95 protein-coding genes, 1 tRNA gene and 2 pseudogenes (2 of these 98 only partly in view) are annotated in these 113,106 nt (G+C 64.1%); 45 read left to right on the plus strand and 53 right to left on the minus strand.

Annotation, left to right across the window (positions count from 1 at the left end; all coding sequences use genetic code 11):
• From ACQ4WR_RS05870 to ACQ4WR_RS05880, 3 genes are all read left to right on the plus strand, one after another.
• Positions 1–862, plus strand: the 3' portion of a protein-coding gene (locus tag ACQ4WR_RS05870) for a sensor histidine kinase (RefSeq protein ID WP_436485914.1). Its footprint begins 527 nt before the window's first position; the window shows 862 of its 1,389 coding nt (coding positions 528–1,389); the start codon falls outside the window, past its left edge; it ends in the stop codon at positions 860–862.
• A 117-nt stretch (positions 863–979) separates the two neighbouring features.
• Positions 980–2,575 (plus strand): ATP-binding protein, encoded by a 1,596-nt coding sequence (locus ACQ4WR_RS05875; protein WP_436485916.1) that lies wholly within the window; start codon positions 980–982, stop codon positions 2,573–2,575.
• The gene (locus ACQ4WR_RS05880) at positions 2,562–3,173 is read left to right on the plus strand and encodes a response regulator transcription factor (protein ID WP_436485917.1); all 612 of its coding nucleotides are present in this window, start codon (positions 2,562–2,564) and stop codon (positions 3,171–3,173) included. Before ACQ4WR_RS05875 ends, ACQ4WR_RS05880 begins: the two co-directional genes overlap by 14 nt.
• 15 nt (positions 3,174–3,188) lie before the next feature.
• On the opposite strand, the gene ACQ4WR_RS05885 is transcribed toward ACQ4WR_RS05880, so the two are convergent.
• The 4 genes and pseudogenes from ACQ4WR_RS05885 to ACQ4WR_RS05900 form a co-directional block, all read right to left on the minus strand.
• Positions 3,189–4,289 (minus strand): glycosyltransferase family 9 protein, encoded by a 1,101-nt coding sequence (locus tag ACQ4WR_RS05885; protein WP_102294229.1) that lies wholly within the window; start codon positions 4,287–4,289, stop codon positions 3,189–3,191.
• 35 nt (positions 4,290–4,324) lie between these two features.
• Complete coding sequence (gene msbA / locus ACQ4WR_RS05890; RefSeq protein ID WP_436485919.1) at positions 4,325–6,058, minus strand: lipid A export permease/ATP-binding protein MsbA; 1,734 nt, start codon at positions 6,056–6,058, stop codon at positions 4,325–4,327.
• 50 nt (positions 6,059–6,108) lie between these two features.
• The gene (locus tag ACQ4WR_RS05895) at positions 6,109–7,320 is read right to left on the minus strand and encodes an O-antigen ligase family protein (protein ID WP_436485921.1); all 1,212 of its coding nucleotides are present in this window, start codon (positions 7,318–7,320) and stop codon (positions 6,109–6,111) included.
• A gap of 254 nt (positions 7,321–7,574) precedes the next feature.
• Positions 7,575–8,813: pseudogene (locus ACQ4WR_RS05900) on the minus strand (malic enzyme-like NAD(P)-binding protein); the annotation flags it as partial.
• Between the two features lie 206 nt (positions 8,814–9,019).
• Between ACQ4WR_RS05900 and ACQ4WR_RS05905 the strand changes: the two are divergent.
• The 3 genes from ACQ4WR_RS05905 to ACQ4WR_RS05915 all read left to right on the plus strand — a co-directional run bounded on the left by ACQ4WR_RS05905 (position 9,020) and on the right by ACQ4WR_RS05915 (position 11,238).
• The gene (locus ACQ4WR_RS05905) at positions 9,020–10,045 is read left to right on the plus strand and encodes a LacI family DNA-binding transcriptional regulator (RefSeq protein ID WP_436485923.1); all 1,026 of its coding nucleotides are present in this window, start codon (positions 9,020–9,022) and stop codon (positions 10,043–10,045) included.
• A 108-nt stretch (positions 10,046–10,153) separates the two neighbouring features.
• Positions 10,154–10,627: a hypothetical protein gene (locus tag ACQ4WR_RS05910; RefSeq protein ID WP_436485924.1), complete on the plus strand. Its 474-nt coding sequence runs from the start codon at positions 10,154–10,156 to the stop codon at positions 10,625–10,627.
• 77 nt (positions 10,628–10,704) lie between these two features.
• Positions 10,705–11,238 (plus strand): hypothetical protein, encoded by a 534-nt coding sequence (locus ACQ4WR_RS05915; RefSeq protein ID WP_436485926.1) that lies wholly within the window; start codon positions 10,705–10,707, stop codon positions 11,236–11,238.
• Between the two features lie 626 nt (positions 11,239–11,864).
• On the opposite strand, the gene ACQ4WR_RS05920 is transcribed toward ACQ4WR_RS05915, so the two are convergent.
• The 11 genes from ACQ4WR_RS05920 to ACQ4WR_RS05970 all read right to left on the minus strand — a co-directional run bounded on the left by ACQ4WR_RS05920 (position 11,865) and on the right by ACQ4WR_RS05970 (position 23,407).
• Complete coding sequence (locus tag ACQ4WR_RS05920) at positions 11,865–13,280, minus strand: mannose-1-phosphate guanylyltransferase/mannose-6-phosphate isomerase (protein ID WP_436485928.1); 1,416 nt, start codon at positions 13,278–13,280, stop codon at positions 11,865–11,867.
• 428 nt (positions 13,281–13,708) lie between these two features.
• On the minus strand, positions 13,709–15,172 hold the full coding sequence (rng, locus tag ACQ4WR_RS05925) for a ribonuclease G (RefSeq protein ID WP_034747098.1): 1,464 nt from the start codon (positions 15,170–15,172) through the stop codon (positions 13,709–13,711).
• A gap of 43 nt (positions 15,173–15,215) precedes the next feature.
• Positions 15,216–15,836, minus strand: a complete 621-nt coding sequence (locus ACQ4WR_RS05930; protein ID WP_436485929.1) for a Maf family protein — start codon at positions 15,834–15,836, stop codon at positions 15,216–15,218.
• A gap of 8 nt (positions 15,837–15,844) precedes the next feature.
• Positions 15,845–16,315 carry a 23S rRNA (pseudouridine(1915)-N(3))-methyltransferase RlmH gene (gene rlmH, locus ACQ4WR_RS05935; protein ID WP_034747108.1) on the minus strand — a complete coding sequence of 157 codons (471 nt, stop codon included), beginning with the start codon at positions 16,313–16,315 and terminating at the stop codon, positions 15,845–15,847.
• A gap of 6 nt (positions 16,316–16,321) precedes the next feature.
• Positions 16,322–17,011: a ribosome silencing factor gene (rsfS, locus tag ACQ4WR_RS05940; RefSeq protein WP_102294237.1), complete on the minus strand. Its 690-nt coding sequence runs from the start codon at positions 17,009–17,011 to the stop codon at positions 16,322–16,324.
• Positions 17,012–17,695 (minus strand): nicotinate-nucleotide adenylyltransferase, encoded by a 684-nt coding sequence (gene nadD / locus ACQ4WR_RS05945; protein ID WP_436485931.1) that lies wholly within the window; start codon positions 17,693–17,695, stop codon positions 17,012–17,014.
• A complete protein-coding gene (gene hemF / locus ACQ4WR_RS05950; RefSeq protein WP_436485933.1) occupies positions 17,692–18,606 on the minus strand; it encodes an oxygen-dependent coproporphyrinogen oxidase in 915 nt (304 codons plus the stop codon). Before hemF ends, nadD begins: the two co-directional genes overlap by 4 nt.
• 140 nt (positions 18,607–18,746) lie before the next feature.
• Complete coding sequence (locus ACQ4WR_RS05955) at positions 18,747–20,297, minus strand: class I SAM-dependent methyltransferase (RefSeq protein ID WP_436485935.1); 1,551 nt, start codon at positions 20,295–20,297, stop codon at positions 18,747–18,749.
• 114 nt (positions 20,298–20,411) lie between these two features.
• On the minus strand, positions 20,412–21,218 hold the full coding sequence (locus tag ACQ4WR_RS05960; protein ID WP_436485937.1) for a hypothetical protein: 807 nt from the start codon (positions 21,216–21,218) through the stop codon (positions 20,412–20,414).
• A 124-nt stretch (positions 21,219–21,342) separates the two neighbouring features.
• Positions 21,343–22,611: a phosphoribosylamine--glycine ligase gene (gene purD, locus ACQ4WR_RS05965; RefSeq protein ID WP_436485939.1), complete on the minus strand. Its 1,269-nt coding sequence runs from the start codon at positions 22,609–22,611 to the stop codon at positions 21,343–21,345.
• Between the two features lie 70 nt (positions 22,612–22,681).
• Positions 22,682–23,407 carry a YebC/PmpR family DNA-binding transcriptional regulator gene (locus ACQ4WR_RS05970; RefSeq protein WP_092796020.1) on the minus strand — a complete coding sequence of 242 codons (726 nt, stop codon included), beginning with the start codon at positions 23,405–23,407 and terminating at the stop codon, positions 22,682–22,684.
• Positions 23,408–23,592: 185 nt separating this feature from the next.
• On the opposite strand from ACQ4WR_RS05970, the gene ACQ4WR_RS05975 reads away from it, so the two are divergent.
• From ACQ4WR_RS05975 to ACQ4WR_RS05990, 4 genes are all read left to right on the plus strand, one after another.
• Positions 23,593–26,064, plus strand: a complete 2,472-nt coding sequence (locus ACQ4WR_RS05975; RefSeq protein WP_436485940.1) for an alkaline phosphatase D family protein — start codon at positions 23,593–23,595, stop codon at positions 26,062–26,064.
• A 215-nt stretch (positions 26,065–26,279) separates the two neighbouring features.
• Positions 26,280–27,200, plus strand: a complete 921-nt coding sequence (locus ACQ4WR_RS05980; protein WP_436485942.1) for a DMT family transporter — start codon at positions 26,280–26,282, stop codon at positions 27,198–27,200.
• A gap of 30 nt (positions 27,201–27,230) precedes the next feature.
• A complete protein-coding gene (locus ACQ4WR_RS05985) occupies positions 27,231–27,620 on the plus strand; it encodes a methylglyoxal synthase (RefSeq protein WP_092608131.1) in 390 nt (129 codons plus the stop codon).
• 23 nt (positions 27,621–27,643) lie between these two features.
• Complete coding sequence (locus ACQ4WR_RS05990) at positions 27,644–28,633, plus strand: quinone oxidoreductase family protein (protein WP_102296124.1); 990 nt, start codon at positions 27,644–27,646, stop codon at positions 28,631–28,633.
• 182 nt (positions 28,634–28,815) lie between these two features.
• Here ACQ4WR_RS05990 and ACQ4WR_RS05995 read toward each other — a convergent pair whose 3' ends face one another.
• Positions 28,816–29,445 carry a DUF4136 domain-containing protein gene (locus ACQ4WR_RS05995; RefSeq protein ID WP_436485943.1) on the minus strand — a complete coding sequence of 210 codons (630 nt, stop codon included), beginning with the start codon at positions 29,443–29,445 and terminating at the stop codon, positions 28,816–28,818.
• A gap of 252 nt (positions 29,446–29,697) precedes the next feature.
• Here ACQ4WR_RS05995 and pepN point away from each other — a divergent pair, with 252 nt between their 5' ends.
• From pepN to ACQ4WR_RS06010, 3 genes are all read left to right on the plus strand, one after another.
• Complete coding sequence (gene pepN / locus ACQ4WR_RS06000) at positions 29,698–32,352, plus strand: aminopeptidase N (RefSeq protein WP_436485945.1); 2,655 nt, start codon at positions 29,698–29,700, stop codon at positions 32,350–32,352.
• Positions 32,353–32,495: 143 nt separating this feature from the next.
• Entirely contained in the window at positions 32,496–33,497 is a 1,002-nt protein-coding gene (locus ACQ4WR_RS06005; protein WP_436485946.1) for a class 1 fructose-bisphosphatase, read from the plus strand.
• Positions 33,498–33,612: 115 nt separating this feature from the next.
• Positions 33,613–33,688: transfer RNA gene (locus ACQ4WR_RS06010), tRNA-Thr, on the plus strand.
• An 80-nt stretch (positions 33,689–33,768) separates the two neighbouring features.
• On the opposite strand, the gene ACQ4WR_RS06015 is transcribed toward ACQ4WR_RS06010, so the two are convergent.
• From ACQ4WR_RS06015 to ACQ4WR_RS06030, 4 genes are all read right to left on the minus strand, one after another.
• Positions 33,769–34,197, minus strand: a complete 429-nt coding sequence (locus tag ACQ4WR_RS06015) for a cupin domain-containing protein (protein WP_436485947.1) — start codon at positions 34,195–34,197, stop codon at positions 33,769–33,771.
• A 77-nt stretch (positions 34,198–34,274) separates the two neighbouring features.
• Positions 34,275–35,102, minus strand: a complete 828-nt coding sequence (locus ACQ4WR_RS06020) for an AraC family transcriptional regulator (protein ID WP_436485949.1) — start codon at positions 35,100–35,102, stop codon at positions 34,275–34,277.
• Positions 35,103–35,186: 84 nt separating this feature from the next.
• Complete coding sequence (locus ACQ4WR_RS06025; RefSeq protein WP_436485950.1) at positions 35,187–36,296, minus strand: porin; 1,110 nt, start codon at positions 36,294–36,296, stop codon at positions 35,187–35,189.
• On the minus strand, positions 36,286–38,157 hold the full coding sequence (locus tag ACQ4WR_RS06030) for an amidohydrolase (protein WP_436485951.1): 1,872 nt from the start codon (positions 38,155–38,157) through the stop codon (positions 36,286–36,288). The genes ACQ4WR_RS06025 and ACQ4WR_RS06030 overlap by 11 nt, the downstream gene beginning before the upstream one ends.
• A gap of 262 nt (positions 38,158–38,419) precedes the next feature.
• Between ACQ4WR_RS06030 and ACQ4WR_RS06035 the strand changes: the two genes are divergently transcribed.
• Positions 38,420–39,118, plus strand: coding sequence for a YoaK family protein (locus tag ACQ4WR_RS06035; protein WP_436485953.1), 699 nt, complete (start codon positions 38,420–38,422; stop codon positions 39,116–39,118).
• Between the two features lie 8 nt (positions 39,119–39,126).
• Positions 39,127–39,570, plus strand: a complete 444-nt coding sequence (locus ACQ4WR_RS06040) for a histidine kinase (RefSeq protein WP_436485955.1) — start codon at positions 39,127–39,129, stop codon at positions 39,568–39,570.
• Here ACQ4WR_RS06040 and ACQ4WR_RS06045 read toward each other — a convergent pair.
• Positions 39,544–40,209, minus strand: coding sequence for a response regulator transcription factor (locus ACQ4WR_RS06045; protein WP_436485957.1), 666 nt, complete (start codon positions 40,207–40,209; stop codon positions 39,544–39,546). The genes ACQ4WR_RS06040 and ACQ4WR_RS06045 overlap by 27 nt on opposite strands.
• A gap of 190 nt (positions 40,210–40,399) precedes the next feature.
• Here ACQ4WR_RS06045 and ACQ4WR_RS06050 point away from each other — a divergent pair, with 190 nt between their 5' ends.
• Together ACQ4WR_RS06050 and ACQ4WR_RS06055 are read left to right on the plus strand one after the other, a co-directional pair.
• Positions 40,400–41,086 carry a hydrolase gene (locus ACQ4WR_RS06050; RefSeq protein ID WP_070281851.1) on the plus strand — a complete coding sequence of 229 codons (687 nt, stop codon included), beginning with the start codon at positions 40,400–40,402 and terminating at the stop codon, positions 41,084–41,086.
• Between the two features lie 71 nt (positions 41,087–41,157).
• Entirely contained in the window at positions 41,158–41,436 is a 279-nt protein-coding gene (locus ACQ4WR_RS06055) for a XapX domain-containing protein (RefSeq protein WP_436485958.1), read from the plus strand.
• Positions 41,437–41,480: 44 nt separating this feature from the next.
• Here the strand turns inward: ACQ4WR_RS06055 and ACQ4WR_RS06060 are convergent, their stop codons facing one another.
• From ACQ4WR_RS06060 to ACQ4WR_RS06070, 3 genes are all read right to left on the minus strand, one after another.
• Positions 41,481–42,128 carry a response regulator gene (locus ACQ4WR_RS06060; RefSeq protein ID WP_436485960.1) on the minus strand — a complete coding sequence of 216 codons (648 nt, stop codon included), beginning with the start codon at positions 42,126–42,128 and terminating at the stop codon, positions 41,481–41,483.
• An 8-nt stretch (positions 42,129–42,136) separates the two neighbouring features.
• Positions 42,137–42,871 carry a sensor histidine kinase gene (locus tag ACQ4WR_RS06065; protein WP_436485962.1) on the minus strand — a complete coding sequence of 245 codons (735 nt, stop codon included), beginning with the start codon at positions 42,869–42,871 and terminating at the stop codon, positions 42,137–42,139.
• A 151-nt stretch (positions 42,872–43,022) separates the two neighbouring features.
• On the minus strand, positions 43,023–44,003 hold the full coding sequence (locus ACQ4WR_RS06070) for an alpha/beta fold hydrolase (protein ID WP_436485963.1): 981 nt from the start codon (positions 44,001–44,003) through the stop codon (positions 43,023–43,025).
• Positions 44,004–44,190: 187 nt separating this feature from the next.
• On the opposite strand from ACQ4WR_RS06070, the gene ACQ4WR_RS06075 reads away from it, so the two are divergent.
• A complete protein-coding gene (locus ACQ4WR_RS06075; RefSeq protein ID WP_436485965.1) occupies positions 44,191–44,604 on the plus strand; it encodes a DoxX family protein in 414 nt (137 codons plus the stop codon).
• 81 nt (positions 44,605–44,685) lie between these two features.
• Here ACQ4WR_RS06075 and ACQ4WR_RS06080 read toward each other — a convergent pair whose 3' ends face one another.
• The gene (locus ACQ4WR_RS06080; RefSeq protein ID WP_436485967.1) at positions 44,686–46,086 is read right to left on the minus strand and encodes an aminotransferase-like domain-containing protein; all 1,401 of its coding nucleotides are present in this window, start codon (positions 46,084–46,086) and stop codon (positions 44,686–44,688) included.
• A gap of 467 nt (positions 46,087–46,553) precedes the next feature.
• Between ACQ4WR_RS06080 and ACQ4WR_RS06085 the strand changes: the two genes are divergently transcribed.
• The 7 genes from ACQ4WR_RS06085 to ACQ4WR_RS06115 all read left to right on the plus strand — a co-directional run bounded on the left by ACQ4WR_RS06085 (position 46,554) and on the right by ACQ4WR_RS06115 (position 55,588).
• Positions 46,554–46,907 carry an ElaB/YgaM/YqjD family protein gene (locus ACQ4WR_RS06085; protein ID WP_436485968.1) on the plus strand — a complete coding sequence of 118 codons (354 nt, stop codon included), beginning with the start codon at positions 46,554–46,556 and terminating at the stop codon, positions 46,905–46,907.
• A gap of 243 nt (positions 46,908–47,150) precedes the next feature.
• The gene (locus ACQ4WR_RS06090; protein ID WP_436485970.1) at positions 47,151–49,562 is read left to right on the plus strand and encodes a catalase; all 2,412 of its coding nucleotides are present in this window, start codon (positions 47,151–47,153) and stop codon (positions 49,560–49,562) included.
• Between the two features lie 141 nt (positions 49,563–49,703).
• The gene (locus tag ACQ4WR_RS06095) at positions 49,704–50,318 is read left to right on the plus strand and encodes a helix-turn-helix transcriptional regulator (protein ID WP_436485972.1); all 615 of its coding nucleotides are present in this window, start codon (positions 49,704–49,706) and stop codon (positions 50,316–50,318) included.
• 165 nt (positions 50,319–50,483) lie between these two features.
• A complete protein-coding gene (locus tag ACQ4WR_RS06100) occupies positions 50,484–52,178 on the plus strand; it encodes an MFS transporter (protein ID WP_180979591.1) in 1,695 nt (564 codons plus the stop codon).
• The gene (locus ACQ4WR_RS06105; protein WP_436485974.1) at positions 52,165–53,352 is read left to right on the plus strand and encodes an HlyD family secretion protein; all 1,188 of its coding nucleotides are present in this window, start codon (positions 52,165–52,167) and stop codon (positions 53,350–53,352) included. Before ACQ4WR_RS06100 ends, ACQ4WR_RS06105 begins: the two co-directional genes overlap by 14 nt.
• Positions 53,349–54,743 (plus strand): efflux transporter outer membrane subunit, encoded by a 1,395-nt coding sequence (locus ACQ4WR_RS06110; RefSeq protein ID WP_436485975.1) that lies wholly within the window; start codon positions 53,349–53,351, stop codon positions 54,741–54,743. Before ACQ4WR_RS06105 ends, ACQ4WR_RS06110 begins: the two co-directional genes overlap by 4 nt.
• Before the next feature lie 104 nt (positions 54,744–54,847).
• A complete protein-coding gene (locus tag ACQ4WR_RS06115; protein ID WP_436485977.1) occupies positions 54,848–55,588 on the plus strand; it encodes a tetratricopeptide repeat protein in 741 nt (246 codons plus the stop codon).
• Between the two features lie 51 nt (positions 55,589–55,639).
• Here the strand turns inward: ACQ4WR_RS06115 and ACQ4WR_RS06120 are convergent, their stop codons facing one another.
• From ACQ4WR_RS06120 to ACQ4WR_RS06170, 11 genes are all read right to left on the minus strand, one after another.
• Positions 55,640–56,635 carry a hypothetical protein gene (locus ACQ4WR_RS06120; protein WP_436485979.1) on the minus strand — a complete coding sequence of 332 codons (996 nt, stop codon included), beginning with the start codon at positions 56,633–56,635 and terminating at the stop codon, positions 55,640–55,642.
• Positions 56,636–56,766: 131 nt separating this feature from the next.
• The gene (locus tag ACQ4WR_RS06125; protein WP_436485980.1) at positions 56,767–59,883 is read right to left on the minus strand and encodes an efflux RND transporter permease subunit; all 3,117 of its coding nucleotides are present in this window, start codon (positions 59,881–59,883) and stop codon (positions 56,767–56,769) included.
• A 9-nt stretch (positions 59,884–59,892) separates the two neighbouring features.
• Complete coding sequence (locus ACQ4WR_RS06130) at positions 59,893–61,074, minus strand: efflux RND transporter periplasmic adaptor subunit (protein ID WP_436485982.1); 1,182 nt, start codon at positions 61,072–61,074, stop codon at positions 59,893–59,895.
• A 12-nt stretch (positions 61,075–61,086) separates the two neighbouring features.
• Positions 61,087–62,502, minus strand: coding sequence for an efflux transporter outer membrane subunit (locus ACQ4WR_RS06135; RefSeq protein ID WP_436485983.1), 1,416 nt, complete (start codon positions 62,500–62,502; stop codon positions 61,087–61,089).
• Positions 62,499–63,227 (minus strand): CerR family C-terminal domain-containing protein, encoded by a 729-nt coding sequence (locus ACQ4WR_RS06140; RefSeq protein WP_436485984.1) that lies wholly within the window; start codon positions 63,225–63,227, stop codon positions 62,499–62,501. The genes ACQ4WR_RS06135 and ACQ4WR_RS06140 overlap by 4 nt, the downstream gene beginning before the upstream one ends.
• Positions 63,228–63,490: 263 nt before the next feature.
• Positions 63,491–64,852: a hybrid sensor histidine kinase/response regulator gene (locus tag ACQ4WR_RS06145; protein ID WP_102298103.1), complete on the minus strand. Its 1,362-nt coding sequence runs from the start codon at positions 64,850–64,852 to the stop codon at positions 63,491–63,493.
• Positions 64,853–64,994: 142 nt separating this feature from the next.
• The gene (locus tag ACQ4WR_RS06150; protein WP_436485986.1) at positions 64,995–65,729 is read right to left on the minus strand and encodes a 2OG-Fe dioxygenase family protein; all 735 of its coding nucleotides are present in this window, start codon (positions 65,727–65,729) and stop codon (positions 64,995–64,997) included.
• Between the two features lie 119 nt (positions 65,730–65,848).
• The gene (locus tag ACQ4WR_RS06155; protein ID WP_436485988.1) at positions 65,849–66,337 is read right to left on the minus strand and encodes a DUF6702 family protein; all 489 of its coding nucleotides are present in this window, start codon (positions 66,335–66,337) and stop codon (positions 65,849–65,851) included.
• A complete protein-coding gene (locus tag ACQ4WR_RS06160) occupies positions 66,334–68,709 on the minus strand; it encodes a M1 family metallopeptidase (RefSeq protein ID WP_436485990.1) in 2,376 nt (791 codons plus the stop codon). The genes ACQ4WR_RS06155 and ACQ4WR_RS06160 overlap by 4 nt, the downstream gene beginning before the upstream one ends.
• A 165-nt stretch (positions 68,710–68,874) precedes the next feature.
• Entirely contained in the window at positions 68,875–69,342 is a 468-nt protein-coding gene (locus tag ACQ4WR_RS06165; protein ID WP_436485992.1) for a MarR family winged helix-turn-helix transcriptional regulator, read from the minus strand.
• Between the two features lie 21 nt (positions 69,343–69,363).
• On the minus strand, positions 69,364–70,239 hold the full coding sequence (locus ACQ4WR_RS06170) for an aldo/keto reductase family oxidoreductase (protein ID WP_436485993.1): 876 nt from the start codon (positions 70,237–70,239) through the stop codon (positions 69,364–69,366).
• A 120-nt stretch (positions 70,240–70,359) separates the two neighbouring features.
• On the opposite strand from ACQ4WR_RS06170, the gene ACQ4WR_RS06175 reads away from it, so the two are divergent.
• Complete coding sequence (locus ACQ4WR_RS06175; protein WP_436485994.1) at positions 70,360–71,289, plus strand: LysR family transcriptional regulator; 930 nt, start codon at positions 70,360–70,362, stop codon at positions 71,287–71,289.
• Here ACQ4WR_RS06175 and ACQ4WR_RS06180 read toward each other — a convergent pair.
• Both ACQ4WR_RS06180 and ACQ4WR_RS06185 read right to left on the minus strand, forming a co-directional pair.
• A complete protein-coding gene (locus ACQ4WR_RS06180) occupies positions 71,274–72,095 on the minus strand; it encodes a sugar phosphate isomerase/epimerase family protein (protein ID WP_436485995.1) in 822 nt (273 codons plus the stop codon). The two genes, ACQ4WR_RS06175 and ACQ4WR_RS06180, sit on opposite strands and share 16 nt — an antisense overlap.
• Positions 72,095–72,934, minus strand: coding sequence for a phytanoyl-CoA dioxygenase family protein (locus tag ACQ4WR_RS06185; protein WP_102298083.1), 840 nt, complete (start codon positions 72,932–72,934; stop codon positions 72,095–72,097). The genes ACQ4WR_RS06180 and ACQ4WR_RS06185 overlap by 1 nt, the downstream gene beginning before the upstream one ends.
• Positions 72,935–73,043: 109 nt before the next feature.
• Here ACQ4WR_RS06185 and ACQ4WR_RS06190 point away from each other — a divergent pair, with 109 nt between their 5' ends.
• A complete protein-coding gene (locus tag ACQ4WR_RS06190; RefSeq protein WP_436485996.1) occupies positions 73,044–74,003 on the plus strand; it encodes a LysR family transcriptional regulator in 960 nt (319 codons plus the stop codon).
• Between the two features lie 3 nt (positions 74,004–74,006).
• Here ACQ4WR_RS06190 and ACQ4WR_RS06195 read toward each other — a convergent pair whose 3' ends face one another.
• Positions 74,007–75,077, minus strand: a complete 1,071-nt coding sequence (locus ACQ4WR_RS06195) for a M29 family metallopeptidase (RefSeq protein ID WP_102298077.1) — start codon at positions 75,075–75,077, stop codon at positions 74,007–74,009.
• 313 nt (positions 75,078–75,390) lie between these two features.
• Here ACQ4WR_RS06195 and ACQ4WR_RS06200 point away from each other — a divergent pair, with 313 nt between their 5' ends.
• Positions 75,391–75,810: a hypothetical protein gene (locus tag ACQ4WR_RS06200; protein ID WP_436486116.1), complete on the plus strand. Its 420-nt coding sequence runs from the start codon at positions 75,391–75,393 to the stop codon at positions 75,808–75,810.
• 507 nt (positions 75,811–76,317) lie between these two features.
• Here the strand turns inward: ACQ4WR_RS06200 and ACQ4WR_RS06205 are convergent.
• The 3 genes from ACQ4WR_RS06205 to ACQ4WR_RS06215 all read right to left on the minus strand — a co-directional run bounded on the left by ACQ4WR_RS06205 (position 76,318) and on the right by ACQ4WR_RS06215 (position 79,291).
• Positions 76,318–77,820 (minus strand): hypothetical protein, encoded by a 1,503-nt coding sequence (locus ACQ4WR_RS06205; RefSeq protein WP_436485997.1) that lies wholly within the window; start codon positions 77,818–77,820, stop codon positions 76,318–76,320.
• On the minus strand, positions 77,817–78,704 hold the full coding sequence (locus tag ACQ4WR_RS06210; protein ID WP_436485998.1) for a hypothetical protein: 888 nt from the start codon (positions 78,702–78,704) through the stop codon (positions 77,817–77,819). The genes ACQ4WR_RS06205 and ACQ4WR_RS06210 overlap by 4 nt, the downstream gene beginning before the upstream one ends.
• Positions 78,705–78,919: 215 nt before the next feature.
• Positions 78,920–79,291: a hypothetical protein gene (locus tag ACQ4WR_RS06215; protein WP_436486000.1), complete on the minus strand. Its 372-nt coding sequence runs from the start codon at positions 79,289–79,291 to the stop codon at positions 78,920–78,922.
• Between ACQ4WR_RS06215 and ACQ4WR_RS06220 the strand changes: the two genes are divergently transcribed.
• A complete protein-coding gene (locus ACQ4WR_RS06220; protein ID WP_436486001.1) occupies positions 79,269–79,829 on the plus strand; it encodes a hypothetical protein in 561 nt (186 codons plus the stop codon). The two genes, ACQ4WR_RS06215 and ACQ4WR_RS06220, sit on opposite strands and share 23 nt — an antisense overlap.
• 105 nt (positions 79,830–79,934) lie before the next feature.
• On the opposite strand, the gene acpA is transcribed toward ACQ4WR_RS06220, so the two are convergent.
• Complete coding sequence (acpA, locus tag ACQ4WR_RS06225) at positions 79,935–82,067, minus strand: acid phosphatase (RefSeq protein WP_436486003.1); 2,133 nt, start codon at positions 82,065–82,067, stop codon at positions 79,935–79,937.
• 164 nt (positions 82,068–82,231) lie between these two features.
• Here acpA and ACQ4WR_RS06230 point away from each other — a divergent pair, with 164 nt between their 5' ends.
• From ACQ4WR_RS06230 to ACQ4WR_RS06240, 3 genes are all read left to right on the plus strand, one after another.
• On the plus strand, positions 82,232–83,539 hold the full coding sequence (locus ACQ4WR_RS06230) for a cytochrome-c peroxidase (protein WP_436486004.1): 1,308 nt from the start codon (positions 82,232–82,234) through the stop codon (positions 83,537–83,539).
• A gap of 96 nt (positions 83,540–83,635) precedes the next feature.
• Complete coding sequence (locus ACQ4WR_RS06235; RefSeq protein WP_436486005.1) at positions 83,636–84,604, plus strand: IS1595 family transposase; 969 nt, start codon at positions 83,636–83,638, stop codon at positions 84,602–84,604.
• Positions 84,605–84,746: 142 nt separating this feature from the next.
• Positions 84,747–85,073 (plus strand): hypothetical protein, encoded by a 327-nt coding sequence (locus tag ACQ4WR_RS06240; protein WP_102294309.1) that lies wholly within the window; start codon positions 84,747–84,749, stop codon positions 85,071–85,073.
• A gap of 54 nt (positions 85,074–85,127) precedes the next feature.
• Here ACQ4WR_RS06240 and ACQ4WR_RS06245 read toward each other — a convergent pair whose 3' ends face one another.
• From ACQ4WR_RS06245 to ACQ4WR_RS06260, 4 genes are all read right to left on the minus strand, one after another.
• Complete coding sequence (locus tag ACQ4WR_RS06245; RefSeq protein ID WP_436486118.1) at positions 85,128–86,978, minus strand: sensor domain-containing diguanylate cyclase; 1,851 nt, start codon at positions 86,976–86,978, stop codon at positions 85,128–85,130.
• Between the two features lie 392 nt (positions 86,979–87,370).
• Positions 87,371–89,176 carry an ABC transporter ATP-binding protein gene (locus ACQ4WR_RS06250; protein WP_436486007.1) on the minus strand — a complete coding sequence of 602 codons (1,806 nt, stop codon included), beginning with the start codon at positions 89,174–89,176 and terminating at the stop codon, positions 87,371–87,373.
• Complete coding sequence (locus tag ACQ4WR_RS06255; RefSeq protein WP_436486009.1) at positions 89,166–90,917, minus strand: ABC transporter ATP-binding protein; 1,752 nt, start codon at positions 90,915–90,917, stop codon at positions 89,166–89,168. Before ACQ4WR_RS06255 ends, ACQ4WR_RS06250 begins: the two co-directional genes overlap by 11 nt.
• A gap of 183 nt (positions 90,918–91,100) precedes the next feature.
• On the minus strand, positions 91,101–92,042 hold the full coding sequence (locus tag ACQ4WR_RS06260) for a phasin family protein (RefSeq protein ID WP_436486011.1): 942 nt from the start codon (positions 92,040–92,042) through the stop codon (positions 91,101–91,103).
• 382 nt (positions 92,043–92,424) lie between these two features.
• Between ACQ4WR_RS06260 and ACQ4WR_RS06265 the strand changes: the two genes are divergently transcribed.
• From ACQ4WR_RS06265 to ACQ4WR_RS06280, 4 genes are all read left to right on the plus strand, one after another.
• The gene (locus ACQ4WR_RS06265; protein ID WP_436486013.1) at positions 92,425–93,699 is read left to right on the plus strand and encodes an amidohydrolase family protein; all 1,275 of its coding nucleotides are present in this window, start codon (positions 92,425–92,427) and stop codon (positions 93,697–93,699) included.
• Between the two features lie 80 nt (positions 93,700–93,779).
• Positions 93,780–94,298, plus strand: a complete 519-nt coding sequence (locus ACQ4WR_RS06270) for a GNAT family N-acetyltransferase (protein ID WP_436486015.1) — start codon at positions 93,780–93,782, stop codon at positions 94,296–94,298.
• A complete protein-coding gene (locus tag ACQ4WR_RS06275) occupies positions 94,295–94,840 on the plus strand; it encodes a GNAT family N-acetyltransferase (protein WP_436486017.1) in 546 nt (181 codons plus the stop codon). The genes ACQ4WR_RS06270 and ACQ4WR_RS06275 overlap by 4 nt, the downstream gene beginning before the upstream one ends.
• Before the next feature lie 35 nt (positions 94,841–94,875).
• Entirely contained in the window at positions 94,876–95,796 is a 921-nt protein-coding gene (locus tag ACQ4WR_RS06280; protein ID WP_436486019.1) for an Eco29kI family restriction endonuclease, read from the plus strand.
• 95 nt (positions 95,797–95,891) lie between these two features.
• On the opposite strand, the gene ACQ4WR_RS06285 is transcribed toward ACQ4WR_RS06280, so the two are convergent.
• Entirely contained in the window at positions 95,892–97,124 is a 1,233-nt protein-coding gene (locus ACQ4WR_RS06285; RefSeq protein ID WP_436486021.1) for a DNA cytosine methyltransferase, read from the minus strand.
• A 353-nt stretch (positions 97,125–97,477) separates the two neighbouring features.
• Between ACQ4WR_RS06285 and ACQ4WR_RS06290 the strand changes: the two genes are divergently transcribed.
• The 9 genes and pseudogenes from ACQ4WR_RS06290 to ACQ4WR_RS06330 all read left to right on the plus strand — a co-directional run bounded on the left by ACQ4WR_RS06290 (position 97,478) and on the right by ACQ4WR_RS06330 (position 107,911).
• Positions 97,478–97,915 (plus strand): very short patch repair endonuclease, encoded by a 438-nt coding sequence (locus tag ACQ4WR_RS06290; protein WP_436486023.1) that lies wholly within the window; start codon positions 97,478–97,480, stop codon positions 97,913–97,915.
• A gap of 171 nt (positions 97,916–98,086) precedes the next feature.
• Positions 98,087–99,358 carry an ABC transporter substrate-binding protein gene (locus ACQ4WR_RS06295; protein WP_436486025.1) on the plus strand — a complete coding sequence of 424 codons (1,272 nt, stop codon included), beginning with the start codon at positions 98,087–98,089 and terminating at the stop codon, positions 99,356–99,358.
• Between the two features lie 127 nt (positions 99,359–99,485).
• Positions 99,486–100,376 carry a carbohydrate ABC transporter permease gene (locus ACQ4WR_RS06300; RefSeq protein WP_436486029.1) on the plus strand — a complete coding sequence of 297 codons (891 nt, stop codon included), beginning with the start codon at positions 99,486–99,488 and terminating at the stop codon, positions 100,374–100,376.
• Between the two features lie 176 nt (positions 100,377–100,552).
• A complete protein-coding gene (locus ACQ4WR_RS06305; protein ID WP_436486120.1) occupies positions 100,553–101,341 on the plus strand; it encodes a carbohydrate ABC transporter permease in 789 nt (262 codons plus the stop codon).
• A gap of 11 nt (positions 101,342–101,352) precedes the next feature.
• On the plus strand, positions 101,353–102,393 hold the full coding sequence (locus ACQ4WR_RS06310) for an NAD(P)-dependent alcohol dehydrogenase (RefSeq protein ID WP_436486031.1): 1,041 nt from the start codon (positions 101,353–101,355) through the stop codon (positions 102,391–102,393).
• A 2-nt stretch (positions 102,394–102,395) separates the two neighbouring features.
• A pseudogene (locus tag ACQ4WR_RS06315) lies at positions 102,396–103,484 on the plus strand (ABC transporter ATP-binding protein); the annotation flags it as partial.
• Between the two features lie 63 nt (positions 103,485–103,547).
• Positions 103,548–104,426 carry an AraC family transcriptional regulator gene (locus ACQ4WR_RS06320; protein WP_102299005.1) on the plus strand — a complete coding sequence of 293 codons (879 nt, stop codon included), beginning with the start codon at positions 103,548–103,550 and terminating at the stop codon, positions 104,424–104,426.
• 31 nt (positions 104,427–104,457) lie between these two features.
• Positions 104,458–105,924, plus strand: a complete 1,467-nt coding sequence (gene xylB / locus ACQ4WR_RS06325; protein ID WP_436486033.1) for a xylulokinase — start codon at positions 104,458–104,460, stop codon at positions 105,922–105,924.
• 199 nt (positions 105,925–106,123) lie between these two features.
• The gene (locus ACQ4WR_RS06330) at positions 106,124–107,911 is read left to right on the plus strand and encodes a putative bifunctional diguanylate cyclase/phosphodiesterase (protein ID WP_436486035.1); all 1,788 of its coding nucleotides are present in this window, start codon (positions 106,124–106,126) and stop codon (positions 107,909–107,911) included.
• Between the two features lie 11 nt (positions 107,912–107,922).
• Here the strand turns inward: ACQ4WR_RS06330 and ACQ4WR_RS06335 are convergent, their stop codons facing one another.
• The 5 genes from ACQ4WR_RS06335 to ACQ4WR_RS06355 form a co-directional block, all read right to left on the minus strand.
• Complete coding sequence (locus tag ACQ4WR_RS06335; protein WP_436486036.1) at positions 107,923–110,373, minus strand: TonB-dependent siderophore receptor; 2,451 nt, start codon at positions 110,371–110,373, stop codon at positions 107,923–107,925.
• Between the two features lie 105 nt (positions 110,374–110,478).
• Positions 110,479–111,444, minus strand: a complete 966-nt coding sequence (locus tag ACQ4WR_RS06340) for a FecR domain-containing protein (protein ID WP_436486038.1) — start codon at positions 111,442–111,444, stop codon at positions 110,479–110,481.
• Positions 111,441–111,983, minus strand: a complete 543-nt coding sequence (locus ACQ4WR_RS06345; RefSeq protein ID WP_102292694.1) for a sigma-70 family RNA polymerase sigma factor — start codon at positions 111,981–111,983, stop codon at positions 111,441–111,443. Before ACQ4WR_RS06345 ends, ACQ4WR_RS06340 begins: the two co-directional genes overlap by 4 nt.
• 153 nt (positions 111,984–112,136) lie before the next feature.
• On the minus strand, positions 112,137–112,490 hold the full coding sequence (locus ACQ4WR_RS06350; protein ID WP_436486122.1) for a DUF3325 domain-containing protein: 354 nt from the start codon (positions 112,488–112,490) through the stop codon (positions 112,137–112,139).
• On the minus strand, positions 112,490–113,106 hold the final stretch of the coding sequence (locus ACQ4WR_RS06355; protein WP_436486040.1) for a PepSY-associated TM helix domain-containing protein. Its footprint extends 1,006 nt past the window's final position; 617 of the gene's 1,623 nt are visible here — the last part of the coding sequence; the start codon falls outside the window, past its right edge; its stop codon occupies positions 112,490–112,492. The genes ACQ4WR_RS06350 and ACQ4WR_RS06355 overlap by 1 nt, the downstream gene beginning before the upstream one ends.

The following is a 113,106-nucleotide window of genomic DNA, read 5'->3' on the forward strand; positions in this document are numbered from 1 at the left end:
CTTCCTGCTGCTGCCGGCCTGGCTGTCGATCCGCCTGGCCATGCGTCCCTGGCGCAAGGTGGCGCAGGAGGTGGCCGCGCGCGGGCCGCAGGATTTGCGCCCGCTGGCGTTCAAGCCGCCGCACGGCGAATTGGCGGCGCTGGTCGACAATATCAATGCGCTGCTGCAGCGGGTCGATACCAGCGCCGCGCGTGAGCGCAGCTTCATCGCCGATGCCACGCATGAGCTACGCACGCCGCTGGCGGCGATGCGCGTGAATGTGGAAGCCTTGCAAGGCCAGACGCATGACCCGCGCCAGCAGGAGCTGCTGGATGGCATCTTAAATAGCGGCAATCGTGCCGCGCGCCTGGTGGGACAGTTGCTGCAGTTGACGCGCAACGAGGTGCAGGCGGAAGGGGGCGAGCGCCTGCCGCAGGTGCTCGATCTATTGCTGCAGGACCGCCTGGCCGCCCTGTCCGGCCTGGCGCAGGCCGGCGATATCGAGCTGGAATTGCAGGCCAGCGTGTCGCTGCGCGTGCCGGGCCAGCGCGAGAGCCTGGTGTCGCTGATTGATAACCTGGTGGAGAACGCCATCAAGTACAGTCCGCGCGGCAGCAGCGTGACGGTGTCGCTGCACGCTGAGCGCAAGCAGGCCGTGCTGCACGTGGCGGACCAGGGGCCGGGTATCGCGCCAGAGCTGTATGAGCGCGTCTTCGACCGCTTCTTCCGCGCGCCGCAGCAAGGGCAGCCGGGCAGCGGCCTGGGCTTGTCCATCGTGGCCTCGGTGGTGCGCCAGCATGGCGGCTCGATTCAGTTGCATCGGGGCAGTGGCGGCGTCGGCTTGCTGGTGGAAGTGCGCCTGCCATTGGCCGGCGGAGGCTAGCAGCCGGATGGCATGCGGGTATTGCAGGAAAATTATCGAATGTGCCTTTAACGCAATACCCCATGGCGTGGCGCGCGCCTGCGATGCATAATGCGGGACAGTCCGAACATACCGTCCATGCGCCCATCCGTTTCCCCCTATCTGCAGTATCCCGCCTTCGTCGGCCTGTATCTGCTGTTCGACTGGGCCACGTATATCGATCCGATGTACGGGCTAAATATTACGCCCTGGAATCCCGACCCGGCGCTGGGACTGGTATTTTGGCTGATCCATGGCCGCAAGGCGGCCTTGCCGTGGTTTATCGCCCTGCTGGCCGGCGAGGTACTGGTGCGCGGCATGCCGGCGGGCTTGCCCCTGACCTTGCTCTGCTCGGCCTGGCTGGTGCTCGGTTATGGCGGCATCGGCGCGGCCTTGCGCCGTGGTTTCAGCAGCAGCGACATCTTCGACAACCGGCGCCGCCTGAGCAGCTGGGTGGCCATCGTGCTGCTTGGCACGATGCTCAATGCGCTCGGCTACATCTCGCTGCTGTCGCTGACGGGACGCATCCCGGCCGGCGAATGGGTCACGGCGGTGCTGCGTTTCGGCATAGGCGACACGGTGGGCATCGTCGTGTCGATGCCGCTGATCTGGGTACTCGTCAGCGCGCGTGGGCGCGAGCGCCTGCGCTGTGCCGTCTGGCGCTGGGAAACCCTGGCCTACCTGGCGCTGGCCAGTTTTGTGCTGTGGAGCGTCTTTGGTTCCATTGTCCGCTCCGAATACAAGCATTTCTACTTTCTGTTTCTGCCGGTGATCTGGGCCGCGTCGCGCCAGGGCTTGCATGGGGCCGTGCTGGCCGTGTTCGTGCTGCAGCTGTGCATCATCACCCTGGTGAAATGGTCGCATGTCGTGAATATCCAGTTTTATGAATTGCAGATGCTCGATGCCGTGCTGGCGCTGGTGGGCTTTTTTATCGGCATCGTCGTCGATGAAATGCGCCAGGTGGCCGACGAACTGAAATACACGATGCGCCTGGCGGCGGCCGGCGAGATGGCCGCCGCCCTGGCGCATGAGCTGAACCAGCCGCTGACGGCCCTGTCGACGTACGGCAAGGCTTGCGAGTACCTGCTGGAGCGCGGCGAGAGCGGCGCCTTGCTGCAAAGCGCCGTTGGCCACATGATCGTCGAGTCGGGGCGCGCGGCGGAAGTGGTGCGGCGCTTGCGCGATTTCTTCCGCACGGGCGCGATGCAGCTTGAGGCGGTGGAGGCGAGCGCCTTGATCGCCGGCATGGCGCGCCAGTTTACGCCGCTGTTTCATGAGCATGGCATCAAGCTGGTGCTGGCGCCGCCGTCGCCGCTGGCCGTCAACGCCGACCGTCTGCAAATAGAATTAGTGCTTCGCAACCTGCTGGCCAATGCGCAGGATGCCGTGCTGGGCCAGCCGCGTGGCCAGCGCAGCATCACGGTGTCGGCCGAGCGTCTAGAGGGCGGGCGCCTGCGCCTGTCCGTGGAAGACAGCGGGCCAGGCATTTCGAACAGCCTGGCGGCGCGCCTGTTCGAACCGTTTGCCTCGTCCAAGGCCAGCGGACTGGGGCTGGGCCTGGTGCTCAGCCGCGCTATCGTCGAGGCGCATGGCGGCCAGCTGTGGGCCGAGGTGGGCAAGCATGGCATTTTTCGTTTTGTCCTGCCCCTGGCGCGCGCCAGTGGCGGCGCGACAGGAGAGTATGGTGACAAGTAATTTGACGGTGTTTATCGTGGACGACGACCCTGCCGTGCGCGATGCGCTGGGTTTGCTCCTGGGCGTGCGCGGTTACCGCACGGCCCTGTTTTCCTGCGGCGAGGATTTCCTGCACAGCTGGCGGCGCGAGTGGGCCGGCTGTCTGCTGATCGATATCCGCATGTCGGGCATGGATGGCTTGAGCCTGCAGCGCCGCTTGCTGGAACTCGGGTGTCTGTTGCCCGTTATTATCATCACGGGCCATGGCGACGTGGCGCTGGCACGCCAGGCATTCAAGGCGCAGGCCAGCGACTTCCTGGAAAAGCCCTTCGACCATGACAAGCTGCTGGCGGCCATCGACGAGGCATTTTCGCGCGAGGCGCACGCGCGTGGCCAGTTGCTGCGCCAGGTGGAAGGGCAAGCCTTGCTGCAGGCGTTGACGCCGCGCGAACGGGAGGTGATGCAGCTGGTCGTGACGGGCCAGCACAACCGCGATATCGGCCCTGCGCTGGGCATTTCCGTGCGGACCGTAGAAGTGCACAAGGCGCGCCTGATGGACAAGCTGGGTGTGGATAATGTGGCCGACCTGGTGCGCATCAGCATGCTGGCCACCAGCTAGCCCTTGTTACCTTGTCTAGGCGATCGCCTTCAAGACCTGTTCGACTGAAATCGCCTTGACCCAGTCGCTGCGCCGCGCCACCGTGATGACGGTGCTGTTGGCGCTGTCGAAGGGCGCCCATTCCGGATTCTTCTTGCGCATCAGCGCAACCACCGGCACATGCACGGCATTCGCCAGATGCATGATCGACGTCTCCACTGAAATGATCAGGTCGCATTGCGCCAGCATGGCGGGCAGCTGGAAAAAGTTGTCGACAGCGCTGAAGGCCTGCGTGCGCGGCAAGCCATGCGCCTGCACGACGGCATCCACCTTGGCCAGTTCCTGCGGCATGGCATTGATCAGGAAGCAGGCATCTTTCCATTTCGGCATCGCCTGCATGCGCGCTATCAGCTCGGCGATGCGTTCCAGCGGCCAGCCGCGCTTGTGCGACTTGGCAAACGGGTTCAGGAGTACAAGCGGACCCTGGCGCGGCGCGAAGCCCCAGGTGGCCAACTGGGCCTGAGCCTGCTGCAAGGCGGTGTCAGGGATGTGCACGAAGGGATAGCGTTCCGCCATGGGAATATCGAGTCCCGTCAGCTGATGAAACCAGTCCGCGTACACGCTGCTGATATGGTGTTCGCCCGCATCCTGGCCCGCATAGGAGGACAGCACGGCGTCGATCTTGCGGTAGGCCAGATAATGCCAGAGGCGCAGCGGGCTGAACGGCTTGCGCGTGCCGATCACCAGCCCATCCGTGCTGATCATGCGTGCCAGGTCCGCGTATAGCTGCGGGCGGATATGCGCCAGCGAGACGACTATCGGGTAGTGCTCCGCCTGCGCTTCGCGCAGCGATTCTTCGTAGAGTGCGGGGCTGTAAGTCTTGCGGTAAACCTTGGTGAAGAAGCCGGATTGTTCGACCCAGTCGTACAGCGAGTAGGTGCGCAGGCTCTCCCATTGCTTGGCATCGGAAGTGCGCCGCACTTCATCGACCCACAGGTGGATCTTGATGTGCGGATAGGCTGCCGCAAAGGCGCGAAAGCCATTTTGCAGATAGGTGAAGTCTCCCAGCGCCAGGTGGGCGATGAAGAGGATTTTGTCCGACTTTTGAAGAAGTTCGGCGGGAATCAAGGGCGTCATGTATCAGTGCGATTTCAGGTATTTATTCGATGGTATCAAACCACTTGCTGGGAAAATTGCAGGCGATGCAGATTGGCGTATGCGCCGTTGGCATCCAACAATTGCTGGTGACTGCCGGTTTCCATTATTTTCCCATGCGACAATACCACGATACGGTCTGCGCGTTCAATCGTTGATAATCGATGGGCAATAACTAAGGTTGTTCTGCCCAGCATCAGGTGTTCCAGCGCCGCTTGCACGGCCCGTTCCGCTTCCGTATCCAGCGCCGAGGTGGCTTCATCGAGGATCAGGATGGGTGCATCCTTGTAAATGGCGCGGGCGATGGCCACGCGCTGGCGCTGGCCGCCGGACAGGCGCGAACCATTGTCGCCCAGGCGCGTTTCCAGGCCGTCCGGCAAACCATCGATCACGTCCGACAGGAAGGCGGCCGCCGCGGCCGCTTCGATGCGTCGCCGGTCCGGTGCCGCATCGCCGTACGCGATATTGGCGGCCAGGCTGTCATCGAACAGCACCACGTTCTGGCTGACCATGGCAATCTGGCTGCGCAGGCTGGTCAAGGCGATGTCATCGATATTCTGGCCATCGAGCAAGATTGCGCCACTGCTGGCCGAGTAAAAGCCGGGCAGCAGGCTGACCAGCGTCGATTTGCCGCCGCCGGACATGCCGACAAAGGCCACCGTCTGTCCTGGCTCGATGCGCAGGTTGATGTGCTGCAAGGCCGGTTCCGCATGGCCTGGATAGGCAAAGCTGACGTCGTTGAATTCAATGCGCCCGCTGCAGCGGCCAGCCAGCGGCTTGCCGCCCGTCCGCTCCGGCGTCTTGTCGATCAGCAGGAAGACTTCTTCCGCGGCGGCCATGCCGCGCTGCAAGGGACCGTTGACTTCAGCCAGCTGCTTCAAAGGCGTCAGCAGCATCAGCATGGCCGTGATGAAGGAAACAAACCCCCCTACCGTGATCTGTCCCTGCTCCGACTGGAACAGGGCCATCACGATGACCAGGGCCACGGCGGCGGCCGTGATGACCTGGGTGATGGGCACGGTGGCGGAAAAGGTCGTGGTCATGCGCATGCTGTAGCGGCGCAATTGTTCGGCGCGCTCTTCAAAGCGCGATTTCTCGTAGTCCTGGCCGCCGAAGATCTTGATCACTTGCTGGGCGCGCGTGGTTTCCTCGATGACCTGGGTCAGTTCGGCATTGACGGCCAGCGAGTCGCGGTTGAGCTTTTTCAGGCGCTTGCCCGTGGTGCGCACGACGATGGTCAGCACGGGCAGCAGCACCAGGGTGACCAGGGTCAGTGCCCAATTCAGGTACAACAGCCATGCCAGCAGGCCCAGCACGGTCAGCGATGAACGCACGATGGAAGTAAATACCTTGGTTACCATCTCGATGATCTGCTGCACCTCGAACATGATGGAGTTGATGACTTTGCCGACCGTGTGCGTGTTGTAGAAGTCGATGGGCAAGTTGAGCATGCTGGCAAACATCCTGCGCCGCAACTCGTTGAGAATGCGCGTGGAGACATAGTTCATCAGGTAGCTACTGGCAAAGGTGGACACGCCGCGAACGAAAAAGATGCCAATGACGATCAGTGGCACCAGCCAGTAGGAAAACTCGACCTTGCCGCCGAAGCCATTGTCGAGCAGCAGCTTGAGCGCATACGGCAGCAAGGGCTCGGTGCCCGCCGTGACGACCATCGCCAGCAGGGCCAGGGCCAGGTGTTTTTTATAGGGCGCATGCAGCGCGGTAAGGCGCTTCAGATCGGGCGTCAGCATCAGTATGGTTCCTGGCAGGCAAGGTAAGAGCGGTCAGCTGGAAAGAACATTCAGGCCGTGCGCTCTTGATGGCGCAACATGGCCCACAGCATCACCATCGGGAAGACCAGCATGATGATGCCGATGTTTAAGGTTAACGAACTCGTCGTCAATCCAAAAATCAGGTAGCAGGTACAAAGGATGCTGCCGCCCAATGCATACGGCTTGGCTGCGGCGGGACTGTGGCGCAATGCGCGCGCGAATAGCGTCAGCGGCATGAAGAACAGGGCCAGCAGAGTGAGCAGGCCGAAAGTGCCGCGCTTGACCATGGCATCGATGTAGTCGTTATGCGCGTTGGTATAGTCGAGCACAATCTTGTTCATGCCTCCCTCGGCCGCCAGTTGCTGTTTCGCGGCCAGGTAGCCAGTGCGCCCCATGCCCAGCCATATATTTTCACCTGACAAGGCTATTGCCGTGCGCCACATCTCTATCCGTTGCCCGATGGATGTGCTGACATCGCCGTTGTGCTCATATTTTTTCAAGTCGTCAATGGCGACGGCTGCACGTTCACGTACAGGGGAATTTGGAAGCGCGTACGCGATGACGGCTACCGCCAAAAACAATGTCAGCAGGCCGGCCAGATAGTGCTTGCCGCGGCCTCTTGAATAATGCACGGCGAAGATGCAGCCGCACACGGGCAATGCCAGCCAGCCACCGCGACTGCCACTGACGATGGAGCCGAGGATACCGGCCAGGGCACCGGTGAGCAGTAGCGCTGCCCAGACGGTGCGATGGCGCTGTTCCCGAGCCCAGCCCAAGCCGCAGAGGGCCAGCATGCCCAGCAGCATGCTGGCATTGCCGAAGTGAATGGCGTTGCTGGTTGCCGCCTGCGGACGTTCCATATGCAGTACGGTCAATTGCCAAAGCGCGACTGCCGCTCCGGCGATGGCACCGATGGCCACGCCGCCCCACCAGGCAGCAGGGCGAGGTGGATAGGCGAGCAGTAACAGCAGTACAGGAATGGCCAGCAGCGCGCGCAGCGGGATGTCGAGCTCGCGTGCCGGATCGGCGTGGTACAGCATATTGGCCGTGAACATGGCGAAATACAGCAGCAGGGTGCCCAGCAACAGGTAATCGCGACCTTGCAGGTTCAGGCGCGGCCGTTTCCAGAGCAGGTAGATGCTGGCTAACAAGAGAACCAAGGCGCCAAGTGAATATCCGCTGGTGACGGCCAGCGCCAACGCTGAGAAAAGAAAAACACAAACAGAAGTCAGGCCGAGCATGAATATCCTTGGTAACACGTCATCGCCGTTATGGCAACTGTAACAACATAAAGTAGGCGTCATTGTAATCGAAGGTTCATGCAAAAACGCTCTTGAGAAAAATTTCGAATTGACAACTACTTTAGCGCTTACTCGGGCAGAAAGGAAAAAACCATGGTTTTCAGCCATGGTTTTTTTGTAAGCAATAGTAAATTGCTGGAATTTTTGACAAGGCAAGCGTCTGCTTGCCTTGGGTATCAAGCTGTCGCTGGGATGCGCGTGGCCACACCGGTGGCGATCGCCGCTTGCGATACGGCAGGCGCAACCCAGCTGCGCAAGCGCTCGTCGAATGGCGAAGGAATCAGCTGCAGCGGCGTCAGGGCGCTGCTCTCGTGACCTGGCAGCGGTTCTTTCGCCAGGGCGGCGATGGCGCGCACGCACGCCAGTTTCATCTCTTCATTGATGGTGGTGGCGCCCACGTCCAGTGCGCCGCGGAAAATGTACGGGAAGCACAGCACGTTGTTGATCTGGTTCGGGTAGTCCGAGCGGCCGGTAGCAACGATGGCGTCGTCACGCACGGCATGCACTTTCTCCGGGGCGATTTCCGGGTGCGGATTGGCCAACGCGAAGATCAGCGGCTTGGCGGCCATCGATTCGACCATCTGCGCGCTCACCACGCCGCCTTTCGACACGCCGATGAAGATGTCGGCGCCAACCATGGCGTCGGCCAGGTCGCGGTCGCTGGTGTCATTCGCGTAGCGCGCCTTGTTCTCTTCCATACTGGCATCGCGGCCCGGGTAGATCACGCCCTGGCTGTCGCACACTTTCAGCAGCGACTTGTTCAGGCCCAGCGAGACCAGCAGGTCCAGGCAGGCGATCGAGGCCGCGCCGGCGCCCGAGACGGCCACCTTGACGTTGCCGATATCCTTGCCCACCAGTTCCAGGCCGTTCAGGATGCCGGCCGCGACGATGATGGCCGTGCCGTGCTGATCGTCGTGGAAGACGGGAATGTTCATGCGCTTGCGCAATTGCTGCTCGATGTAGAAGCAGTCTGGCGCCTTGATGTCTTCCAGGTTGATGCCGCCAAAGGTCGGCTCCATGCGCACCACGGTGTCGATGAACAGGTCGGGATCATTTTCGGCCAGTTCGATGTCGAACACATCGACGTCGGCGAACTGTTTGAACAGGCAAGCCTTGCCTTCCATCACGGGTTTGCTGGCCAGCGGGCCGATATCGCCCAGGCCCAGCACGGCCGTGCCGTTGGTGATCACGGCCACCAGGTTGCTGCGCGAGGTGTAGGTGCCGGCCGTGCGCGGATCTTCGACGATCGCTTCGCAGGCAAAGGCCACGCCCGGCGAGTACGCCAGGGTCAGGGCGCGGGCGTCGCCCAGCGGTTTTGTTGGCGTGACGGAAATCTTGCCTGCGCGGGGTTCCGCGTGATAGGCCAGGGCGGCTTCTTTCAGGTTGAAGGTTTCGCCGTTCGGTTCGGCGTGCTTGCTGTGGGAAGTAGACATAAGAATTCTGGGAAGGGCAATCAGGCCCGAGTGGTAAGTCCGAGCCATGGTATGCAAGCGTTTGCACGCTGTCAAGGCTGGATTGTGCTTAAGCAGACCAAAACCGCTTTGAATAGCGGCAATATTTCAATGCAAGCGTTTGCTCGGTTTTTGACGGCAGTGACATTTTTTGCGATAAAATCACGGTATTGCGATCCGGGAAGCCCATGACAAACAAGAACCCCACCTTAAGCGACGTTGCCCGGGCCAGCGGCGTGCATTTTTCCACCGTGTCGCGCGTGATGAATCCGCAAACGCGGCAAATGGTCAGCGCCGAGGTCGCCGCGCGGGTGCTGGCCGAGGCGGGCCGCCTCGGCTACCGGCCCAACCGCGCCGCCTCCACCCTGGTCACGCGCAAGTCGCGCATCATCGGCGTGGTCTTGCCCGACATCACCAACGCCGTCTTTCCCCCGATCCTGCTGGGCATCGAGGAAGGCTTGCGCAAACACGGCTACCTGGCCATCGTCGCCAACGTCGGCGCCGACGAGGAAGAGCAGCTGTTTGTCATCAACCGCCTGCTGGGGCAGCAGGTCGACGGCCTGATCCTGGCCACGGCGCGGCGCCACGATCCTGTCATCAAGATGTGCATCGACCAGAACGTGCCCGTCGTCACCGTCAACCGCAGCGACGAGACGGGCGTGGCCTCATGCGTCGTCAGCGATGACGTGGTGGGCATGCGCCTGGCCGTGGAGCACTTGCTGGCGCTGGGCCACCGGCATATCGCGCATATCGCCGGCCCGGAAAACCTGTCCACGGGCCATGTGCGCCGGCTGGGCTTCCTGGCCGCCATCCAGGCCAGCGAACTTGATCCGTCGCAAGCCTTTGTTTTTGAAAGCAGCGGCTACTCGCGCGAGTGCGGCAAGGCGGCCCTGCTGGAGCTGCTGCGCCAGTCGCCGCAGACGACGGCCGTGGTGACGGGCAGTGACCTGGTGGCCATCGGCTGTTACGACGCCATCCGTGAACTGGGTTTGAGTTGCCCTGAAGATATTTCCGTCGTAGGGCATAACGATATGCCCTACATGGACATGATCCGCCCGCCCCTGAGCACCATCCGCATCCGCCACCACGGCATCGGCACGGAAGCGGCGCGATTGATCCTGCAAACCATCGAATCGCCCGAGTCGTCCGTGCTGGACGTGCGCCTGAAGCCGGAGCTGGTGGTGCGCGAATCGACGGCCCCGCCGCGCGCCTGACACCTTTTGCCCTTCTTTCGCCTGAGTATGTTTAAATCTTGATATTGATAATTATCAAGACAACGCCATGCAATCGACAGCAAAGCAAGCCCGGCAGGGAGGCCGCTGATGCCCAAGAACTTCGGCATGCCCGGCAACGCCTGGCGCTATGCGCTGGGCAGCGACTATGGCTATTGTTCGCCCTTGCTCGACGGCATAGAGTTTGAAAACGAGTGGGTCACCATCCGCGAATCGGCGATCCGCATCCGCGCCGGCTACGCCTGGGATGGCTGTTCGCCGTGTATCAGCGTGCTCGGCCTGTTTTACGTGGGCACGCCCGATGGCGCGCAGCACCTGGGCTTGCCAGCAACGTATCACGCCAGCCTCGTGCATGACGTGCTGTGCCAGTGGCGCGCCGAGATTCCCGTCACCCGCGCACGCTCGATCGCCATTTTTCACCAGTTGCTCAAGGACGTGCGCTTCCCCCTGGCCGGACTGTATGCGGGCGCTGTCTTCCTCTTCGGGCCGCGACGGTTTTTCCAGGCACCGGGAGCGCCCGGCGCCGCGGCCCCGCCCGCCGGCACCCGCCAGGCGCAACATTAAAGCGCCCGCCGCGCCGCCGCAGGGGCCGCATGGTGTTAAACTGGCGCCCCTCATCGTTTCTCTTGCCCTCTACCGCCATGACCAAAACCAACACGCCTTCCCCGAAACGCCGCGAAGAGGGCGTCGCCAAGCTGACCGTCAATCCTTTCCTGGACGCCGAGTTTTATGCGCGCATGCGCGATTACACGGAACGCGACGCGGCCATCATCAAGGAATTGAAGGCCATCGCCGAGATCCGCGCCGGCAACAAGCAGCCCGATCCCCGCCTGGCGCCATCGCTGGAGGCCCTGCGCAGCACCGTCAAGAAGGGACTTAGCTTTGGCGAAATGCTCGAGCGCATGGCGGCCGGCAAGGAAAAGGGCCTGTGGGAACCGTGGATGACGACGTTTGGCATCGAGATCCGTGCCGTCAATTACGGCGCCGGTCCGCGCAACGCCTGCCTGGTGCTGGACCTGGCAGCCAATGCGCCGGCGCACGCCATGTTTGCCAAGGCCGGCATCCAGAACTGGCGCAGCCTGGCCGCTGACGATTGCTCCGTCGTGCGTTCGGAAAAAGCCACCGAGACGTCGCCTTTGAAGGTGTACGCCGTGTTTTACCTGGATCCGGCCTGAGTCGTGCCCATATCCGGATGCGCTTTCTTGGAAGCGCGCGCCGCATGCAGTTCCCAGGAGATAACTCTGTGGAAGCACTGGAGCTGGTCGGCGCGTCTTTCAGGTCGCCTTCCGGAGCCATCAAGTATCTAGGCCTTGCACGTAAATAACGTCGCACTTGTTCGCTGCCGCGATGATGCTGATATTAATGTCCGAGCCAAGCGCGATACGACTCCCGGCACCAGCCCGATTAGCGGCAGCATGCGTGAGTGTATAGGCTGAAGGTTTTTTTGTGCGCCGTCGCCTCGACCGGTGAGCGCCTGGTTAAACTTGCCCCGCACCTACAAGCAAGCTGTTATTCGCCAATGTCCACGGTGGCTGTGGAACATCGAAGCGTGTGCTCGATGTAGCATATGCAGGCCAAGCCAGTCGCCAAGTGCCGATATGCTACAGGAATGGCGCGAAAACGCGGCCGATACGGCATTACTGCAGCTAAGTAAGCCCGAATAAATGACTGTGATTTCTGACTGCCATAAACCGGTGCTCTGCGGCGTTGCTCACTACGAGCAGTCAGCGCCTTGCATAGCATCCGGTTCTGTTCTTCATCAATTCACACTAATTTCTCGAGGATTACTGCGTGAGACTCGTCAGACGCGTCCATAAGTATCCTGGAAGCGCACGATATCGTCCTCCCCAAGATATTCGCCACTTTGTACTTCGATCATTACCAGATTTAGCATGCCTGGATTTTCCAGCCTGTGCTTGTGGCCCGCAGGAATGTAAGTAGATTCATTGGTTCTGACGAACAGTTCATTATCACCATTGACTACTTTCGCCATGCCGCTGACAACGATCCAGTGTTCGCTGCGATGATGGTGCATTTGCAGCGACAAGGAGGCTCCCGGTTTGACTTCGATGCGCTTGATCTTGAAGCTGGCGTCTTCTTCAAGCACGGTGTAAGTGCCCCATGGACGGTGTGCCGTGAGATGGTGTTTGTGCGCTTCGTGCCCTTGCGATTTCAGTTTTGCGTAGAGATGCTTGACATCTTGCGTGCGGGACTTGTCTGCCACCAGCAAGGCATCGGGCGTATCGACGATGATGAGATTATCGATGCCCACCGCACCAACGACGCGTTTGTCGCTGTGGATATAGCAATTGGTAACATTATGCAAAATTGCCTCGGCATCGATGCGATTGCCGTCGGCATCTGGCGCCGAAAGGTCTGCCAGGGCACTCCAGGAGCCAATATCGCTCCAGCCAATGTTGCATGGAACCACTGCAACTTTGCTGGATTTTTCCATGACGGTATAGTCGATGGAGTTGTCGGGAACTTTTGCAAAGCTGTCGGCGCCGAGTTCGATTTCCTTGACGCCCTTGCCTTCCACATTACGGGCCTGCGCCATGCAGGTGCGCGTGGTCGAGAGAATGTCTGGACAGTACTGCTCCATTGCTTCCAGCATGCTGCCGGCAGTAAAGCAGAACATACCGGAGTTCCATAAGAAGCGGCCGGACTCGAGATATTCCACAGCTTTTTCATGCGATGGCTTTTCGACGAAGCGCAGCACCTTGCTGCCGTCCGCCTCAATGTAGCCGTAGCCGGTCTCCGGCGCATCTGGCTGAATACCAAAGGTGACCAGATTGCCTTGCTGCGCCAGTACGGCTGCCTCAGCGACGGCATCGACGAATGCTGCCTGATCGGCGATCAGATGATCTGCTGCCAGGACCAACAAGACGGCATCGGCACCATACGTCTCGGATACATGCAGTGATGCGGCAGCAATGGCGGCTGAAGTATTGCGGCCAAAAGGTTCGAGGATAAATGAGGTCGGTAGTTGTGTCTGATTGACTTCGCCGAATTCGTCTTTGGTCTTGAAGAAGAGTTCACGATTGGTGACGGTCAGGATTTCCTCGACACCTGGCAACGCAACGCCACGCAGGAAAGCCTTTTGCAACAGGCTTTGCCCATCCGCCAGGCGAATGAAAGGTTTTGGGTGCAGATCACGGGAGACAGGCCAAAGGCGCGAGCCTACACCACCGCATAAAATAGTTGGAACTAAACGCATGACTCTCTCTTATTTTCTTCAGTTAATTTCTTTTTGACGATACAGCGCCACTGGCAATAATGTCCACCGGCGCGCGCACAAACACATGCAGTAATTATAAGTCACAGCCCATGTCCCTACACACACCTCTGGGCGGCCAGGGCAGATCATCGGATGTCGTTTGATACTCGTGCGCCTGCGACAAGGCTAAACATCCCGAAACCTTATTTGCAGCCGAGATTGGATGACACGGTGTCTGCCGTCGCAGCACGACGTTGCGGCGATGCCTGTGCCACAACGACGACGAGCCTTGCCCGGATCGCTACCTGCGCGATGCAGTCTACCCTATCCAATGCTCGCCAGTAATGCCTCCCTGGCTTGCTCGCTGATTATTCGCGCATCCTGACTGATGCGTCAACGTCATATGTGTAAACGCAATTGCTTGAACGCTACATCAAAATCACGTCGTATTGCTCCTGGTGGTAGGCGTTCTCCACCTGCAGCGAGATTTTCTTGCCAATGAAATCACCGAGCATGGCCAGGTGCTGCGATTCTTCTTCCAGGAACAGATCCACGACTTCCTGCGAGGCTAGGATGCGGAATTCGCGCGGGTTGAACTGCTTGGCTTCGCGCAGCAGTTCGCGCAGGATTTCATAGCAGATGGTGCGCGAGGTTTTTACCTGGCCCTTGCCGGCGCAGGCGGGGCACGGTTCGCACAGGATGTGCGCCAGCGATTCGCGCGTGCGCTTGCGTGTCATTTCGACCAGGCCCAGCGGCGAGAAGTTGCTCACCGAGACTTTGGTGCGGTCGCGCGACAAGGTGCGTTTGAGTTCGGCCAGCACGGCGTTGCGGTGCTCGGCATTGTCCATGTCGATGAAGTCGAGGATGATGATGCCGCCCAGGTTGCGCAGGCGCAGCTGGCGGGCGATGGCGTGCGCCGCTTCCAGGTTGGTCTTGAAGATGGTGTCGGCGAAATTGCGCCCGCCGACGAAGCCGCCCGTGTTGACGTCGATGGTGGTCATCGCTTCCGTCTGGTCGACGATCAGGTAGCCGCCCGATTTCAGGTCGACCCGGCGCCCCAGCGCGCGCAGAATTTCCTCTTCCACGCCGTACAGGTCGAACAGCGGGCGCTCGCCCGTGTAGTGCTGCAAGCGGGTCAGTTCGCTGGGCGTGTAGATTTCCGCGAATTCGCGCAATTTCACGTAATTTTCGCGCGAATCGACCTGGATGGTGGCCGTTTCATCGCCGACGAAATCGCGCAGCACGCGCTGCGCCAGGCTCAAGTCCTGGTGCAGCAGGCTGGTGGCGGGACGCGTGCGCGCGCCGTGCGTGATCGTGCTCCAGGTTTTTCTCAGGTAGTCGACGTCCGCCTTCAGGTCCGCATCGGACGCGTCCTCGGCCATGGTGCGCACGATGTAGCCGCCTTTTTCATCGGGCGGCAGCAGGCTTTGCAGGCGCACGCGCAATTGCTCGCGCTCCGCTTCCTTTTCGATTTTTTGCGAGATGCCGATGTGCTTGTCCTGCGGCAGGTACACCAGCATGCGCCCGGCGATGGAAATCTGCGTCGACAGGCGCGCACCCTTGGTGCCGATCGGGTCCTTGATCACCTGCACCGTCAGCACCTGGCCGTCAAAGAGGATTTTTTCGATCGGCGCCGGCGTGGCGTTCTGGCCATCGTGGCCGCGCGCTTCCCAGATGTCGGCCACGTGCAAAAAGGCGGCGCGTTCCAGGCCAATGTCGATGAAGGCCGACTGCATGCCCGGCAACACCCGCACCACTTTGCCGGAATACACATTGCCGGCCAGGCCGCGCGTGAGCGTGCGCTCGATGTGCAATTCCTGCACGGCGCCCTGCAGGATGAGGGCGACGCGCGTTTCTTGCGGCGTGATATTGATCAGGATGTCTTCGTTCATGGAGGCGCGGGAGTGGAGGCAACGAATGACATCATACCCGGGATCAGGGCAGGGGCAAACCTGCCAGTCGCAGCAACTGTGCGGTTTCGTACAGGGGCAGGCCCATGATGCCGGAATGGCTGCCTTCGATGTGCTCGACGAACAGCGCGGCGCTACCCTGGATGCCGTAGGCGCCGGCCTTGTCGTAGGGTTCAGGCGTGGCGCAATACGCGGCGATCGAGGCCGGCGACAGCACGCCGAAGCGCACTTGCGACACCTGCGTGCGCTGTTCGGCGAAATCCTTGTAGTGCACGGCGATCGAGGTGAGCACCTCGTGCGTGCGGCCCGACAGCTGCTGCAGCATGGCCACCGCTTCCGCGCGGTCGGCTGGCTTGCCGAGGATGACGCCGTCGATGGTGACGGTGGTGTCGGCCGCCAGCACGGGGCGCGGGGTCAGGTGGCGGCGGCGAACCAGGTCCCACGCAAAGGCGGCTTTTTCATTCGCCACGCGGGCGACATAGTCGAGCGCCGATTCGCCAGGGAGGACTTCCTCGGTGACGTCGGCGCCGCGCGGGCCGTCGCTGCGCAGCAGCAGCAATTCGAAATCGACGCCGATCTGGCGCAGCAGTTCACGCCGGCGCGGGCTTTTGGAGGCGAGGTAGATCTTGTGATCAGCCGTTTTCATGGGGGAGTTCAGACGCGGTGATAGGGGTGGTTTTGCGTGATCGACCAGGCGCGGTACAGCTGCTCGGCGAGGATCACGCGCACCACGCCGTGCGGCAGGGTCATGCTGGAGATGCGCAGCATGCCTTCGGCACGTGCCTTGAGTTGCGGATCGAGGCCGTCGGCGCCGCCGATCAGAAAGGCGGTGTCGCGGCCATCCTGCTGCCATGCCATCAACTGCTGCGACAGGCCGACGCTGGTCAGGTCCTTGCCGCGTTCGTCGAGGGCGATGATGCGCACGCCCTTGGGCAGGACGGCTTCGATGCGTTCGCGTTCCAGCGCCATCGCCGTGGCGGCGGTCTTGCTGCCGGAACGCTCCACCGGCTTGATTTCTTTCAGCACGATGCGCAATTCCGGCGGCATGCGCTTCGCGTATTCCGCGAAGCCCGTCTCTATCCAGGCCGGCATTTTATGGCCGACCGCAGCGATGATGAGCTGCATCGAGGCTTACGCTTCGACTTTTTTGATACGCTTGATCACGGTTTTTGCCGGTGCAGCATCGGCTGCCGGCTTGGCCGCGCGTGGCGCGCGCACTTTTTTCTCCGGCAGCGCTTTCAAGGCCTTGACGGCAGCCGCCTCGGTCTTGGTTGGCGCGACTTTCACGGTCTTGCCGACGGCTTTGGAAGCGGTGGCCTTTTTCGCCGGGGCTTTCTTGGCGGCGGTGGCTGCCGTGGCTTTCTTGGCCGGTGTCTTTTTCTCGATCACGGGCGTCGCTTCCACGTTCGCCTTGCTGGCAGCCAGATGGCCGCTGACCTTTTTCGGCTCGTCGCCGGCGGCTTTTTTCGGCGCGCGCTTGGCGGCACCCAGCTTGACCGGCGTGTCGCCCCAGATTTCTTCCAGGCGGTAGTAGGCGCGGATAGGCGCTTGCATGATGTGGACGATCATGTCGCCCAGATCGACCAGCACCCATTCACCGGTGTCCTCGCCTTCCATGCCGATGATGTCGCCGCCGGCGTCCTTGACCTTGTTGCGCACCGAGGCGGCCAGCGCCTTGGTTTGGCGGTTCGAGGTACCGGAGACGATCGCGATGCGGTCGAACAGGCTGGTCAGGTGGCTCGTTTCGAAGACAGCGATGTCTTGGCCTTTGACGTCTTCAAGGGCGTCAACGACGAGGGTTTGCAGTTTTTTGATGTCCATTTAGCTTTTGTATAAATTATGTTGTTCAATATAGTCTAGCACTAGCGGGGAAACAAGCGAGTTTGCCCGATTCCCCCGTTGTAATGCCGCACGTATTTCGGTGGCGGAGATATCCACCGCGAAGTCCTGTGCCAGATAAGTCAGACCGTGCGGCGTGTTGCGGATGCTGTCCAGTGTCCCCAGGCGGCGCGAAAACTCGTCGGCGACCACTTGCGGCACTGCTGTGTCATTCAGCGCGAAGCCGGGGCGGGCCGCGACGCAGATATGCGCGTATTCAAATAATTGCTGCCATTCGCGCCATGTCGCGAGCCGCTGCAGCTGGTCGGCGCCCATCAGGAAAACGATGGAAGCGCGCGCACCCAGCTCGGCGCGTACCTGGCGCAAGGTATCGATGGTGTAGCTGGCCTGGCCATGTTCGCTGCGCTCGATTTCCTGGCGGTCGATCACCACCGGCAAGGGCAGGCCGGCAAAGGCCAGGCCGGCCATCTCGGCGCGCTGCTGGCCGCTGGCGCCCAGCTTGCTCTTTTGCCAGGGCGCGCCGGCCGGAATCACGCGCAGCTCATCGGCGTGCAGCAGGCTGGAAAAATGCGTGCCCAGCGCGACATGCCCCATGTGCACCGGATCGTAGCTGCCGCCGAGCAGCGCCACGCATGCCGTACTGCCCGCCGTGCCAGCTTCCGTCACGCCTGCAGCCAGTCGCGATGCACGAGGAAGTCAGTATACAGCGCCGCTTCCGGACTGCCCGCTTCCGGGTGCCAGTCGTAGCGCCACTTGACCACGGGCGGCATCGACATCAGGATCGCCTCGGTGCGGCCACCCGACTGCAGGCCGAACAGGGTGCCACGGTCGAACACCAGGTTGAACTCGACATAGCGTCCGCGCCGGTAGCACTGGAAATCGCGTTCGCGTTCGCCGTACGGCGTATCCTTGCGGCGCGCCACGATCGGCACATAGGCGTCGATGAAGGCATCGCCGGCGCTGCGCAGCATGGCGAAACTGTCGTCAAAGCCCAGGGCATTGAAGTCGTCGAAGAAAATGCCACCCGCGCCACGCGCTTCGCGCCGGTGCTTCAGGTAGAAATAATCGTCGCACCAATGCTTGAACTTCGGATGCAGTTCCGCGCCAAACGGCGCCAGCGCATCATGGCACACCTGGTGGAAGTGCTTCACGTCGCCCGCGTCGCCATAATACGGCGTCAGGTCCATGCCGCCGCCGAACCACCATACGGGGTCGCCATCGGCATTCACGGTGCTGAAGAAGCGTACATTCATGTGCACCGTGGGCGCGTACGGATTGCGCGGATGCAGCACCAGCGACACGCCCATCGCTTCCCATGCCTTGCCGCCCAGTTCAGGGCGCGCGGCCGCTGCCGATGGCGGCAGTGACGCGCCGGTGACGTGCGAAAAATTCACGCCGCCCCGCTCGAACACATTGCCTTCCTCGATCAGGCGCGAAATGCCGCCGCCGCCCTCGGGGCGCTGCCAGGCATCGGTCAGGAAGGGCTTGCCGTCCTGCGCTTCGAGGGCCTGCACGATACGGCTTTGCAAATCGAGCAAATAGGCCTTGACGGCCGAAGGAGAGGGAGTTGACGACATCGCGTGGGCCGACGAGGCCGAAATAAAAAAGTAAGGACGGATTGTACCCTGTTACGCGTTTTTGTGATAGGGCGGCGCTGGCGCCGTGGTTTCGAGGCTGGCCGGGAAGCGCTGCCCGGCCAGCTTCCCGGCGTTGCCGGCTACAGCATGCGCAACTGCTTGAGCACGGGCAGTTTGTCGCGCAGGAATTCATCGATGGCCGCATTGAGCAGCAGCTGGTGTTCCTGTTCGTCGGCGCATGCGACACCATCCTTGAGCAGCCTGCGCCCGCAGCGCGCCATGGCGCTGGCGGCCTGCGCCTGCAGGCGGGCCAGTTCCGGTGGTTCGCGGTCCTGGGTCAGCACGGAAAACAGCAGCCGGTCGAGAAATTCCGTGTCGATGCCGCTGCCCGTCAGGGGCGAGCACAGGGGGCGGTAGTCGTCGCCGTAGCGGATCTGCGCGGCGATGCCCTGGTTCAGGCGGTGCGCCGTGATGCCGCCACTGTCAGCCTGCGCGTCGCCCCTGAAATACATGACCACCTGGCTGCCCGTGACCAGCATGGCCGCCACTTCCGCCAGGCTGTGCAGGCTTTGGCCGTGCAGGGTGTCAAGCGCGGCCAGTTCCGCCAGATTATGCGGACGCCGCGCCAGCGCGTCGCAGACGGCGCCGTAGACTTGCTCGTTGCCCGTCACGGTGCCGGCCTTGGTCTGGAAGGAAAAGACCATCTGCTCGCGTGGCACCAGCATGGCCAGGTGGACGCCGGCCAGGCATTCGGCCTGGCGCACCGCGCCCATGCGCCGTGCGCCGCGCACCAGCACGTCCTTGCGGAAGCTGGTGTTGAAAAAATAGTCCTTCATCGTTTCGCGCATCGCCGCGTCGGGCAGCAGGTCGATGGTGGCCTGCTGTTCGGCATTCAGGTACAGCGCCGGGAAGGTGAAATGCAGGTCGGACGAGCCGGCGAAATCGAGCTTGGCGCGCGCCACGTCGCGCATCACGTCGGCGTGGTACAGCGGTTCCCAGTTCTGGTTCAGGTACTCGTGCACGCTGTAGTGCGGATCGCTTTCAATGAGTTTCTCGAGGCGCGGCGCCAGCGCGGGATTGGCCGTGATATAGCCGGCCTGCAGGTTCTGCAACTGCTGCACGTAGGCGATGCCGGCCTGCATTTGCATCTCGCTGCGGCCCGGGAAGTGGGCGGCAAACTCCAGCAGCAGGCGTTGCAGGGGCAGGGCGCAGCTCCATCCGGGCATGGCGTTATAGCTGAGCGAGACGATGCCACCCGGTTTCAGATAGCGCGCGATGAAGTCGACGATATGCTGGCGGTTCTCGCGGCTGACCCAGGTGTAGATGCCATGCAGGGTGATGAAGTCGAACTGCGGCAGCCCGTCCACGCGGCCTTGCGCCAGTTCCTCGAAGCTGTTTTCCAGCAGGGTCAGGTTATCCAGCTGGGCCGTTGCGGCCAGCGCGCGCGCGCCGGCGACATGGGCCGGATTGAAGTCGTTGCCGTAGAAGCGCCCATTCGAATTGGTGGCGGCCAGCACGGTGAGCGTCAGGCCACGGCCAAAGCCCAGCTCGAAATAATTGTAGGGCTGATCCAGCGGCACCGGCTCGACGCCGTTGAGGATGCAGCTGAAATTGAGGTGATGCGGACTCAGGTCGCTGTAAAAACCATTGGTGTACTCGATATCCGACACATATCCTTCATTCCAGGCCATGGTTTCCCCGCGGTGGTGGCAAAACAGCAGTATGCCATCAGCGCCGCCGCTGCGGGGCCGCCGCAGGCCCCCTGGCGATGAATTTTGCGCTTCGGGCCGTGCCTGCGCCGTGGCCTAGGGTGCCGGCGGCGTGGCGCCGTCCCGCCCCGCGTCCTGCACCACCGTAACGGACAGCGCGGCTCCGGCGCCGGGCACGCGCGCATGCTCCACGGCCTGCGCGGCGCGCTGCTGCAAGTCGCCGCGTTCGATGGTGTTCCCTTTGATGGCTGGCGCGCGCGGCGCGGCATCCTGGCCGCTGACGATGGCCCGGCCGGCAAACGCCAGCACCAGCAGCATCAGCGCGGCCAGCAGCCAGGTGCCCGGGCGCGCGTAGGCTGGGCGCTGCCGGCGCGCCTGGCGCACGGCGCCGTCGACGATGATGCGCGCCAGTTCCGAGCCGTGCTGGCGCGTGCGCAGCGCCTCGAATTGCGGCGCCGTCAGGCTGCCTTGTGCGAGCATCTCGCGCAGGGCGGCGATCGGCGAGGACAGCAGGCGGTCCGCAGGCAGGCTGGCGTGGGCGGCGTCGCGCTGCCACTGGTTGATCAGGTTTTCGTCGTACAGGGTGTCGACGGCCTGGCGGTTGACTTGCCGCAGCGCGTCGGCGGCCAGCTGCTGGCGTTGCTGCAGGGCCGCGCCGTCATGCTGGCGCGGCAGCTCGCGCACCCGCTGCAGGAATGCGTCTTGCGGCAGCAGATCCGTGCGCAGCAGCCAGGCCAGGGTCTCTGCGGTATCCGCATTGGCCGCCAGGCGCGGCATGTCGACGTCATCGTCTTCGTCCAGGGCGAGGATGGCCAGTTCGTCCATGGCCTCGTCGAACTGCGTGGCGGTGATCAGGCCGAGCTGGCGCAGTGCGGCAAGGGCGGGATGGGCATGGCTGGTCATGGGCGGCAAATTTGTCAGGGAGACAAAATGTTAGCGCAAAAGTGCGTTTTTCCTGCGCACAAGAAAACAGGGCCGGGGCGGAGTAGCTCCGCGCCGGCCCTGCCGTGTGCCATCAAGAGGCGGATCAGTGCTTCAGGCCGCGCCAGCCGATGTCGCGGCGGTACTGCGCGCCGTCGAAGTGGATTTTTTCCACGGCTTCATATGCCTGCTTCTGCGCCATCTTGATGCTGTCGCCCAGGCCCACCACGCACAGCACGCGGCCGCCGTTGGTGACCAGGCGCTCGCCTTCGATGCGGGTGCCCGCATGGAAGGTGACGGAGTCAGGCGTTTCAGCCGGGATGTCGCCGATCGGCGTGCCTTTGACGGGATCGTCCGGGTAGCCGGCGGCGGCCATCACCACGCCGACAGCCGTGCGGCGGTCCCATTCCAGTTCCACGGCGTCGAGCGTGCCGTTGACGGCGTGTTCCATGACGGTGACCAGGTCGGTCTTCAGGCGCGCCATGATGGGCTGCGTTTCCGGGTCGCCCATGCGGCAGTTGAATTCCAGCGTCTTCGGCGTGCCCTTGTCGTCGATCATCAGGCCCGCGTACAGGAAGCCCGTAAACGTGATGCCATCCTTGGCCATGCCCTGGATGGTCGGATTGATGATTTCACGCATGACGCGCGCATGCATGGCCGGCGTGACGATGGGCGCGGGCGAATACGCGCCCATGCCGCCCGTGTTCGGGCCCTGGTCATTGTCCTTCAGGCGCTTGTGGTCCTGGCTGGTGGCCAGCGGCAGGATGTTCTTGCCGTCGCACATGACGATGAAGCTGGCTTCTTCGCCGGCGAGGAATTCCTCGATGACGATGCGCGCGCCGGCGTCGCCGAACTGGTTATCGGACAGCATCATGTCGACCGCCTGGTGCGCTTCTTCCAGGGTCATGGCAACGACCACGCCCTTGCCGGCGGCCAGGCCGTCAGCCTTGATGACGATGGGCGCGCCCATGGCCTCGACGTAGGCGTGCGCCGGGGCGACGTCGGAGAAGGTCTGGTAGGCGGCCGTCGGGATGCCGTGGCGCTGCATGAAGGCCTTGGCGAAGTCCTTCGACGATTCCAGCTGTGCCGCTTCTTTCGTCGGGCCGAAGATTTTCAGGCCGCGCGAGCGGAACAGGTTGACGATGCCCGCTGCCAGCGGCACTTCCGGGCCGACGACGGTCAGGCCGATGTGCTCCTGCTGAACGAAATCGGCCAGCAATTGCGGGTCGCTGATGTCGAGATTGACCAGGCGCGCATCGCGCGCGGTGCCGCCATTGCCCGGCGCGACATACACCATCTGTATGCGTTCGGACTGGGCCAGTTTCCAGGCCAGGGCGTGTTCGCGGCCGCCAGAGCCGACTACCAGAATTTTCATAGGGACCGTTCGTTCAGTGTGGGTTGCAGGGCGGCGGTGCCGCCCTTGAGGTGTACTGCTTGTTTTTTGCCTAGTTTTCGATCAGGGCGTTGGTGAACACTTCCTGGACGTCGTCCAGCAGTTCCAGCGCATCGATCAGCTTTTGCATCTTGATGGCGTCGTCGCCCGTGTAGACGGTTTCCGTCGCCGGTTTCATGATGACTTCAGCCACTTCGGCCTTGAAACCGGCCGCTTCCAGCGCTTCCTTGACGGCGGCGAAATCGTGCACGGGAGTCAGCACTTCGAAGCCGCCTTCCTCGTCGGCGATGACGTCTTCGGCGCCTGCTTCCAGGGCCGCTTCCATCAGCTTGTCTTCGTCGGTGCCCGGCGCGAACAGCAGCTGGCCGCAGTGCTGGAACATGAAGGCGACTGAGCCTTCGTTGCCCATGTTGCCGCCATTCTTATTGAAGGCGTTGCGTACCTCGGCCACCGTGCGCACGCGGTTGTCCGTCATGCATTCGACGATGACGGCCGCGCCGCCCACGCCGTAGCCTTCGTAGCGGACTTCTTCATAGTTGGCGCCATCGACGCCGCCGCTGCCGCGGTTGATCGCGCGCTGGACGTTGTCTTTCGGCATGTTCGCATCGGCAGCCTTGTCGACAGCCAGGCGCAGGCGCGGATTGGCGGCGATATCGGCGCCGCCCATGCGGGCCGCAACCGTGATTTCCTTGATCAGGCGCGTCCAGATTTTGCCGCGCTTGGCATCGGTGGCAGCCTTTTTATGCTTGATATTGGCCCATTTGCTATGTCCTGCCATGTCGAATCTTCCTTAGACGGGTGTTCAATTGTGGCCGACATTTTAGCATATCGGCCCCTTGCAAAGCGGCATGGCCCCGTCATCAAGCCGACACATTTTGTTGTTAAAGTGATGCGCTTTCATGTTATGCATCATCCCACCACTCGAATAATCAAGATTAAGGGCGCGACATCATGGCAAGTCACATGGATAGACGGCAGTTTCTGAAATTGGGCGGTTTCATTACCGTCTCCGTGGCCACCGTTGGCCTCGCCGCCTGCGGCAGCACCGATTACAGCGACCATGGCGTGCCCCTGGCCAGTGGCAGCGACTGGAAATTCCCGCAAAGCGTGGCCTCGGGCGACCCGCGCGCCGACAGCGCCATGCTGTGGACGCGCGTCGTGCCCGCCAGTTTCGACGCCGTCGCCCCCGCCGTGGCCGGCAAGGAGGAGGTTGCCATACGCCTGATCGTCAGCGCCGCCGACAACACGGCCGCGCTGGGCGGCAACACGGCCCTGGCCGGCACCCCCATCGTCGACGCCAAGCTGCCGCTGAAGGCCGATTTCGACAACACCCTGCGCCACAAGGTGACGGGCTTGCAGCCGGGCCAGGTGTATTTCTACCAGTTCATCGCCGGCGACGTGCGCTCGAACGTGGGCCGCTTCAAGACGGCGCCCGCCGCCACGGCCGACGTGCCGCAGCTGCAGTTCGCCTACCTGACGTGCCAGGACTGGAGCATCAACCACTGGGGCGCGCTGTCGCACATCGCCGCCAATGAAGCGCTCGATTTCATCGTCCACCTGGGCGACTACATCTATGAAACCGTGGGCGAAGCGTTCCAGAGCGGCGCCGTGGAAAGCCGCCACGACCGCTTGGTCCTGCCGGAAGGCACGTTCAAGAGCGGCACGTCCGGCGCGAAATACGCGACCACGGTGGCCGATTACCGCTACCTGTACAAGAAGTACCGCACCGACACGCGCCTGCAGGCCGTGCACGAGCGCTTTGCCTTCATCGCCATCTGGGATGACCATGAATTCACGGACGATGCCTGGCAGGACGCGTCCACCTATGAAGGCATCGTGGCGCTTGACGGCAGCGACCTGCACCAGCCGAACCGCCGCCGCAGCGCCAACCAGGCGTGGTTCGAATACATGCCGGCCGACGTCACGTTTGATGGCGCCGCGACGACGTTCCAGAATATCCAGATCTACCGCGATTTCCAGTTCGGCAAGCTGATGCAGCTGGTGATGACGGACGAGCGCCTGTACCGCGCCGATCATGCGATTCCCGAATCGAGCATCAATCCCGCCACGGGCAAGCCGCTGGGCAGCATCGGCAGCCGCTACCTGGTGCCGCAGGCGCTGTTCGACAGCGTGGAAGGGCAAAAGATGGCCGCCGCCACCAAGGCGGGCGCGGACCCGCTGGCCGTCGTCGGCATGCTGGGCAGCACGCAGCGCGACTGGTGGAAGGGCAAGATGAAGGCGGCCACCTCGACCTGGAAGCTGTGGGGCAATGAAGTGTCATTGTTGCGCATGGGCCTGAATGGCACCGATGCGATTGCCACCTTGCTGGCCCTGAGCGCCATGGGCAAGGTGGGCCAGGCCATCGCCAGCACCTTGCCCTTGGTGGGCGGCAGCGTGCCGCTGGCCTCGGCCATCGTGGCCGCTGCCACGGCGGGCGCCGCGCAAAACGTGGCGCAGGCGGCGGCCATGGCCATTGCCGGCGCGGCAGCCAATGCCGGTGCGCAGGGCGCGGCCGCCATGGGCGCCGGCTTGAGCGCGGCCCAGGCCGGCATCACGGTGGCGGCGTACAACAGCGCCTCGCCGGCGGCCGCGGCGCAAGTGATCGCCTTCGGCTGGATCAAGCCCGACGTGCAGGCCAAGGGCGCCGCATCGAGCTTTGTCGCCGCGTCAGGCCAGCAGGCGGCGCTGGCGCCGTTCTTCACGCGCTTCCTGCTCAATTGCGACCAGTGGGATGGTTACAACAGCGAGCGCAAGAACCTGATGGCGCACCTGAAAAACAACGCCATCGGCAACGTGGTGGCCATTACCGGCGACATCCACTCGTTTTTTGCCGGCACGGTCAGCGACGATTTCGACGCGGCCGGCGGCGGCACGCCCGTCATGGTGGACCTGGTGTCGGCGGGCGTGAGTTCCGATTCCTTTTTCAGCTACCTGAAGTCGGCGGCCGGCAGCATGGGCGACATCGGCACCCTCGTCAGCTATCCGCTGGCCATTCCCGTCACGGGCGTGGGCACGGTCAATCTCGACGTCAACCTGCTCGACTACACCATGGGCAAGGCGGCGCCGAGCGTGGACAGCCTGCTGGAGCAGCTGCGCGTGCAACTGCGTGGCGCCCTGGCGGCCAAGGGCGTGCCGGAAGCGCAACTCGACGCCACGGTCGCCGCCGTGCAGGCTGGCTTGAAAGCGAGCACCGACTTCAGCGTGACCCTGCTGGGCCTGGCGCAGCAATTGTCCGGCCTGGGCAATAACCCGTGGATCAGGCATCTGAACACGGATGCGCAGGGCTACACCGTGGTGACCCTGACGCCGGGCAAGCTGGTGGCGCAGTTCAAGCAGGTCAACAAACTGGTCGGCACGGCGGCGCCTTCGAACGTGATTGCGCGCGTGACGACGGCGACCGTGACGGCAGGTGCGGCGGCGGTGGTGGTGGCGTAAAGGCAGTTAGGTAGGTCGGATTGGCGTGGCAAAGCCGCGCGTAATCCGACAACATGGCTGGCGCGGCTGGTGGTGTCGGCTTGCGATTTTGGGATGTCTCCTAGCACTGGGGTGTTGTCGGGTTACGCCCTTTGGGCTAACCCGACCTGCGCCCTCAGAGGCTTGTGCTGTCGCCTGCGGGGGTCTGACCCCAGCTTTTGCCTTACAATCTGGGCATGAGCTCGAGTTCCCCGCAAGCATCCCCTGCACCGATTCCCCGTTCCGTCTATCTCGGTGGCCTGGCCATTGCCGTGGGCGGGGCGGTGCTGTTTTCCACCAAGGCCATCGTTGCCAAGCTGCTGTACCGCTACCAGATCGATGCCGTGACCCTGATTGCCTTCAGGATGATCTTTTCGCTGCCCGTGTTTGCCGTCATCGCCTGGTGGCAGATGCGCACGGAGCCGCCGCTGTCGAACCGCGACCGCCTGCGCCTGGTCGGACTGGGCCTGGTCGGCTACTACCTGTCCAGCTACCTGGATTTCCTGGGGCTGCAATACATTTCCGTCGGTCTCGAGCGCCTGATCCTGTTTCTCACGCCCACCTTCGTGCTCTTGATTACCACCGTGTATTTCAAGCAGCGCATCAGCCGCATGCAATGGCTGGCCCTGTTCACGTCCTACTGCGGCATCGTGCTGGTGTTCGTGCACGACCTGGAGGGTGGCGCCAGCAATGTGGCGCTGGGTTCCACCCTGGTGCTGGGTTCGGCCTGCGCGTATGCCGTGTACCTGCTCGGTTCCGGCGAACTGGTGAAACGCATCGGCTCGATGCGGCTGGTTTCCTACGCGATGTGCGTGGCCAGCTTTGCCTGCATCGCCCAATTCTTCATCCTGCGCCCCGTCGAACTGCTGATCCAGCCCATGCCCGTGTACGGCCTGTCACTGTTGAACGGCATCTTTTGCACGGTGATGCCCGTCTTCATGACGATGATCGCCGTCGAGCGCATCGGCGCGCCCGTCGCCTCGCAGGCGGGCATGATCGGGCCCGTGTCGACCCTGTTCCTGGGCGCCATGATCCTCGACGAACCGATCACCAACTGGCAGCTGGCCGGCACGAGCCTGGTACTGGCCGGGATTTACTTGCTGTCGAAAAAGAAATAATTCTTTCCACTCACTGAAAACGCTCCCACCATGAAAACACGCATCGCCCTGATTGCCCACGACAAGAAAAAAGATGACATGATTACCCTGGCGGGCGAGTACCTGGATTTTTTAAAGGGTTGTGAATTGTCGGCCACGGGCACCACGGGCGGGCGTCTGATCAACGAGCTGGGCCTGGCGGTCGAGCGCAAGCATTCCGGCCCGTTCGGCGGCGACTTGCAGATCGGCTCGCTGCTGGTGGAAGGCTTGATCGACTGCGTGATCTTCCTGCGCGACCCGATGACGCCGCAGCCGCACGAGCCGGACATCAACGCCCTGGTGCGCGCCTGCGACGTGCATAACGTGGCGTGCGCAACAAACCTGTCGTCGGCGCATCTGGTGCTGTCGCAGCTGCAGGCGCGCGCCAACGCTGCCGCCTGATACACCTAGACAAGGAGATGAGAATGAGCGCAACGATTAGCACCAAAGCCATCCGCGTACAGCGCACGGGCGGACCGGAAGTGATGGAATATGTGGACGTGGAACTGCCGCCGCCCGGTCCCGGCGAAGCGCGCGTCAGACATGAAGCCATCGGCCTCAATTTCATCGACGTGTATTTCCGCACCGGCCTGTATCCGCAGCCGCTGCCCAATGGCCTCGGTGTCGAGGGCGCGGGTATCGTCGAGGCGGTGGGCGAGGGCGTCACGGAAGTGAAGGTGGGCGACCGCGTGGCGTATGCCGCGCGCATCAATGGCGCGTATGCGCTGCAGCGCAACCTGCCGGCGGCCCTGCTGCTGGTGCTGCCCGAACGCATCGCTTTTGACACGGCGGCGGCCATGATGCTGCAAGGCCTGACGGTGCAATACCTGTTTCACCGCACGGTGGCCCTGAAGGCGGGCGACACGGTGCTGTTCCATGCGGCCGCGGGCGGCGTGGGGCTGATCGCCTGCCAGTGGGCGAAGGTGCTGGGCGTGAACCTGATCGGCACGGCCGGCTCCGATGAAAAAGTGGCGCTGGCCAAGGCGCATGGCGCTACGCACGTCATCAACTACAACACGGAAAATTTCGTCGAGCGCGTGAAGGACATCACTGGCGGCAAGGGCGTCTCCGTGGTCTACGACTCCATCGGCAAGGATACATTTACCGGCTCGCTCGATTGCCTGGCGCCGCTGGGCATGATGGTCAGCTTCGGCAACGCTTCCGGTCCGGTGCCGCCATTTTCCCTGAGCGAACTGGCGTCGCGCGGCTCGCTGTTCATCACGCGCCCGGCACTGTTCAGCTATGCCTCGAACCGCAAGAACCTGGAAGACATGGCGGCTTCCCTGTTTGGCGTCGTCAGCAGCGGCGAAGTAAAGATCGAGATCAACCAGCGCTACAGCCTGGCCCATATCGCCCAGGCGCACGCGGACCTGGAAGGGCGCAAGACGACCGGCTCGACCATCATCGTGCCATGAGCGGCGGCGACAATGACGGCGCGCCGAAATTCGGCCGCCTGCTGATCGTGCTGCTGCTGGCCGTGGCGCTGATCGGCGTCCTTACCCTGTCGGCAGAAGCGTATTACTCGTAAAAAAAGCAGGCATAAAAAAACCCGGCTGGCGCATTGCTGCACCAGCCGGGTTTTTTACATGCTGCCGGATTATTCCACCTTGATTTCGACCGTACGTGGCACGCCGCTCTGGCCGGGGAAGTCGGCAAAGGCGCTGGCCACCATGGCCGGCATCACTTGCGACGTGGCGCGCTTGTTGCTCGTCGATTGCACGGTCACGTCGTACAGGGTCTTGCCCTTGCGGTCGGCGATCGTCACGCGCAGTTCGCGTTCGTATTTATGGCGCACGCTTTCTTCCACTTCCATCGGGCCATACCAGAAGGGGCTGTAGCCAAAGCGGCCATAGCCCGGCCAGGCGCCGTAGCGGTAGCCATAGCGGCCAGGCCAGTAGCCTGGGCCATACCAGAATGGGTCGCTGGCCTGGATCACGCGCTCAGGATAGTCGACGGTCGAGAAATTCATCGACACGCGCAAATTGGCGGCATCCGGACCGGACGCTTCGCCGAAGCCGTGTTTTTGCAGTTCCGCGCGCAGCAGATTCTGATAGCTGCGGTATTCCAGCGTGTCATATTCGGCAGCGGGGGCTTCGAAGACATAGGATTTGTCGTGCAACTGTGCCGGCCATTCATGGAAGGCCGTTACATCGCTGCGTATCGTGGTGGCGCATCCGGTCAGCAACACGGTCAATGCGGCCATCATGATGGTGAGATATCGTTTCATTGCATGATCTCCTTCTTGGATAAGCTGCAATTCATTGTTGGTAGACGCAATGCATCGCCTGATATTATAAGAATACTTCCATTTGTTTCAATTCATTATTACAGAATGTTACCGAGCATGTCGGGCGGCAGGAGAATCCCACATTCCTGCGCGGAATCAGCGCAATAGGCGGCCGTATTGGTCGTGAATCGGTCCTTTCCGGGCCGGGTGTTGGTAAAATAGGCTTTTGCCTCCGCTCCCACCCACATCCCTATGCGCACAGACAGCCCTCAGACGATTTACCGCAAAGATTACACGCCGCCCAGCTTCCTGGTCGACAGCGTCGAACTTGGTTTCGATCTCGATCCCGCCCGCACAGTGGTGGCGAGCCGGATACGCATGCGCCACAACCCTGCCAGCCGCAGCCGCAGCATCGAATTGCACGGCGAACACATCGAGCTGGTGATGGTACGCCTGAATGGCAAGGTGCTGAAGCCGTCGCAATACACCTTGACGGCCAGCATGCTGACCATCGCGAAGGCGCCGGACGAGGTTACGCTGGATATTGAAACCGTGCTGGCGCCGCAGGACAATACCTCGCTTTCCGGCCTGTACGTGTCGAACCATAACTTCTTCACACAGTGCGAGGCGGAAGGCTTCCGCCGCATCACCTTCTTCCCGGACCGCCCGGACGTGATGGCCAAGTACACGGTCATGCTGCGCGCTGATAAAGATAAATACCCGGTGCTGCTGTCGAACGGCAACCTGATCGAAGAGGGCGACCTCGGTGACGGCCGCCATTACGCCAAGTGGGAAGACCCGTTCAAGAAGCCATCGTATTTGTTCGCCCTGGTGGCGGCGCGCCTGGTATGCCAGGAAGAGCGCTATACCTTGAAGTCCGGCCGCGAAGTGCTGCTGCAGGTATGGGTGGAAGACGGCAACCTGGATAAAACCGACTACGCCATGCAGTCGCTGAAAAACTCCATCCGCTGGGATGAAGAACGCTTCGGCCTGGAGCTGGACCTGGACCGCTTCATGATCGTGGCCGTGGGCGACTTCAACATGGGCGCCATGGAAAACAAGGGCCTGAACATCTTCAACACCAAATACGTGCTGGCCAATCCGCGCGTGGCAACGGACGTCGATTACGCCGGCATCGAAGCGGTGGTGGGGCATGAATACTTCCATAACTGGACCGGCAACCGCGTCACGTGCCGCGATTGGTTCCAGCTGTCGCTGAAGGAAGGCTTGACGGTATTCCGAGACCAGGAATTCTCGGCCGACATGATCGGCACGGACACGGGCCGTGCCGTCACGCGCATCGACCAGGTGCGCACCCTGCGCCAGGCGCAGTTCCCGGAAGACGCTGGCCCGATGGCGCATCCCGTGCGTCCTGACTCTTTTGTCGAGATCAATAATTTTTATACGGTCACGATCTATGAAAAGGGCGCCGAAGTGGTGCGCATGTACCAGACCCTGGTGGGCCGCGATGGCTTCCGCAAGGGCATGGACCTGTACTTTGAACGCCACGATGGCCAGGCCGTCCAGTGCGACGATTTCCGCGCCGCCATGGCCGACGCGAATGGCCGCGACTTTACCCAGTTCGAGCGCTGGTACAGCCAGGCCGGCACGCCCGTCGTCACGGCCGCCACGCGCTATGATGCGGCCAGCCAGACGTTCGAGCTGACCCTGTCGCAAAGCTGTCCCGCCACGCCGGGCCAGCCGAAAAAACTGCCATTCCACATCCCCGTCACCGTCGGCTTGCTGGGCGCCGATGGCCGCGACCTGCCGCTGCACGTCGATGGCGTGGCGACCGATGGCGCCACCAGCGTGGTGCTGGAGCTCACCGAAGCACAGCAGACCTTCCGTTTCACCCAGGTGGCGGAACTGCCCGTGCCGTCGCTGCTGCGCGATTTTTCCGCGCCCGTGGTGCTCGAATACGACTACACGGATGCCGAGCTGCTGCACCTGTTCCGCCATGACAGCGACCCGGTGAACCGCTGGGAAGCGGGCCAGCGCCTGGCCATGGAGCGTTTGCTCAAGCTGACGAGCGCGGTGGCCGCCGGCGAGAGCCTGGCGCTGGACGACACCTTCATCGCCGCGCAGCGCGCCTTGCTGGCCGATGAAACGCTCGATCCTGCCTTCCGCGAGCTGGCGCTGATCCTGCCATCGGAAACCATCATCGCCGAGCGCATGGCGCAAGTCGATCCGCAGGCGATCCACGCGGCGCGCCAGTTCATGCGCCGTACCATCGCGGCGGCCCTGAGGCCGGAATTGCTGGCGCAGTACCACGCCAACCAGACGCCGGGCGACTACAGTCCCGACGCCCTGTCGGCCGGCAAGCGCGCGCTGAAAAACCTGGCCCTGTCGTATCTGCTGATCGCCCCGGGCGAACAGGAACTGGCGCTGGCGCAGCAGCAGTTCGACCATGCCGGCAACATGACGGACCGCGCGGCCGCCCTGGGTGCCCTGATCCATTCCGGCTCCACCGCGCATGCGCAGGCGGCCCTGGCCAGCTTCTATGCCGACTTCGAGAACGAGGCGCTGGTGGTCGACAAGTGGTTCGCCATGCAGGCCGCGGCGCCATCGACGGACGTGCAAGCCGTGCGCCAGCTGATGACGCATCCGGCCTTCACCCTGAAAAACCCGAACCGCGCGCGCAGCCTGATCTTCAATTTCACGAACGGCAACCCGTCGCAGTTCCATGCGGCGGACGGCAGCGGCTACGCCTTCTGGGCCGAGCAAGTCATCGCCCTCGACGCCCTGAACCCGCAAGTGGCGGCGCGGCTGGCCCGTTCCATGGACCGCTGGCGCCGTTACGTGCCCGCGCTGCAAAGCCACATGCGCACGGCGCTGGAACAAGTCGCCGGCCAGGCCAGCCTGTCGAATGACGTGATGGAAGTCGTTTCCAAGGCATTGGCAAATTGACGGCTGTCGGATTACGCCCTGCGGGCTAATCCGACCTACGCGCATGCATGGGCATTCATCAATTTGTAGGTCGGCTTAGCGCCAGGGGCACGTAAGCCGACAGGCACCGAACGAGACGTATTTAAAACTAACGAAGGGGTTTCATGAAACGCATCAGTCTTACGCAATACCTGGTTGAAGAGCAGCGCTCGAACAACAGCATTCCGGCCGAACTGCGCCTGCTGATCGAAGTCGTCGCGCGCGCTTGCAAGACCATCAGCCACGCCGTCAGCAAGGGCGCGCTGGGCGAGGTGCTGGGCACGGCCGACACGGAAAACGTGCAGGGCGAAGTGCAGAAAAAGCTCGACATCATCTCCAACGAGATCCTGCTGGAAGCGAACGAATGGGGTGGCCACCTGGCAGCCATGGCGTCGGAAGAAATGGAATCGATCCACCCGATCCCGAACCGCTATCCGAAGGGCGAATACATGCTGCTGTTCGACCCATTGGATGGCTCGTCGAACATCGACGTCAACGTCTCGATCGGCACCATCTTCTCCGTGCTGAAGGCGCCGGAAGGCATGGGCGAGCCGACGGAGCAGGATTTCATGCAGGCGGGCAGCAAGCAAGTGGCGGCCGGCTACGCCGTGTACGGCCCGCAAACCATGCTGGTACTGACCTTCGGCAATGGCGTGAACTGCTTCACCCTGGACCGCGAGATGGGTTCGTGGGTGCTCACGCAAAGCAATATGCAGATTCCGCCGACCACCAGGGAATTCGCCATCAACATGTCGAACGCGCGCCACTGGCATCCGCCCGTGAAACGCTATGTCGACGAACTGCTGGCCGGCGACACGGGTCCGCGCGGCACCAATTTCAACATGCGCTGGATCGCCTCGATGGTGGCCGACGTGCACCGCATCCTGAACCGTGGCGGCATCTTCATGTACCCAGCCGACCTGCGCGACACCTCGATGCCGGGCAAGCTGCGCCTGATGTACGAAGCGAACCCGATGGCCTTCATCGTCGAACAGGCCGGCGGCGCCGCCACCGATGGCCAGCAGCGCATCATGGACATCGCCCCGCACAAGCTGCACCAGCGCGTGCCCGTGTTCCTCGGCTCGAAAGACGAAGTGGCCCGCGTCACGGCCTACCACGCGGAATAAAACCTGCACTTTTCCACGATTTTCAGCGGCCCGCAGCCAGGCCGCTAAAAAAATGCAAAAAAGTTCGCGTTGACACTAGCAAATTTTGTGCATTGTTTGTAGAATGTGGGTCTTCGCCGTTGTAGCTCAGTTGGTAGAGCAGCACATTCGTAATGTGAAGGTCGCCAGTTCGATTCCGGCCAACGGCACCAGTTTTCATCAGAAAACCCGCTGACTTGCAAAAGTCAGCGGGTTTTTTGTTATTTTTACCGCATTTGTCACTCTTCCGGCTTCATATCCACTGATCGTTCTGCACCGCCCGCCCGCCCGCGTCGCCGTCGCCCGTATTGACCACGCCGCGCGGCTCGATCAGCAGCAGTTCTGTTTCAACCGTGGCGCACGGCTTGTGTTCGACCCCCCTGGGCACCACGGCCATCTGGCCGGCAGTCAGCACGATGGCGTGTCCTTGCGCATAGCCAGGGCCGCGCAGGGCGATGCGCAATGCGCCTTCCAGCACGATGAAGGTCTCGTCCGTAGCGGCATGCCGGTGCCACTCGAATTCGCCGAGTACCTTGACGACCTTGAATTGATAGTCATTCATTTCGGCGATGACGCGCGGCTGCCAGTGCCCGTCGATCAGGCAGATCTTGCCTGCCAGGTCGATGGACTGGCCCTGGCCGCGCGTGGCGGTGGTAGTGTTAGTGTTAGTGGTGGTTGACATGCTGTGCTCCGTTCAAGTGGTCATGCCTTCAGAATACGCATGCGCCGGTGGGCCGTATTGAACGATCGTGGGTGTGTTCAGCGTGTGCTGGCGCCGCCAGCGTAACGCAGCCAGCGCCCGGGCGTGAGGCCGTAGGTTTTCAGGAAGTGCCGCGTCATGTGGCTCTGGTCGGCGAAGCCGGCGGCCATGGCGGCCGAGGCGAGCGTGCTGCCTGCCAGCAGCAGGCGCCGCACCGTCTCCAGGCGCCGCATCGTCAGATAGCGGTAGGGACTGGTGCCATGGAACACGCGAAAGTCGTGCGACAGGCTCCAGCGGTCGCGTCCCGTTGCCGCTTCCAGTTCGGCCAGGGTGACGGCGTGCGCGCAGTGCGCCTGCAGATAGTCGCGCGCGCGGCGTGCCGCCAGGTAGTCGCCTTTCAGGCGTTGCGCGGGCGTGCCGGCCGCCGCCGCCAGCGCATGCGCCAGTTCGGCCAGCGCCTCGCTCTGTTCCAGCGCCTCGAGCGGGCGGCCGTCGCGCGGCAGCAAGGCGCTGGTGGCCGCCGCCAGGCGCGGATCGGTCGACACGCCGCCTTCGATGAAGGGCAGCGCGCGTCCGCCCAGCACATCCTGGATCAGCGCCGGTTCGATATACAGCATGCGGTAACGGAAGCCGGCGTCGGTGCCGGCCTGGCCATCGTGGGCCTCGTCGGGATGCAGGATCATGGTGTTGCCGGGCAGGCTGTTGCGCTGGCCGCGGCGGTAGCTGAAACGCTGCACGCCCGCCAGCGTGCGGCCGATGGCATAGGTGTCGTGGCGGTGCATGGCATAGGCCTTGCCCTGAAACCACGCCTCGATGCGTTCGATTCCCTGTACCGGTTCGGCGCACCTGACCCAGTCGCTGCGTGTTGGCGCTGATGCTCGCTTCATAGTGTTTGTCCGCAGATGCCTGCCCTGTTTGCCGAACGCAGACTGTACCCGCCGCGCGCGGGGCTGTCCACGAAAACCACCGGTTCAGAAGTTGTGCCGCATCCCCAGCACCACGCCCGACAAGGTGGCGCCCCTGGTTTGCGCATCGCTTGCCAGGCTGTTGATGGCGAAGCCGGCGATGCCGTTGCGGCCATTGGCCAGGCGCGTGTAGTAGGCATACAGGCTGCTGCGTTTCGACAGCTGGTAGTCATAGCCGACGGTGGCGTGCGTGGCGTCCGTGCCGGCGCCCGCGCGCACGCTGCCGATGGTGTCCAGCGCGCTGCCGCTGGCGCTTTGCGCATGCGCCAGGCCGACACGCAGGCCATGGCGGCCGAACTGGCGCGTGGCCGACACATACGCGGTGCGCCGGCGCAGCTCTCCCGTCGCCGTGGCATAGCGCAGGCTTTCCACTGCCACCGCCAGCTGCGTGGCGCTGTCGATGCGCCAGGCCAGGGCCAGCTTGCTGCCATGGTCGCTCAAGCCCCGTCCCTGGTAGTCGTGGTGCTCCTCATGCGCCAACGTGCCGTAGAACATGCCGCTGTCGTAGAGCAGGGCGGCCGACACCAATGCCGGATGCGCGCCGCCGGCCGGCCGCTCTTCGCCCATGCCGCGTGCCACGCGCAGCGACCAGCCCTGCCACTGCGGCGTCCAGTAATGCACGCTGTTCTGCTGGCGCCGGTCGAAGGAATACGTGTTGCTGGTATTGCTTTCGGTGGCACCGGCGCCGTTGCCCATCAGGCTCATGTAGCCTGCCGTGGTGGGGTAGAACGGATCGAGCGCGGAAGTGGCGCTGTTGTAGGGCAGGGTCCAGTTGCCGGCAAACAGCGTGCCCCATGGTCCCTGGATGCCGACACGCGTGTCGCGTGCGGCGATGGCCCCCGCCCCCGTGTCGGGCGCCAGAGTGCCCTCGACCTGGAACAGCGCCTGCCAGCCGCCGCCCAGGTCTTCGCTGCCGCGCAAGCCGAGCACGGAGCGGTTGTTGGACAGGCGCTGCACGCTGTCGCCCGTGCCGGACGAGTGCAGCGCTTCGAGCGCCACGTTCAGGCGGCCATACAGCTGCACATTGTCCTGTGCGGCGGCGGGCAGGGTAGCCGCCAGCGCAAGCGCGCCGGCAGCCAGCAAGGGCAAGCGCGTCGGCATGGCGTCAGAACGCAAAGCAGCTGCACCCCAGGGCGCCCCAGAAACCGGAATGGCTGGAAACGGGCACGGAGCTCTTGCGCGCCACGTCGTGCGCATGCACATGCACGCCGCAGGGACCCTGGCACTGGTGCTGCAGGACGCTGGCCGTTTGCGGCGGCGCGGCGCGGTAATGGCCGGCCACGTTCTTCACGGGCGACCAGTCCGGCAAGACGGGGATAGGGGGCGGCGCCAGTGGCGTGAATTCCGCCTGGCCATAGACGATCTTCCCGCCGACAATGGTCAGCACCGATTCGATCGACTTGATCGCCTCTTCATCGATGCTGAAAAAGTCCGCGCTCAGCACGGCCAGGTCGGCCAGCATGCCTGCCTGGATGCGGCCCTTTTTATCTTTCTCGTTCGAGAACCAGGCGCTGCCCGTGGTCCACAGTTCCAGCGCCGTGTCGCGCGACAGGCGCGAGCCCGCGTCATACAGGCGCAAGCCGCCCACGGTACGGCCCGACACCAGCCAGTACAGCGCCGTCCACGGGTTGTAGCTGGCGACCCGCGTGGCGTCGGTGCCGGCGCCCACCGGCACGCCCGTTTGCAGCATGCGCGCGATCGGCGGCGTGGCCTTGGCTGCCTCGGCGCCGTAGCGGTCGACGAAGTACTCGCCCTGGAAAGCCATGCGGTGCTGGATGGCGATGCCGCCGCCCAGCGCCTTGACCCGGTCGATATTGCGCGGCGTGATGGTTTCGCAGTGGTCGAACATCCAGGTCAGGCCATCGAAGGGGATGTCGCGGTTGACCTTTTCAAACACCGTCAGCATGCGGTCGATTGATTCGTCGTAGGTGGCGTGCAGGCGGAACGGCCAGCGTTTCGACACCAGGTGGCGCACGACTTTTTCCAGCTCGTCGTCCATGCCGGGCGCCAGGTCCGGGCGCGGCTCGAGGAAGTCCTCGAAGTCGGCGGCGGAAAATACCAGCATCTCGCCGGCACCGTTATGGCGGTAGTAATCGTTGCCCTGGCCCGGCGTCACCATTTCCGTCCACTTCTGGAAATCCTGCAGTTCCGCGCCCTTGTTCTGCGTAAACAGGTTGTAGGCGATGCGGATGGTCAGCTGCTCTTTCTGCGCCAGTTCCTCGACCACGGCGTAGTCTTCCGGATAATTCTGGAAGCCGCCGCCCGCGTCGATGGCGCTGGTCAGGCCCAGGCGGTTCAGTTCGCGCATGAACTGGCGCGTGGAATTCACTTGCAGTTCGCGCGGCAGGGTCGGGCCCTTGGCCAGGGTCGCATACAAAATCATGGCGTTCGGGCGGGCGATCAGCATGCCGGTCGGGTTGCCCGACGCATCGCGCACGATCTCGCCGCCTGGCGGGTTCGGCGTGTTCTTGTCGTAGCCGACCACGCGCAGGGCGGCGCGGTTGAGCAGCGCGCGGTCGTACAGGTGCAGGATGAAGACCGGGGTGTCGGGCGCGGCCGCGTTGATTTCGTCGAGCGTCGGCATGCGTTTTTCGGCGAACTGGAATTCGTTCCAGCCGCCCACCACGCGCACCCATTGCGGATTCGGCGTGCGCAGCGCCTGTTCCTTCAGCATGCGCAAGGCGTCGGCCAGCGAAGGCACGCCTTCCCAGCGCAATTCCAGGTTGTAGTTCAAGCCGCCGCGTATCAGGTGCAGATGCGAGTCGTTCAGGCCGGGAATGACGGTGCGGCCATTCAGGTCGATCACCTGCGTGGCGGGGCCGCGATGGCGCATGACGTCGTCGGCGTCGCCGACGGCGAGGAATTTGCCATCGGCGATGGCCACGGCGCTCGCTTGCGGGCAGCTCTTGTCGACGGTATGGAAGCAGCCGTTGATCAGGATCAGGGGCGCGGTGGCGGGGAGGGTGTGTTCGGTCATGGTGCAGCTCCATGGTGGATGAAGAGGGGCCGGCGCAGGTTTGGGGCACAAGCGGGGCGCGGCGGGCGATAATCTCGTTTCCCAGTGTAGAGGCATGGCGCGGCTTTTACACGGGCCAAAAGATCAGTTGGGAGGGCAGGAACTGGACTAATGGGTGGTGCGCTGGCGCGCGCCCTGCCTTAGCATGCAGGCATGCGGCACCGGGCCTGGCTTTCAAGTTGCGGCGCTTTTTTTCGAGTAGTTCAGTTTGCAGGAGTTCACCATGAATCAACCACCACACAGCCGCCTGTTCGGCGCCAGCCTGGGCTTTTTGGCCGGCTATGTCGACACCCTGGGCTTTATCGCCCTGTTCGGCCTGTTTACCGCCCACGTCACGGGCAACTTCGTGCTGATCGGCGCGGCCCTGGCCGATCCGTCACGCGTCTCCATCCTGCTGAAATTTCTCGCCTTTCCCGCCTTTGTCATCGGCGTGGCCTTCACGCGCCTGATGGTGCTGGCGATCGACCGCCGCGGAGGTCCGTCGCTGACCCTGGCCTTGCTCCTGCAATGGGTGCTGCTGGCCGCCTTCATGGCGTTTGGCTGCCTGGCCGAACCGATCGGCAAGGACGTCAGCGACATGGCGATGATCGCCGGCCTGCTGGGCACGGCCGCCATGGGCGTGCACAGCGCCACCAGCCGCCTGCTGCTGGCGCACCTGGCACCCACCTCCATGATGACGGGGAATGTGACGCAGATCGTGCTCGATACGGTCGACGTGCTGCGCGGCGCCGCCGACGCGAGCACCAGTGCGCGCTGTGTAAAAACCCTGTGGCCGCTGCTGGCGTTCGCGCTGGGCGCCATCGCCGCCGCCTTTGCCTATCTCGCGTATGGCTTTATCGCGCTGGCCGTGCCCTTGCTCGTGCTGGGTGCCGTGATCGTGGTACAGCAGCGCAGCGCTCGTGCAGCCGTGCCGGTGGCCTGACCGCGGCCATGCGCGCCTGCCTGTTATGGCTGGATTCGATGCTGGCCAGTCCCTGCGGACTGGCCAGCGCGGCGGCCATGCTGGCGCTGCTGTACGCGGCGTTGCGCTGGCGCCTGCGGCGCCATGCCGCGCGCCTGGAGGCAAGGCAGGCCGCGCGCGAACGCATCGCGCGCGAGCTGCACGACAATTTATTGCAGGGTACGCAGGCAGTGATCCTGCATTTTCATAATGCCAGCATGGCCTTGCCGGCGGAGGAACCGGCCAGGGCGGCCATGCTGCGCGCGCTCGACGCGGCCGATCGCATGCTGGCCGAAGGCCGCGACCAGGCGCAGGCGCTGCACGCCGCTACCCTGGACGCCGAGCCGGCATGCGACACGTGCTGGCGCTGGCGCTGGATGCCGTGGCGCCGCCGCACCCAGGCCCGTTCAGGTATCGAGGATGCCGCGCCGTAGCGCGATGGTGACCGCATGCGTGCGGTCCTTGGCGCCCAGCTTGGCCAGGATGGTGCTCATGTGGGCCTTGACGGTTTCTTCCTTGATACTCAGCAGGGCGCCCGTCTCGCGGTTGGAATTGCCTTGCGCGACCAGCCGCAGCACATCCAGTTCACGGTTCGACAGCACATCGGCGCTGGCATAGCGGGCCATCTCGGCCTCGGCTTCGGGGCTGAGGTAGCGCCTGCCCGCATGCACGGCCTGTATCGCCGCCAGCAATTCATGGCGCAATGAACTTTTCAGCAGGTAGCCACACGCGCCGGCCTGCACGGCGCGTCCGACCAGGGCGTCGCCCTTGTAGGTGGTCAGCACGATGATGCGCGCGTGCGGGCGCAGCCTGCGGATGGCATCGATCGCATCGAGGCCGTTCATGACCGGCATCTGCAAATCCATCAGGGTCACGTCAGGTTGCAGTTCTGTAAATTGGCGCACGGCTTGCTGGCCATCGCTGGCCTGGCCCACCAGTTGCACGCCAGGAAAGGACTGCAGCAGGGTGGCGATGCCATCGAGCAGCAGTTGATGGTCGTCAGCAATCAACACACGTATCGCCTGGCTGTCGCTGTGCATCGTGCTGGCCGTCATGGAGGATAAATCGATCAAGAGTCGTTGGAAAATAGTGAGTGAAAGGCATTTTACAACAGCGTCTGGCGCACCGCAGCAGCAGCTTCCGCCAGCCGCTGCCGGCGCGGAAAAAATGGCCCGCCTATATATTTAGATAGTGGTGCGCCTGCCTGGCCCGGCATACGATGGACAGCAGTAACCCACCCCACTTTTTATAATGGATAGCGTCATGACGAACCCGAAACTGGAAGTCCTCACCCCCGACAATTGCCAGATCATTTTCATCGACCAGCAGCCGCAGATGGCTTTTGGCGTGCAATCGATGGACCGGCAAGCCCTGAAGAACAATACCGTGGGTCTGGCCAAGGCCGCCAAGGTGTTCAACATCCCGACCATCATCACCACGGTGGAAACGGAAAGCTTCTCGGGCCACACCTACCCGGAACTGCTGGACGTTTTCCCGGGCAAGGATATCCTCGAGCGCAGCTCCATGAATTCCTGGGATGACCAGAAGGTGCGCGATGCGCTGGCCGCCAACGGCAAGAAGAAAGTCGTCGTCTCGGGCCTGTGGACGGAAGTGTGCAACAACAGCTTCGCCCTGTGCGCGATGCTCGAAGGCGACTATGAAATCTACATGGTGGCAGATGCTTCCGGCGGCACCTCGAAGGAAGCGCACGACTACGCCATGCAGCGCATGATCCAGGCCGGCGTCGTGCCGGTGACCTGGCAGCAGGTGCTGCTGGAATGGCAGCGTGACTGGGCGCACAAGGAAACCTACGACGCCGTGATGGCCATCGTGCGCGAACATTCGGGCGCCTACGGCATGGGCGTCGACTACGCCTACACCATGGTGCACAAGGCGCCGCAGCGCATCCATGGCGAACACGCCACCCTGGCGCCGGTACCGGCCAAGTAAGGCCAGGCAGCCATGCCATGCGCCGCGCGCCTGACCGCGCGCGGCGTTTTTTTATTTGAAAGGAATATGCCATGAAGCTGTATGTGATTTCGCTGGCCGTGGGCCTGCTGGTCGGCATCATCTATGCCGTGCTGCAGGTGCGCTCGCCGGCACCGCCCGCGATCGCCCTGATCGGCCTGCTGGGCATGCTGATCGGCGAACAGATCGTTCCCAGCGTCAAGCGCCTGATGGCGGGCGAGCCCGTGACCGTAGCGTGGCTGCGCAGCGAATGCGTGCCGAAGATCAGCGGCGTGGAAGCCAAGCCGACCTTGGCCAAGGCCGCGGCAAAGCTGGATGAGGATGCAGCGTAAACGCCGGGGTCAGACCCGGCGGGTCTGACCCCGGTTCCCGGCAGCTAGAACGCGCCCAGCAAGCCGCGCCGGGCGGCCACAGTGGCCGCCTCGGTGCGGCTAGATACGTTGAGCTTGGTCAAAATGTTATTTACGTGAAATTTGACGGTACCCACCTCGATGCCGGCGCTGCGCGCGATCATCTTGTTGCTCTTGCCGGCCGACAGGTGCAGCAGGATGTCGTGCTCGCGCTTCGACAGGCGGTTCGCCTCGATGCGTGCGGCCTGCTGCGCGGCCAGTTCCGGCGGCAGGTAAAGGCCGCCGGCGGCCACCTTGCCGATGCACTCGGCCAGCTGGCGGAAGCCTGAATCCTTCAGCAGGTAGCCGCGCGCACCCGCGCGCATGGCCCGGTGCACATTGTCCTCGCCCTGGTAGGTGGTGAGGATGACGATCTTTGCCTGCGCATCGCTTGCGCAGATGCGCTCGATCGCTTCCACGCCATGCATCTGCGGCATGTTCAAATCCATCAGTACCACGTCGGGTCGCAGTTCGCGGTACAGCTGCACGGCGGCCTGGCCCGTGCCGGCCTGGCCCAGCAGGCGCAAGCCGGGCAGGGACTCGATCAGCGAGGCCAGGCCGGCCAGGATCAGCGGGTGGTCGTCGGCGATCAAGAGGGAAATCGGTGCATCGGCCGGGAGAATGGTCGTGTCCATGGTTGTCTTCATTGAGATGGCAGGGTGAAGTGGAAGACGCTGCCGTGGGGCGCGCCAGGCGCATGCCACAGGCGCCCGCCGTGGGCGTCGACGATGCGCCGGCAGATCGCCAGGCCCAGGCCCATGCCGCCGGGCTTGCTGGAATACAGCGCGTCGTACAAACGGCCGGCCGCCTGCGGCGCGATGCCGGCGCCATTGTCGGCGATGCTGAAATGCTGCATACCGCCGTCCAGCCGCGACGACAGCAGCACGCTGCGCTGCCGGCCATGGGTGTGGCGCAGGGTCTCGATGGCATTCATCAGCACATTCGTGATGACCTGGCGAAATTGCACCGGGTCGGCGCACAGCGGCGGGCGGCCTGGCTGCAGCTGGATCTCCACATGGATGGCATGTTGCAGCAGTTCCGCGCGCAGCAGCTGCAGCATGTCGTGCACGGCGTCGTCGGCGGCGAAGGTGTGATGGCTGCCCGGCGACTGGCTGGCCAGGCCGTGCACGCTGCGCAGCACGGCACTGGCGTGGCTGCCGGCGCTGGCGACCAGGGCCAGCGCGGCGCGCGCCTGCTCCAGGCGCGGCGGATCGTGGTCGAGCCAGTGCAGGGCCGCATCGGCATTGAGCGCGATGGCCGCCAGCGGCTGGCGCACTTCATGGGCGATCGAGGCCGCCAGTTGGCCCAGGCCGCGCAGGCGCTCCGCCTGCGCCTGGCCGGCGTCTTGTCTCTGAGGGAAATAACGCATGCTGCTCATCGCCGTGCTCCTGTCGCTGTGGCGGCGGATGCCGCATTGCAGCAAGTATGCACGGCATCGCCGCCAGGGCACTTATACGAATGGGGGAGAGCGGGGGATTTTTTGCGGCGCCAGGCACCGCCGGCGCGTGCCGGCGGCGTGGCAATCAAGGTCAGGACTTGATAAAGGCCAGCAAGTCTTCGTTCAGGCGGTCCTTGTGGGTGGCTGGCAAGCCGTGCGGCGCGCCTTCATAGATGACCAGTTTGGCGTTCTTGACGAGTTTCGCTGCCGCCTTGCCGGAAGCGTCGATCGGCACGATCTGGTCGTCGCCGCCGTGCACCACCAGGGTCGGCACCGTGATTTTCTTCAGGTCGGCCGTGAAGTCCGTTTCGGAAAACTGCTTGATGCAGTCGTAGGCGTTCTTGATGCCGCATTGCATGCCCTGCAGCCAGAAGGTGTCGCGCATGCCTTGCGAGACCTTGTTGCCGGGACGGTTGGCGCCGAAGAAGGGCACCGTCAGGTCCTTGAAAAATTGCGAACGGTCGGCCAGCACGCCGGCGCGGATGCCGTCGAAGACGGACATCGGCAAGCCGCCCGGATTGGTTTCCGACTTGACCATCTGCGGCGGCACGGCGCCCACCAGCACGGCCTTGGCCACGCGTTTTTCGCCATGGCGGCCGATGTAGCGGGCCACTTCGCCGCCACCTGTCGAATGGCCGACCAGGGTGGCGCCCTTGATGTCGAGCGCGTCGAGCAGGGTAGCCAGGTCGTCGGCGTAGGTATCCATGTCATTGCCCTGCCATGGTTGGCTGGACAGGCCGTGGCCGCGGCGGTCGTGCGCGATCACGCGGTAGCCGTGGCTGGCCAGGAACATCATCTGGTCTTCCCAGGCATCGCCCTGCAAGGGCCAGCCGTGGCTGAAGACGACGGGCGTGCCCGTGCCCCAGTCCTTGAAGTGGATGACGGTGCCGTCCTTGACGGTGACGCTGTTGACGGTGAGCTTGCCCGGCGCGGTGGCGGCGGCAGCGGCAGGCTTGGCGGCGGCGCTGGCGCCACCGGCGGCCAGCAAGCCCGCGCCGGCGGCGACACCGGCGACGCTGACGAGCAGCTTGCGGCGGGAGGTGACTTCTTCGGCTTCGATTTTCTTCGACATGATGCGGTTCCTTCGGGGATGGGGGAGGGAGGCCTGTGATGGCCCGGACCAGTGATGGCATCGGCCAGTCTAGGCCTTTGCGCGCGCCGGCGCCTCTGCCAAAAGACCAGTCGCGCCGTGCCGCCCGCCTGCCTATGATGGCTGGCAGCGGCGCGCCGCGCCGACTGGCTTTCCCACTGGAGCGATCATGAAGAACAACTGGATGGCGGCGCTGGCCGGCCCCTTTTTACCCGACGCGGGTATGCTGTTTGCGCGCGTCGCCGGCGCGCTGCTGGTGCTGCACGTGCATGGCCTGCCCAAGCTGCTGCACTTTTCCGAGGAACTGGCACACATCGATGACCCGCTGCACCTGGGCCGTGCCCTCACCCTGTACTGCGCCCTGTTCGCGGAAATCCTCTGCCCGCTGCTGGTCGCCGCCGGCTTGCTGACGCGCCTGGCCTGCCTGCCCCTGCTGTTCCTGCTGGGCGTATCGATGCTGCTGGTGCACCCCGACTGGAGCATCGCCGACGGCCAGTTCGGCTGGCTGCTGATCATCGTCTTTGGCACGATTGCCATCAGCGGGGCGGGCAAGTATTCGGTCGATGCGCGTTTGCGGGCGTAAGAGCTGATGTCGAGCGTGTGTCGGATTAGCGGGGCCGCCGAGGCGTCGCGTAATCCGACTCCGCCACCATCACCACCGTCATCAGACCACGAACTCCCGGTGCGCATCCGGCTTGTGCGCCAGCAGCAGCGATAATTTCTTCAGGGCGCCGGCCAGGCGCGCACGGTCGCGGATGCTGCCCAGCGAAATGCGGATGGCGTTCGGCGGGCGGCTGTCGTAGAAGGCGTCCGATGCCGTGACGGCGACGCCCTGGGCGCGCGCCGTGGCGGCCAGTTCGCGCGAAGTCCAGTAGCTGGGCAGCGAGAACCAGACATGGATGCCGTCGCTGCGCGGGTGCGTGCTGCCCGTCAGGATGGTGCGGATGACGTCCTGGCGCGCGTCCGCCTCGCTGCGTATGCCGGCCAGCAGCGCGTGCGCGGAACCGTCGTGTATCCATTGCGTCGCCAGCGCCGTCGTCAGCGGCGTGGCCATCAGGGAGAACGATCGCAGCGCCTGCAGCAGGCGCTCGCGCAGCTGCGCGTCGGGCACCAGTGCATAGGCCATGCGCAAGCCGGGCGCCAGGCATTTCGACAGGGTGGCGATATACGACACGTGGCCAGGGGCGTAATGCGCCAGCGGCGGCGGCGCGTCGGATGCCAGCAGCCAGTACGGATCGTCCTCGATGATGTGCATGCCGCAGCGTATGGCCACTTGTGTGATGGCCAGGCGGCGCGCGGCCGGCATGGTGTGCGCCGTCGGGTTTTGCAGGGTGGGATTCAGGTAGACGAGGCGCGCATGGTGCTTGCGGCTGGCCTTTTCCAGCGCCTCGGGCAGCATGCCGTCCGCATCCGTTTCCACGACGATGAGCTTGCGGTTCAGCTGCCCTGCCGCCGAGCGCAAGCCCGGGTACACGGCGCCTTGCGTGAGGATGGCGTCGCCGGGCCGGCTCAGGGTCAGGATCAGCGCCGCCAGTGCCGCCTGCGCGCCCGGGCAGGCCACCACGCGTTCCGCATCGATGTCGCCGAACATGGGGGCGAGCCAGACGGCGCCCGCCGCGCGGTCGGCCTTGCTGCCGCCGCCCAGGTGATAACTCATCAATAAATCGCTGTCCGTGCGCATCAGCACCTGCGCCACGCCCTGTTTCAACAGGTCGTCGAAATCCACGCCCACGGGCGGCGGCGGGATATTCATGCTCAGGTCCAGCATCTGCGTCAATTCCACTTTTGGCGCGGCCACGTAGGTGCCGCGCGCGCCTTGCCCTTCCAGCAGGTTGCGGCGCTTGGCTTCGTCGTAGGCGCGCGTCACTGTCGTCAGGTCAATCTGGAACAGCGCGGCCAGACTGCGCTGCGGCGGCAGGCGGTCGCCCGGGCGCAGGCTGCCATCGGACAGCGCGCGCTCGAGCATGTCGGCGATCTGCAGGTAGCGCGGACCGCCGTGCTGCACGAACGGCGTGATCCAGGCGCTGGCCTTGCCTACTTCTTGTATGGATTTTGACTGAGGCATGTTTATTAATGTAGGGATTTTATTGGCGATATTATGCGTAAAATCTCGATATAACTCCATACATTTGTATGGGGCTGGCGGAGGCTCTCAAAGAGGGACGATGCATAAGCGAAGCTGTCTCTGCCACGCCGCCTGGCCGCCGTCAGGCGTTTTCCATCTTGCTGGCGCTGCCGGCACCGGGCGGCTGCGGCACCGGCTGTTCAATTTCTGTGTCACCACCAGCCCGGCCGTGATCGATATTTCCGCCAGGAATTTATGTCTGCATCTCAAGGTGAGACAGCGCACGGTGGGCCGTGGCCCGCGCGGTTAAGGTAGTGCCAACAGCTTGCTGCTGATCCACTGTTTGATATGGCTCAGCCCGGCAGCGTTTAGCCGCTTCTGTTTTCCCGGAAGCGGGGAGAATCATGATTCGGTCACGGCATCGAGCATGGTTGGATTTGTTACTTCACCACTACAAGGAAACCAACATGAACGCGATAGAAAAAGCCAGCTCCGACCTGAACGGTACGGCCCAGGATACCCGCAAGGATTTGCATAGCGCCATCGACAAGGTGGCTAACCAGGCCCAGCCTCTGGCCGACAAGGTGGCCACGCGCGCCCATGACGGCGTGGACCAGGTGGGCGACCGCATCGACCAGGTCAGCGATACCGTAAACAAGGCTTCCGAGCGCCTGATGGCGCGCGGCAAGCAGCTGGGTGCCGCCTGCCAGCGCGCCGGTGAAACGGGCCGCGGCTACGTGCGCGAGCGCCCGGCCGTATCCCTGCTGATTGCGGCAGCGGCCGGTTATGGCCTGTCTAAATTGCTGGGTTCGCGCAAATAAGTCCGACGCGATCCTGTCAAGGATAGCGCGTAGGGGGGCTGGCCCGGTTTGCCATCGTGGCGGACCGGGACTGCGCCCGCGCGCGCAAGGTAGTAGCAGGCAGTAAAGGAGAGTGATGATGCGCTCCATTTTGTTGTGGTTGATCGGCATACCTATTCCCATCATTATTTTGATTGCCCTGTTCGTGCGCTGAATGAGGGAGTTGTAGCGTTCTCCCGGGGCAAATTACTCACAGGAGACGTAATGGCTACCAGCAAGAAAACGCCGTCCACGGACGGTGCGGGTTCCGTATTGAGCAGCATGTCCGGCCCATCCGAGACAGATCCGCCGCAGAGCCTGGGCAGCAGCAACCCCAATGCGGCGGCCCTGCTCGTCAAGGCGGCCAGCGGCCAGGCGCTATCTGCCGCCATGCCCGACAATCCCAAGGAAGCCGGCCAGTATGGCGACGCCGCGCGCACGCCGCAGGAAGGCATCCACGTGGCCGCCGGCGACCCGCTGGCCACGGCCAGCACCACGGGCGAGACGACGCCATCGCCGAAAGTCGGCGACGGTGCGCCGGCCCTGGGCGAAAACGCCGCGAATGCCTCGCTGGACCGCGCCCGCGCCGACGACAGCGGCCGCGTGCTGACGACGAATCAGGGCGTGCCCGTGGGCGACAACCAGAATTCGCTGAAGGCGGGCTTGCGCGGCCCCACCCTGATGGAAGATTTCATCCTGCGTGAAAAGCTCACGCATTTCGACCACGAGCGCATTCCCGAGCGCGTCGTGCATGCGCGCGGCTCGGCCGCCCATGGCTACTTCGAATGCTACAAGGAGCAAAGCAGGCATACGCGCGCCGCGCTGTTTTCCAAGGCGGGCAAGCGCACGCCTGTCTTCGTGCGCTTTTCCACGGTGGCCGGCGAGCGCGGTTCGACCGACACGGCGCGCGACGTGCGCGGCTTTGCCGTGAAGTTTTATACGGACGAAGGCAACTGGGACCTGGTGGGCAACAACATCCCCGTCTTCTTCATCCAGGATGCGATGAAATTTCCCGACCTGGTCCACGCCGTCAAGCCCGAGCCGCACAACGGCATGCCGCAGGCGGCCAGCGCGCACGACACCTTCTGGGATTTTGCCTCGCTGTCGCCGGAAATCACGCACATGCTGATGTGGGTCATGTCCGACCGCGCCATCCCGCGCAGTTACCGGATGATGCAGGGCTTCGGCGTGCATACTTTCCGTCTCGTGAATGCCAAGGGGCAGTCGGTCTTCTGCAAATTCCACTGGTCGCCCCTGGCCGGCACGCATTCGCTGGTGTGGGACGAAGCCGTCAAGATCAGCGGCGCCGATTCGGATTTTCACCGGCGCGACCTGTGGGAAGCCATCGAGTGCGGCGACTATCCGGAATACGAGCTGGCTTTCCAGATTTTTACGGAAGAACAGGCCGAGGCATTTCCCTTCGATGTGCTCGACCCCACCAAGCTGATCCCCGAGGAACTGGTGCCGCTGGTCCCTGTCGGCAAGATGGTCCTGAACCGCAACCCGGACAATTTCTTTGCCGAGACAGAGCAGGTGGCTTTCTGCACGGCGCACATCGTGCCCGGCATCGATTTCAGTAACGACCCGCTGCTGCAGGGCCGCATCCACTCGTATGTGGACACGCAGATCACGCGCCTGGGCGGCGCCAATTTCCACGAAATTCCCATCAATTCGCCGCTGGCGCCCCTGCACAACAACCAGCGCGACGGCATCCACCGCCAGGCCATCAACCGGGGCAGGGTGGCATATGAACCCAATTCGCTGGCGGGCGGCTTTCCCTACCAGGCGGGCGCCAGGGGCTTCAACAGCTTTCCCGCCTCCGCCGAGGGCGACAAGGTGCGCGGCAAGCCCGAGAAATTCGCCGAGCATTACGCCCAGGGGCGGCTGTTCTGGATCAGCCAGACGCCCGTCGAACAGGACCATATCGTGCATGCGTTCCGCTTCGAGCTGAGCAAGGTGCAGACGGTGGCCATCCGCAAGCGCATCGTGGCCATGCTGCGCAATGTCGATGAAACCCTGGCGCAGCGGCTGGCCGATGGACTGGGCCTGGCCTTGCCGGCGGCCATGCCGCCCGTCTTGCCGCAAGCGGTGCCCGTCTATCCGCCATCGCCGGCCCTGTCGCTGTTTTTCCGGCCCGGCAAAACAGGCATCCATACCTTGCGCGTGGCCATTCTGGTGGGGCCGGGCAGCGATGGCGCGCAGGTGCGCAGCATCTACGCCTCGCTGCTGGCCGACGGTGCCGTGCCACGCCTGGTGGGCAGCCACCTGGGCAAGGTCGACACGAGCGGCGGCGCGCCGCTGGCCGTGGAGATCTCGCTGGAGGCGGGGCCTGGCGTGCTGTTCGATGCTGTCGTGGTGCCGGACGGGCAGGGTGCCGTGCAGCAGCTGGCCGGCGATGCCAACGCGCTCGATTTCCTGCGCCTGCAGTACCGCCACTGCAAACCCATGCTGGCCATCGGCGCGGCCAAGGATTTGCTGGACAAGGCCGGTATACCGGCGTCGCTGCCCGATGGCCAGCCTGACCCCGCCATCTTCATCGTGGCCTCCAGCGAAGCGGTGAAAGCCGTTGCAGCGCTCAAAAAGGCGCTGGCCGCGCACCGGGCATTTGCGCGCGAGACGGACCCGCCCAGGGTGTGACGCAGGGCGCCAGCGCGCCGCATTGCGGGGGTGGCGGCTTGCTGTCGCCCCGCTGGCGGCATCGTGTCGTCGTATTTCTGTTGTAAACTCGGCATCCTTGGCTTCTTTCTTTTCTACTGGAGCCTTACCATGGATGACGACATGAAAATTGATGCAAGCACCGTTCGGCGCCTGCGCACGGAACGCGCCTGGTCGCAGGAGCAAATGGCGGCCAGCGCCGACGTCAGCCTGCGCACGATACAGCGGGTCGAAGCCGATGGCAGCGCGTCGAATGAAACGCGCATGGCGCTCGCTGCCGTCTTTGGCATCGACGTGCGCGCGCTGTCGCTGCGCGAGCCGGTGGCGCAAGACAGCCCGTTGCCGGTGGCGGCAGTTGCCGGCGCACCCGCCATGCGCTATCGCGTTGCGGCCGTGCTGGCCCTGCTGGCGGCGGGCGCCGCGCTGTTGTCGGCCTCCGGCTGGCTGGCGCCGGCTGCCATGCCCGCGGCATGCATGCTGGCTGTCGCCGCCACGCTGTATGCGGGCCTGGGCTGGTATTTTTCCGGGCAGGCGGCGCTGGCCACGCCAGCGCGCCGCACGCTGCAATTCGGCTTTGTCTTTGCCGCCCTGGCTCTGCTGTTTGCCAGTTTCAGCGCAACGCCGCGCGCCCTGGCCGTTGCCAGCCTGCAGATGACGCTGCTGGCCTGTGCGATCCGCTACGCGGCCGACTGGTATTTTTCGCGCCGGCGCGGCGGCGGCGCGAAAACGGGGACGTGAGCGCGGGGACGTGAACGGCGGCACCCCAGCGTCCAGCAATGTAAACAATGAAAACGTCCTGCGGTGATATGCTGCTGACTAGAACTGTTCATTTGCCACTGTTTGCTTCACCACGGTACAGTGGCAGCAAGGAACGGCTTCAGCAAACCAGATCGCGATTGCCGCATGGACAAGTACACACCACGGACCTGGGGGCCGGGCGAACGCCCGACCTTGCCCGGGTCGCCATCGATGCCCGAACACTCGACGCCCAGGCGCGTCGCGTACTTCATCGTCGGCCTGATCGTCGCGCTGACGGGAGGCCTGGGCAACGGCCTGGTGACGGCGAACCTGCTGAACCTGCAAGGTTCGCTGGCCGCCTATGCCTACCAGATGCAGTGGCTGCCGGCCGCCTACGTGATGACCATCGTGTCGATGAATCTGCTGCTGGTGAAATTTCGCCAGCAGTTCGGCCTGCGCCTGTTTACGGAAGCTTTCCTGGTGCTGTACGCGCTCGTCACCTTCGCCCACCTGTACGCGAACAGCCTGTCGTCGGCCATCGCCGTGCGCGCCGCGCATGGCATGGTGGGCGGCGCGCTGGGGGTGCTGGGGCTGTACTACACCTTGCAGGCCTTCCCCGCCAAACACCGCCTGAAGGGCGTGGTGCTGGGCCTGGGCTTTGCCCAGCTGGCGCTGCCGCTGGCGCGCATTTTCACCTCCGAACTGCTGCAGATCGGCGAGTGGCATGGCTTGTACCTGTTCGAACTGGGGCTGGCCCTGCTGGCGCTGGGCTGCGTGCTGGCCCTGAAGCTGCCGCCCGGCGACCGCCTGCAAACCTTCGAACCGCTCGACTTCCTCACCTTTATCCTGTTCGCGCCCGGCATGGCCCTGCTGTGCGCCGTGCTGGCGCAGGGACGCACGGCGTGGTGGATGGAATCCGAATGGGTGGGCGTGAGCCTGGCCGGCGCCATCGTGCTGATCACGGCGGCCCTGGCCATCGAACATAATCGCGCGCGGCCCTTGCTCAACACGCGCTGGCTCACCACGGGCAAGATCGCCAAGCTGTTTTTATCGGTGCTGCTGTTTCGCATCGTGCTATCCGAATCGACGGGTGCCGTGGGCTTTCTGCAGGCGCTGGGCCTGAACACGGACCAGATGCAGAACCTGTTCATCGTGGTGCTGCTGGGGAGCGTGGCGGGCCTGGTGGCCAGCGCGCTGACAATCAACCCGGCGACCCTGAACCGCTCGCTGATGTTCGCGCTGCTGCTGATCGCCGTTGGTGCCCTGATCGACGCGCACGCCACCAGCCAGACGCGCCCCGTCAATATGTACATCAGCCAGTTCCTGCTGGCCTTTGGCGGCACGTATTTTCTCGGTCCCACCATGGTGGCCGGCATGGGCGCCGTGATCGCCGAACCGCGCAACCTGGTGAGTTTTTCCGTGATGTTTACCATGACGCAGAACCTGGGCGGCTTGCTCGGGGCGGCCATTGTCGGCACTATCCAGACGGCGCGTGAAAAATACCATTCCAGCTACCTGGTCGAAAACCTCACCCTGCTCGACCCGCAGGTGGCCGCCCGCGTGCAGTCGGGCGCGGCCGGCTACAGCGGCGTGCTGACGGATCCCGCCTTGCGCAGCGCCGAAGGCGTGGCGCGCCTGGGCGCCATCGCCACGCGCGAAGCCAATGTCCTCGCCTATAACGATGTTTTTCTGATGATCGCCGGCGTCGCCCTCGCCACCTTGCTGTGGATGCTGGTCAGCCAGTTCTGGACCCGCATCACCGTCGGCGCGCGGCGCCTGGTCGGCCCGGTGCGCGACGCGCAGACGGCCATGTCCATCGTCCCCATTACCAATTCGGAACCGAGCAATGACAGACAATAACACCACGCCACCTTCCGCCGTTCCACCTGCCGCACCTGCTCCGTCCGCGCCCGCGCCGGCATCCACGCCGCCGCAGCCAGACCGGCGCCACCAGTGGCTGTCCGCGCTGGCCTTTGCCGCCGTGGCCCTGGTGGGCGTGCTGATCGTGCTGTATGCATGGCGACTGCCGCCGTTCACCAGCCCCATCGTGACGACGGAGAACGCCACCGTGCGGGGGCAGGTAACCATCATCGGCACGCAGCTGTCCGGCTATGTCGTGGAGGTCACGGTGCAGGACTTCATGGACGTCAAGGAAGGGCAGCTGCTGGTGCGCATCGACGACCGCATTTACCAGCAGCGCTTTGAACAGGCGCAGGCGCAGCTGGCCGCGCAGCAGGCGGCGCTGTCGAACTGGGCGCAGCAAAAGGCCAGCGCGGAAGCGGGTATCGCCGTCAGCCAGGCGGTGATGGCAAATGCGGAAGCGCAGGCGCGCAAGGCCAGCGCAGACCTGAACCGGGTGGAGCAACTGGTGGCCGACGGTTCCCTGTCGCAGCGCGAACACGACCAGTCGCGCGCGGCGCAGGCGCAGATGGCGGCGGCGCTGGCGCAGGCCAGGGCCAACCTCGACATCGCACAGCAAAGCGCGCATTCCGTGGTGGTCAACAAGCTGTCGCTGGAGGCGGCCGTGGCGAACGCGCAGGCGGCCGTCAAGGCGGCGAAGATCGACCTTGATAACACGCGCATCGTGGCGCCGTCCGATGGCCAGCTGGGCCAGGTGGCGGTGCGCCAGGGCGCATACGTGAATTCGGGCGCGCAGCTGATGGCGCTGGTGCCGCGCCAGATGTGGGTGATCGCCAATTTCAAGGAAACGCAGATGAACGGCGTGCAGGAAGGGCAGAGCGCCACCTTCCACGTCGACGCGCTTGACGGCGCCGTGCTGACGGGACAGGTAGAGCGCATCTCGCCGGCCACGGGTTCCGAATTTTCCGTGCTGCCGGCCGATAATGCGACGGGCAATTACCTCAAGATTGCCCAGCGCATTCCCGTGCGCATCCGCATCGATCCGGGCCAGGCGAATGCGCGCCGCCTGGTGCCTGGCATGTCGGTGGTCGTCAGCGTCGATACGTCCGCCGTGCTGAACGACTCGGCGGACAATCCCGCGCCGCCGCCAGCGCCGAAGAAGGCCAGGCCATGAAGCGCCGGTATCTACTGATTGCCGGCGCGCTGGCGCTGGCCGGCTGTGCCGCCAACGCGCCGCCGCAGCCCGCATCGGCACTGCAGCTGCCATCGGGCTGGCGCGCGCTGGCCGCCGGCGCGCCAGCGGCCAGCGGTGCGCATGTCGAGCAGCTGTGGTGGCAAGCCTTTGGCGACCCCGTGTTGAGCGATCTGGTGGGCGAGGCGCTGGCGCGCAATGGCGACTTGCGCGTGGCGCGCGCCCGCGTGCAGGAATACCGCGCGCGCCTGGCGCAGGCCGACGCCAACCGCGCGCCCAACCTGGCCTTCGACGGCTCGCCCACGCGCACGCGCACCCTGGCGTCCAGCGGCGTGCCCTACGTGACAAACGTCTTCCAGGCGGAGCTGCAGGCCAGCTATGAAATCGATGTGTGGGGCCGGCTGGCGAAACTCAGCGATGCTGCCGGCGAGAGCTACCGTGCCGAGCAGGCCAGCCTCGATGCGGCGGCGTTGTCGATCGCCGCCAGCGTGGCCACGGCGTACTTGAATTTGCGCGGGCTGGACGCGCAGCTGGCGCTGACGCAGTCGACCCTGCAGCTGCGCGAACAGTCGCGCGAGCTGGCCCGCAAGCAGTTCGAGGTGGGTTACAGTTCGCGCCTGGAATGGCTGCAGGCGCAATCCGAATACCATGCGGCAGCCGAGCAGGTGCCGCAGCTGCAGCGGCAGATCTTTGAACAGGAAAACGCGCTGGCGGTGCTGGTCGGCGGCAACCCCGGCCCCATCGCACGCGGCCTGCCGCTGGCGCATTTGAGCGCGCCGCCCGTGCCGGCCGGGCTGCCGTCCGAGCTGCTGCGCCGCCGGCCCGACATCGCGCGCGCGGAACACAACCTGGCGGCCGCCAACGCCAGCCTGGCTGCCACGCGCGACCAGCTGCTGCCGTCGTTCAAGCTGACGGCGGTGGGCGGCGGCCAGGCCACGACACTCACCGATTTCCTGCATGCGCCCACGGCCCTGTGGCGCCTGACGGCATTGGCGGCTGGCCCATTGTTCGATGGCGGGCGCGTGCAGGCGCAGACGGATGCGGCCGGCGCGCAGCGCGACCAGCTGGTGTACACCTATGAAAACGTGGTGCGGAATGCCTTCGCCGAAACGGAAAACAGCCTGGGCGCCATCTACCGCCTGCAGCAGCAAGCGGTGGAAAACGATGCGCGCCGCGCCACGGCGGCCGATACGCTGCGCATCGCGCACAACCGCTACCGCAATGGCTACGCGTCCTATCTGGAAGAACTCGACGCCCAGCGCACCCTGTACAGCGCCGACGTGGGACTGCTGCAACTGAAGACGCGCATCCTTGTCGCCTCGGTTGACCTGTACCGCGCCATGGGGGGCGGCTGGCAGGCCAGCGCGCCATAGCACACGCGTCCCGGCATGACGCCCGGGGGCGGCCAGTGTAATATTCTCACCAGGGATAGCGGCGGCATGGTGCCGGCCGCTCCCATCACGAACGAGGTTGCGGCATGACGATTTTTGGCATAGGCATTCACATTCTGATCGCATTGTTCTTTGCGATCCATGTGGTGCGCAACGGGCAGCAGCTGTACTGGCTGCTCATTTTATTCATGTTCCCGCTGCTGGGCAGCGTGGTGTATTTCTTCGCCATCTACCTGCCCAACTCGCGTCTGCCGCAAGGCGCGCGCAAGGTGGCGTCAGTGGCGGTGCAGGTGCTCGACCCGAACCGCGAACTGCGCGAGGCGAAAGCCGCCTTCGAGTACACGCCGACGGCGCAGAACCAGATGCGCCTGGCCAGCGCGCAGCTTGAAGCGGGCAACCCGCAGGAAGCGGCAGCGACGTATGAAGCATGTTTGCAGGGGGCGTTTTCATCGGATCTGGAAATCCGCCTGGGCGCGGCGCGCGCCTACCTGGAATGCGAACGGGGCGCCGAAGCGCTGACGCACCTGGCATTCATCCGCCGCAGCGATATGCATTTTCGCCCGGAGATGGTATCGCTGCTGACGGCGCGTGCGCTGGCGCAAAGCGGGCGCCAGGCGGAGGCGAAGGCGGAATTCGACGATGCGCTGACGCGCTATAACAGCTTCGAGTGCCGCGCCGAGTGCGCGATCTGGGCACTGCAGCAGGGCGACAAGGTACTGGCCGAGCGCCTGTGCGCGGACATCGACAGCGCCATGGCACGCTGGAGCAGCCATACGCGTTCGATGTATGGACCGCTGCTGGCGCGCCTGGAGGCGGCACGCAGGTAGCTCGCTTGCGTGGGGTCAGACCCGCCGGGTCTGACCCCTGGCCTGGTCCTGCTAAATGCCAGGCACCGGGTTCTTTCCCTCGACCAATTTATATGCCTTGCCATCGTAGCCATAGCGCGCGTGGCCGTTCAGCGGCGTGGCGATGCGCGGCGGGTCTTCGTCCGGCTTGACCGTGACGCCGGGCTTGATCTTCTCTGACGCCCCCTTGAAGTCGATCAGCAGGTCATCGTAGGCGCCGCCATCGCGCGCTTGCGCGAAACGCCACTTGCCGTCGACCATCCAGCATTCATCCGTGTCCGGTCCGCAGGCGCCCATATTGTCCGAGTACAGGTCGATGCCGCCATCGAGCGCGGTCACCTTGCCGTCGCCGATTTCAAACAGCGCCAGTTGCGTGATGGTGTAGCCCTGGCCCGTGTAGCCGTGGCGGATCGCCAGGCCCGGCTTGTTCGCGCCCAGCGTGACCCAGTGGACTTCGCCGAGCTGCCCCGATGAACCGAGGCCGGCGATGTTTTCCAGGCGTTTCACGACCTGCCACTGGCCGTCTCCCGGCTGGCCCTTGGGCGCCAGGAAAAAGACGTTCAACAGTCCCGGCGAGGCATGCGCCGATTCGGCCGTGCCTTCCGTGTTGGCCGTTTCCGCATTCGCCACCAGGATGGCGCGGCCATCGGGCAGCAGCTTGTGGCTGACCGCACTGACCACGTAACTGAGCTTGTCGATATGCTTGTCCGGGTCGGGCAGGTCGGCCAGCGCATCGTCGCTGTCGTCGCGGTAATCCTTGCCGAAGACGGCGCGCATCATGCCCGCCTCGCGCTCGCGCGCCTGGGGCGTGTTCATCTCTTCCGTCTTTGGGGCGGTGGCGGACGGCGGGCGCACTGACTCGGACGATGCGTCCGATGCCGCCGCTGCGGCAGCGTCAGCGGCAGGGGAACTGGCGGCGACGTCGGCAGCCGTGTCGGCGGCGCCGGCGCCGGCGGGAGCGGTTTTATCCGAACAGGCGCCGAGCAGGGTCGTGGCCAATAGCAGGGCGAGCGGGGTACAGTATTTCATAGGCAGGGCAGCGTGCATTCATTAACGATGGGCGCAGTATGCCAGATAGACGCAAGCGAGGGAGCGCGGCCTGCTGGCCGGTCCCTCGCTTCCTTGCCCGCAGGGGGCGACTTTACAATCAGATGCGGCGCTTACTTTTCCAGCGCCACCTTGCCGTCGCCATGCGCCGGCGCCTTGTGGCGGCGCAGTGCCGCCACGCCGCGCTTGAGCAGGTGCTCGAGGTCGTCGATGTAGGTGAACACGGCAGGCACCACCAGCAGGCTCAATAAGGTCGAGGTGATCAGGCCACCGATGACGGTAATGGCCATCGGCGAACGGAAGCTCGGATCGGCGCCCCAGCCCAGCGCCAGCGGCATCATGCCGGCGCCCATGGCGATCGTCGTCATCAAAATCGGCCGGCTGCGCTTGTGGCAGGCGTCGACCAGCGCGTCGAAGCGGTTCATGCCCGCCTGGCGCGCCAGGATCGCATAGTCGACCAGCAGGATCGAGTTTTTCGTGACGATCCCCATCAGCATGATCAGGCCGATCATCGACGGCATCGACAGGGCGCTGCCCGTGATCAATAGGGCCACGAAGGCGCCACCGATCGACAGCGGCAGCGCCGCCAGGATGGTGATCGGCTGCATGAAGTCCTTGAACAGCAGCACCAGCACGCAGTAGATGCATAGCACGCCAATCAGCATGGCCAGGCCGAAGCTGGCGAACAGCGAGGCCATTTCCTGCGCGTCGCCCAGTTCCGCGATCTTCACGGCAGGCGGCAGGTTCTTCATCGACGGCAATGCGCGTGCTTCCTCGTTCAATTCGCCCAGGGTGCGCGAGCCGAGTTCCACGTCCAGGGTCACGTTGCGGCTGCGGTTCAGGCGGTCGATCTGCGCCGGGCCGCTTTCCATCGTCACGGTCGCCACATTCGCCAGGCGCACGGGGCCGTTCTTGCCGGGCACCGTCAGGCGCTCGATGGCGGCCAGGTCGGCGCGCACGCTGTCGGGCAGCTTGACGCGGATCGGTACCTGCCGCTCCGGCAGGTTCATTTTCGTCAGGTCCGTATCGTAGTCGCCGGCCGTGGCCACGCGCACGGTTTCGCCGATGGCCGCCGCCGTCACGCCCAGGTCGGCCGCTTTCGCAAAGTCGGGGCGCACGATGATTTCCGGGCGCACCAGCGAGGCGCTGGAGTTGACGTTGCCGATGCCTTTCAGGCCGCGCAGTTCGCGCTCGACCTTTTGCGCCGCCGCCATCAACGCCACCGGATCTTCCGAGCGCAGCACCAACTGCATCTTGACGCCCGTGTCGGGCGGACCGACGGTGAAGCGGGCGCCGGGAATGCTGTCGAGCTTGTGGCGCAGCTGCGTTTCCAGGCCGGCCATCGATTCCTTGCGATCCGTGCGGTGCACGGTGGTCAGGGTCAGCACGGCACGGCGCGCCTCGGCTGCGGCGCCGGGAGCGAAGGCGTCGCCGCTGGAGCCGCCGCCGATCGAACTGAAGACGCCCTGAATGCCGGGAATCCGCATGGCTGCATCGCGCGCCATCGCCGCCACGGCCTGCGTTTCCGCCAGGGTGGAGCCGGGCGGCAGCTCCAGGTTGATCTGCGTCTGCGCGCGGTCGGCGGCCGGCACGAAGCCCGTCGGCAGCAGCGGCACGAGCGCGATGGAGCCGACAAAGAACAGGGCCGAGGCGATGGCCGTGATGCCACGGTGCCGCAGGCACCAGCGCATGACGCGCAGGTAGCGCGTCATCAGCCAGCCATCCTGTTCTTCCTTGTGCGGCAGCGGCTTCAAGATGTAGGCCGCCATCATTGGCGTGAGCAGCCGCGCCACCACCAGCGACGCCAGCACGGCCAGCACGGCGGTCCAGCCGAACTGCTTGAAGAACAGCCCGGGAATGCCGCTCATGAAGGCCGTCGGCAGGAACACGGCCACCAGCGCGAAGGTGGTGGCGATCACCGCCATGCCGATTTCATCGGCCGCTTCCATCGCCGCTTCCATCGGCGACTTGCCCATGCGCAGATGGCGCTCGATGTTTTCGATTTCCACGATGGCGTCGTCGACCAGCACGCCGACGACAAGGGCCAGCGACAGCAGGGTGACGGTGTTGAGCGTGTAGCCGAACCAGTAGATGCCGAGGAAAGCCGGCATCACGGAAAGGGGCAGGGCGGCCGCGGCCACCAGGGTGGCGCGCCAGTCGCGCAGGAACCACCACACCACCAGCACGGCCAGCAGCGCGCCTTCGTACAGCAGCTCCATCGAACCGTCGAAGTTTTCCTCGACGGGGAAGGCATTGTCGATCGACTGCTGCAGCACCACGCTGGGGTTTTCCTTCTGCAGGTCGGCGATGGCGGCGCGCGCGCCGTTGGCGACGGCCACTTCGCTGGCGCCCTTGGTGCGGAACACTTCAAAAGCGACGACCGTCTTGCCATCCTGCTCGGCCAGCGCGCGCGGTTCGGCGATGGTATCGCGCACCGTGGCCACCTGCTCCAGGCGCACGTGGCGCCCGTCCGGCAGGGGGATGTCGACCTTGGCCAGTTCATCGGCCGTCTTGACGGTGGCGATGGTGCGCACCGACTGCTCGGCGCCGCTGACGTCGCCCCGGCCGCCGGGCGCTTCGCGCTGTACCAGGCGCAGCTGGCGCGACACGTCGAGCGCCGACACCTTCAGCGCCGCCATGCGGGCCTCGTCGAGTTCCACCTGGATCTCGCGGTACACGCCACCGACGCGGGTGACGGCGCCCACGCCGGGCACCGTCAACAGGCGCTTGGCCACCGTGTTGTCGACGTACCAGGACAGGTCGGGTGCGTCGAGCGGATTGTCGACGCCCGGTTTCGCCGTGGCGATGAAGGTCAGCACCACGCGTCCGGCCGTGGATGCCTTGGTGACGGTGGGGTCGCGCAGCTCGGCCGGCATGTCCGCCTTGACGCGGGCGACGGCGTCGCGCACATCGTTGACGGCTTCGGCGATCTGCTTTTCCAGGATGAATTCGACGGTCACCGTGACCACGCCGTCGAGCACCTTGGTATAGATGTTCTTGACGCCTTGCAGGGTGGCGACGGAGTCTTCGATCTTGCGCGCCACTTCCGTTTCCAGCTGCGCCGGCGCGGCGCCGGGCAGCACGGCGCTGACGGTGACGATGGGCAGTTCGATGTCGGGGAAATCCTGCACCGGATTGGCCTTGTAGGCCAGCAGGCCGGCCAGGGTCAGCAGCGCGAACAGCATGATGGCCGGGATGGGGTTCTTGATCGAGAGGGAGGAAAAATTCATGGCCTCTCCTTACTTTTTCGCTGCCTGAGCGACGCCAGGCTTGGCCGCCGCCGCCGGGGTGTGTGCCGGGGCCTGGACATTGCGAACCAGATCGCCGTCATTGAGGAAACCGGCACCGCTGACGACGATGGTGGTATCGGCCGTGATGCCGCCGAGGATCTCGATGCGGTCCGTCAGGCGCCGGCCCGGCTGCACCTTGATCTGGCTGACGCGCTGGTCGGGATTGAGGCGGAAGACATAGCTGAAGCCATCGCGCACGGCAATGGCTTGCTGCGGCACGGTCAGCGCGCCCGAGGTGCCCAGTTCAAATTCGCCGCTGGCGTACATGCCGGCCTTGAACGGCGCGTTGGTGCCCGTGCTGGCCGGCAGGTCGACATAGACGAGGGCCGAGCGGGTCTGCGGGTCGACGGTCGGGGCGATCATGCGCACCTTGCCCGTCAGGACGCTGCCATTGGCCGCCTTTACCTGCGCCAGAGTACCTGGCTTCAGATTCAGCAGCTCGGTGGCAGTTACTTCGGCGCGCCATTCCAGGCGGCCCTGGCGGATCATGCGGAACAGTTCCGTGCCGGCGCCCACGACCGAGCCGACGGTGGCCGAGCGCGAGGAGATGACGCCGCTGTCGGGCGCCAGCACCTGCGTGTATTTCAGGCGCAGCTGCTGCGACGCCAGCTGCGCCTTGGCGGACGCGATGCGCGCGTTGGCCGTCTGTTCGGCCGTCAGGTACTGGCTGATCTGCTGGGCGCTGATGGCGCCCGTGCTTTGCAGCGAGCGGGCGCGCTGCGCGTTGGCGGAAGCTTCGGCGGCATTCGCTTCCGCTTCCAGCACGGCGGCCCTGGCCTGCGCCACGTCGGCGTTCACGGTGTCGTTCGAGAACACGGCCAGCACCTGGCCGGCGCGCACCACGTCGCCGACATTCACGCGCACTTCCGTCAGGCGCAAGCCGTTCGATTCGCTGCCGATGACGGCTTCCTGCCAGGCGGCCACGTTGCCGTTGGCGCTCAGCTTGATGGGCAGGCTGGCCGTCTGCGGCTTGGCCGTGGTGACGGTCAGCGCCGGCTTTTGCGCCGCGTTCTTGTCTTTGGCGTCGTCGGCCGCCGTGGACGACGGGGCATACAGGGCAACGCCCGCGCCCAGCGCCAGGCAGAGGGTGGCCAGCGCGAAGGCCATCGGTTTCAAGGTCAGTTTTTTCATGTTGTCTATCCGTCAGGGTGCGTTGTTGGCGATGGCGCTGCTGCTGTTCCAGCCGCCGCCGGCGGCGCGGTACAGCGCCACCCAGGCGGCGCTGCGTTCGCGCTCGAGGTTGACCACCGTGTTTTCGGCGGCCAGGCGCGTGCGGCGCGCGTCTTCCAGTTCGATCAGGCTGGCCAGGCCATTCTTGTAGCGGTCTTCGGTGGCGACGAACGAGACGCGGTAGCCTTCGAGGGCCGTCTTTGCGTGGCCGCTGCGCGCGTCCGTGCTGGCCAGGTTGACCAGCGCCTCTTCCACTTCACGCACGGCCTGGCGCACGCCGGCGCGGTATTTCACCACCGCCTCGTCGTAGCGCGCCGTGGCGGCGTCGACCTGCGCGCGGCGCGTGCCGCCGTCGAAGATGGGCAGGCTGACGGCCAGCGGGCCGATGCTCCAGGTGCTGGCCGTGATGCTGGTGCCGCCGGAACGGATATTGCCCTTGCCGATGGAGCCGGCAAGGCTCAGGCGCGGATAGCGCTGCGCCTGCGCGCCGCGCACTTCAAAGCTGGCGGCCGCCACTTCCCGCTCGGCGCTGTAGATGTCAGGGCGCTGGCCCAGCGTCTGCGCCGGCAGTGCCGCGATGGCCACCGGCGAGGGCGCGACAAAGGGGCTGGCGGCCAGCTTCTGGCGCAGGCTGTCTTCCGGCATGGCCGACAGGGCCACCAGGGCTTTCACGCTGACGTCGCAGGCGGCGCGCTGTTCGATGGCGCGGCTGGCGCCTTCGGCGGCGCTGGCGCGGGCCAGTGACGCGTTGGCGGGTGCCTGAAAGCCGGCGCCGGCGCTCAGCTCCGTCAGGCGCGCCGTATCGCGGCGCGAGGCGGCATCCTGTTCGGCCACGTCCTGCAATTGCCGGCAGGCGCGCAAGGCGTAGTACTGGTTCGCCACTTCGGCGGCGACGGAGACGCGCGCGTCGTGCCAGCCAGCGCGGGCGCTGTCGTAGCGCTCCTGCGCGGCGTCACGCGTGGCGCGGTTGGCGCCGAACACGTCGATTTCCCACGACGCCTGCAGCGCCGCCTGCGATGTGGTGCCACCGGGTTGCGCCGACTGCTGGCTGGTGCGCACCACGCTGCCCGTGGCATCGAGCGTGGGCGCCAGCGCGGCGCCGCTGGCGATGCGGTCCGCGCGCGCCTGCGCAATGCGCGTGCCGGCGGCGGCGATGGTGGGGCTGACCTGCTGCGCGTCCGTGATCAGTTCCACCAGCAGGCTGTCGCCCTGGTTCCGCCACCAGTTGGCCAGGTCCGTCAGGCTGCCGTTGTGCGGCAGCGGCGCCTGCCACTGGACGGGAGCGGCGGCGGGCACCTGGGCGGGCGGGCCCTGCAGGGCGCAACCGCCCAGGGCCAGCGCGATGCTGGCGGCCAGGGCGCGTTGAACGGTGCATTGAATGATCGTCATGCTGGTCCTTGTGCTTGTCGTTGAGCGGTATCGGGTGAAGAGGAATGGGGCAGGCGCCGGCGCTCCACCTCGGCCATGGCCAGCGCGTAGTCGGTCATGCGCGCCAGCCAGGTGTCGATGGCGCGCGGCGATTCCAGCAGTTGCGGGCGCAAGGTGTGCAGTACCTCGGCGCCGACCATGTGCTGCAGGGCCAGCGAGGCGATGGAAAAGGCCAGGCGGTGCATGTCGTCGCTGTCGCTGGCGGCACCCAGGTGGCGTGCCAGCACGCGCGTCAGCGCTTCGTGCTCGGGGCGGATGTTCTGGTCGATCTCGCGCGCCCACAGGCCTGTCGGCTCGAGCATTTCGCGGCACCACAGGCGCATGCAGTCGCGCGCGATCTCGCCCTGCTGCATGGGCGCGAGCAGCTGCGCATAAAAGCCTTCCAGGCTTTGCCGCAAGGTGAAGTGGGGCTGGTCGTACAGGGCGATATTGTCTTGCGGGTCCGACGATTGCTGGGCGAAGGCGGCGCGGTACAGGCCCGCCTTGTCGCCAAAATAGTAGCTGATGGCGGCCGCATTCGTGCCGGCTGCCTGCGCCAGTTCGCGCGTGGACGTCTTGGCGTAGCCGTGTTCGGCGAACAGGCGGATGGCGCTATGCAGCAGGCGCTCGCGCGACTGTTCGCCATCGGAGCGGGGCTTGCGCCCGTCGTCGGCTGGCGCGGTGGGGATGGCGTTTTTTTCAATCATGCCGGCGATTTAATCATATATCTCAAACGATTGATATAACTAAGTCGCCCGATTTAGTTAAGGAATGATGAAGATAATGTAAAACGCAGGCAAAAAAAAGCCCGCGGTTGTAATCGCGGGCGTAATCCAATGTTCGGAGAACGAATTGGAGGAGACAGTTCTACTATAGCGCTAAAAATGGTGCGGTGCAATACCGTAGAACTACTGTATCTGTCCCTCCAGATTGGCAAAAATTCAGCATTCCATGCTGCGGCGCACAGCAATCACGCCTTGCTGCGCAGGGCCAGGGTAAACGTGCTGCCGGAGCCGTAGTCGCTGTTGAAGAACAGGGCGCCGCCGATGGCGTTGGCCAGGTTCTGGCACAGATATAAACCCAGTCCCGCGCCTTCCACGTGGCGCGTGGAGGTGGAATCGAGCTGCGAGAAGGCCTGGAACAGCTTGGCCTGGTCTTCTTCCTTGATGCCGGCGCCGCTGTCGGCGATGCTCATTTCCGTCACCTGCACGCCGTCTTCCTCGCGCTGGGCCAGGCTGATGCGCACCGTACCCTGTTCCGTGAACTTGATGGCGTTGTTGAGCAGGTTGATGAGGATTTGCGTCAGCGCGCGGCGGTCCGTGTCGATGATGGCGGGCGCTTGATGTGGTTCGCCGAGTTCGATTTCCAGCGCCAGGCCTTTTTGCTGCGCCAGCGGACGCAGGGTGTCGGCCACTTCGGCCATCAGTTCCTGGCAGTGCACGGGTTCGATCGACAGGGTCAGCTTGCCTGCCTCGATCTTGGCCACGTCGAGGATGTCGTTGATCAGCGAGAGCAAATGGCGCGCGCTGGCGCGGATGGTATTGAGCTGCTTGTCCTGGTCGGCCGTCAGCGGGCCGGGCAGTTTCATCAGCAGGGCACCGGTAAAGCCAATGATGGCGTTGAGCGGCGTGCGCAGTTCATGCGACATGTTGGCGATGAAGGCCGATTTCATGCGGCTGGCCTCGGCCAGTTCCAGGTTTTTCAGGGCGATTTCGCGGTTGATGGTTTCCAGTTCGGCCGCGTGGTGCGCCAGGCGCATGTTCAGTTCAATGACCTGGCGTTCGCGCGCCTGCAGTTCGCCATTGACCTGTACCGCCTGTTCATACGTGGAAATGAGCAAATCGAGGATTTGCTGGCGTTCCGCGTTGATGAAGTGTTTCTGGTCGCCCAGGTACAGCGCGATGCCGATTTCGACATTCTGGTTCTTGCGCAGTTTCTGGTTCATCAGCATGTGGCTGATGCGGTTGAGCAGGTAGTCTTCCGCGTAGGGCTTGCGGATGAAATTGTCGGCGCCGCACTCGATGCCGCGGATGATGTCCTTCGGATCGTTGAGCGAAGTGACGAGGATGACGGGAATGTCGCGCAGAGTCGGGTCGGACTTGATGGCGCGGCACAGGTCGTAACCATTCATTTCAGGCATGACGATATCGGACAGCACCAGGTGCGGCTTGCGCTCGCGGATGGCGGCCAGGGCCAGCTGGCCGTTGGCGGCCACGCGTGCGTTGTAGTGCAGCGACTGGATCAGGCGCCGCAAGCGCTCGGCTTGGGTCGGGCTATCCTCGACGATCAGGATCTCGATTTCGTCAGGCTTGATTTGATTGATGGAGTCCACAGACCTCTCCTAGATTTCAGTATATTTGATGCTGCGCGCAGTCGGCGCGCAATATCGACATCATGTGACTATATCGGATTTAGGTCTGCAAAAGTAACTTCCAAGTAACTATTTTGGCCGCTTGGCATGCTGTGTCCGCTTGTCAGTTTTCGCCCTGGAACTGCCCTGCGCGGTAGGTCAGCACGAGCGTGTCGCGGTGCCCGTGCGGACCCACGGGCTGGATCGGCGTCGACTCGTGGATCACGGCCGCGTCGTCGAGCAGCAGCAGCGACCATGGCTCGGTCAGGGTGAAGCGCTTGCCGTTCGGGCCATCGGCCTCGAAAATGCGCGTTTCGCCGCCCTTGATCTGCTCGCGCCCGATCAGCAGCACGGCGACGAAATCGACGCCGTCGCGGTGCGCGCCTTCCGGCGTGGGGCGGCCGATGCCATCGGTGGTGTCGATGCGGAACTGGTGCGCCTCGATGAACCACGGCTGCTCTCCCTTGACCTGCGAGCAGGCGTCGCCCAGCGCGCGGATCAGCTGCTGCCACGCGGCTTGCACAACGATAGCCGCTTCCACCGGTTCGAACAGGCGGTGCATGCCGCCATGCAGGGCGTTGTATTCGACCGGCTGCCAGTGGGGACGGTGCGCCGTCTGGGTCAGGCGTTCGCCATCCTGCACGAAGCACGAGTGGCGCCGGCGCCGATAGCGGCCGCCATCTTTCAGGTAATTGTCCAGCGCCAGGGTATTCCAGCTCGATTCGAGCGCGCGCAGCGCGGCCAGCGGACAGCCGGCCAGGGCGGCCACGTCCTGCGGGCGCAGCACGGCATAGCCGTCATCGCGCAAGGCGTCCTTGACGTGGGACGGGTCGGTAAAGATCGGTGCGGAAGTGCTCATGGCGGTGCCGGCCGCGGTGCGGCCTGTGTCAGTTTATCCAGCCTGGCATTCTACGACTTCGCGGCGCTTCCTGTGCAGTGTCCGATAGGAATTGTTCTTGTTTGCGCCAAATCCTTGATTTACCTGATCGGCAGCTCCGCATTCCTGCTGTCGAACATGAGCGTCTGGATCTTGCCGCCATCCTGCACGTTGAGGGTATTGCGCTGGCCGGGCAGGAAGTCGGTCAGCAGCTGGTTGTGGATGCGCGTGCCGGGCGCCAGGCGCGTATGCTCGATCTCCTGGAAGATCACCACGTTGTCGGCATTGACCTTCATGCCGACCCACTGCAGGCGCAAACGCTTGCCGCCGGGCGCCACGATGTAAAACTGTTTTTCGACATAGCGGCGCAGGGCCGCCTCGCTGGCTTCCTGGCCCAGGTCGAACTGGCGCTGGTACAGCTGCGTCAGCAGTGCTTCCACGTCGTGGCCCGTGTAGGTGTGCACCACTTCTGTGCTGCCGCTGGCGGCGTTGTAACTGATGTCGGCGATGCCCATGTGGAAATTGTGCGCGCCAGCGGCCATGCTGGCGCAGGCCAGCAGGCTGGCCGTGAGCGTGCGCCAGGTCTTCATGCCTCGTCGCCCTTGGCCGAGCCGCCGGCCTTGCCTTTCAGCGGCGTATGAAAATCGCGCATCAGGTTATCCTTGGGCGACTTCTCGCTCTTGAACAGTTCCAGGCGTGACGGCGTGATCTTGCGCGGCCAGCTATTGTTGCTGGTGTCGATGTCGGCCGTTTCCCAGTACGGATCCTGCACCAGGCCCACCATCGGTTCATCCGTGATGACGACCTTGGTGATTTTCTTCGGCGAGTAGCGCCACACTTCGGCCGGCACGCGCTCGACGTATTTCTTGCCGCTTTTCAGTTCGATCTCGAGGATCAATGGCATGACCATGCCGCCCACGTTCGACAGGTCGACCAGGTACAAATGCTTGCCCTGTTTCAGCAAGTCCTTTTCCCACGGTTCCAGGCCGGCCAGCGTCTCGACGTAGGTATTGCGGTCCTTGTTGGTGACCGTGAAATCGTCGTGCTGGTTATAAAAATCCTTCAGCTCCGGATGCGCATCGACGCGGCGCGGCATGCCCTTGTTGGCGCGGTCCGTGACGGACTCCGGCTGGGCGCTCTTCTGCGCCTTTTTCCAGGCCTTTTCCGTTTCCGGATTTTTCGAGCTCACGCCATATTCGCTGATGCCGTCGATGCTGATGTCGACCGGGTCGGTGGTATAGAACCAGCCGCGCCAGAACCAGTCGAGGTCCGTGCCGGAGGCGTCTTCCATGGTGCGGAAGAAGTCGGCAGGCGTGGGGCGCTTGAATTTCCAGCGCTGCGCGTATTCCTTGAAGGCGTAGTCGAACAGCTCGCGCCCGAGGATGGTTTCGCGCAGGATGTTCAGGCCCGCCGCCGGCTTGGCGTAGGCGTTGTTGCCGAACTGCAGCAGGGATTCGGAATTGGTCATGATGGGCACCTGGTCGCGGCTACGCATGTAGTCGACGATCTCGCGCGGCTCGCCGCGCGAGGCCGGGTAGTTTTCTTCCCACGCCTGTTGCGCCATGTACTGCACGAAGGTATTCAGGCCTTCATCCATCCAGGTCCACTGGCGCTCGTCCGAGTTGATGATCATCGGGTAGTAGTTGTGGCCCACTTCGTGGATGATGACGCCGATCAGGCCATACTTGGTGCGCTTGGAGTAGGTCAGTTCACCCGTTTTCTTGTCCTTGACGGGGCGCGGGCCATTGAACGAGATCATCGGATACTCCATGCCGCCCACGGGGCCGTTGACGGAGATGGCCGTCGGATACGGGTAGTCGATGCTGTACTTGTTGTACTGCTCGATCGTGTGCACGATGGCCTGCGTGCTGTATTTTTCCCACAGCGGATTGCCCTCTTTCGGATAGTAGGACATGGCCATCAGATCGCTGCCGCCCTTCTTGTAGCCCTGCGCATCCCAGATGAACTTGCGGCTCGAGGCCCAGGCGAAGTCGCGCACGTTGGCCGCCTTGAAGTGCCAGGTCTTTTGCGCGCGGCTGACGGATTTTTCGGCCGCTTCCGCTTCTTTTTGCGTGACGATGATGACGGGCTTGTCGCTGCCGCGGGCCTTTTGCAGGCGCTCGCGCTGCGCGGCAGACAGCACGTCCTGCGGGTTTTGCAGTTCGCCCGTGGAGGCGACGATGTGGTCGGCGGGTACCGTCAGCTGCACGTCGTAGTCGCCGAATTCCAGGGTGAATTCGCCCGAGCCAAGGAACTGCTTGTGCTGCCAGCCGGCCGCGTCGTAGTAGGCCGCCATGCGCGGGAACCACTGCGCCACCTCGAACAGGGCGTTCTTGTCGTCGAAGACTTCATAGCCGGCGCGCCCGCCCAGCACCTTCTGTTCGTTGATGCGGTAATCCCAGTCGACCTGGAAGACAAAGTCCTGGCCCGGCTTCAAGGGCTGTGGCAAGTCGATGCGCATCATGGTGCGGTTCACTACATATTTTAAAGCCTGGCCATCCGCGCCTTTCAAGGCGCGGATATTGAAGCCGCCCTGGAAGTCGCCGCGTGCCAGCATGCTGCGCATGCCCTCGAATTTCATCGTGTCGTCGCCCGCCGTCCTGGCCCAGGCCTGGCGCGATGGCGCCGTGGCCATGCGGCGCGCGTCGGAGTCCGGCTTGTAGATGTTCTGGTCCAGCTGCACCCACAGGTAGCCGAGCGTGTCGGGCGACTGGTTGTGATACGTGATGGTGCCGCTGCCGCTAATTTCGCGTTTGGCTTCGTCCAGGGTGGCGCGGATCGCGTAGTCGGCGCGCTGCTGCCAGTAGGCGTGGCCGGGCGCGCCCGAGGCGGTGCGGTAGGTGTTCGGCGTGGGCAGCACTTCTTCGAGCTGGCGGAACTTGTCGTCGAATGGCTCGGCGGCAAAGGCCGAGACGGTAAAGCAGAGAGCCAGCGAGGCCACGGAGCCGAATGAAATGCGCATACCCACCCTGATGTTGTTGTCCGGAAATAGTGGCAACTATTCTATACGCAGGGTGGTGCCGGCCTTGTATCGATTTGTAATAAAGAAAGGCGGATTTCGCGCCAGGGTTTGCCGGACGCGGTCCGGGCAGTGATTTGCCTTATTTTGCCCGGAAAAACGACGGTTTTACTCACTTTTCATCAGGCTGTCGCGCAACTGGTTCAGCTGTTGTTTCATGTCCACAACCTGCTCCACGCTGCAGTGGCTGGCCGTCAAGATAGCTTCCGGCAACAACGCCGCCGCGTGGCGCAACTCGTCGCCCTGCTGCGTGAGGGAAATGATGACTTGCCGCTCGTCGCTGGCGGCGCGCGTGCGCGTCAGCAATCCTGATTGCTCCATGCGCTTGAGCAGGGGCGTCAGGGTAGCCGAGTCGAGGAACAGACGCTCGCCCACTTCCGACACCGTCAGGCCGTCGCGCTCCCACAGCACCATCATCACCAGGTATTGCGAATACGTCAGGCCGAGTTTCCGCAAGAGCTTGCGGTACAGCTTGTTCATGGCGAGAGAAGTCGAGTACAGCGCAAAGCACAGCTGGCCGTCCAGGCGCGGTACCTGGTGCAAGGGATTGGTGGTGGTGGTGGTGGTGGTATCCATGGGCACAGTATATATAGTGCGCTACTTAGTTGCAAGCGACCTCAATGCCGCCAGCGCTTGCGCGTCGAGCGTAAGCGCGCCGGCCGCGACGTTTTCGCGCAGATGCGCCACCGACGAGGTGCCGGGAATGACCAGCACATTCGGCGCGCGCTGCAGTAGCCAGGCCAGCGCCACCTGCATCGGCGTCGCTTGCATGGCGGCCGCCACCTGGTTCAGGGTATCGGACTGCAGCGGCGAAAAGCCACCGAGGGGAAAGAAGGGCACATAGGCGATGCCTTGCGCGGCCAGGGAGTCGATCAGGGCATCGTCCGCGCGGTGCGCCAGGTTGTAATGGTTCTGCACGCAGACAATGGGGCTGATGCGCTGTGCCTCGGCCACCTGGCCCGCATCGACATTGGACAGGCCGATATGGCGCACCAGGCCTTCGCGCTGCAGCTGCACCAAGGTGTCCAGCGGTTCGGCAAGCGACGAGCCGTCCGGGCCGGCCATGCCCGGCGCGCGCAGGTTGACCACATCGAGCACGTCCAGGCCCAGGTTGCGCAGGTTGTCGTGCACGGCATCGCGCAATTGCTGTGGCGATGCGGCCGGCAGCCAGGACTGGTCGGCGCCGCGCACGAAGCCGATCTTGGTGACGATGGTCAAACCGTCGCGATAGGGATGCAGCGCTTCGCGGATGATCTGGTTGGTGACGTGCGGGCCGTAAAAGTCCGACGTGTCGATATGGTTGACGCCTAATTCGATGGCTTCGCGCAGCACGGCGACGGCGGCGACGCGGTCTTTCGGCGGACCCCAGACGTGCGGGCCGGCCAGTTGCATGGCGCCGTAGCCGAGGCGGTTGAATGCGATGTCGCAATGGGCGGGCGTGAATTGGTCGCGGGCGGGGTAAGGCGTGTGCATGGCAGCTCCTGTGTGGTGGTCGAGTTCGAGAGCCACTATCGTAAGGCCGATTGCGCTGTATGATAATCGGGGCAATCCGGCACAGGCTGTACTCATTTCCGCACAATGAAAGCTCTTCCCATGCATGCAGACAGCCCTTCCATGGCCGACTTGTCCACCTTTGCCCTGGTGGCCCGGCACCAGGGTTTTCGCCAGGCCGCACGCGCCAGTGGGCAGTCCGCGTCCGCCATGAGCGAAGCGCTGCGCCGGCTGGAGCAGCAACTGGGCATCCGCCTGCTGGAACGCACGACGCGCAGCGTGACGCCGACGGCGGCCGGGGCGCTGCTGCTGACGCGCTTGCGCCCGGCGCTCGATGAAGTGAGCAGCGCGCTCGACGTGCTGAACGACTTGCGCGACAGCCCGCGCGGCACCTTGCGCTTGAACGTGCCGGTCAACGCGGCGCGCTTCTTTTTGCAGCCCATGGTCGACCAGTTCCTGCGCGCCTATCCGCAGATCAGGGTCGAGCTGGTGGTCGATAATAATTTTGTCGACGTCGTCGCCAGCGGTTGCGACGCCGGCATCCGTTATGGCGAGCGGCTGGAGCAGGACATGATCGCCATTCCTATCGGCCCGCGCACGCAGCGCTTCGCGGTGGCGGGCGCGCCGTCCTACCTGGCGCAGCGCGGCGTGCCCGTGCATCCGCGCGACCTGCTGCAGCATGCCTGCCTGCTGGGGAAATTCCTCAGTGGCGCGGTTCCACCGTGGGAGTTCGAGCGGGACGGGCAAAAAGTGAGCGTCGAGCCGGACGGCCCCGTGATCGTCACGCCGACGGCGGCTGATTTTGCGGTCAGCATGGCCGTCGCCGGCCATGGCCTCGTGTATCTGTTTGAAGAGTGGCTGCAGCCGTATATCGATGCTGGCCAGCTGCAGCCCGTGCTGGAAGACTGGGCGATGCCCTTTCCCGGCCCGTTTTTATACTATGCGGGCCGGCGCCATCTGCCCGCGCCGCTGCGCACCTTCATCGATTTCGTGCAGGCCAATTTTGCGCAGCTTCCTCAGTCTGTCGGATAGCGTGCGCGCAGCAGCTTGAGCATCGCGACGTTCTGCTCCCACGCATCCGTCACAGGCTGCTGCGTCCAGGGCAGGGTTTGCGTGTAGGGCGCGGGGCCGAATTCCGGCGTGAACGTCATGCGCCCGGCGCCGGCCGCGCGGCGCTGGGCGACGATGGCATCCCACCAGGCCAGGTGGGCGTCGAGGGCCTGTTTCGCTTCCGGGGCGCGGAAGTCGGCCACCTGCGGGCCTTGGGCATGGCCCACGCGGGCGTGCACATGGCGCACCAGCGGCAGCACTTGCGCCAGGGTCTGCGGCTGGTCCTCCAGCAAGGATTCGCAGGCGCAGCACCAGTGCGACAGGTCGGCCGTCAATGGCAGCCCGGGATATTGCGCCAGGTAGGGCAGCAGCAGCATCGGATGGCCGCTGAAACGGCTGCGGTGGATTTCGTGCACGATGGGCACGCCGTGCCTGGCCGAGATGGCGGCGGCCAGGTCGATCAGCTGCGCGTTCTGCGCCTGGCTGAAGTAATCCTTGCCCGTGTGCGTGTTGACCAGCACGGGACGCGCCAGGCAGGCGTTTTCCAGCAGCTCGGCCAGGGCCGCGCGGTGCAGGTCGAAGTCAGCGTGGAAGACGGTTTCCCACTGCGCGGCGATCAGCTCCAGGCCTGCATCGGCGATGCGCCTGGTCCATTCTTCGCGCAGGGCCGCGTCCAGCGGCAGCGACATTTCGATGCCGTCAAAGCCGGCCGCCAGTACCTTGTCGATGAAGACCTCGGGCGCCAGGTCGTTATTGCCCCAGTGGGCGGCGAAGACCTGGATGCGCATCAGACGAAGCCCCGCACGGGGAAGGATGCGTCGCGCTGGATCCAGTTGTGGGCCGCGTATTCGGTCCGGCCATCCGTCGCATGCAGGGTGTAGGCATGGCGCGAGACGGGCGAGCGGTTCGGCGCGCTGTAATGGGGCAGCAAGCCGTGGAAGCAGACGAGGGCACCCGCCTTCACTTCCAGGGGGACGGCCGTGCTGTCGTCGGGCCAGGGCATGGCGTCGAGTTTTTCCACGCGCACGGCGTCGCCGTTGCGGATGAAGCGTTCGCGCAGGGGGCCGCGGTGGCCGCCCGGTTCCGCCCACAGGCAGCCGTTGTCCAGGGTGGCGTCTTCCAGCGCGAACCAGAAGGTGGTCACGCTGACCGGCGTGGTTTCAAAATAGGTGGCGTCCTGGTGCCAGCGCACTTCGCCGCCGATGCCGGGCTGCTTGAAGATGTACATGGATTGCCACACCTGCGCGTCCGCCAGGCCCAGGTCGCGCGCCACTTCGGCCAGTTTCGGGTCGGCCGAAAAAGCGCGGAAGACGGGGTCCAGGTCATGCATGGCGTGGCCGATCTTGTTGATAGACAGCGATTTCGCCTGCTTCAATTGGCCGTCCGCGCCGAAGGCCTCTTCCTCGAAGAAGCAGCGGATGGTGTTGTCGGAGGCGAGAAAGTAATCGTTGGTGTTCTTCGCCTGGTCGCGCGTGGTGAAGATCGATTGGCTCAGGCCGGGATCGAATTCGTTGACAATCTGCTCGGCGCGCGCGCGCAGGGCGGCGATTTCGTCCGCACCCTTGAAGCCGGGCAGGATGATGTAGCCGTCGCGTTGGTATTGTTCTTGTTGGTCAGTAGTCAGCATGGCAACGGCTCCGGAGGTCTATGGAAAGCGCCATTGTAGGCGGCGGCCAGGGCGCAAACAATCGGCTGGCAGTTGACAGATTGTCGTCAAAACGAAGACAATCTTTGACATGGATCAATTAAAAGCGATGGAAATTTTTGTCGAGGTGGCCCGCTTGCGCAGCTTCACCGTGGCGGGGCAGCGCCTGGGCCTGACGCGGGCCATGGTCAGCAAGACCATCATGCAGCTGGAAGCGCGACTCGATGCGCGCCTGCTGCACCGTTCCACGCGTGAAGTGAGCCTGACGGATGCGGGCCGCGCCTACCTGGCGCCGTGCATGGCCACTGTCAGCCAGGCGCAGGAAGCGGCGCGCATGGTGGCGCACGTGGCGCAGGCGGGCGCGGGGGCACAGCTCGCGGGGCCGCTGCGCATCCAGGCGCCGTCCAGTTTTGGCAGCGCCTGGCTGGCCGACGCCGTCGCCCGTTTCAGCCTGCTGCACCCGCAGGTGCGGGCCGAGTTGTATGTCGACGATGCCCTGCTCGACCCGATACGCCACGGCTTTGACCTGACCATCCGCGTGGGCGGCATCCCGGACAGCAGCGCGCTGGCCATGCGCCCGCTGGCGCCGTGCCGCGCCGTGCTGTGCGCCAGTCCCGGCTACCTGGCGCAATGGGGCATGCCGCAGGCGCCGCAGGATTTGTTGCGGCACCAGTGCCTGCATTTCAGCCACCTGACCGATGGCACGAACTGGCATTTCCAGCGCGGAGAAGGGGAAGGACGGGAAGCGGTGAGCGTGCGCGTGCAGGCGGGTTTTACGGCGAATAATGGCCTGGTGCTGCACCAGGCGGCGCAGCGGGGGCTGGGCATCGTCTACAGCACCACGTTTCTCGCCTGGCGCAACCTGCTCGATGGCAGCCTGGTGCCCGTGCTGACGGACTGGGAGCTGCCGCTCAATCACTTGAGCGCCCTGTATCCGGCCAGCCGCCAGCCCTCGCCCAAGGTGCGCGCGTTGATCGATTTCCTGGTGGCCGAATACCAGCCCGTGCCGCCATGGGACCGCGAGCTGGCCGCGGCCGGATTGTGCAGTTGAAGGTCAGTTGAGCGCGACGGGCTCCACCGTCCATGCGCCATCGGCGTACACGCGCTCGTCGTCCAGGTAGACGGCTTCCGTGACGGCGAAGATATCCACGTGGTAGCGCGCATCCTTGCGCTTGAATTGCGGCTTGGTGTAGACGCCATGCTTGGCGCCCAGCGACAAATGGATGCCGCACATGCGTTCATACGTGCCGATGTCGTTGACCAGCTGCTCGCGCGAAAAGGCGCGGTTCATGCCGAAGCCCAGTTCGCGCACCCACACTTCGCCTTCGTGCGCGCGGATGATGTCCAGCATGGCGGTAAATTCCGGCGTGGCGTTTTCCGTGCCCGTCACGCGGCCCTTCTCGATGACCAGCGTGATCGGCGTGTCGGGGCGGTTGACCATGAACTGCGTGTCGCCAAAGACGAAAATGCGCACGCGGCCATTCACGGCTTCCAGGTCCTGCGCTTCGGTAAACACTTCGCCCAGCGGGAACTGGCCGCCGATATTGTTCATGCCGCTGTAGTCGCCGATATTGAGCTTGGCCGATTCGAACGGCGAGGCGAACACCAGCTGCTCGCCGCCGCTGTCGACCATGCCGTGGCGAGCGCCGTCGATGCGCGCTTTCAAGGCATGGCCGACGCCGCGGTAATAGGCGGGGTCGTAGGCCAGCGAAGCGATGTAGTGCAAGCCCTGCACACCGGGCATGCGCGACAGGTGCACATGTTCGATGACTTTCAAGCCCCGCTTGAACAGCTCGATGCGGATGCGGAACGCTTCCAGGCGGAAGCTGGTCGACTGGATCAGCACGACGAGGCTGCCGGCCGGCAGTTCGGCAAACGCGGCCAGCACCGCATCGGGCGTGACGTCGTCGAAATCGATGAAGGTCGCGTCCGGCAAGGCCTGCTGATAGGCTTGCGTCAGCACGACATTGAGCCAGCTGCGCTTGTCGCAGACGACCAGCGCCGGTTCGTCGGGCCGGTGGCAGATGGCCATGGCCAGCAGGTCGGCCACGTTTTGCGCGGCCACTTCGGTGGCGGCGGCGCTGATGGCGTCAAGCCGGCTGGTGTCATTTTCGGGAAGCGTCATGGTGCGGGAAGGTTGGGCAGGAAGTAAACACGGCATTATAAGGCGATTGCACCGGGCGCCGCCATTCGCCATCGGATGTAGGGCCGCCGCCAGTGGCGCGGCGATCTTGTGTAGTGCCACACGGCAATGTATTATTGATTGATAGTTTAAAAACAGCTTCAAAACAGCGTAACAGCGGGTTTGGGCAGGGCGGGCAATAGCGGTACAGCTCGTCTGGGCCACGCGCGGTGCCACAGAACCCTATCAATACAACAGCCTGACAGGCCAGGACGAAGAGTGTGATGCGATGAGCATAATTGGACAAGATATTCCCATGGAGCGGCCCGATACAGATGGGCGCGCCGCCGTGTTTGTTCCCGTGACCGGCGTCAAGGAAGATGTCTTGCTGACCATACGCAAGGGTGCGGCCATTGTCGGCTTCGCCAACCACGACCGTACCATCACCGTGTATTTTGAGAGCAACCGTTTCGACGATCCCGTGCTGGCCAAGTGGGAGCACAAGGCGCGCAAGGCGTATGACCGCCTGGTGGACAATGCCCCCACCGTCTCGAAGCTGACCACCAGCCCCGCCAATTTCGAGCAGATCGGCTATATCAACGGCAAGGGCATCACCATCCGCCGCATGGAAAGCCTGCAGCGCTGGCTGGCGTATTCGGATGCGATGGCGTCGTGCCCGGAGACGGAAATTATTGCGAGAACGGTCATTGCCAAGCCTGAAAGCGTCAAGGTGTAGGGGCGGCATATGGGAGCCAACAATGTTGTCGGATTACGCGGGGCTTCGCCTCGCTAATCCGACCTACCGGACCTATCCGACCTGCCGGCCCTGCGCCGAAGCTTTTTCCGGCTGTTCCTGGTGTGCACGCATATGGGATGGGAGCCAACAATGTTGTCGGATTACGCGGGGCTTTGCCCCGCTAATCCGACCTACAGGACCTATCCGACCTGCCGGCCCTGCGCCGAAGCTTTTTCCGGCTGTTCCTGGTGTGCACGCATATGGGGTGGGAGCCAACAATGTTGTCGGATTACGCGGGGCTTCGCCCCGCTAATCCGACCTACCGGACTTATCCGACCTGCCGGCCCTGCGCCGAAGCTTTTTCCGGCTGTTCCTGGTGTGCACGCATATGGGATGGGAGCCAACAATGTTGTCGGATTACGCGGGGCTTTGCCCCGCTAATCCGACCTACAGGACCTACCCGACCTGGCCGCCCTGCGCCTGAGCTCGATCAACATGCTCCTCCCATCACACCACGATGATGTTCGCCTGCGCCTTGAGCGGGCAGGGGAGGGTGTCGTCGAAGGTGATTTCGATGGCGCTGGCGATGAACATGCCGCCGATGTGCTGGGCGGCGATTTCTGGTGGCGTGCCGGGCTTGGTCAGGTTGACGTCCTGGGCGAAGACGAAGACTCGCCAGGTACCGAAGACCTTTTGGTCGTATTGCAACAGTGTCCGGTAGGCCCGCTTCAAGTCCAGGCTGCCTGCGTAGACGCCGTCATTCGCACCCGGGTCGAAGCCCAGGCCATCGTCGGTCAGCGATTCGACGAAATACAGGCCTTGCGGCGCCTGGAACAGCACGAAGGCATACAGTTCCGTGCCACGGAAGACATTGCCATTGTCGCGCTTGAAGCTGGCGCGTATCCACAACGGTTCGTAGGCCTGCACGACGGCGGGCGTATCCGTCTCCACTGGCCCCGCCACGTGGATGTTGACTTGCGTTTCGGTGACGGCATGCTGGTAGGTGGCGCCCGTGGTAAAACGCTGGTATTCCCAGCTGATATCGGCCGTGTAGGGCAGGCCCGCATTCGGCGCTTCCGGCAGCACCCATTTCGCCACCACGCGCTCGGCCAGGGTCAGTTCGCCGGCGGCCGGCGCTGTTGCTTCCTGGCCACGCCAGAACGGGTCGGCGATATCGGAGCAGGCCACGGCGATGGCGCCCGAGGCGATGGCCGAGGCCACGCCTGCCACCGTGAATTCCGGCTGGCCCGAGCCGGCCCCTTCCAGCGAGCAGCAGTCGACGCTGGGGTCCGTTTCCTCGAAAGTGCCGCCCACACTGAAGCTGGCCTTGCCGGAGCCGAGCGCGGCGGCAATGATGGCCACCAGGGCGGCGATGATGGCGATGATGATGGCGAGGATTTTCCACCACGGGTCGGAAAACGGCAGGTCGCCGTGCGTGCCCGCGTAGGCGGGGTTCGGCGTCCAGACGAGGGTCATGCCGGTCGGCACGATCGGCCCCAGGCCGGGCGGGCAGCGGCACTCTTTGCCATCATTGCCTGTGCTGCCCCAGCGCTTGCCCGGCAGGTGGCCCTGCGGCTTGGACAGTTCCAGCGTGCCTTCCTCTACCGTGCAGGTGTAGGTATTGGTGGCGCTGTCAAAGCGCGTCTGCGAGACGAAGATTTGCTGGATCGAGCGGCGCGGCGTGTAGCCGTCGGCCTTGGCGACAAAGCTGACGAGGCGCTTGCCGGGCGCCGCATGCTGGAAGTCTGCGTCCCACATCATCAGCATGGCCGCGCCGGCAGGGATGCTGGCAAAGAAGAAGGTGCGCGCCACGGGCACGATGCCGGGGTCGCCCACGCTTTCCAGGTACACGGTGACATTGTTCAGGGCGCTGTTGGACACATTGGTGACGTGGGCGGCGATGCGCAAGCCATAGATGGCATTGTCGAAGATGCCGTCCGGCAGCATGATGTTGGTGACGGGCTCGATCGCGAAAGGCCGCGTCAGCACCTGCATGGGGGTGTCGCTCATGATGCCTGCTCCTCGGGACTGTGCTGTTCCTGGTCGTGATCCTGGCCCTGTTGCTGTTTCAGGTCGACGACGACATAGGTGATGCCGCCCATGACCTTGCCCTCCTGCGTTTCCAGCACCCGCAGCAGCGCATACTGGCGCTCCGGCAAGGCATCGGCGCGCAGGCTCAGGTAGATGGCCAGTGACTGGCCGCGCGGCACTTCCAGCGCCAGCTTTTGCTCGCCCGGTCCGTCGCCATCACAGTGGGGCCTACGTGCCAGGCCCGCTTCCACGCGCGCGTCCTTGGCCGCCTGCCAGCGCTCCAGGCCCAGGGTGGCCAGCAGGTTTTCCGGCAGCGCGCCGCCATGCTCCAGCTGCAATTCCACTTTTTTGATGGCGCGGGGCAGGGCCGCCACCGTGACGGCCAGCAACTGTGCGCGCCGTGCCGCCAGCACCACGGTGACATTGCGTTGCGCGATCTGCTCGTGCTGCTTGGGCTGGAAGGGAAAGCCGTTGGGCAGGGGATCGGGTAGCGGGTTGATGTCGCCCGCGCCATGCGCCACGGCCAGCAGGCATTCGTGGCCGCCATTGACGATGACGGGAACCCACGGCACCAGGCACAGCACTTCCTGCGTGGCGCCGGGCGGCAGGTCGGCAAAGGCGGAACCGACCTGCGTGGCGGCGCCGACGGCGATCTGGCCCGAGGGATCGGCCCAGTAAAAATCCACACGCACGCCGTTCGAGGCGCTGTTGCCCGTGTTGTGCACGCGGCCCCACAGGTAGTTGGCGGTGCCGGCGATGGGCGCGCCTGGCGGGCCATTCGGATCATTGCCCGGCACGACCCAGATATCGGCGCTGTCCCACCACGAGGGCTGGCCGTCTTCGATGATCAGGTGGGCTGGCATGGCAATCTCCTTGTGCTTGGCCTGTGCCTGTAGCTTAGGCCGCGGTGGCGGGTGCCATTTGATTGGCATCAAGCCTGCAGACGGCGGTGCGGGCGCGCCGTGGCAGCTGCTGCGTAAGGTAATATTGCGGCAGAACGCAGCAGAGTGAATCCGGGAAAAGGTTGGAACGTGCTTGAACAAGTGAATGAAATGTGCATCAACGCCGCTTGCGGCCGCTACTTGCCGCTGCGCCTGGCGCATTGTCCGTTTTGCGGTACGCGCCAGGTGGCAGCGCCAGTGGTTTTAGAGAACGTCGTGCCCGCGGCGGCCGTGCCGCCACCATTGTCCGCAGCGACTGCTGCGGCTGCGCCGCCGCCCGTGCCGCGCAAGCCGCCGCCGATACCCGTGCCCGCAGTCCAGCCCGCAGTCCAGCCCGCAGCTGAGGCTAGCCCTGCGCCCGCACCCCAGCCTGCGCCAGCCGCGCCGGTGCCGTCCAGGGCGCCGCCGGCGAAACCGGCAAGCAAGGGCTCGGTGCCGCCGCCGCGTCCGCCCATCCGCTTGCGCACGTGGATCGCGGCAGGCGTGGTGCTGGCAGGCATCTGGTTCATCAACAAGCCCGCCGACAAGCCGGCCAGCGTGGCGCAGCAGGTCGATGCGGCCATGGCGCTGGCGGCCCAATGCGACCTGGACGGCGCGCGCAGTGGCCTGGCCGTGCTGAAAAGCGCCAAGGCGCCGGCGGCGCAGCTGAAACGCCTGCAAGCGGGCATCACGAGCGCCGCCAGCGCGTGCGAGAAGAAACAGCGGCGCGAGCAGGCGTGGAGCGCGGCGCAGGCAGCCATCAACCAGGCGCTCGATGGCGGCAAGCCGGACCTGGCTGCCACGCGCCTGGCGGCCCATGTGAAACGCTGGGGCGACGATCCCGACACCCTGGAACTCGATGCCAAAGTGAAAGTGGCGCAAGCCAGTGTCCAGCTGGACGCCGCCGACGCCTGCCTGGCAAAAGGCGACCGGGTCTGCCTGGAGAACAGCCTGATCGCCGCCGAGCGCTACAAGCGGCCGGAGCTGGCGACGCGCACCCAGGCCCTGCGCGCGGCGCTGTCGCAGCTGCTCGAACGTTCGCTACTCGATACCGCCCCCGGCCAATAGCGCGAGCAAGAGCCTATCGTATGCATTTGCTGCGACAGGGCCAAGTAAAACGCCCGCCGCGGCCAGGCCGGGCGGGCGTATCTTGCCGGGCCTTGCTACTGCACCTTACTCTTGCGGCACCAGCGCCAGCGCGGCGCTGAAGTCGCCCATCGGCTTGCCGCCATTGGCCACCAGCGCCTTGTCGCGCGTCGTCAAGCCGTCCAGTACGGGTAGCGCGAAGCGGTGCGTGATGGCGCGCAGGATGGAGGCCGAATCGTATTGCGTATGATCGACCAATCCTTTTTTCACGTACGGCGAGACGAGGATGGCCGGCACGCGCGTGCCCGGACCCCAGCGGTCGCCTTTTGGCGGCGTGGCGTGGTCATAGAAGCCGCCGTTTTCATCGTAGGTGACGATGACCAGCATGTTCTTCCACTGCGGACTCTTTTTCAGCTGGGCGATGACACTGGCGATATGCGCGTCGCCATCGGCCACGCTGGCATAGCCCGCGTGCTGGTTCAAGTTACCCTGCGGCTTGTAGAAGGTCACGGCGGGCAGCTTGCCGGCGCTGGCGTCATTCATGAACTGGCTGTCGAAATCGCGCAGGTGGGCGGCGCGGTAGGCGGGCGCCTTGACGGGATCCATGCTGGCAAAATAGTTAAATGGCTGGTGGTGGAACTGGAAGTTTGGCGGGCTGGGGAAACTGCTGCCGCGCGCGCTGGCAGTGGCCAGGGCCGTCGTGTCTTTCCAGGCACCCGCATACCAGGCCCAGTCGATATTCTTGCCGGACAGCAGGTCGCCGATGTTGGTCTGCGTCTGCTGCGGCAAGGTGGTGGCCTTGCCCGTGTCCGCATACAGCTTGCTGCTGTCGCCCGCTGCCGGGGCGTTGCTGCTGGGCTGGAACGCCGGCTGCATGGTATTGACGGCGTAGAACATGCCCGTGCTGTCGGCCGGCGTCAGCGCGCCATCGTTGGCGTAGCCGGGCGCGCCGTTCAGCACCGTGCCTGGTGCCGTGGCGGACGGCGTCAGGCGCAGGAAGTTGCCCTTGGCGTCGACGTCGATTTTCGCGATCGACCCCTTGGCCACCGAGGTGTCGGCGTTCGGATAGGTGGGCGCGCATGCGCAGATCAGGTACTGGTGCGTGAGGAACGAGCCGCCGAAGGCGCCGATGAACAGGTTGTCGGCCAGCGCATATTGTTTGGCGATGTCCCACAGCTGCATCTTGCTGCCGTCGTAATAGCCCATGCTCAAGCCGCCCGCATCGGAGTAGGCGGCGAACTTGTCGTTGGCGCCGCCGTTGATCTGCATCTGGTTGTTATAGAAGCGGTGAACGAGGTCGCGCGTGATCACCGATTGCGGCAGGTACAGCGGGCTGCTGGCGTCGTCGATCTGGAACGGCTTGTTCGGCAGGTTGGCCGACTGCGCCTGCGTGATGACGGTGCTCTGGCCGGCCGCCGTCATGCCGCCCCAGGTCGGTGGCAGCACGGGCAGGGTGCTGCCGTCGATATCCTTTTGCGGCACATACGCGGACGTCGATGTGGGGTTCACGACCGGCACGCCGTTCGCACCGGGGAACAGGCCATACAAGTTGTCGAAGCCGCGGTTTTCCGCGTAGATGACGACGATGGTCTGGATGTTGTTCAATGCCAGGCCGCTGTTCAGGGCGGCCAGGGCGTCGGCCGGCGCCGCCTGCGCGCTGGCGCTGGCGATCAAGCTCGTGACGCTGGCGTTTTCCGCCTTCAGCTTCGCCAGTTCGTCGCCGCTGGCCTTGTTGAAGTCCGATGCCAGCCCCGCTTCGGACACGCCGATGCGCGCGGCCAGCTTGCTGCTGGCGGCCGCGAAGTCGCCGCCATTGCTGTCCATGACTTGCACCAGTTCCGTCGACAGGGCGCTGACGAAGCCTGCATGGCCGGCGGGCGCGCGCAGCAGCAGTTTTTGCGTGACCTTGGTGCCGGCGTCGCCGATCACTTCGTGGCGGATGGCGTCCGTGCCCACCGTCACCAGCACGGCGCCCTGGCCTTCCAGGCTGTAACTGCCGTCGGCGGCCGTGCGCACGGCGCTTGATCCACTGTCGCACGTCAGCCTGGCGCTGCTGCTCTCGACGCAGACCTGGGCGTTCTCATAGTAGCTGCCGATCACCTGGCCGTTGATATGCGGCGTGACGGCGTAGTCGCTGCCGCAGGCGGCCAGGCCCAGCGACAATAACAACGGTAAGGGACGTAGGACGGGCGCCAAGGTGATTCGGGCTTGCGGTTTCATGTTCATGCCTTCTGGGTGGAAAACGTCGCATGCTAGGCATCGAATATGTCAGCTGCGTGACATGTCAGCCCCTGTTACATGACGTAATGTACGGTTTTTGATACATGCGTTTTGGCAGGGTTTTGTCATGCAGCTGTCATATATGCTTGCTACGCTGCCAGCCCATGATGAAACCGAGACCCTCCCTGCTGCTCGCCGCCGTGGCCGCCTGTTTGCTGGCCGCCTGCCATCCGGCGGCGCAGAACGATGCCCACGCCGCAGCCAAGCCTGCCACGCCTGCCTATCTGTCCGGCGCCTATGCGCCCACCCTGCAGCGCCAGCCTTCCGTGGCGCAGATGACGGCCATGGGGCGCGCCATGTTTTTTGCGCCCAGCCTGTCCGTGTCGGGCAAGCTGTCGTGTGCCAGCTGCCACAGTCCCGAGCACGCATATGGGCCGCCGAACGGCCTGGCGGTGCAGCTGGGCGGCCCTGAATTGAAAGATGCGGGCACGCGCGCGGCGCCTTCGCTGCGCTACATCCAGAATGCGCCCGCCTTCAGCGAGCATTATCACGACGATGACGGCGACGACAGCATCGACGCGGGGCCGACGGGCGGGCGCAACTGGGATGGCCGCGCCCAGTCCGGCCATGAACAGGCGCTGGCGCCCCTGCTGTCGCCGCGCGAGATGGGCAACCGCGATGCGGCCGCCGTGGTGGCCAAGTTGCGGGCCGGGCCGCTGGCGGCGCAGTTCCGCCGTACATATGGCGAGGATATTTTCGAGCAGCCGGGCCAGGCCTTGCGCTGGGCGCTGATGTCGCTGGAAGTGTTCCAGGAAAGCCCGGCCGATTTCTACCCCTACACGAGCAAGTACGATGCCGTGCTGCGCAAGCAGGCCACGTTGAGTCCGCAGGAAGCGCGTGGCCTGGCCCTGTTCAACGATGAAAACAAGGGCAATTGCGCTTCCTGCCACATCAGCCAGATCACGCCGGGCGGCGCCTTCCCGCAATTCACGGACTACGGCTTGATCAATATCGGCGTGCCGCGCAACACCACCTTGCCGGCGAATGCGGACCCGGCGTTTTTCGACATGGGACTGTACGGCCCCGACCGCACGGATTTGATGCAGCACAAGGAGTATTGCGGCAGCTTCAAGACGCCGTCGCTACGCAATGTGGCGCTGCGCAAGGTGTTTTTCCATAACGGCAGTTTCACCAGCCTGGAGCAGGTGCTGCGCTTTTACGTGCAGCGCGATACGGCGCCGCAAAAATGGTATCCGAAAGACAGGAACGGCAAGCTGCGAAAGTACGATGACTTGCCGCCGGGACTGGAAGCCAATGTCAACGTGGAAGCGCCGTTCGACCGCCAGCCGGGCCAGCGGCCCGCGCTGAACGAAGGGGAAATTGCCGACGTGATTGTTTTCCTGCGTACCTTGACGGATGGCTATCAGGTGCCAGGTCCCGCGGGGGGCAAGCAACAGGGTAAAACTGGCTAAAAAGATGGCTCTGTCATCGGCAAGTAGGGGCAATGCCGGAATCTTCCTGTGCCCGCGTGGTCTGACTCTGCATATTCACCATGCAGGGAGCCGATCATGTTGTCAGCCGAATGGACGATCTTTATCGCGCAGTTCGCCAGCCTGAGCGCACGCCAGCGCCAGGCCGGTATTGCCCTGCTGCGTGGCAGCGCGCCGCAGCAGGCAACCATCGCCCTGATCGAGGATGTTGCGCGCCAGCGCCTGGTCTGCCCAGCCTGCCATTCGGCGCATGTGCACCGGCATGGCCATGCGCACGGCCTGCAGCGCTACCGCTGCGTGCCCTGCGGCCGCACCTTCAATGCCCTGACGGGTACGCCGCTGGCGCGCCTGCGCCACAAGGCGGAATGGCTGGAATATGCGGACTGCCTGCTCGACTCTGTCTCGGTGCGCCGCGCGGCCAGCCGACTGGGCCTGCACCGCAACACCACGTTTCGCTGGCGCCACCGGTTTTTAAGCCTGGCAAAAACGGACCGGCCGCACCGCCTACATGGCATTGCCGAGGCCGACGAGCTGTATGTGCTGGAGTCGCAAAAGGGCGCGCGCACGATGACGCGTCCGGCACGCCGCCGCGGAGGCCACGCGACCTTGCGCGGCATGTCGCATGAACACGTCTGCATTCTGATGGCGCGCGACCGCACGGGACAAACCCTCGATTTCGTCACCGGCATGGGCGCCTTGACGAAGGCGCAGCTGCATCGCTGTTTGCCGCCCGTCATGGACCAGGATGTGCTGCTGGTTACGGATGGCCATGCGGCCTATGCCGCTTTTGCCCGCGAGGCGGGCATCAGCCATCAGGCCGTCAATCTGCGTGCCGGCATGCGCGTGCGGGGCGCGGCCCACGTGCAGAACGTCAACGCCTATCACAGCCGTCTCAGGCAATGGCTGCGTCCGTTTCATGGCGTGGCGACGCGCTACCTGCACCATTACCTGGGCTGGCGCTGGATACTCGATGCCAGGCGCATCCTCTCAGCAGAAACCTTGCTGAAAGCCACGTTGGGAGAATTCCCACATTTGACGGTGACATAGCCAAAAAGATATCAAGATACCATTGCTTACAAATACGCTACAAAAGCCCGATTTTATGTGCGTTAGCGAACGCAAGAAAATTTTAGGCAGGTGTATATTGGGAACTGATCTGTGTCTTTTGATAACAATGAAAGGGAATATCATGAAAGTAAGCAAAAAACTGATGACGTTGTGCGCCGCCGGGATGATCGTCGTTTCGCTGGCCGCTTGCCAGAAGAAGGAAGATGTCGCCGCAGGTCCTGCTGAGCAGGCTGGCCAGCAAATCGATGCCGCCGCTGCCAAGGCTGAAGCCGACATCAAGGCCGCTGCTGCCAAAGCCGACGCCGCCGTGAGCAGCGCCGCTGCCGACACGGGCGCCAAGATGGATCAGGTCGCTGCCGATGCTGACAAGAAAATGAGCGAAGCGGCCGATGCCGTCGGCAAGAAAGTGGAAAAAGCCGGCGAAAAAATGCAGGAAGCCGCCAAGTAATCGCCAACAGGGCGCCAGGGCCGTTATCGGCCTGGCGCCGCCAGCGGCCTGCCGTCAACCGGCGGCCGCTGTCCCGTGCGCCTGGTCGGCTCCGCTGTGCCGGCCCGCCTTAGCCTCCGCCTCCGCTGCCGCAGCGCCCGTCCCATCTTCCGTCCCCACCACCACGCTCAGGTCGACAAAGCCGTCGCGCCACGCGCGTTCCAGGTCTTGCTCCACCGCTTCGAGGGTTGTGCGTTCCACTTGATGAAAGCCCCGCAAGCCATAGGCCCGGTTGCGCCCGTGCGCCTTGGCCAGGTACAGCGCCATGTCGATCAGGTTGACGCTGCGTTCCCAGCTGAGCGGCTGGCCCAGCGGCGCCAGAGGGTAGGGCGCGTAGCCGACGGAAACGTGCACCTTGATGGCTTGTCCCTGGTAGTCGATGCTTTGCGCGGCCACGCCGTTGAGGATGCGCCGCGCGATCTCGTCAAGGCCGTCGCGCGCCACGGCCGGCAAGAAGGCGAGAAATTCCTCGCCGCCCCAGCGCACGATCATGTCCGTTTCGCGCAAGACCTCGTGCAGGGTTTCGGCGATGCTCGTCAGCACCAGGTCGCCCGCCGCATGGCCATAGCGGTCGTTGATGTGCTTGAAATGGTCGACATCGAGCAGGAACAGGGCGCCGACGACATCGCCTGCCTGCGTCTGTTGTCCCCGGCCCGTATGGCTGCGCATGAATTCCTGGAAATGGCGGCGGTTGTACAGGGCCGTCAGCGGGTCGCGCGAGCTTTGGCGCTTGAGTTCCTGGTTCTTTACGTTCAGCTGCACGTTGGCATGGCGCACCTTGCGGTATAGCAAGCCGACGATGACCGTTCCCATGGCCAGCACCAGCGCCAGCAGCCACCAGACGCGTTGCTGCAGGCGGCGGTTGTCGATCTCCGTGCTCTTCAGCTGATTCTCGCGGCTCAGCAGTTCGATCTGGCGCTGTTTCTTTTCCGCCTCGTATTTCTCTTGTAATTCATACACGGCCTTTTGCCGCTGCTTTTCAAACAGCTGGTTCGAGATGCCCCGTTCGCGGTGGTAGGCCGTCACGGCGCCGCGCATGTCGCCGGCCTTTTCCAGCGCCATGCCGTATTCCAGCAGCACCGCCTGCATGTCGGGCTGGTTGGCCGTGCGCTCGTAATAGGCCAGGCCCGTCGCCACGCTCTGCTTGCCTTCCAGCAGCCGGCCCTGACCGATTTGCGCCTGGCCGATGTTCAGGCGCGCCGTCGCTTCCACCTGCTCGTTGTTGACCAGGCGCGCCGCCGTGATGGCTTCATTCGCATAGCGCAGGGTGCGCGCGTAGTCGCCTTCCTTCAGGTAGCTGTCCGACAGGTTGACGAGGGTGGTGGCCACCATGCCTTTCGCGCCCAGCTGGCGTTCCAGCGCCAGCGCCGCCAGCAGGGCGCGCTGGCCCCGCTGCGGCTGCCGGGCGTCGAGCGCCAGCCCGTATTCCGTGTTTTTTGCCTGCGCCATGCGTCCCGGCGACGCCAGGGTGGCCGAGACAGCCAGCAATTCGTCAAGTACCTGGAAACCCTTGTCGTATTCGCGCATCTGCGTGTACAGCAGGGTGAGGGCATTCAGGGCGGCGGCCAGGCTGGATGGCGAATCGCTCTGGCGCGCCAGGTCGACGGCCGCCTGCAGCTTGGCCAGGGCGAACGGGAAATTGCCTTCCTCGGCCCAGGACTGGCCGGCGCTGATGGTCGCCTGCACGCGCACGGGCAAGTCGTCCGTGCGGTTGGCGATGCGCTCCGCCTCGAAGGCCAGCAGGTGCGAAGCGCGGCGGTCGTTCATGGCAAACGTGATGTAGGCCTTGTTCAGGATGCCCTTGGCCAGCGCCACGTCGCTGTCATTCTGGCGCGCGTAGGCGATCAGCTCCTCGGCCAGCTGCATGGCGAGATCGTGCTGCCCCAGGCGCATGCGGGCGTTGCTCAGCTGGGTGAGGAATTCGGCGCGCACGGGCAGGGGCGCGCTGCGCGCCTGCGTTTCCACCTCGTGCAGGCGCTGCAGGGCGCGCGCCGGCACGAAGCGGCCATCTTCGCGCACGGCGGCGATGTGCTGTTCCAGGCTGTCGTCCTGGGCGTAGGCGGCGGGCGGCAGCAGGCAGGCCAGTGCCAGCAGCCAGTGCGCCTTCCGCCATCTTGCCCGTTTCAGTCTGCCTGCCAACTTCCCGCCCCCGCAATGACCATTTCTCTGCAAAGATTATATTCTGTTGCAATCAAGAAATATCATGCGCACCGCAGAAATCTCTGAAAGTGCACACTACGGACATGGCCAGAATGTCATTACTGTGCCAGCTGCTGCAGCAAATACAGGCGCTGGTACAGGCCGCCGTCGATCTGCATCAGGGCGTCGTGCGGCCCCGCTTCCGTGATGCGGCCATGGTTGAGCACGATGATCCGGTCGGCGTCGCGGATGGTCGACAGGCGGTGGGCGATGGCGATGATGGTGACCTTGCCGCGCAATTCATTGAGCGCCAGCTGCACGATCTGCTCCGTCTGGCTATCGATGCGCGACGTCGCTTCGTCCAGCAGCAAAATGCGCGGCTGGCCGGCCAGCGCGCGGGCAATGGCGATCAGCTGCTTCTGCCCCGACGACAGGCGCGAGCCGCCTTCGCCCAGCGGCGTGTCGTAGCCGTGCTCCAGCGCGGCGATGAAGTCGTGCGCATGCGCGGCGCGCGCGGCCGTCTCGATCTGCGCCTGCGTGTAGCCGCGGCCCATGTCGATGTTTTCGCGCGCCGAGGCGGCCAGCAGGAAGGGATCTTGCGGCACCAGCCCCACGTCGGCGCGGAAGCGCTCATTGTCGATGCTGTCGAGGGCCACGCCATTGATGGCGATGCTGCCCTGCGCGACGGGATAAAAGCGCAGCAGCAAGGACAGCAGGGTCGACTTGCCGCTGCCCGTGTGGCCGACGATGCCGAAGAAGGCGCCCTGCGGTATCTGCAGCGACAGGTCGTGCAGCACGGGCTGGTTTTCCACGTAGGCGAAGGTCAGGTGCGCAATGTCCACGGCGGGCACGCTGCCATCGTTGGCGCCATGGCTGCCGCTGGATGCGGCCTTGCCGGGAGCATGTTCCAGCGCCTGCGCTTCGTCCAGCAGGGCCGAGACGCGCGCCGTCGCCACCACCGATTGCTGCAGCTGGCTGAACTGCATGGTGATCTGGATCAGCGGCTCGATCACGCGCGCGATGTAGCTGATGAACGCATACAGCACGCCCACTTCCACGGCGCCCATTTCGCGCCGGCCAAAGCTGAAGATGACGACGGCCAGCAGCACGATGTTGAGCATGTCGAGCGCGGGGCGCAGCAGCCAGGCGTTGGCGCGCAATTCCTGCATGCGCGCCGTGTAGTGGTCTTGGTTGATGCCGGTGAAGCGCGCGCCGAAGCGTTTTTCCGCGTTATTTGCCTGCAGCACGCTCATGCCGCCGATCGATTCGGCGATCTGCCCGTTGATCTCGCTGCGCAGGGCGCGCGCGCGCGTCACGGCCGGCGCGCTCCAGCGCTGGTACAGGAAGACGATGACCAGCACGGCCGGCAGCAGCGCCAGCACGATCAGCATCAGGCGCCAGTCGAGGAAAGCCATGGCGGCCATGGTGCCGATCAGGACGATGGAGCTGTCGAGAATGACGAACAGCACCTGCACGTACAGCGATTTCACGGCTTCCGTGTCGTTGGTGACGCGGCTGACCAGCTGGCCCGTGATGGCGCGGTCGAAGAAGGCCATCGGCAGGCGCAGCACGTGCTGGTAGACGGTTTCGCGCAGGCGCTGCACCGAGCGCATGGCCAGGCCGGACAGGCGCACCAGCTGCAGATAGCGCAGGCCGGAAGCGACCCAGCCCGTCAGCAGGCAGCCACCCAGCAGCAAGGACATGCGCGTCCAGTCCAGGTTGCGCGGCAGCAGATGCTGGTCGATCAGGGCCTTGCCCAAAATAGGGCCCGTGACTTCAAGCGCGGCGGCGATGATCAGCCAGAACGTGGCCCAATATAAATGGCGCAGGTCAGGCGCGGCGGCGCGGCGCAGCAGGCCGATGGCCTGCACGGCCTGGCGGCGCACGGATTGCGTGGCGTTGGCTTGCTCGGTCTTAGATGGCATCGAGGCTGGCTTCCAGTTGTTGATAGCGCCACTGGCTGGCATACCAGCCGTCGCGCTGCATCAGGGCGTCGTGGTTGCCCGTTTCCGTCACGTGGCCGTCGCGCAGCACCAAAATCAGGTCGGCATTCACGACAGCGCTCAGGCGGTGGCTGGCGATGATGGCGCTGCGCTCGGGGCGCTTGCGCCGCAGTTCTTCCAGGTGCTGCAGGATGCGCGTTTCCGTGCCCGTGTCGACGGCGGACAGCGCATCGTCGAGCAGCAGCAAGCCGTTGTCGGCCAGGAGCGCGCGGGCGATCGCCACGCGCTGGCGCTGGCCGCCGGACAGGGTGATGCCTTTCTCGCCCACGTGGGTCTGATAGCCCTCGGGGAACTGCAAAATATCGGCATGGATGTCGGCCAGCTGCGCCGCCCGTTCCACGTCCTCGCGCGTGGCGCCGGGGCGGGCCAGGGCGATATTGTCGGCGATGGTGGCGGAGAACAGGAACGACTCCTGCGGCACCCAGCTGATGGCCGCGCGCAGCGCATGCAAGGTGTAGGCGTCGAGCGGCTGGCCATTCCACGTGGCCGTGCCCGATTGCGGCGTGACCTGGCGCAGCAGCACGCGCAGCAGGGTCGACTTGCCGCTGCCCGTCGGACCTACCAGGCCCAGGGTCTGGCCCGGCAGCAGGCGCAGCGAAATGCCCGACAGGGCCGGCGCCGTCTGGCCCGCGTAGGCAAAGCCGACGTCCTGCAATTGCAGGGGGCCGGGCGTGAGGGTGTCGATCGTGCCGTGGTCGTCGATGGCCAGCGGCGCGTCGAGCATCGGTTGCAGCCGCTGCCAGGCGGCGCGGCCCCGTTCGATCAGGGAAAGTACCCAGCCGGCGGCGAACATCGGCCAGATCAGCTGGCCCAGGTACATGGAAAAGCTGGTCAGCGCGCCGATGGTCAGCTGGTCTTGCCACACCAGGTAGCCGCCCAGGCCCAGGGTCAGCGCCGTGGCGGCCGTCAGGGTCAGGCCGACGGCCGGTTCATATGCCGCTTCCCAGCGCTGCGCCGTCAGGCTGGCGTTCGCCGCGTGGCCGGCCAGGGTGGAAAACTGCTTGCTGCTGCGCTCTTCCAGGCCCAGCGCGCGCAGGGTGCGCACGCCCGACAAGGACTCTTGCACATGGTCGTTCAGCGCCGCGAAGCGCTTTAATGAATCCGTCGACGCCGTGTGGATATGGCTGGAGATGCGCCAGAAGGCCAGTCCCATCAGGGGGAAGGGCAGCAGGGCGATGCAGGCCAGGCGCCAGTCCACGCCCAGCAGCATGATGCCCAGCACCATCAGCAGGGTCAACGTGCCGTCGAAGCCGGCCAGCATGGCTTCGCCGGCGGCCATCTCGATGGCATCGATATCGTTGGTCGCCAGCGCCATCAGGTCGCCCGTGCGCTGGTTCTGGTAAAACGACGCGCCCTGCTGCGACATGCGCGTGTAGAAGCGCGTGCGCAGCATCACGCCCAGCTGGTAGGCGGCCTTGAACAGGGTGATGCGCCAGCCGACGCGCAGGAAGTAGATGACGACGCCGACGGCGAGCAGGGTCAGCAGCTCCAGCCACAGTTCGGCGGCCGTCATGCGGTGCGCGGCCAGCGCGTCGATGATGGCGCCCACGCGGCGCGGAATCCAGACGGTCAGTGTTGCCACGCCCGTCAGCATGACGGCGGCGGCGGTATACGCGGGCCAATGCTGACGCACGAAGCCGGCGATGAGCCTCGATAAACTCATGATTACCTTTGTTGTTTTTTATTGGGGTGTCGCGGGGCGGCAGGAGGGGCACGCGCACGGAAAGTACGCGTAGGATACAACAAGGCGGCAAACCGCGCTGTGGACGGGCACGCAAAAAACGGGCCGTAGCCCGTTGTTTTGCTGCTTGCCGCTGTTTGCCTGCAGTGCGCAGCGCCAGCTTGCTTACTTGCGGTTGCTGCCTTTGCCGCCGCCCAGCATGTCCAGCTGTTTCGACGGTGCCGCTTTGGCGGCCGGCTTGGCGGCCCCTTTCACCGGGGGCTTGACGGCGGCCTTGGCTACGGTCTTGCTGGCGCTGGCCGGTGTGGCGACCGGTTTGCTGGCCGGGAAGGACTTGGCGGCCGGCTTGGCGGGTGCATGCGCAGGCGTGGCTGCCTTGGCTGGCGCCGCAGCAGGTGCGGCCGCTTTGGCGGCTGCCGGCTTGCTGGCTTCCGGCTTGGCGGTGTCAGCTTTCGCCGCCGGCTTGCTGTCCACCGGTTTCACGGCGGCTTTGCTTTCCACTGCCTTGGCGGCTGGCTTGTCGGCCACCTTGGCAGCCGGGGCTGGTGCCGGAGCCGGTGCAGGCTTGGCGGCGGGTGCGGACGCTGGTGCCGGCGCGGCCTTGGCGGCAGGCTTGGCCGCTTCCTCTGCCTTCGCTGGCGCAGGCTGGGCGGCGACGGGGGCCGGTGCCGGTGCCGGTGCCGGCGCGGCGGCCGGCTTCGGGGCCGGGGCGACAACGCTCAGTGCCGGCTTGGCCACTGCGGTGGGCGCGGCAGGGGCGGTTGCGGGTGCGGCCGCGTCGAGACGGGCCTGGGCCGAGGCCAGCAATTCGGCCTGGGTGCTGGAGGCGATGCCGAACAGCTGGCGGCTATACGCCAGCACGCTTTCGATATTCGGCTGCGCCTGGCTGGTGCTGTAGCTGAAGAAATCGCGCGGATCCTGCGTTTCCAGCAGGTGCTGCGCCGTTTCCGCCGTGTGCGACAGGGCGGCCTTGCCTGCATTCAGGTTCAAGGCGATGATTTTTTCGGCGCTTTCAAAGACTTTATTCGTCAGGGTGTTGAAAATCTGTAACTGGCTTTCCAGTTGCGATTTTGCGGCCTCGGAAAATTGTTCAGGAATTGGAAACATATTTACTCCCTTGTACGGATTAAAATGCTGGCAAAACGCTCTGCAAAATCCCGAACACCAGAGTTGGCCGCGTTTTGTAAAGTAGGTAGCGTGCTGAATAGCCAATGAAGCCTGATTATGATGCAACGCAATATGAATATTCTAGCGGTGATTCGAGTTGGTTGAAAGTTATTTTTCTTAAACGTGCCAGGGGTGTGCTGCCTGTATTCATCAGCCTGTCAGCGTTTGCGCAAAGTTTGCGCGCGCGCAAGGCGACCGATGTGTATCTATGGCTATGCTTTTGCCAGTCGCCATATTCTTGCGGTGCAGCAAATCCCGGGAAGCCAGTAAAATGCCTGGCGGCTGCAGCAGCCGCCCAGATAGTCAAGCAAGGAGTAAGCGCATGGATGTCGTCATCCGCAATGCCAGTCTGCCCGATGGGCGTCGCGCCATCGATATCGCCATCGAAGGCAGCCGCATCGCCGCCGTCGGCGCCGCCTTGCCCGTGACGGGCGCGCAGGAGATCGACGCGGCCGGCGACCTGGTCACGCCGCCATTCGTCGACGCCCACTTTCACATGGATGCCACGCTCAGCTACGGCCTGCCGCGCGTGAATGCGTCCGGCACCCTGCTCGAAGGTATCGCGCTGTGGGGCGAACTGAAACCGCAGCTGACGCAGGATGCGCTGATCGAACGGGCCTTGCAGTATTGCGACTGGGCCGTGGCGCGCGGCCTGCTGGCCATCCGCTCGCACGTGGATATCTGCGATCCGCGCCTGCTGGCTGTCGAAGCGCTGCTCGACGTCAAGCGCCAGGTGGCGCCGTATCTCGACCTGCAGCTGGTGGCCTTTCCGCAGGATGGCATTTTGCGCAGCCCCGGTGCCTTCGATAACCTGAAGCGCGCCATTGCCATGGGCGTCGACGTGGTGGGCGGCATCCCGCACTTCGAGCGCACCATGGCCGACGGCGCGGAATCCGTGCGCCTGCTGTGCGAATTCGCCTGCGAGCGCGGCCTGATGGTGGACATGCATTGCGACGAGTCGGACGACCCGCTGTCGCGCCACATCGAAACCCTGGCTTTTCACAGCCAGCGCCTTGGCATGCAGGGCAGGGTGACGGGTTCGCACCTGACGTCCATGCACTCGATGGACAATTACTATGTCAGCAAACTGCTGCCCCTGATCCGCGAGGCGGGCGTGGCGGCGATTGCCAACCCGCTCATCAACATCACCCTGCAGGGCCGCCACGACAGCTATCCGAAACGGCGCGGCATGACGCGCGTGCCCGAGATGCTGGCCGCCGGCATCCCCGTCGCCTTTGGCCACGACTGCGTGATGGACCCGTGGTACAGCCTCGGCTCGGGCGACATGCTGGAAGTGGCGCACATGGGACTGCACGTGGCGCAGATGACGGGCCAGCAAGCCATGCACGACTGCTTCCTGGCCGTCACCGAGACGCCGGCGGCCATCCTGGGCCTGGACGGCTATGGCATCGCGCCCGGCTGCCATGCGGACTTGCTGATCCTCGATTGCGGCAGTAGCGTGGAAGCGCTGCGCCTGCGCGCGGCGCGGCGCCTGGTGCTGCGGCGCGGGAAAATCGTCAGCGAGGCGCCGCGCGCCGCGTCGCGCCTGCACCTGCCGGGGCGGCCCGACAGCGTGAATTTCCGCCTCGGCCGCTGATCCATGCAGGCGTGCGCCACTGGACGAGGTGGTACAAATCCCCGACAATCGTTGCACACTAATGCTGCCGGAGCTAGACCTTGAAAGAAATTGACATGCGACCCGCACGGGAATCCGACTTCGACGCCATGTGGGAGATTTTCCATACCCTGGTCGCTGGCGGCGATACCTACCCTTTTCCCGCCGATACGACGCGCGAAGAATGCCGCGCCTACTGGTTCGGCCCCGGCGTGCAAAGCTTCGTCGCCATGATGGGCGCGGAGCGCCTGCTGGGCATGTACAAGCTGGTGGCCAACCAGCCGGGCCACGGATCGCACGTGGCCAACGCCTCGTTCATGGTCGACCCGGCCGCGCAGGGCGTGGGCGTGGGCCGCATGCTGGGCGTGCACTGCATGGAAGAAGCGCGCCGCGCCGGCTTCCTGGCGATGCAGTTCAACTTTGTCGTCAGCACCAACCTGGCCGCCGTCACCCTGTGGAAAAAGCTGGGCTTTAGCATCATCGGCACCCTGCCGCTGGCCTACCGCCACGCGCACCTGGGCTATGTCGACGCCTACGTGATGTACCAGCTGCTGACCGACCCGATGCAGTGGCCAGCATGAGCGCCGCCATGACCGAAGCGCTGACCATCATCGAAACACCCCGCTTGCGCCTGCGCACCGCCACGCCGGACGATGCAGCCTTCTACATGGAACTGGTCAACGACCCGTCGTGGATCGCCAACATCGGCCAGCGCAATATCCATACGCTGGAAGCGGCCCGCGCGGCGCTGGAAGCGGGGCCCATGGCGCAGTTCCGCGCGCATGGCTACTCCCTGTACATCGTCGAGCAGCGCAGCGATGGCGCGCCAGTGGGCATGGCCGGCCTGGTACGCCGCGACAGCCTGCCCGGCCCCGATATCGGCTACGCCATCCGGCCCGCCTACTGGGGCCAGGGCTATGCCTGGGAAGCGGCGGCGGCCATCGTGCGGCATGCGCAGCAGGTGCTGGGCCTGCGCACCCTGTATGGCATCACCTCGCAGCAGAACCAGGCGTCGATCAATCTGCTCAACAAGCTGGGCCTGCGCTTCGAGCGTTTCTCGCGCCTGCCGCCCGAGGGCCGGGAGACGAATATCTACCGCAAGGATTTTCGCCAGTTTTCGTAGCGTGAACGTCAATATTGAATAGACTAAGGAAATAGATGGCCACAAGTAAAAAAGTTGTTCTACCTCTCGAAACTATGCTTGCTGAATTGCAAGATTTAGCCAGTCGAATAGCCAATGTTGATGCAGGTACTGATGCTCGTAGTGTTAAAAAAATTCGTTTGGATCTAGAAAAGGCGGTATGGGAGATCAAGGCGACCACTGAAAGGCTGGATCCTATTTTACGCCCGGAATCAATTTTTGATCCCTCCGATCCCAACACCGCTGGCAGGGTAGTGGCCTTGACTATGATTGCACAGGAAAGACATTCGTTGGCGGCCATTCCTGAGTTCTATGGTGCCGGGGTGTATGCGATCTATTATCGAGGTAATTTTTCACCATACTTGCCGTTGAAAAATACGGATCATCCTATCTACGTGGGAAAAGCAGACCCAGACCGACAAGGCGCCAAGAACGCTGTAACTCAAGGAACAAAATTGTCGGCGCGACTCAATGAACACGCTCGCAGTATTCGGAAAGCAACTACGACACTGAAAATTGAAGATTTCGAATGTCGTTTTTTGATTGTGCAAAGTGGATATCAAAAGTCGGCCGAAGACTATTTGATCAACTTTTTTAAGCCGATCTGGAACTCGGAGACAAAGATTTGCTTCGGTCTTGGGAAGCATGGAGACAGTTCTGATACACGTGTCAATAAACGCTCACCTTGGGATACCATGCATCCAGGACGTGAATGGGCGGATAGAACTTTTGAGGACCAGAAATCGGTAGAGGTGATCAATGATCAAATTGCTGGTCACTTGTCAGCCCATTCACCTTACACAGATGTTCATCAGATTTTTGAGCGAATTATGGCCGACATGCGTCAGATTAACCGGGAGCGTTTTTTTACTCCAGCAAAAGGTGATGTTTTGTTCGATCAGGCGGCGGCCGAGGTCACTTCCCCTATAGGTAAGTAGTGTGGGTAGAAAGGATTTTTGAATCAGAGTTCACACTTTCGAATAGGTATGAAATCACGTGCGTTTTATGTAATTTTCCATGCCGTCGCCTATTTTTACTCTCGCAGAAGTGCGCATACGCCGCGCGCCATCACTGCCGCTAACTTCACAGGAACTGCATTGCCAAGCTGGCGCATGGTTTCAGACCATGTGCCTTCAAATATAAAATTGTCAGGGAAGGTCTGAATACGTGCTGATTCCCTAACAGTAAAATACCTAACTGAGCCGTCCGTACGGCGCAGCATATTTTCACCTCCAGGAACGCCATGGTCGCCTGCTTTGAGTGCCTTCGCTGGTTCGTCAACTGGGCTTCCCGTATGCCCGGCATACGCTCTCGCGCCTGGCTGAAAGCGATGTGCTTGCACTAACTCCAACTCTTTTGTCGCGGATATCTCAGGATCGGGCAGATCGGAGATGGCATCTCTGACGGTTTGCCAAGCCAGCATATTGGTGCCGTGATCAGCATCCAATATTTTTTGGATTTTCTTATCGATGCCCTCAGGCCGTGGTGGACGTTTTTTTGAAGCAACGCGGTGACGATCCCAGTAGGTTCCGTTTGCCCATTTTGTCAATACCAGCGCATCACTGCTATGCGTTTCTGCTGGAAAGTTCCAAGGCTTGTGAACATCAGCCCTGAAACCGACGAAAAAGATGCGCATGCGCTTTTGTGGAACACCATAATTGGCCGCGTTAACCAGGCGGTGATAAACATGATATTCGCTCTGTGCCCCCTTGGCCTTATATTTTTGCAGCCTTACCAAGTGTTCTGTCCACAGCTCTTTCGTTTTGGCGATTTGTGAAGGAAATTCAAGTTGCAGTAGGATGTAGTTGAAGTAGTCGGCAAATGCCGCACGTTTTAGACCTTGTACATTTTCGAAGGTGAACGCGCGCGGTCGAGCCTCTCGGACAGCACGTATCGCTTGCGGGAACATATCTCTCTCGTCGAGAAATCCACCGTGCTTCCCGCCCATGGAAAAAGGTTGGCAAGGTGGACCTCCTGTGATTAGATCGATATTGTTATGATTTTTGTAGTTGAAGTCACGTACGTCGCCCTCTGTGACATCGGGCCAATGACTGATCGGTTCCACCTGCTGAAGCTTATTATTGCGTAAGGTATTGCACGCATGACTGTTCCATTCGACAACCGCGCGATGCTGAACATCATTGCTGGAAAAACCAAGCGCCAGTCCTCCCGCCCCTGCAAATATTTCAATTGACTCAATGATACGAGCATTTGTCACTAGCGTGTCTGACGGTACTAAGAGGGTGGGCGTGTTATACATGGTCATTTAGAGTGGCTGAAACGCTACTGCTTTTTCGGTACATTATTGAATAGATGTGGTTGATAGTAACCTGACATTGCAGGGTGGCAATTGCCACTCTCGTTGACATGCGATGGTATGCATGGCAACTTCTGTGTGGACACATTTAAGTAGTGCAGCAGTATAAAGCAATGAACACAAGAGGAACAAACCGGAGGAGGTTGCTGTGCCTCGTATGCATCAATGCTAAACTTTCCATACCTCCCATTTTACTGTGTTTTTATACAGTATTCAATGTGCCAATTTGTTACTGCTCAAAGTAGCCTTGAAAATGCCAGGAACGACACTATTTCTGCACGGTTTCATGAGGCGCATGCATTATGGTTGACACTATCGATCAGCCGTCTCGTAGCAGAGTGATGGCATTGGTTAAAGGCAAAAATACTGGGCCGGAGTTGTTGGTTCGAAAGCTGGTGTTTGCAGCAGGATATCGCTATAGGATTCATGTCAGAAATCTTCCGGGTTCTCCCGATTTGACGTTTCCTGGCAGGAAAAAAGTCATCTTCGTGCACGGCTGTTTTTGGCATCGGCATGAGGGTTGTGATTTGGCTCGCATGCCCAAGTCACGTATCGACTTTTGGGACTCAAAATTGAGTGGCAATAAGTTACGCGATGCACGAGCAGTCGATGCCTTGCGTCAATGCGGATGGGATGTCATGGTCGTGTGGGAGTGCGAGCTTCGTGATCCTGAGAACGTAGCGGGCGCGATACAAGAATTTCTCGGCCCACCTCGTAGGCGTGCCTTGCCTGAGGTGTGAGTTCTTTGAAACATGAGGACATCCTAGCTCTTGGTACTCCGCCAGTTGGGACGCATGGCTGAAAAAAAGTATTTAGAAAGCCGCGTCTTTTGTAGTGGTGGCACGCGGTCTTTGTTTTTATAGTTGGCATACCGGTGGAAAACCGCCGGACTATAAAAATGGAGACGTGTTATGAAAATCATGACTGCTGTTGCATGGGGCACCCTCATGTCCGCCGGGTTTGCAGACGCTTCGGCGCAAAGCTGCTCGGTGCCCGTGATCAAGGTGCTGGCGCAAAAAAGCCTGGGCCTGACGGTGATGGAAAAGTCCCTCGCCGAGTATGAAAAGAAAAGCGGCACCAAAGTACAAATCAGTTATTTCGGCGAAAACGACCGCCGCTCGAAAGCCCGCCTCGATGCCTCCACCAAGGCCGGCTCCTACCAGATCTATTACATCGACGAAGCCAACGTGGCCGAATTTGCCACGGCAGGCTGGGTCGTCCCCCTGCTCAAGTACCTGCCCAAGGAAGCCGACTACGAGGACTTCCTGCCGGGCCGCCGCGCCGTCGCCTCGTACAAGGGCGTGGCGTATTTCGCGCCCCTGATCGGCGGCAGCGACTTCCTGTTTTATCGCCGCGACCTGCTGGAAAAGGCCGGCATCGCCGTGCCGAAGACGCTCGACGAACTGGTTGCCGCCGTGAAGAAAATGAACAGCCCGCCGAACATGTACGGCTGGGCGGCGCGGGGCCAGCGCGGCTCGGGCATGAATGTCTGGCGCTGGTCGCCGTTCATGCTGGCCGCCGGCGGCAAGTGGGAAAAGGACGGCGTGCCGACCTTCAATTCGCCGCAGGCCGTGAAAGCCACCACCCTGTACCGCGACCTGTTCAAGTATTCGCCGCCGGGCGGCGCCACCTACGACTGGAGCAACGCGCTCGAAGCGTTCAGGTCGGGCAAGGTGGCCTTCATGATCGAGTCCACGCCGTTTGCCGACTGGATGGAAGACCCGAAAAAATCGTCGGTGGTCGACAAGGTCGGCTATGTGCGCCCGCCCGCGCCGCTGGCGTCGGCCGCGTATGGCCACGGCCTGGCCATCTCCGCCACGGGCGCGAAGGATGAATGCACGCGCCAGGCGGCCGGCAAGTTCATCGCTTTCGCCACGGGCAAGGAGCAGGAACAGGCGCGCCTGAAGGACAACGTCTTCAGCGACTACAACCGCAGCAGCACCATCAACAGCGACTACTTCCGCAAGCACGTCAAGCCGCAGATCCAGGCGGGCCTGACGGACACCACGCCCGTCTCGCGCGTCACCATCTGGCCTAGCCCCGAGTGGCCGGACATCGGCGACAACCTGGGCGTGGTGCTGGAAGAAGTGTTTACCGGCACGCGCGGCGACGTGCAAAGCGCGCTCGATGAGGCGAATGAGTACGCGACCGAGGTAGTTTCGCGGGCGAAGAAGCGTAAGTAAATTCCTTCACCCCAACATCTGCACAGCCGGGGTCGGACGGGGACGCCTAGTCCCTGAGGGTCCGACCCCAGTCCTCGCCTTTGGGGTGAAAAATGACGCTAACGTACGAGCCTGAAAGCTGATTCCTATGCCGCATACCATCCGTAAAAAACGCCACACCTGGCTGCCGGCGGTGTTCCTCACCTTGCCGCTGCTGGTCCTGCTGATCCTGGGCCTGGTGCCCAGCATCGCCGCCATCAACCTGGCCCTGCAAAACCGCGTGCTGCGCTACAGCGACAGCGAGTATGTGGGCCTGGCCAATTTTATCCGCCTGTTCGGCGACCGCCGCTTCGTCAATGCCGTGCAGGTATCGGCCATCTGGGAAGTGGTCACCGTGGCCGGCTCGCTGATTGTCGGCGTGCTGCTGGCCGTGTTCCTGTTTGAAAAAGTGAAGGGCCGCACGCGGGACGTCATCGCGCTGCTCTTGATCGTGCCCGTGCTGCTGCCGCGCGTCTCGGCCGCCTTCATCTGGAAGTTCATGTATTCGCCGCTGATGGGCATTTTGAACTGGATGCTCGAATGCGTGGGCCTGGGCGGCACGGCCCTGCTGTCCGATCCCGCCACGGCCCTGTATGCGGTGGCGCTGCTCGACATCTGGCAGTGGGGCCTGTTCTTTGGCGCCGTGATCCTGAAGCTGTTGGAAACCCTGCCCGGCGAACCGCTGGAAGCGGCGCGCCTCGACTACGCCAGCACCTTGCAGGTGTATGCCTACATCGCGCTGCCGATGCTGAAGGTACCCATCATGAGCCTGGTGTTCATCAAGATGGTCGAGTCGCTGCGCTCGTTCGACCTGATCTACGTGATGACCAAGGGCGGCCCCGGCATTTCCACGGAAACGCTGGACATGTACGCGTATGCGCAGGGCATCGGCCTGATGGGCAAGGTGTCATACGCCTCCAGCATGGCCGTGCTGATGATGCTGGCCACGACCGTTATTTTCACCTTACTCTGGAAGCGGGTCGCCAAATGGGAAAACTGACTAAGAACACCCTAACCAAACCTACTGCGCAGCGCGATTTGCGGCCTCCGGTGCTCACTGTGCATGCGCACAGCTCCGCTTCTCAGCCACAACTCACATCTGCTCGCAACGGTTTTGTCAGGTGTCTTGGGGTGCTGCGCACCCCGGGCGGCGCCAGCGCCGTCGCCACCACCGCCATCACCACCGCCATCACCACAGCGATCGTGCTGGTGGCGCTGTTCCCCATCCTGTGGGCCGTGCTCAATTCCTTCAAGGAGCTGATGGACATCGTCACGCCCGTGCCGCGCTTTTTCTTCAGCCCGACACTGGCCAACTACCAGCAGGTGCTGGCCAGTCCCGAGGTACTCACGGGGCTGGGCAACAGCGTGGCCATCGTCGGCGTGGCCGTGCTGCTGGGTGCCGTGCTGGGCGTGCCGGCCGCGTATGCGATCGCCCGCTATCCGATACCGGCCAAGAAGGATATCCAGTTCTTCCTGCTGTCGCTGCGCTTTTTGCCGCCGGTCGCCGTCGCCATTCCACTGATCTCGATCTGGATCGACCTGGGGCTGTACGACTCGCGCCTGTCGATGGTGGTGACGTATCTGCTGGTGACGCTGTCGACCATCATCTGGCTGTCGATTCCCGCCTTTGCCCGCATTCCGAAAGAGATCGAGGAAGCGGCCGCGCTGGACGGCTATGGCCCCTACCAGGTGTTCTGGTACGTGGCCCTGCCGGTGGCGTCGAAAACCCTGATGGGCGGCATCGTCTTCAGCTTCGTGCTGGTCTGGAATGAACTGATGATCGCGCTGGCGCTCACCTCCTCGAAAAGCATGACATTACCCGTGGTGGCGTCGGCGTTTACCTCGATGGGCCAGGAAGTGCCGTGGGGCGTGGTGAATGCCTCCACCGTGCTGCTGGCGCTGCCGCCGCTGCTGTTCGTCGGCATCCTGGGACGGCTGCTCAACTCCATGCTCAAACATAAATAAGGAATCCCATCATGCAAGCTCTCGTACTGGAACAGGCGGAAAAAATCACCCTGCGCGACATCGACATGCCGCTCGTCGTCGGCCCGCGCGACGTAAAAATCAGGATACACACCGTGGGCATCTGCGGCAGCGACGTGCATTACTTCAAACATGGCAAGATCGGCCCCTTCGCCGTCGAAGCGCCGATGGTGCTGGGCCACGAGGCGTCCGGCGTGGTGGCGGAAGTGGGCGATGAAGTGACGCACCTGAAGGTGGGCGACCGCGTTTGCATGGAGCCGGGCGTGCCGCAGTTCGATTCGCCGGCCACCATGCGCGGTCTGTACAACCTCGATCCTGCCGTGCGCTTTTGGGCCACGCCGCCCATCCACGGCTGCCTCACGCCGTATGTCGTGCACCCGGCTTCGTTCACCTTCAAGCTGCCCGACAACGTCAGCTTCGGCGAAGGCGCCATCGTCGAACCGCTGGCCATCGGCCTGCAGGCGGCGAAAAAGGCCGTCATCAAGCCGGGCGACGTGGCGGTGGTGATCGGCGCCGGCACCATCGGCGCCATGAACACCCTGGCGGCACTGGCGGGCGGCTGCTCGCGCGTGATCCTGGCCGACCTGGTGCCGGAAAAACTGGCCCTGTTCGCGGACAATCCGGCCGTGACCACGGTCGACGTGCGCCACGCCAGCCTGGCGGAGACGGTGAGTGAACTGACGGAAGGCTGGGGCGCCGACATCGTCTTTGAAGCCAGCGGCAGCATGCGCGCCTACGACAACATCATCGGCCTGCTATGCCCGAACGGCTGCCTGGTGCTGGTCGGCATGCCGCCCGAGAACGTACCCTTCGATATTGTCGCCATCCAGGCCAAGGAAGTGCGCATCGAGTCGGTCTTCCGCTACGCGAACATCTTCCCGCGCGCGATCGCCTTGCTCGCTTCCGGCAAGATCGACGTCAAGCCTTTCATTTCGCGCACCTTCGGCTTTGCCGCTGGCGTGCAGGCGTTCGAGGAAGCGGCCAAGGGCCATCCGCGCGACGTCAAGATCCAGATCGAACTGGCAGGAGCGTAACCATGGCAAACATCGCTTGCAGGCAGCTGCACAAGACTTATGACCAGAAGACGGCCGTGCTGCAGCCGTTCGACCTGGAGATCGACGACGGCGAATTCATCGTCCTGCTGGGGCCATCAGGCTGCGGAAAATCGACCCTGCTGCGCATGATCGCGGGACTGGAAGACATCAGCGGCGGCGAGCTGCATATCGGCGGCGCCATCGTCAACGACCTGCCGCCGCGCGCGCGCAACGTGGCGATGGTGTTCCAGAACTACGCGCTGTATCCGCACATGACGGTGTACGACAATATTGCCTTCGGCCTGCGCCGCCTGAAGGTGCCGAACGACGAGATCGAGCGCCGCGTGCGCGAGGTGGCCGCCATTCTCAGCCTGGACAGCCTGCTCGAGCGCAAGCCGCGCGCCATGTCGGGCGGCCAGCAGCAGCGCACGGCCATTGCGCGCGCCATGATCAAGACGCCGCAAGTGTTCCTGTTCGACGAGCCGCTGTCGAACCTGGACGCCAAGCTGCGCGCGCAGCTGCGCGCCGACATCAAGCGCCTGCACCGCCGCCTGCGCACCACCACCCTGTACGTCACGCATGACCAGCTCGAAGCCATGACCCTGGCCGACCGGGTGGTGCTGATGAAGGGCGGGCATATCGAGCAGATCGGCACGCCGGCACAGCTGTACAACCATCCGCGCACCCTGTTCGCGGCAGGGTTTATCGGCACCCCTGCCATGAACTTCATCGATGGCGTGATCGAGAAAGAAAACGGGCAAACGCTGCTCGTGTGCGCCGGCTACCGCTGGCCGCTCGTCTCACCCCGCTTCGCCGCGTTGCCGGCGGGTGGCCGCGTGGTGTTTGGCCTGCGGCCGAACCACTTGCGGGCGGCGCAGCAGCAGGAAGCTGCGGGCACGCACGGCCTGGCGTGCGCCATCGATCTGGTGGAGCTGCTGGGCGCCGAAGCGCTGATCAGTTTCCAGTGCCGCGCCTTGACCTTGTCGGCCCTGCTGCCGGCGAATGCGGCCAACAGCGCGGCGCAGGTGGGCCAGACCCTGGCACTGGCTTTCGACGAAGAACACATGCACCTGTTCGACGCCGACAGCGGCCTGGCAGTGGCCGCGGGCTGAAGTCGTTAGAATAGGTGACCGAGACCGTGCAAGGGAACTGCCGTGACGCCTGACCTGGAACTGATCCACAAACCGATCCACGAATCGTTTCGCGCTTGGGCGCACGGCTATCCGCATGCGGTGGCGAAATGGCATTTTCATCCTGAATATGAACTGCACATCATCACCACGTCGACGGGGAAATTCTTTGTCGGCGACCATATCGGCAGCTATGCGCCCGGCAACCTGGTGCTGACGGGGCCGAATTTGCCGCACAACTGGGTCAGCGAACTGGCCGAAGGCGTGCAGCTGCCCGCGCGCGACCTGGTGCTGCAGTTTTCCAGCGACTTCGTCGAGCGCTGTGCACTGCTGTTTCCGGAAATGGCGCCGCTGAAAACCCTGCTGGGCGAGGCGGGCAGGGGCTTGCAGTTTCCCGATGCGCTAGGCCTGCGTCTGGCGCCGCTGCTGGCCGAGCTGACGACGGCGCAGGGGCCGCGCCGCGTGGAACTGTTCGCGCGCCTGTTCGGCGACCTGTGCGACTGCCGCGAACGGCGTCCGCTGGCCAGTGTCAATTACCTGGCGCAGGCGGGACGCTACATGTCCTCGACCATCAACCTGGTGCTGGCCTACATCAAGCAAAACATCACCCTGGATTTCTGCGAGCAGGACGTGGCCGACGTGGCGGAAATGAACACCTTGAAATTCACGCGTTTCTTCCGCAAGCATACGGGCACCTCCTTCATCCATTACGTCAACCAGGAACGCATCGCGCTGGCCTGCGAGCTGCTGATGAATACGGACATGAAGGTCACGGATATCTGCTACCGCACGGGGTTCAACAATCTCTCCAATTTCAACCGCCAGTTTTTGGCGCACAAGCAGATGTCGCCGTCGAAATTCCGCTCCTGCCTGCACATGAACATGCCCGAGTCGTTTTCCTGACGGCCTTTTTCACTTTTTTTATGGAACCATCGTGACATATCTCGGTATCGATATCGGCACTTCCGAAGTCAAGGCCATCCTCACGGATGACGCGCAAGCCATCCTCGCCAGCGCCGGCGTGACCCTGCGCGTCTCCAGCCCGCACCCCGGCTGGTCGGAACAGAATCCCGAAGACTGGTGGCACGCCACCCTGGACGTCATCGCCGCCATCCGTGCCGCGCAGCCGGTGGCGTTTTCCGGCCTGCGCGGCATCGCGCTGTCGGGTCAGATGCATGGCGCCACCTTGCTCGACAAGCAGCAGCACGTGCTGCGCGCGGCCATCCTGTGGAACGACACGCGCGCGTTTGCCGAATGCGTGGAACTGGAAGCACTGGTGCCCGAATCGCGCGCCATCACGGGCAACCAGGCCATGCCCGGTTTCACGGCGCCCAAGCTGCTCTGGCTGCAAAAATACGAGCCGTCGCTGTTCCGCGCCACGGCCAAGGTCTTGCTGCCCAAGGATTACGTGGCGCTGCGCCTGACGGGCGAGTATGTGTCCGACATGTCCGACGCTTCCGGCACCTTGTGGCTGGACGTGGCCAGGCGCGACTGGTCCGAGCGCATGCTGGCCGCCACCGGCCTGTCGCGCGAGCACATGCCGCGCCTGGTCGAGGGCAGCGCCGCGGCCGCACAGGTGCGCCCGTCGCTGTGCCAGGAATGGGGCATCGCGCACCCGGTGCTGCTGGCCGGCGGTGCGGGTGATAATGCGGCCGCCGCCGTCGGCCTGGGCGTGGTGGAGCCGGGTGCCGGCCTGCTGTCGCTGGGCACTTCCGGCGTGCTGTTCGCGGGCAGCGACGGCTTCGCGCCCAATCCTGGCCAGGGCGTGCACGCGTTCTGCCATTGCCTGCCCGAGCGCTGGCACCAGATGAGCGTGATCCTCAGCGCAGCCTCCAGCCTCAGTTGGGTGGCGCGGCTGACGCAGTCGTCCGACATCGGAGAATTGGTGGCGCTGGCGGAAAGCGTCGAGGCGCGCACGGCGCCCGTCTTCCTGCCGTATTTGAGCGGCGAGCGCACGCCGCATAACGACGCCACGGCGCGCGGGGTGTTTTTCGGTTTGTCGACGGAACACGGGCGCGCGGAACTGGCTTACAGCGTGATGGAAGGCGTGGCCTTTGCCATGGCCGATGGCAATGCGGCCCTGCGCAGCGCCGGCACGCAGTTGCAGGAAGCGTCGTTCGTCGGCGGTGGCTCGCGTAGCCGCTTCTGGGCGCAGCTGTGCGCGAATGCCTCGGGCTTGCACGTGCTGCGCCACGACCATGGCGTGGCTGGCGGCACCCTGGGCGCGGCGCGCCTGGCGCAGATGGCGGTGACGGGCTTGCCGCCCGCGCAGGTGTGCACGCGTCCGGCCGTGCAGGAGACCATCGCGCCGCAGGCCAGCGGCGTGCTCGATGAGCGCCTGGCGCGCTACCGGCGTTTGTATCCGCTGCTGCGTGAGGAGTTTGCGGGTGCGGCGAGGTAGCGGTATTGCAGCCTGGCTGTCGCCGGGCTTACGGCATTCCCTCGCGTGCCGCTTGATGCCAGTCAAGCGGCCCCCGATCAGCGAAAAATCCCGCCTGAATTCTTATACTATTTCCTTTCCGCATGTATTTGCGCCGGGCCGCATGGCGCGCCTTGCAAAGGAAAACCATGTTGCCGACTTTCCGCCTGCCGGGTGACCCATGACGGCGCTGCTGCTGGCGCTGTGCCTGTTCCTGGCCGTGGTGCTGAGCGTGCTGCTGGCGTGCCAGTGGCATGCCGCGCGCGGCTGGCGCCGGCGCCACGCCACCAGCGCCATGCTGCAGGCGCGCGGGCTGGCGCTGCTCGATGCCTTGCCGGCGGCTGTCATCGGCACCGACCGGGAAGGCGTGGTGCAGTACCTGAATCCCCGCGCCAGTGCCCTGGGCGGCCTGCTGCCCGCCGATGGCCTGGGCTTGCCCGTGTCGCAGCTGCTGCCGCTGTTCCACGATGGCACGCCGATCGACGCGGCGCGCCAGGTGCGCGAGTGCGTGGCGCAGCAGGAAGTGCTGGAAGTGGCGCGCGGCGCCGTGCTGCTGCGCCATCTCGATGGCAAGCGCATCGACGTGCAGTACAGCTGCGCGCCGCTGGCGCAGGGCGGTGCGGTGCTGCTGCTGCACGACGTGTCGGCCCGCCGGCGTGCCGAGCAGCAGCTGGAGTTCATCGCCCATCACGATGGCTTGACGGGGCTGCCAAACCGCCTGCATTTCCAGATCCGCTTCGAGCACGGCATCGCCTATGCGCGCCGCCACCAGGGTTTGCTCGCCGTGCTGTTCGTCGACATCGACCGCTTCAAGGCCATTAACGACAGTCTGGGGCACGACGTGGGCGACCAGGTGCTGACGGAGTTCGCGCGCCGGGTGCAGCAGTGCGTGCGCAAGGTCGACACGGTGGCGCGCCAGGGCGGCGATGAATTCATCATCCTGCTGACGGAGCTGCGCACGGCGCAGGATGCCGAGCGGGTAGCCGAGAAAATCGTCGGCGCCATCGCCGCCCCCTTCGTCATCGGCGAATACAGCCTGACGGTGGCGGCCAGCGTGGGCGTGGCCCTGTATCCGGATGACGACGACGACGTCAATGCGCTGATCGAGAAAGCCGACCTGGCCATGTATGCGGCCAAGCGCCACGCGCCCGGCACCTGCCTGCGCTATGCGGCGCGCATGCAGACGCAGTCCTATTCGCGCACCATCCTCGAGACAGCGTTGCGCCACGCGCTCGAGCGCAACGAGTTCGTGCTGTACTACCAGCCGCGCATGGATTTGCAGACGCGCAGCATCACGGGCGTGAAGGCGCTGCTGCGCTGGAAGCATCCGGAGCTGGGCCTGATGATGCCGCTCGATTTTTTGCATGTGCTTGAAGAAAGCGCCCTGATCCTGCCTGTGGGCGCGTGGGTGCTGGCCACGGCCGTGGAGCAGGCGCGCAGCTGGATCGAACAGGGGCAGCCGCTGACGGTGTCCGTCAGCCTGTCGGCGCGCCAGTTCTACCAGCGCGATATCGTGCGCAATTTCGCCGCCGCGCTGGAGGCGGCCGGCGTGCCCGGCCACTGCATCGAACTGGAAATCGCCGCCGCCATCCTGATCGACAGCAATCAGAATTGCGAGCTGATACTGCGCCAGTTCCGCCAGTTGGGCATCGCCATCGCCATCAGTGATTTCGGCACGGGCGAAGCGTCGCTGAACTACCTGAAGCGCTTTCCCACGGATGCCGTGAAGATCGAAAAATGCTTCATCGACGACCTGGGCAAGCCCGGCGGCGACGGCGCCATGGTGCGCGCCATCGTCGCCATGGCGCACACGCTCAGGCTGCGCACCATCGCCGGCGGCGTTGAAAACGCCGAGCAGCTGGAGCTGCTGGCCGAGATGGGCTGCGACGAAGCGTTCGGCTATTTCCTCGGCCGCGCCATGGCGCCGGACGGCGTCGAGGCGCTGCTCAAGAGCGGCGCCGCCGTGTAGCGTACAACAGCCTAGAACTTGTAGCGCAGCGACAGCATGGCGTTGCGCGGATCGCCGTAGTAGCCGCCCATGCCCGTCGAGTAGTACTGCTTGTCGAAGACGTTGTTCACGTTCAGGGTCGCCACCAGCTGCGGGCTGAGCGGGTACTGCGCCATCAGTCCCGCCACCGCATACGCCTTCTGCGTGAAGCGCTCGCCATTCGGCCCGCGGTCATCCATGTAGATATCGCTCTGCCAGTTCACGCCGCCGCCCAGCACCAGCCCCGGCACGCCTTGCGCCAGGCGCCAGGTGGTCCACAGCTTGGCCATGTTCTGCGGCTGGTTGGTCTGGATGCGCGCGCCGGCCGCATTGCGGATGCGGCTGTAGGCATAGCTGGCCGTCAGTTGCCAGTCCGGGCGCAGCTGGCCCGACACTTCCGCCTCGACACCGCGCGTGGTGGCGCCTTTCACCGTGTGGTAGGCATAGGAGCCGCCGCCCGTGCCGATGATCCAGACGTTGCCCGGATCGGCTTCGGCCAGGTTTTCCTGCTTCAGCTGGAACACGGCGGCGCTGGTGGTGAGCTTGCCGCCGAAGAATTCCCCCTTGGCACCCACTTCATAGTTCTTGCCTTCCAGCGGCGCCAGGAAGCGGCTGTTGACGTCGCGCTGGCTTTGCGGCGTGAAGATGCTGGTGTAGCTGGCGTAGGCCGACCAGTGCCATCCCAGGTCGTAGACCAGGCCCGCGTACGGCGTGATCTTGCCGTTTTCGCGCATGGCGTCGTACAGGTCCGTGTCCTCAAAATAATCGCTGCGGATGTCGCGCTTCCAGTACGACAGGCGCGCACCGAGGATGACCGACAGCGCTTGCGTCGGACGCAGGCGCAGGGTGGAATACACGCCGCTTTCGCGCTCCTTGTCGTAGGAGCTGCCCAGGCGCGTGCCGCTGTAGTCGGGCACCGGCATGTCGCCATTCCAGGCGTGGATATCCGGCACCGTATAGTCATAGCCGGCGAGGCGCCAGCCCGGATAGATCGGGCTGTTCGTCTTGAGTTCCGAGGCGCTCACGCCCAGCACCAGTTCATGCTGGCGGCCGAAGGCCTGGAACGGGCCGCTGACATACGCGTCGAGCGAGGTCTGTTGCGGCTTGCTGTGCCAGTTGGCCAGCCACAGCTTCATGCCGCCGCCCGTCAGGCGGTCCGGGTAGCCGTTGCCGGAAAAGCCCTGCAAGGCATCGTACCGGTTGCTGCTGCGGCTCACGGCCACCTTTGCGACCCAGTCGTTGTCGAAATAATGGTCGAGCGTGGCGAACAGCATGCTCTGTTCGCGGTCATACGTGCTCCACGCGGCCGTGCCGTTCATCGAGCGGGGGAAGCGCGTCTGCGAGCCGTCGGCATAGAACATGGGGAAGTCGCGCCCCGCGCCCTTGAGTTTTTCCTTCTGGTAGTTGATGCCGGCGCTGAGCACCGTCGATGGTGTCAGGTCCGCTTCGACGATGGCGTACAGCACGTCCTTTTTCTGCTGGTAGCGGTCGATGAAGGAGCGCTGGTCTTCATGCGCGGCGACGATGCGCGCGCGCACCCTGCCATCGGCCGTGAGTGGCGTCGAGATGTCGCCTTCGATGCGGTAGCGGTCCCACGAGCCGGCTTGCGCGCCTGCCGTGGCGGCAAACGCGCGGCCCGGACGCTTGCGCACCAGGTTGATGGCTGCCGACGGGCTGCCCGTGCCGCTGATCAGGCCCGTCGCGCCGCGGATGATTTCAACGCGGTCGTAGATGGCCATGTCGAAGGTGCGTGCCTCCAGGTTCTTGCTGGTCGGGATACCGTCGAACATGTACGACGTCACTTCGAAGCCGCGTGAAAACACCTGGTCGTATTCGCGCGTGCTCGACGAATGGTCGACCGTGATGCCGGGCGCCTGCAGCAGCACGTCTTGCAAGGTGCGCAAGCCCTGGTCGTCGATCTGCTGGCGCGTGATGACGCTGACGGCCTGCGGCGTTTCGCGCAGCGACAGGTTCAGGCGGGTGGCGCTGGTCAGGCCTGCGTAGCCGCGCTTGCCCTCGGTAGTGCCATCGCGCAGGGCGCTGGAACTGACGGCCACTTCACCCAGGGTGGCGGCGATCGGCGCGCCGGTCGATGCAGTACCCGCCTTGCGCAGTACGTAGCCGCGTTCGCCGCTGGGCAGTGCTTCCAGGCCCGTGCCGGCCAGCAGACGGGCCAGCGCCTGCGGCACCGTGTAGCTGCCGTTCAGGCCCGGCGTGCGCACCCCTTGCAGCAGTTCGGCCGCCGCACCCACGCTGACTTTCGCCTCGATGGCAAAGCTGGCGATGGCGGCCGACAGCTCGCCCGGCGGCACGCTGAAATGCGCTTGCACGGCGGCAGGCGCGGTGGCGGCATCGGCCGCCATGGCCGGCGTCTGCGCCAGCGACAGCAGGAACACGGCGCTGCCGACGGCGCGCGCGAGGGGAGTCAAACGGGGGGTATGCATGGTCTTGCCTTTCCGGTGGAGTGTCGTTGCAAGATCTCCTTGCAAGACGTCGTTGTAATACCCACAGGACAGGCCATGCCGGCAAAAAGGGCCAACTTTTAAGAATTATTTTTTGCGGGGCGCGATGGTGACCCAGTACGGCGTGCGGTACAGCACGTCGACGGGCAGCATGCGCGTGAGGCTGTCCAGCACCGCCTCCGTGTCGTCCAGCTGGAAGGCACCGGACAGACGCAAGCCCGCCACTTGCGGCTCGACGCGCAGCAGGCCGGGACGGTAGCGTGACAGTTCGTCGGCGAAAGCGTCAAGGCGCATGTCCTGCGCCGCCAGCATGCCGCGCGCCCAGGCGTCGGCTTGCAGCGGCGCCGGCGCAGGCAGGCTGGCGTGATGGGCATCGAAGCGGCTTTGCTGGCCAGCCGCCACCGTGCGCACGGTGGCCGAGGGCGCGCGCGGCGTGATTTCCACCGCGTGTTCCAGTACCGTCACGCGGCAGCCGTCGTCGTCGACACGCACGGTGAAACGCGTGCCCAGCGCGCGGATGCGGCCATGGCAGGTGGCGACGATGAAGGGTCGGCTGCCCGCATGGTCGGGGCGGCTCTGCACCAGCACTTCGCCGCGGCGCAGGGTCAGCAGGCGTTCGGCGGCGCCATACGCCAGGTCGACGGCGCTATCGGTATTGAGGACCAATGCGCCGCCATCGGGCAGGGAAATGTCGCGCCGCTGGCCCACGCCGCTGCGGTAATCGGCCAGCAGTTCATGGCGCACCAGCAGCCAGGCGGCGGGTGCCGCCATCAGCGCCAGCAGGATCTGCATGGCGGCGCGGCGCTGCGGACGGCGCAGCACGGGTGCTGCCAGCGCGGGCGGCAGCAGGCCGGCCGTCTGGCTTACCTGCTGCACCCGGCTCCAGGCGCGCGCGTGTTCCGGGTCGAGCGCGCGCCACTGCGCGCTGGCGGCCAGGTCGTCCGGCGTGGCCTGGCCCGACTGCTCCAGCAGATACCATTCGACGGCCTGGCGCGCCACGCTGCGCGACAGCGGGGGAGATGGGGGAGGGGATGGCGCAGCGGCGGCGCTCATGCCAGCAGATCCGGCGCCAGCAGCACGCATTCGGTCAGCGCCTCGGCCATGTAGCGCTTCACCGAGCGCTCGCCGATGCCCAGCTGCGCGGCGATGTCGGCGTAGGCATGGCCTTCGATCTGCGCCAGGATGAAGACGGCGCGCACTTTCGGTTTCAGGCCGTCGAGCATGGCGTCAACGGCCTGCAGCGCCTGCAGGATTTCGGCGCGCTGTTCGGCAGACGGCTGGTGCCGCTGCGGCAGGGCGGCCAGCGCCTCGGCCCAGGCCCGTTCCAGCGACTGGCGCCGCAAATGGTTGATCAGCAGGTGCTTGGCGACGGTGGCCAGGTAAGCCTTGGGCGCGCGCAGGGCCGGCGTCTGCGGCTGCGCGGGCGCGCCTTGCAGCAGGCGCGTGAAGGTGTCCTGCATCAGGTCGGCCGCCTCGGCTGCATTGCCCAGGCGCCGCTGCAGCCAGTGCGCCAGCCAGCCGTGGTGCGCACGGTAGTGGCTTTCCAGCTGCGTCGGCAGCAAGGGAGTGGGCGCGAACGGACTGCCTGGCATGGCGGGGAAGCCTTAATGCAAATAAGAATTATTCTCATTTTAACGCGATGGGCACGCCGGCGCAATGCGTTGTTGCTGGGCCGCCACGCGCTAGCCGCCACGCGCTTGCCGCCACGCGCCGGCAGCCACGCGGGTGGCGGCACAGCATAAACGCTACAGCACGGCCAGCGCGATGGCGGCCAGGACGGCCGCGCCGCCGATGCCGCGCGCCAGGCGCATGGCCTGGTGCGGCGCATAGGGCAGCAGCCAGATCAGCAGCAAGCCGCAGCCCGTCAGGCTGCCGACCCAGTACACCAGGCCATAGCCGCCGCCGGCGATGTGCATGGCCCAGGCCAGGCCCGCCGCCAGCGCCAGCCACCCCGTCCACTGCAGGCGGCGGCGCAGGGGCGCGGGCGGTTCGGCGCCGCGTCCGTGCAAGTCGGCGTAATGGCGGTCCATGGCCAGGCACAGCGCAGACAGGCCCGCATAGCACAGGGCAAAGACGAGGAAGTTCGCAAGCAGTTCCATCACGCGGCCTCCATCGTTTGCGCCGGTTTCACCGGTGCCGCCTTGGCGGCCTTCAGCGGCAGCGGTTTCAATTTGAACGCCGCATATGCCAGTCCCAGTCCCAGCACCAGCACCACCAGGTCGAAGGCGGCCACAGATACGGGACCGCGGCCGAGGAACAGGGTCACGCCCAGGTGCGAACCGGTGGTGAAGACATTCAGCACGGGTAGCGATGCCAGCAGGAAGGCGCCGACGGCCAGCTGCATGCGCCACATGGTGCGCGATGGACGCAGCTGGGCGATGATGGCGGCCAGGGCCCAGGCGCCGAAGAAGCAGGCGATTTCCTCTTTTGGCCGGTCTTCCATCGTCACCGACAGCAGGCGGTTGGCCCAGAAATACGCGCCGAAGGCGATCGGGATGCCGGCGATGGCACCGATGTTGAGCGCCTCCACCAGGCGCAGGCCGAAGCTGGGCCGCTTGCCGGCGGCCAGCGCCTTGGCTTGCTTCTGGCGCGTCTTGACGGCCCACAGCAAGGCGCCCGTGGCCACCATGGCGCAGCCGGCCAGGCCGGAGAGGAAGAACAGGGCGCGCAGCAGCGGGCCGCCGAAATGCGCGACGTGCAATCCCACCATCACGC

The sequence above is a fragment of the Janthinobacterium amylolyticum genome, from assembly GCF_051380655.1.
Classification (GTDB): Bacteria; Pseudomonadota; Gammaproteobacteria; order Burkholderiales; family Burkholderiaceae_D; genus Janthinobacterium.

Excerpts from the sequence above, each read along its gene's own strand:
- ACQ4WR_RS05875 (WP_436485916.1), top strand. The coding sequence starts at position 980 with ATGCGCCCATCCGTTTCCCCCTATCTGCAGTATCCCGCCTTCGTCGGC.
- ACQ4WR_RS05980 (WP_436485942.1), top strand. The coding sequence starts at position 26,280 with ATGAGCTCGAGTTCCCCGCAAGCATCCCCTGCACCGATTCCCCGTTCC.
- ACQ4WR_RS06240 (WP_102294309.1), top strand. The coding sequence starts at position 84,747 with ATGAAAGTAAGCAAAAAACTGATGACGTTGTGCGCCGCCGGGATGATC.
- ACQ4WR_RS06085 (WP_436485968.1), top strand. The coding sequence starts at position 46,554 with ATGAACGCGATAGAAAAAGCCAGCTCCGACCTGAACGGTACGGCCCAG.
- ACQ4WR_RS05960 (WP_436485937.1), bottom strand. The coding sequence starts at position 21,218 with ATGACCAGCCATGCCCATCCCGCCCTTGCCGCACTGCGCCAGCTCGGC.
- ACQ4WR_RS05910 (WP_436485924.1), top strand. The coding sequence starts at position 10,154 with ATGCCCAAGAACTTCGGCATGCCCGGCAACGCCTGGCGCTATGCGCTG.
- ACQ4WR_RS05915 (WP_436485926.1), top strand. The coding sequence starts at position 10,705 with ATGACCAAAACCAACACGCCTTCCCCGAAACGCCGCGAAGAGGGCGTC.
- ACQ4WR_RS06340 (WP_436486038.1), bottom strand. The coding sequence starts at position 111,444 with ATGAGCGCCGCCGCTGCGCCATCCCCTCCCCCATCTCCCCCGCTGTCG.
- ACQ4WR_RS06095 (WP_436485972.1), top strand. The coding sequence starts at position 49,704 with ATGAAAATTGATGCAAGCACCGTTCGGCGCCTGCGCACGGAACGCGCC.
- ACQ4WR_RS06020 (WP_436485949.1), bottom strand. The coding sequence starts at position 35,102 with ATGAAGCGAGCATCAGCGCCAACACGCAGCGACTGGGTCAGGTGCGCC.
- ACQ4WR_RS06310 (WP_436486031.1), top strand. The coding sequence starts at position 101,353 with ATGCAAGCTCTCGTACTGGAACAGGCGGAAAAAATCACCCTGCGCGAC.
- ACQ4WR_RS06280 (WP_436486019.1), top strand. The coding sequence starts at position 94,876 with ATGGCCACAAGTAAAAAAGTTGTTCTACCTCTCGAAACTATGCTTGCT.
- ACQ4WR_RS06035 (WP_436485953.1), top strand. The coding sequence starts at position 38,420 with ATGAATCAACCACCACACAGCCGCCTGTTCGGCGCCAGCCTGGGCTTT.
- ACQ4WR_RS06105 (WP_436485974.1), top strand. The coding sequence starts at position 52,165 with ATGACAGACAATAACACCACGCCACCTTCCGCCGTTCCACCTGCCGCA.
- ACQ4WR_RS06285 (WP_436486021.1), bottom strand. The coding sequence starts at position 97,124 with ATGACCATGTATAACACGCCCACCCTCTTAGTACCGTCAGACACGCTA.
- ACQ4WR_RS05975 (WP_436485940.1), top strand. The coding sequence starts at position 23,593 with ATGGATAGACGGCAGTTTCTGAAATTGGGCGGTTTCATTACCGTCTCC.
- ACQ4WR_RS06175 (WP_436485994.1), top strand. The coding sequence starts at position 70,360 with ATGCATGCAGACAGCCCTTCCATGGCCGACTTGTCCACCTTTGCCCTG.
- ACQ4WR_RS06290 (WP_436486023.1), top strand. The coding sequence starts at position 97,478 with ATGGTTGACACTATCGATCAGCCGTCTCGTAGCAGAGTGATGGCATTG.
- msbA (WP_436485919.1), bottom strand. The coding sequence starts at position 6,058 with ATGCTGACGCCCGATCTGAAGCGCCTTACCGCGCTGCATGCGCCCTAT.
- ACQ4WR_RS06200 (WP_436486116.1), top strand. The coding sequence starts at position 75,391 with ATGGAGCGGCCCGATACAGATGGGCGCGCCGCCGTGTTTGTTCCCGTG.
- ACQ4WR_RS06180 (WP_436485995.1), bottom strand. The coding sequence starts at position 72,095 with ATGCGCATCCAGGTCTTCGCCGCCCACTGGGGCAATAACGACCTGGCG.
- ACQ4WR_RS06230 (WP_436486004.1), top strand. The coding sequence starts at position 82,232 with ATGATGAAACCGAGACCCTCCCTGCTGCTCGCCGCCGTGGCCGCCTGT.
- acpA (WP_436486003.1), bottom strand. The coding sequence starts at position 82,067 with ATGAAACCGCAAGCCCGAATCACCTTGGCGCCCGTCCTACGTCCCTTA.
- ACQ4WR_RS06075 (WP_436485965.1), top strand. The coding sequence starts at position 44,191 with ATGAAGAACAACTGGATGGCGGCGCTGGCCGGCCCCTTTTTACCCGAC.
- ACQ4WR_RS05880 (WP_436485917.1), top strand. The coding sequence starts at position 2,562 with ATGGTGACAAGTAATTTGACGGTGTTTATCGTGGACGACGACCCTGCC.
- ACQ4WR_RS06245 (WP_436486118.1), bottom strand. The coding sequence starts at position 86,978 with ATGCAGCTGGCCGAGGAGCTGATCGCCTACGCGCGCCAGAATGACAGC.
- rng (WP_034747098.1), bottom strand. The coding sequence starts at position 15,172 with ATGAACGAAGACATCCTGATCAATATCACGCCGCAAGAAACGCGCGTC.
- ACQ4WR_RS05905 (WP_436485923.1), top strand. The coding sequence starts at position 9,020 with ATGACAAACAAGAACCCCACCTTAAGCGACGTTGCCCGGGCCAGCGGC.
- ACQ4WR_RS06130 (WP_436485982.1), bottom strand. The coding sequence starts at position 61,074 with ATGAAAAAACTGACCTTGAAACCGATGGCCTTCGCGCTGGCCACCCTC.
- ACQ4WR_RS06115 (WP_436485977.1), top strand. The coding sequence starts at position 54,848 with ATGACGATTTTTGGCATAGGCATTCACATTCTGATCGCATTGTTCTTT.
- ACQ4WR_RS06265 (WP_436486013.1), top strand. The coding sequence starts at position 92,425 with ATGGATGTCGTCATCCGCAATGCCAGTCTGCCCGATGGGCGTCGCGCC.
- ACQ4WR_RS05990 (WP_102296124.1), top strand. The coding sequence starts at position 27,644 with ATGAGCGCAACGATTAGCACCAAAGCCATCCGCGTACAGCGCACGGGC.
- ACQ4WR_RS06090 (WP_436485970.1), top strand. The coding sequence starts at position 47,151 with ATGGCTACCAGCAAGAAAACGCCGTCCACGGACGGTGCGGGTTCCGTA.
- ACQ4WR_RS05970 (WP_092796020.1), bottom strand. The coding sequence starts at position 23,407 with ATGGCAGGACATAGCAAATGGGCCAATATCAAGCATAAAAAGGCTGCC.
- ACQ4WR_RS06070 (WP_436485963.1), bottom strand. The coding sequence starts at position 44,003 with ATGTCGAAGAAAATCGAAGCCGAAGAAGTCACCTCCCGCCGCAAGCTG.
- ACQ4WR_RS06345 (WP_102292694.1), bottom strand. The coding sequence starts at position 111,983 with ATGCCAGGCAGTCCGTTCGCGCCCACTCCCTTGCTGCCGACGCAGCTG.
- ACQ4WR_RS06050 (WP_070281851.1), top strand. The coding sequence starts at position 40,400 with ATGACGAACCCGAAACTGGAAGTCCTCACCCCCGACAATTGCCAGATC.
- ACQ4WR_RS06140 (WP_436485984.1), bottom strand. The coding sequence starts at position 63,227 with ATGATTGAAAAAAACGCCATCCCCACCGCGCCAGCCGACGACGGGCGC.
- ACQ4WR_RS05895 (WP_436485921.1), bottom strand. The coding sequence starts at position 7,320 with ATGCTCGGCCTGACTTCTGTTTGTGTTTTTCTTTTCTCAGCGTTGGCG.
- ACQ4WR_RS06300 (WP_436486029.1), top strand. The coding sequence starts at position 99,486 with ATGCCGCATACCATCCGTAAAAAACGCCACACCTGGCTGCCGGCGGTG.
- ACQ4WR_RS06275 (WP_436486017.1), top strand. The coding sequence starts at position 94,295 with ATGAGCGCCGCCATGACCGAAGCGCTGACCATCATCGAAACACCCCGC.
- ACQ4WR_RS06125 (WP_436485980.1), bottom strand. The coding sequence starts at position 59,883 with ATGAATTTTTCCTCCCTCTCGATCAAGAACCCCATCCCGGCCATCATG.
- ACQ4WR_RS06350 (WP_436486122.1), bottom strand. The coding sequence starts at position 112,490 with ATGGAACTGCTTGCGAACTTCCTCGTCTTTGCCCTGTGCTATGCGGGC.
- ACQ4WR_RS06250 (WP_436486007.1), bottom strand. The coding sequence starts at position 89,176 with ATGCCATCTAAGACCGAGCAAGCCAACGCCACGCAATCCGTGCGCCGC.
- rsfS (WP_102294237.1), bottom strand. The coding sequence starts at position 17,011 with ATGGACATCAAAAAACTGCAAACCCTCGTCGTTGACGCCCTTGAAGAC.
- ACQ4WR_RS06100 (WP_180979591.1), top strand. The coding sequence starts at position 50,484 with ATGGACAAGTACACACCACGGACCTGGGGGCCGGGCGAACGCCCGACC.
- hemF (WP_436485933.1), bottom strand. The coding sequence starts at position 18,606 with ATGTCGTCAACTCCCTCTCCTTCGGCCGTCAAGGCCTATTTGCTCGAT.
- ACQ4WR_RS06260 (WP_436486011.1), bottom strand. The coding sequence starts at position 92,042 with ATGTTTCCAATTCCTGAACAATTTTCCGAGGCCGCAAAATCGCAACTG.
- ACQ4WR_RS06210 (WP_436485998.1), bottom strand. The coding sequence starts at position 78,704 with ATGCCAGCCCACCTGATCATCGAAGACGGCCAGCCCTCGTGGTGGGAC.
- ACQ4WR_RS06255 (WP_436486009.1), bottom strand. The coding sequence starts at position 90,917 with ATGAGTTTATCGAGGCTCATCGCCGGCTTCGTGCGTCAGCATTGGCCC.
- pepN (WP_436485945.1), top strand. The coding sequence starts at position 29,698 with ATGCGCACAGACAGCCCTCAGACGATTTACCGCAAAGATTACACGCCG.
- ACQ4WR_RS05985 (WP_092608131.1), top strand. The coding sequence starts at position 27,231 with ATGAAAACACGCATCGCCCTGATTGCCCACGACAAGAAAAAAGATGAC.
- ACQ4WR_RS06110 (WP_436485975.1), top strand. The coding sequence starts at position 53,349 with ATGAAGCGCCGGTATCTACTGATTGCCGGCGCGCTGGCGCTGGCCGGC.
- ACQ4WR_RS06065 (WP_436485962.1), bottom strand. The coding sequence starts at position 42,871 with ATGAGCAGCATGCGTTATTTCCCTCAGAGACAAGACGCCGGCCAGGCG.
- ACQ4WR_RS06215 (WP_436486000.1), bottom strand. The coding sequence starts at position 79,291 with ATGAACCAGATGCCTGCCAGCACCACGCCTGCCGCGATCCACGTGCGC.
- ACQ4WR_RS06335 (WP_436486036.1), bottom strand. The coding sequence starts at position 110,373 with ATGCATACCCCCCGTTTGACTCCCCTCGCGCGCGCCGTCGGCAGCGCC.
- ACQ4WR_RS05930 (WP_436485929.1), bottom strand. The coding sequence starts at position 15,836 with ATGAAAACGGCTGATCACAAGATCTACCTCGCCTCCAAAAGCCCGCGC.
- rlmH (WP_034747108.1), bottom strand. The coding sequence starts at position 16,315 with ATGCAGCTCATCATCGCTGCGGTCGGCCATAAAATGCCGGCCTGGATA.
- ACQ4WR_RS06055 (WP_436485958.1), top strand. The coding sequence starts at position 41,158 with ATGAAGCTGTATGTGATTTCGCTGGCCGTGGGCCTGCTGGTCGGCATC.
- ACQ4WR_RS06135 (WP_436485983.1), bottom strand. The coding sequence starts at position 62,502 with ATGACGATCATTCAATGCACCGTTCAACGCGCCCTGGCCGCCAGCATC.
- ACQ4WR_RS06170 (WP_436485993.1), bottom strand. The coding sequence starts at position 70,239 with ATGCACACGCCTTACCCCGCCCGCGACCAATTCACGCCCGCCCATTGC.
- ACQ4WR_RS06190 (WP_436485996.1), top strand. The coding sequence starts at position 73,044 with ATGGATCAATTAAAAGCGATGGAAATTTTTGTCGAGGTGGCCCGCTTG.
- ACQ4WR_RS06030 (WP_436485951.1), bottom strand. The coding sequence starts at position 38,157 with ATGACCGAACACACCCTCCCCGCCACCGCGCCCCTGATCCTGATCAAC.
- ACQ4WR_RS06005 (WP_436485946.1), top strand. The coding sequence starts at position 32,496 with ATGAAACGCATCAGTCTTACGCAATACCTGGTTGAAGAGCAGCGCTCG.
- ACQ4WR_RS06040 (WP_436485955.1), top strand. The coding sequence starts at position 39,127 with ATGCGCGCCTGCCTGTTATGGCTGGATTCGATGCTGGCCAGTCCCTGC.
- ACQ4WR_RS06295 (WP_436486025.1), top strand. The coding sequence starts at position 98,087 with ATGAAAATCATGACTGCTGTTGCATGGGGCACCCTCATGTCCGCCGGG.
- ACQ4WR_RS05995 (WP_436485943.1), bottom strand. The coding sequence starts at position 29,445 with ATGAAACGATATCTCACCATCATGATGGCCGCATTGACCGTGTTGCTG.
- ACQ4WR_RS06155 (WP_436485988.1), bottom strand. The coding sequence starts at position 66,337 with ATGAAGACCTGGCGCACGCTCACGGCCAGCCTGCTGGCCTGCGCCAGC.
- ACQ4WR_RS06160 (WP_436485990.1), bottom strand. The coding sequence starts at position 68,709 with ATGCGCATTTCATTCGGCTCCGTGGCCTCGCTGGCTCTCTGCTTTACC.
- ACQ4WR_RS06205 (WP_436485997.1), bottom strand. The coding sequence starts at position 77,820 with ATGAGCGACACCCCCATGCAGGTGCTGACGCGGCCTTTCGCGATCGAG.
- ACQ4WR_RS06015 (WP_436485947.1), bottom strand. The coding sequence starts at position 34,197 with ATGTCAACCACCACTAACACTAACACTACCACCGCCACGCGCGGCCAG.
- ACQ4WR_RS06060 (WP_436485960.1), bottom strand. The coding sequence starts at position 42,128 with ATGGACACGACCATTCTCCCGGCCGATGCACCGATTTCCCTCTTGATC.
- ACQ4WR_RS06195 (WP_102298077.1), bottom strand. The coding sequence starts at position 75,077 with ATGACGCTTCCCGAAAATGACACCAGCCGGCTTGACGCCATCAGCGCC.
- ACQ4WR_RS06185 (WP_102298083.1), bottom strand. The coding sequence starts at position 72,934 with ATGCTGACTACTGACCAACAAGAACAATACCAACGCGACGGCTACATC.
- ACQ4WR_RS06330 (WP_436486035.1), top strand. The coding sequence starts at position 106,124 with ATGACGGCGCTGCTGCTGGCGCTGTGCCTGTTCCTGGCCGTGGTGCTG.
- ACQ4WR_RS06235 (WP_436486005.1), top strand. The coding sequence starts at position 83,636 with ATGTTGTCAGCCGAATGGACGATCTTTATCGCGCAGTTCGCCAGCCTG.
- ACQ4WR_RS06120 (WP_436485979.1), bottom strand. The coding sequence starts at position 56,635 with ATGAAATACTGTACCCCGCTCGCCCTGCTATTGGCCACGACCCTGCTC.
- ACQ4WR_RS05920 (WP_436485928.1), bottom strand. The coding sequence starts at position 13,280 with ATGCGTTTAGTTCCAACTATTTTATGCGGTGGTGTAGGCTCGCGCCTT.
- ACQ4WR_RS05955 (WP_436485935.1), bottom strand. The coding sequence starts at position 20,297 with ATGGCCTGGAATGAAGGATATGTGTCGGATATCGAGTACACCAATGGT.
- purD (WP_436485939.1), bottom strand. The coding sequence starts at position 22,611 with ATGAAAATTCTGGTAGTCGGCTCTGGCGGCCGCGAACACGCCCTGGCC.
- ACQ4WR_RS06150 (WP_436485986.1), bottom strand. The coding sequence starts at position 65,729 with ATGAGCACTTCCGCACCGATCTTTACCGACCCGTCCCACGTCAAGGAC.
- ACQ4WR_RS06165 (WP_436485992.1), bottom strand. The coding sequence starts at position 69,342 with ATGGATACCACCACCACCACCACCACCAATCCCTTGCACCAGGTACCG.
- ACQ4WR_RS05885 (WP_102294229.1), bottom strand. The coding sequence starts at position 4,289 with ATGACGCCCTTGATTCCCGCCGAACTTCTTCAAAAGTCGGACAAAATC.
- ACQ4WR_RS06080 (WP_436485967.1), bottom strand. The coding sequence starts at position 46,086 with ATGCCTCAGTCAAAATCCATACAAGAAGTAGGCAAGGCCAGCGCCTGG.